The sequence below is a fragment of the Adhaeribacter sp. genome, from assembly GCF_057359045.1.
The window spans coordinates 1-98,331 of record NZ_JBMQUD010000025.1 but is presented as its reverse complement, the minus strand read 5'-3'; the positions used below and the strand labels follow the sequence as shown (position 1 = coordinate 98,331).

General features: G+C 43.3%; 72 protein-coding genes and 1 riboswitch. Of the genes, 54 read left to right on the top strand and 18 right to left on the bottom strand.

Annotation, left to right across the window (positions count from 1 at the left end):
• The 12 genes from ACO1R6_RS04530 to ACO1R6_RS04475 all read left to right on the top strand — a co-directional run.
• A partial coding sequence (locus ACO1R6_RS04530; RefSeq protein ID WP_486262553.1) for an NADH-quinone oxidoreductase subunit C occupies nucleotides 1-431 on the top strand: 431 nt, incomplete at its 5' end.
• Nucleotides 432-586: 155 nt separating this feature from the next.
• Nucleotides 587-1,843: an NADH-quinone oxidoreductase subunit D gene (locus tag ACO1R6_RS04525; protein ID WP_486262551.1), complete on the top strand. Its 1,257-nt coding sequence runs from the start codon at nucleotides 587-589 to the stop codon at nucleotides 1,841-1,843.
• A 115-nt stretch (nucleotides 1,844-1,958) separates the two neighbouring features.
• Complete coding sequence (locus ACO1R6_RS04520; protein WP_486262549.1) at nucleotides 1,959-2,465, top strand: NADH-quinone oxidoreductase subunit NuoE family protein; 507 nt, start codon at nucleotides 1,959-1,961, stop codon at nucleotides 2,463-2,465.
• A gap of 112 nt (nucleotides 2,466-2,577) precedes the next feature.
• Nucleotides 2,578-3,924 carry an NADH-quinone oxidoreductase subunit NuoF gene (gene nuoF, locus ACO1R6_RS04515; protein ID WP_486262547.1) on the top strand — a complete coding sequence of 449 codons (1,347 nt, stop codon included), beginning with the start codon at nucleotides 2,578-2,580 and terminating at the stop codon, nucleotides 3,922-3,924.
• A 207-nt stretch (nucleotides 3,925-4,131) separates the two neighbouring features.
• The gene (locus tag ACO1R6_RS04510; RefSeq protein WP_486262546.1) at nucleotides 4,132-5,124 is read left to right on the top strand and encodes an NADH-quinone oxidoreductase subunit G; all 993 of its coding nucleotides are present in this window, start codon (nucleotides 4,132-4,134) and stop codon (nucleotides 5,122-5,124) included.
• A gap of 6 nt (nucleotides 5,125-5,130) precedes the next feature.
• Nucleotides 5,131-6,216 (top strand): NADH-quinone oxidoreductase subunit NuoH, encoded by a 1,086-nt coding sequence (gene nuoH / locus ACO1R6_RS04505; RefSeq protein WP_486262545.1) that lies wholly within the window; start codon nucleotides 5,131-5,133, stop codon nucleotides 6,214-6,216.
• Nucleotides 6,217-6,258: 42 nt separating this feature from the next.
• Nucleotides 6,259-6,789: a NuoI/complex I 23 kDa subunit family protein gene (locus tag ACO1R6_RS04500; protein ID WP_486262543.1), complete on the top strand. Its 531-nt coding sequence runs from the start codon at nucleotides 6,259-6,261 to the stop codon at nucleotides 6,787-6,789.
• Between the two features lie 88 nt (nucleotides 6,790-6,877).
• Complete coding sequence (locus ACO1R6_RS04495) at nucleotides 6,878-7,396, top strand: NADH-quinone oxidoreductase subunit J family protein (RefSeq protein ID WP_486262541.1); 519 nt, start codon at nucleotides 6,878-6,880, stop codon at nucleotides 7,394-7,396.
• A 149-nt stretch (nucleotides 7,397-7,545) separates the two neighbouring features.
• Nucleotides 7,546-7,875, top strand: coding sequence for an NADH-quinone oxidoreductase subunit NuoK (nuoK, locus tag ACO1R6_RS04490; RefSeq protein WP_486262540.1), 330 nt, complete (start codon nucleotides 7,546-7,548; stop codon nucleotides 7,873-7,875).
• A 108-nt stretch (nucleotides 7,876-7,983) separates the two neighbouring features.
• Complete coding sequence (gene nuoL, locus ACO1R6_RS04485; RefSeq protein ID WP_486262538.1) at nucleotides 7,984-9,933, top strand: NADH-quinone oxidoreductase subunit L; 1,950 nt, start codon at nucleotides 7,984-7,986, stop codon at nucleotides 9,931-9,933.
• Between the two features lie 13 nt (nucleotides 9,934-9,946).
• Nucleotides 9,947-11,401: a complex I subunit 4 family protein gene (locus ACO1R6_RS04480; RefSeq protein ID WP_486262536.1), complete on the top strand. Its 1,455-nt coding sequence runs from the start codon at nucleotides 9,947-9,949 to the stop codon at nucleotides 11,399-11,401.
• Between the two features lie 129 nt (nucleotides 11,402-11,530).
• Nucleotides 11,531-12,925, top strand: coding sequence for an NADH-quinone oxidoreductase subunit N (locus ACO1R6_RS04475; RefSeq protein WP_486262535.1), 1,395 nt, complete (start codon nucleotides 11,531-11,533; stop codon nucleotides 12,923-12,925).
• 90 nt (nucleotides 12,926-13,015) lie between these two features.
• On the opposite strand, the gene ACO1R6_RS04470 is transcribed toward ACO1R6_RS04475, so the two are convergent.
• Nucleotides 13,016-14,239: an NAD(P)/FAD-dependent oxidoreductase gene (locus ACO1R6_RS04470; RefSeq protein ID WP_486262533.1), complete on the bottom strand. Its 1,224-nt coding sequence runs from the start codon at nucleotides 14,237-14,239 to the stop codon at nucleotides 13,016-13,018.
• Nucleotides 14,240-14,513: 274 nt separating this feature from the next.
• Between ACO1R6_RS04470 and ACO1R6_RS04465 the strand changes: the two genes are divergently transcribed.
• The 3 genes from ACO1R6_RS04465 (at nucleotide 14,514) to ACO1R6_RS04455 (ending at nucleotide 17,105) form a co-directional block, all read left to right on the top strand.
• Nucleotides 14,514-14,975: a hypothetical protein gene (locus tag ACO1R6_RS04465; RefSeq protein WP_486262531.1), complete on the top strand. Its 462-nt coding sequence runs from the start codon at nucleotides 14,514-14,516 to the stop codon at nucleotides 14,973-14,975.
• A gap of 473 nt (nucleotides 14,976-15,448) precedes the next feature.
• Nucleotides 15,449-15,904: a hypothetical protein gene (locus tag ACO1R6_RS04460; protein ID WP_486262530.1), complete on the top strand. Its 456-nt coding sequence runs from the start codon at nucleotides 15,449-15,451 to the stop codon at nucleotides 15,902-15,904.
• 736 nt (nucleotides 15,905-16,640) lie between these two features.
• On the top strand, nucleotides 16,641-17,105 hold the full coding sequence (locus ACO1R6_RS04455) for an Lrp/AsnC ligand binding domain-containing protein (protein ID WP_486262528.1): 465 nt from the start codon (nucleotides 16,641-16,643) through the stop codon (nucleotides 17,103-17,105).
• A 75-nt stretch (nucleotides 17,106-17,180) separates the two neighbouring features.
• Here the strand turns inward: ACO1R6_RS04455 and aspS are convergent, their stop codons facing one another.
• Nucleotides 17,181-18,932: an aspartate--tRNA ligase gene (gene aspS, locus ACO1R6_RS04450; RefSeq protein ID WP_486262527.1), complete on the bottom strand. Its 1,752-nt coding sequence runs from the start codon at nucleotides 18,930-18,932 to the stop codon at nucleotides 17,181-17,183.
• Nucleotides 18,933-19,842: 910 nt separating this feature from the next.
• On the opposite strand from aspS, the gene ACO1R6_RS04445 reads away from it, so the two are divergent.
• The 3 genes from ACO1R6_RS04445 to ACO1R6_RS04435 all read left to right on the top strand — a co-directional run bounded on the left by ACO1R6_RS04445 (nucleotide 19,843) and on the right by ACO1R6_RS04435 (nucleotide 21,580).
• Complete coding sequence (locus ACO1R6_RS04445) at nucleotides 19,843-20,397, top strand: hypothetical protein (RefSeq protein ID WP_486262526.1); 555 nt, start codon at nucleotides 19,843-19,845, stop codon at nucleotides 20,395-20,397.
• 73 nt (nucleotides 20,398-20,470) lie between these two features.
• On the top strand, nucleotides 20,471-20,917 hold the full coding sequence (locus tag ACO1R6_RS04440) for a nucleoside deaminase (protein ID WP_486262524.1): 447 nt from the start codon (nucleotides 20,471-20,473) through the stop codon (nucleotides 20,915-20,917).
• Between the two features lie 54 nt (nucleotides 20,918-20,971).
• Nucleotides 20,972-21,580 (top strand): superoxide dismutase, encoded by a 609-nt coding sequence (locus tag ACO1R6_RS04435; RefSeq protein WP_486262523.1) that lies wholly within the window; start codon nucleotides 20,972-20,974, stop codon nucleotides 21,578-21,580.
• 86 nt (nucleotides 21,581-21,666) lie between these two features.
• On the opposite strand, the gene ACO1R6_RS04430 is transcribed toward ACO1R6_RS04435, so the two are convergent.
• Nucleotides 21,667-22,965 carry a NupC/NupG family nucleoside CNT transporter gene (locus ACO1R6_RS04430; RefSeq protein ID WP_486262522.1) on the bottom strand — a complete coding sequence of 433 codons (1,299 nt, stop codon included), beginning with the start codon at nucleotides 22,963-22,965 and terminating at the stop codon, nucleotides 21,667-21,669.
• A gap of 295 nt (nucleotides 22,966-23,260) precedes the next feature.
• Nucleotides 23,261-23,362: riboswitch (SAM riboswitch) on the top strand.
• A gap of 236 nt (nucleotides 23,363-23,598) precedes the next feature.
• Here ACO1R6_RS04430 and ACO1R6_RS04425 point away from each other — a divergent pair.
• The 6 genes from ACO1R6_RS04425 (at nucleotide 23,599) to ACO1R6_RS04400 (ending at nucleotide 32,564) form a co-directional block, all read left to right on the top strand.
• Entirely contained in the window at nucleotides 23,599-24,945 is a 1,347-nt protein-coding gene (locus tag ACO1R6_RS04425; RefSeq protein ID WP_486262521.1) for an O-acetylhomoserine aminocarboxypropyltransferase/cysteine synthase family protein, read from the top strand.
• A gap of 179 nt (nucleotides 24,946-25,124) precedes the next feature.
• On the top strand, nucleotides 25,125-26,153 hold the full coding sequence (metX, locus tag ACO1R6_RS04420; RefSeq protein ID WP_486262519.1) for a homoserine O-acetyltransferase MetX: 1,029 nt from the start codon (nucleotides 25,125-25,127) through the stop codon (nucleotides 26,151-26,153).
• Between the two features lie 3 nt (nucleotides 26,154-26,156).
• The gene (locus ACO1R6_RS04415) at nucleotides 26,157-27,419 is read left to right on the top strand and encodes a homoserine dehydrogenase (protein ID WP_486262517.1); all 1,263 of its coding nucleotides are present in this window, start codon (nucleotides 26,157-26,159) and stop codon (nucleotides 27,417-27,419) included.
• Nucleotides 27,420-28,611: 1,192 nt separating this feature from the next.
• Nucleotides 28,612-30,093, top strand: a complete 1,482-nt coding sequence (locus tag ACO1R6_RS04410) for a DUF6056 family protein (RefSeq protein WP_486262516.1) — start codon at nucleotides 28,612-28,614, stop codon at nucleotides 30,091-30,093.
• A gap of 36 nt (nucleotides 30,094-30,129) precedes the next feature.
• A complete protein-coding gene (locus tag ACO1R6_RS04405) occupies nucleotides 30,130-31,041 on the top strand; it encodes a S66 peptidase family protein (protein ID WP_486262514.1) in 912 nt (303 codons plus the stop codon).
• A gap of 65 nt (nucleotides 31,042-31,106) precedes the next feature.
• The gene (locus tag ACO1R6_RS04400; protein WP_486262513.1) at nucleotides 31,107-32,564 is read left to right on the top strand and encodes a potassium/proton antiporter; all 1,458 of its coding nucleotides are present in this window, start codon (nucleotides 31,107-31,109) and stop codon (nucleotides 32,562-32,564) included.
• Between the two features lie 18 nt (nucleotides 32,565-32,582).
• On the opposite strand, the gene ACO1R6_RS04395 is transcribed toward ACO1R6_RS04400, so the two are convergent.
• The 3 genes from ACO1R6_RS04395 to ACO1R6_RS04385 form a co-directional block, all read right to left on the bottom strand.
• Entirely contained in the window at nucleotides 32,583-33,596 is a 1,014-nt protein-coding gene (locus tag ACO1R6_RS04395) for a M28 family peptidase (RefSeq protein ID WP_486262511.1), read from the bottom strand.
• Nucleotides 33,586-35,070 (bottom strand): cysteine--tRNA ligase, encoded by a 1,485-nt coding sequence (cysS, locus tag ACO1R6_RS04390; protein ID WP_486262510.1) that lies wholly within the window; start codon nucleotides 35,068-35,070, stop codon nucleotides 33,586-33,588. Before cysS ends, ACO1R6_RS04395 begins: the two co-directional genes overlap by 11 nt.
• Before the next feature lie 106 nt (nucleotides 35,071-35,176).
• Nucleotides 35,177-36,277, bottom strand: a complete 1,101-nt coding sequence (locus tag ACO1R6_RS04385) for an endonuclease/exonuclease/phosphatase family protein (protein WP_486262508.1) — start codon at nucleotides 36,275-36,277, stop codon at nucleotides 35,177-35,179.
• Between the two features lie 206 nt (nucleotides 36,278-36,483).
• Here ACO1R6_RS04385 and ACO1R6_RS04380 point away from each other — a divergent pair, with 206 nt between their 5' ends.
• The 19 genes from ACO1R6_RS04380 to ACO1R6_RS04290 all read left to right on the top strand — a co-directional run bounded on the left by ACO1R6_RS04380 (nucleotide 36,484) and on the right by ACO1R6_RS04290 (nucleotide 65,274).
• Entirely contained in the window at nucleotides 36,484-36,999 is a 516-nt protein-coding gene (locus ACO1R6_RS04380; protein WP_486262506.1) for a ribosome maturation factor RimP, read from the top strand.
• A gap of 6 nt (nucleotides 37,000-37,005) precedes the next feature.
• Nucleotides 37,006-38,256 carry a transcription termination factor NusA gene (gene nusA / locus ACO1R6_RS04375; RefSeq protein WP_486262505.1) on the top strand — a complete coding sequence of 417 codons (1,251 nt, stop codon included), beginning with the start codon at nucleotides 37,006-37,008 and terminating at the stop codon, nucleotides 38,254-38,256.
• A gap of 176 nt (nucleotides 38,257-38,432) precedes the next feature.
• Nucleotides 38,433-41,585 (top strand): translation initiation factor IF-2, encoded by a 3,153-nt coding sequence (gene infB, locus ACO1R6_RS04370; RefSeq protein ID WP_486262503.1) that lies wholly within the window; start codon nucleotides 38,433-38,435, stop codon nucleotides 41,583-41,585.
• Nucleotides 41,586-41,802: 217 nt separating this feature from the next.
• Nucleotides 41,803-42,585 carry an enoyl-CoA hydratase/isomerase family protein gene (locus ACO1R6_RS04365; protein ID WP_486262501.1) on the top strand — a complete coding sequence of 261 codons (783 nt, stop codon included), beginning with the start codon at nucleotides 41,803-41,805 and terminating at the stop codon, nucleotides 42,583-42,585.
• Between the two features lie 49 nt (nucleotides 42,586-42,634).
• Entirely contained in the window at nucleotides 42,635-44,134 is a 1,500-nt protein-coding gene (locus ACO1R6_RS04360; RefSeq protein ID WP_486262500.1) for a lipopolysaccharide biosynthesis protein, read from the top strand.
• Nucleotides 44,135-44,346: 212 nt separating this feature from the next.
• Nucleotides 44,347-44,781, top strand: coding sequence for a dUTP diphosphatase (gene dut / locus ACO1R6_RS04355; protein ID WP_486262498.1), 435 nt, complete (start codon nucleotides 44,347-44,349; stop codon nucleotides 44,779-44,781).
• Nucleotides 44,782-44,978: 197 nt separating this feature from the next.
• Nucleotides 44,979-45,986 (top strand): sugar phosphate nucleotidyltransferase, encoded by a 1,008-nt coding sequence (locus tag ACO1R6_RS04350; RefSeq protein ID WP_486262496.1) that lies wholly within the window; start codon nucleotides 44,979-44,981, stop codon nucleotides 45,984-45,986.
• 11 nt (nucleotides 45,987-45,997) lie between these two features.
• A complete protein-coding gene (locus tag ACO1R6_RS04345) occupies nucleotides 45,998-47,776 on the top strand; it encodes a tetratricopeptide repeat protein (RefSeq protein ID WP_486262495.1) in 1,779 nt (592 codons plus the stop codon).
• Nucleotides 47,769-48,533 carry a lipoprotein insertase outer membrane protein LolB1 gene (gene lolB1, locus ACO1R6_RS04340; RefSeq protein ID WP_486262493.1) on the top strand — a complete coding sequence of 255 codons (765 nt, stop codon included), beginning with the start codon at nucleotides 47,769-47,771 and terminating at the stop codon, nucleotides 48,531-48,533. The genes ACO1R6_RS04345 and lolB1 overlap by 8 nt, the downstream gene beginning before the upstream one ends.
• A gap of 88 nt (nucleotides 48,534-48,621) precedes the next feature.
• Nucleotides 48,622-49,911 (top strand): murein hydrolase activator EnvC family protein, encoded by a 1,290-nt coding sequence (locus ACO1R6_RS04335; protein WP_486262492.1) that lies wholly within the window; start codon nucleotides 48,622-48,624, stop codon nucleotides 49,909-49,911.
• Between the two features lie 340 nt (nucleotides 49,912-50,251).
• Nucleotides 50,252-50,464: a twin-arginine translocase TatA/TatE family subunit gene (gene tatA, locus ACO1R6_RS04330; protein ID WP_486262490.1), complete on the top strand. Its 213-nt coding sequence runs from the start codon at nucleotides 50,252-50,254 to the stop codon at nucleotides 50,462-50,464.
• A 9-nt stretch (nucleotides 50,465-50,473) separates the two neighbouring features.
• Complete coding sequence (locus ACO1R6_RS04325) at nucleotides 50,474-50,668, top strand: twin-arginine translocase TatA/TatE family subunit (protein ID WP_486262488.1); 195 nt, start codon at nucleotides 50,474-50,476, stop codon at nucleotides 50,666-50,668.
• 3 nt (nucleotides 50,669-50,671) lie between these two features.
• Nucleotides 50,672-52,105 (top strand): Asp-tRNA(Asn)/Glu-tRNA(Gln) amidotransferase subunit GatA, encoded by a 1,434-nt coding sequence (gene gatA, locus ACO1R6_RS04320; protein ID WP_486262486.1) that lies wholly within the window; start codon nucleotides 50,672-50,674, stop codon nucleotides 52,103-52,105.
• A gap of 9 nt (nucleotides 52,106-52,114) precedes the next feature.
• Nucleotides 52,115-53,671 carry a lytic transglycosylase domain-containing protein gene (locus ACO1R6_RS04315; protein WP_486262485.1) on the top strand — a complete coding sequence of 519 codons (1,557 nt, stop codon included), beginning with the start codon at nucleotides 52,115-52,117 and terminating at the stop codon, nucleotides 53,669-53,671.
• A gap of 110 nt (nucleotides 53,672-53,781) precedes the next feature.
• Nucleotides 53,782-56,052, top strand: coding sequence for an NADP-dependent malic enzyme (locus ACO1R6_RS04310; protein WP_486262484.1), 2,271 nt, complete (start codon nucleotides 53,782-53,784; stop codon nucleotides 56,050-56,052).
• A gap of 453 nt (nucleotides 56,053-56,505) precedes the next feature.
• The gene (ruvA, locus tag ACO1R6_RS04305; RefSeq protein ID WP_486262482.1) at nucleotides 56,506-57,096 is read left to right on the top strand and encodes a Holliday junction branch migration protein RuvA; all 591 of its coding nucleotides are present in this window, start codon (nucleotides 56,506-56,508) and stop codon (nucleotides 57,094-57,096) included.
• An 18-nt stretch (nucleotides 57,097-57,114) separates the two neighbouring features.
• On the top strand, nucleotides 57,115-64,392 hold the full coding sequence (sov, locus tag ACO1R6_RS04300) for a T9SS outer membrane translocon Sov/SprA (RefSeq protein ID WP_486262480.1): 7,278 nt from the start codon (nucleotides 57,115-57,117) through the stop codon (nucleotides 64,390-64,392).
• An 86-nt stretch (nucleotides 64,393-64,478) separates the two neighbouring features.
• Nucleotides 64,479-64,859, top strand: coding sequence for a glycine cleavage system protein GcvH (gene gcvH / locus ACO1R6_RS04295; protein ID WP_486262479.1), 381 nt, complete (start codon nucleotides 64,479-64,481; stop codon nucleotides 64,857-64,859).
• A 10-nt stretch (nucleotides 64,860-64,869) separates the two neighbouring features.
• Complete coding sequence (locus tag ACO1R6_RS04290) at nucleotides 64,870-65,274, top strand: VanZ family protein (RefSeq protein WP_486262477.1); 405 nt, start codon at nucleotides 64,870-64,872, stop codon at nucleotides 65,272-65,274.
• A gap of 225 nt (nucleotides 65,275-65,499) precedes the next feature.
• Here ACO1R6_RS04290 and ACO1R6_RS04285 read toward each other — a convergent pair whose 3' ends face one another.
• Nucleotides 65,500-66,390, bottom strand: coding sequence for a YicC/YloC family endoribonuclease (locus tag ACO1R6_RS04285; protein ID WP_486262475.1), 891 nt, complete (start codon nucleotides 66,388-66,390; stop codon nucleotides 65,500-65,502).
• 479 nt (nucleotides 66,391-66,869) lie between these two features.
• Here ACO1R6_RS04285 and purQ point away from each other — a divergent pair, with 479 nt between their 5' ends.
• Nucleotides 66,870-67,562 (top strand): phosphoribosylformylglycinamidine synthase subunit PurQ, encoded by a 693-nt coding sequence (gene purQ, locus ACO1R6_RS04280; RefSeq protein WP_486262474.1) that lies wholly within the window; start codon nucleotides 66,870-66,872, stop codon nucleotides 67,560-67,562.
• A gap of 72 nt (nucleotides 67,563-67,634) precedes the next feature.
• Here the strand turns inward: purQ and ACO1R6_RS04275 are convergent, their stop codons facing one another.
• Entirely contained in the window at nucleotides 67,635-70,904 is a 3,270-nt protein-coding gene (locus ACO1R6_RS04275) for a hypothetical protein (protein ID WP_486262472.1), read from the bottom strand.
• Nucleotides 70,905-70,912: 8 nt separating this feature from the next.
• Nucleotides 70,913-71,983, bottom strand: coding sequence for an NAD(P)/FAD-dependent oxidoreductase (locus ACO1R6_RS04270; RefSeq protein WP_486262470.1), 1,071 nt, complete (start codon nucleotides 71,981-71,983; stop codon nucleotides 70,913-70,915).
• Nucleotides 71,984-72,065: 82 nt separating this feature from the next.
• On the opposite strand from ACO1R6_RS04270, the gene ACO1R6_RS04265 reads away from it, so the two are divergent.
• The 6 genes from ACO1R6_RS04265 (at nucleotide 72,066) to ACO1R6_RS04240 (ending at nucleotide 79,774) form a co-directional block, all read left to right on the top strand.
• Complete coding sequence (locus ACO1R6_RS04265; protein ID WP_486262468.1) at nucleotides 72,066-72,701, top strand: MBL fold metallo-hydrolase; 636 nt, start codon at nucleotides 72,066-72,068, stop codon at nucleotides 72,699-72,701.
• A gap of 31 nt (nucleotides 72,702-72,732) precedes the next feature.
• Nucleotides 72,733-73,449: a CDP-alcohol phosphatidyltransferase family protein gene (locus tag ACO1R6_RS04260; protein ID WP_486262466.1), complete on the top strand. Its 717-nt coding sequence runs from the start codon at nucleotides 72,733-72,735 to the stop codon at nucleotides 73,447-73,449.
• Between the two features lie 7 nt (nucleotides 73,450-73,456).
• The gene (purS, locus tag ACO1R6_RS04255) at nucleotides 73,457-73,711 is read left to right on the top strand and encodes a phosphoribosylformylglycinamidine synthase subunit PurS (RefSeq protein ID WP_486262465.1); all 255 of its coding nucleotides are present in this window, start codon (nucleotides 73,457-73,459) and stop codon (nucleotides 73,709-73,711) included.
• Nucleotides 73,712-73,786: 75 nt separating this feature from the next.
• Entirely contained in the window at nucleotides 73,787-77,302 is a 3,516-nt protein-coding gene (gene porU / locus ACO1R6_RS04250; protein ID WP_486262463.1) for a type IX secretion system sortase PorU, read from the top strand.
• Between the two features lie 35 nt (nucleotides 77,303-77,337).
• Nucleotides 77,338-78,474 (top strand): type IX secretion system outer membrane channel protein PorV, encoded by a 1,137-nt coding sequence (gene porV / locus ACO1R6_RS04245; RefSeq protein WP_486262461.1) that lies wholly within the window; start codon nucleotides 77,338-77,340, stop codon nucleotides 78,472-78,474.
• A gap of 16 nt (nucleotides 78,475-78,490) precedes the next feature.
• Nucleotides 78,491-79,774: a M16 family metallopeptidase gene (locus tag ACO1R6_RS04240; protein WP_486262460.1), complete on the top strand. Its 1,284-nt coding sequence runs from the start codon at nucleotides 78,491-78,493 to the stop codon at nucleotides 79,772-79,774.
• Between the two features lie 185 nt (nucleotides 79,775-79,959).
• Here the strand turns inward: ACO1R6_RS04240 and ACO1R6_RS04235 are convergent, their stop codons facing one another.
• The gene (locus ACO1R6_RS04235; protein ID WP_486262458.1) at nucleotides 79,960-81,069 is read right to left on the bottom strand and encodes an acyloxyacyl hydrolase; all 1,110 of its coding nucleotides are present in this window, start codon (nucleotides 81,067-81,069) and stop codon (nucleotides 79,960-79,962) included.
• 755 nt (nucleotides 81,070-81,824) lie between these two features.
• Between ACO1R6_RS04235 and ACO1R6_RS04230 the strand changes: the two genes are divergently transcribed.
• On the top strand, nucleotides 81,825-82,481 hold the full coding sequence (locus tag ACO1R6_RS04230) for a porin family protein (protein WP_486262457.1): 657 nt from the start codon (nucleotides 81,825-81,827) through the stop codon (nucleotides 82,479-82,481).
• Nucleotides 82,482-82,549: 68 nt separating this feature from the next.
• Here the strand turns inward: ACO1R6_RS04230 and ACO1R6_RS04225 are convergent, their stop codons facing one another.
• From ACO1R6_RS04225 to uvrA, 8 genes are all read right to left on the bottom strand, one after another.
• Nucleotides 82,550-83,911, bottom strand: coding sequence for a dipeptidase (locus ACO1R6_RS04225; RefSeq protein ID WP_486262455.1), 1,362 nt, complete (start codon nucleotides 83,909-83,911; stop codon nucleotides 82,550-82,552).
• A 95-nt stretch (nucleotides 83,912-84,006) separates the two neighbouring features.
• On the bottom strand, nucleotides 84,007-84,654 hold the full coding sequence (gene plsY, locus ACO1R6_RS04220; protein ID WP_486262454.1) for a glycerol-3-phosphate 1-O-acyltransferase PlsY: 648 nt from the start codon (nucleotides 84,652-84,654) through the stop codon (nucleotides 84,007-84,009).
• 466 nt (nucleotides 84,655-85,120) lie between these two features.
• The gene (locus ACO1R6_RS04215; protein ID WP_486262453.1) at nucleotides 85,121-90,337 is read right to left on the bottom strand and encodes a hypothetical protein; all 5,217 of its coding nucleotides are present in this window, start codon (nucleotides 90,335-90,337) and stop codon (nucleotides 85,121-85,123) included.
• Between the two features lie 43 nt (nucleotides 90,338-90,380).
• Nucleotides 90,381-91,214 carry a 50S ribosomal protein L11 methyltransferase gene (prmA, locus tag ACO1R6_RS04210; RefSeq protein WP_486262451.1) on the bottom strand — a complete coding sequence of 278 codons (834 nt, stop codon included), beginning with the start codon at nucleotides 91,212-91,214 and terminating at the stop codon, nucleotides 90,381-90,383.
• 6 nt (nucleotides 91,215-91,220) lie between these two features.
• Nucleotides 91,221-91,607: a 7(1) septoil knot domain-containing protein gene (locus ACO1R6_RS04205; RefSeq protein WP_486262450.1), complete on the bottom strand. Its 387-nt coding sequence runs from the start codon at nucleotides 91,605-91,607 to the stop codon at nucleotides 91,221-91,223.
• A gap of 116 nt (nucleotides 91,608-91,723) precedes the next feature.
• Entirely contained in the window at nucleotides 91,724-92,488 is a 765-nt protein-coding gene (tpiA, locus tag ACO1R6_RS04200; protein WP_486262448.1) for a triose-phosphate isomerase, read from the bottom strand.
• Nucleotides 92,489-92,873: 385 nt separating this feature from the next.
• Nucleotides 92,874-93,665 carry a sialate O-acetylesterase gene (locus ACO1R6_RS04195; RefSeq protein WP_486262446.1) on the bottom strand — a complete coding sequence of 264 codons (792 nt, stop codon included), beginning with the start codon at nucleotides 93,663-93,665 and terminating at the stop codon, nucleotides 92,874-92,876.
• 147 nt (nucleotides 93,666-93,812) lie between these two features.
• Nucleotides 93,813-96,623: an excinuclease ABC subunit UvrA gene (uvrA, locus tag ACO1R6_RS04190; protein WP_486262445.1), complete on the bottom strand. Its 2,811-nt coding sequence runs from the start codon at nucleotides 96,621-96,623 to the stop codon at nucleotides 93,813-93,815.
• A gap of 247 nt (nucleotides 96,624-96,870) precedes the next feature.
• Between uvrA and ACO1R6_RS04185 the strand changes: the two genes are divergently transcribed.
• From ACO1R6_RS04185 to ACO1R6_RS04175, 3 genes are all read left to right on the top strand, one after another.
• Nucleotides 96,871-97,005, top strand: coding sequence for a 30S ribosomal protein THX (locus tag ACO1R6_RS04185; protein ID WP_486262444.1), 135 nt, complete (start codon nucleotides 96,871-96,873; stop codon nucleotides 97,003-97,005).
• A 261-nt stretch (nucleotides 97,006-97,266) separates the two neighbouring features.
• Complete coding sequence (locus ACO1R6_RS04180) at nucleotides 97,267-97,737, top strand: hypothetical protein (protein ID WP_486262442.1); 471 nt, start codon at nucleotides 97,267-97,269, stop codon at nucleotides 97,735-97,737.
• A gap of 96 nt (nucleotides 97,738-97,833) precedes the next feature.
• On the top strand, nucleotides 97,834-98,247 hold the full coding sequence (locus ACO1R6_RS04175) for a hypothetical protein (RefSeq protein ID WP_486262441.1): 414 nt from the start codon (nucleotides 97,834-97,836) through the stop codon (nucleotides 98,245-98,247).
• Nucleotides 98,248-98,331 lie beyond the last annotated feature (84 nt).

The window sequence follows — 98,331 nt, the reverse complement described above, 5'->3', positions numbered from 1 at the left end:
AGCCGTATGGTTTGTTAACCATTACGACTACCCGCGACCAGATTATTCCGCTTTTAACGCATTTATACCACGATGCAACCCTGAAAATGAATTTCCTCACCACCATGTGCGGTATTCATTACCCGGAAAATAAAGGACAAGAGTTAGGCATGGTCTATCATGTGCACAGCCTGGTACACAATGTACGCCTACGCATCAAAATATTCTTCCCGATTGAAGATCCAGTTGTTCCAACCGCTACCAAGCTTTACGCCACCGCCAACTGGATGGAGCGTGAGGCTTTTGATTTTTACGGGATTCAGTTCGAAGGTCACCCGAATTTGATTCGCATTTTAAACGTGGAAGACATGACCTACCACCCGATGCGGAAAGAATATCCCTTGGAAGATGGTACCCGCGAAGACAAAGTAGACGTGTTCTTCGGAAGGTAGTTTTTAGTAGTTAGTTGTTAGTGATTAGTCCTTAAAAAATTATCATCAAAACAACTAACTAAAAATCTAAAATATAAATAGTTGAATGTTGAAGTTGAAGTTTTCATTATAAAAGACTAACAACTAAAAACTAATAACTAACAACTATAAAACAAATGGCAGAATTTAAAACAGCAGAACAAGTGAAAAATGCCCAGGGATTGGAAAGAATTCCGGATTCACTGCCTGCTCAATATAACGAAAACGAACGTGAACTTACCACGCTGAACCTGGGGCCCACGCACCCGGCCACGCACGGTATTTTCCAGAATATATTACAGATGGACGGGGAAAAGATTGTTTCGGGCGTTCCGACAATCGGCTACATTCACCGGGCCTTCGAAAAAATTGCCGAACGTCGTCCGTTCTACCAGATTACCCCGCTAACCGACCGCATGAACTATTGCTCCTCTCCTATTAATAACATGGGCTGGTGGATGACGGTAGAAAAACTATTGGGCGTAAAAACGCCGAAGCGGGCTGATTACATCCGGGTAATTGTGATGGAGCTAGCGCGTATTGCTGACCACTTAATTTGTAACTCCATCTTGGGTGTGGACTCTGGTGCTTTTACCGGTTTCTTATACGTATTCCAGGAGCGGGAAAAAATATACGAGATTTACGAAGAAATCAGCGGTGCCCGTTTAACCACCAACATGGGCCGCATTGGCGGTATGGAGCGCGATTTATCTCCGGTGGCTATTCATAAGCTGCGCGAATGGATTGACGGATTCCCGAAAGTAATGAAGGAATTCGAATCGATGTTTACCCGCAACCGGATTTTCATGGACCGCATTAAAGACGTAGGCCCGATGACGGCAGAAAAGGCGTTAAACTACGGCTTTACCGGACCAAACTTACGGGCAGCGGGCGTCGATTACGATGTGCGCGTCATGAACCCTTATTCTTCTTACCAGGATTTCGATTTTGAAATTCCGGTAGGTACCACCGGCGATACCTACGACCGGTTTATGGTACGGAACGAAGAAATCTGGCAAAGTTTCCGGATTATTCAGCAAGCTTTAGAGAACCTACCAGAAGGACCATTCCACGCCGATGCGCCGGAATATTTCTTACCGCCGAAGCAAGCCGTGTACAAGAACATGGAAGCCTTAATCTATCACTTCAAAATTATTATGGGTGAAATTGAGGCACCAGTGGGTGAAGTTTATCATTCCGTGGAAGGTGGTAACGGCGAATTAGGTTTTTATTTAGTGAGTGATGGTGGCCGTACGCCTTACCGCTTACATTTCCGTCGCCCTTGCTTTATTTATTACCAGGCTTACCCCGAAATGGTAGTAGGCTCGCAATTATCGGATGCTATCTTGATTTTAAGTAGCATGAACGTAATTGCCGGAGAATTAGACGCTTAATATTTAGCTTTTAGCGGTTAGCTATTAGTTTTTAGTTTTAATAATAACAGCAACCACAAAAGTCCCTCTCCATTGGAGAGGAATTTAGGGTGGGGCCAAACAAATAAATCCGTTGATGGAATCAACAACTCAAAACGAAGTACAATTTTCGGATGCGGCCATGGCCGAAATCAGAAGATATATTTCACATTACCCCGCCGACCGGAAAAAATCGGCGATTCTGCCTGTTCTGCACATTGCCCAGGCTGAATTTGGCGGTTGGGTAAGTCCGCAGGTACAAGATAAAGTGGCCGAAATTCTGGATATCCAACCTATTGAAGTTTACGAGGTAGCAACTTTCTACACCATGTTCAACCTGAAACCGGTTGGCAAACACGTGCTGGAAGTATGCCGCACCGGCCCTTGCATGTTGCGCGGCGCCGACCATTTAATTGAGCACCTGGAAAACCGTTTAGGCTGCCACGTAGGCGAAAACAGTGCTGATGGCATGTTTACCCTGAAAACTGTAGAATGTTTAGCTGCCTGCGGAATGGGGCCCATGTTGCAAATTCGGGAGAAATATTACGAGAACCTGGACCCGCAGAAAATGGACCAATTGCTGGATGATTTAAGAAAAGAATAAAATTGGTATCAGGTAGTAAGTATCAGGTATCAGGATTTATAAAAAAGAAATTAGCCTATAGATTTTTTGCAAAAACTAATCACTAAAAGCTAATTACTAACTACTAAACCCAATGGGACTAAAAATATTAACTGAACATATAAACGTACCGGGCATCAATACCCTGGAAACCTACCGCAAAATGGGTGGTTACCGGAGTGTAGAGAAAGCTCTGAAAACCATGACGCCCGACGAGGTGGTGGAAGAAGTGAAGAAGTCTGGTTTGCGTGGTCGGGGTGGTGCCGGTTTCCCAACCGGGATGAAGTGGAGCTTTTTGGCTAAGCCGGAAGGTAAGCCCCGCTACCTGGTGTGCAACGCCGACGAATCCGAGCCGGGCACTTTCAAAGACCGCGTGTTGATGGAGAAAATTCCCCACGCTTTAATTGAAGGGATGATTACCTCCAGTTATGCCTTAGGTGCGCGTACTTCCTATATCTATATCCGCGGTGAATTAATGTTTGTGCTGCGCATCTTAGAAAAAGCCATTGCCGAATGTTATGCCGCCGGTTTATTAGGCGAAAATATTCTGGGCTCTGGCTACTCTTTAGATTTACACGTGCACCCGGGTGGTGGCGCGTATATTTGCGGCGAGGAAACAGCTTTACTGGAATCTTTAGAAGGTAAACGCGGTAACCCGCGTAACAAACCTCCTTTCCCGGCAGTTTGGGGCCTTTATGGCTGCCCTACCGTGGTAAACAACGTGGAATCAATTGCTTCGGTGCCCTGGATTGTAAATAATACCGGGGAAGAATACGCGAAAATTGGAGTTGGTAGAAGTACCGGAACCAAATTAATTTCAGCTTCTGGTCATATTAACAACCCGGGTGTTTACGAAATTGAATTAGGTTTACCGGTAGAAGAATTTTTATTCTCCGATGAATATTGCGGTGGCATCTGGAAAGGCCGGAAATTTAAAGCAATTGTAGCTGGTGGTTCTTCGGTGCCGATTTTACCCGGTGAATTATTCCTGAAAACCGCCGAAGGTACACCGCGCGTGATGACCTATGAATCGTTATCGGAAGGTGGATTTGTGAGCGGTACCATGTTAGGTTCGGGTGGTTTTATTGTGATGGACGATACGACTTGTATTGTGCGCAACACCTGGAATTTTTCCCGCTTTTATCACCATGAATCGTGTGGGCAGTGCAGCCCTTGCCGCGAAGGAACCGGCTGGATGGAGAAAATATTGCACCGCATTGAGCACGGCCACGGCCACATGCACGATATTGATTTATTAGTAAACGTGTCGAAACAAATTGAAGGAAATACCATTTGCCCGTTGGGCGATGCGGCAGCCTGGCCAGTAGCCAGTGCCGTGCGCCATTTCCGGCATGAGTTTGAATGGCACGTAAAACATCCGGAAAAAGCGACTGCACCGGGTGCTGTTTACAGCAGCGCGGAAGATTTAGCTTTTGCTTAGGAAGTTTTTAGTTATTAGTAGTTAGGAATTAGTTTAACTGCAATAGCAAAAAGAGACTTTCTAAAGGCTAAGAAGCTTTATAGTAGTTGTTAGAACTGGAATTAAGCTTTGATAACTACCGAATAAAATTAAAAGGGAATATGTTAGTGCTGGTTATTTGGTTTAAAAACTAAGACCTAATCACTAACAACTAAATACTAAAATTAAATGGCTAAAATAACTTTTGACGGCATTGAGGTGGAAGTTCCGGATGGAACGTCTATTCTGAATGCTGCCCGCAAAATTGGTGGCAATGTGGTGCCACCGGCCATGTGTTACTATACGCCTTTAAAAGGCAGCGGCGGTAAATGCCGCGCTTGTTTGGTGAAAGTAACCGCTGGCTCTGCCAAAGACCCGCGCCCCATGCCGAAACTGGTTGCATCTTGTGTAACGCCGGTGCAGGATGGGATGGTGGTAGAAAACACCTTATCGCCGCAGGTTTTAGAAGCGCGTAAAGGCGTGGTAGAAATGCTATTAATTAACCACCCGTTGGATTGCCCGGTTTGCGACCAGGCCGGCGAGTGCGATTTACAAAACTTCTCCTACGAGCACGGTACTTCTGGTACTCGTTTCGAAGAAGAGCGTCGCACATTCGAACGCAAGGATATTGGGCCGCTAATTCAGCTGCACATGAACCGGTGTATTTTGTGTTACCGCTGCGTGTACACGGCAGACCAGATTACCAACAAGCGCGTGCACGGGGTTTTAGGCCGGGGAGATGCTTCGGAAATTGGCACGTACATCGAAAATGCGATTGATAACGATTTCTCCGGTAACGTGATTGACGTGTGCCCGGTAGGCGCTTTAACCGATAAAACATTCCGGTTTAAGAACCGCGTGTGGTTTACCAAACCGGTAGATGCGCATCGCGATTGTCCGAAATGTAGCGGTAAAGTAGTATTGTGGATGCGTGGTTCGGATGTACTGCGGGTAACAGGTCGTAAAAACGAATACGGCGAATTAGTAGAATTTATCTGCAACGAATGCCGGTTCGAGAAAAAAGAAGTAGCCGACTGGACCATAGAAGGCCCTCGCCACATTGCCCGGGCATCGGTTATTTCGGCCAATCATTACGAATTACCGGTTGTAAATCCGCAGATTATCGCCGATTTACCCGAAAGTACTACCAAAGAATTACAAATTATTCCGAGACCTTTCTAAAGAAGCATGGAGATTTCCGCATTAGCCATACAGGCCTTAATTATACTAGCCATATTTGGTATTACGCTTTTAATTGCCACGTACTGCACCTGGGCCGAGCGCCGGATTGCGGGTTACTTGCAAGACCGTCCGGGACCAAACCGGGTAGGTCCGTGGGGCTTAGGCCAACCCTTAGCTGATGCCGTGAAATTATTCTTTAAAGAAGAGTTTATTCCGGCCAATGCGAACAAATGGTTATTTATTGCCGGTCCTTCGCTGGCTATGTTAACGGCTTTAATGAGCAGTGCGGTAGTGCCATTTGGTAATACCATTTTATCCGATGATTTTGGCGCTATCCGCATCCAGGGCATTGAGGTAAACATTGGCATGCTGTATATCTTTGGGGTAGTTTCGCTGGGTGTTTACGGCATCATGATTGGTGGCTGGGCCTCTAACAATAAATTCTCGTTGTTGGGTGCCATCCGGGCCGCTTCACAGAACATCAGCTACGAAATTGCTTTAGGGCTATCTTTAATTGCAGTTTTAATGATGACCGGAACACTTTCTTTGCGCGAGATTGCTTTACAGCAATCAGAACCGCTCTTTGGTATATCGGGCATGAACTGGAATATTTTTTATCAGCCCTTAGGTTTCATTATTTTCTTAACCTGTGCTTTTGCTGAAACCAACCGGACGCCTTTCGACTTACCAGAATCCGAAGCGGAATTGGTGGGTGGTTACCATACAGAATATGGCTCCATGAAATTGGGTTTATACCTGTTTGCGGAATACGTAAATATTATTGTGGTATCGGCGGTAATGAGTACGCTATATTTTGGCGGTTTTAACTTCCCGTTCCAGGCCGAATTAGAAAGTGTTATTTCCAGCGATAAGCAGCTGGCTCACAATATTATTACCTTTATTGGTGTTGGGGTATTTTTCCTGAAGATATTCTCTTTTATCTTCTTCTTTATGTGGGTACGCTGGACCTTGCCACGTTTCCGTTACGACCAATTATTAAACTTGGGTTGGAAAGGATTAATCCCGCTTTCAGTCATCAATATTATTTTAACCGGCGGCGCTATTTTATTATACGAGCATTTTAATAAGTAATAGTAAGCTGGTTTTGTTTAAGATTTAATCACAAAGGAGATTATGGAATCCTTATCAAATAGAAAAAAAGTATTGGAACAAAAGCCGATGACGGTAGCGGAGAAGATGTATCTTCCGGCTATTTTCAACGGGCTTTCCATTACCTTGCGTCACTTTTTCAAGAAAAAGCCTACCATTCAGTATCCGGAGCAAAAACGGGAGTTTGGCCGGGAATTCCGGGGCTTACACGTATTGCGCCGCGATGAGCAAGGCCGGGAGCGCTGTACCGCTTGTGGTTTATGCGCAGTGGCCTGCCCTGCCGAAGCCATTACCATGGTAGCCGGCGAACGCAAAAAAGGCGAAGAACATTTGTACCGCGAAGAAAAATACGCCGTGACTTACGAAATAAATATGTTGCGTTGCATTTTCTGCGGTTTATGTGAAGAAGCTTGCCCCAAAGAAGCGGTGTTTCTGCAAAACGATAAAACCGTACCGCCCCGTTTCGAGCGTGATGAGTTTATTTACGGCAAAGACCGGCTGGTAGAACCTTTGGACAAAGCAAATTCGAAAGAAAATATTAAATACAGATATTAATTAGCTATTCCGCCGCAGGTAGATTGTTGTTTAAACTATTATTATGTTTAAAACTAACCGCTAATTACTAATCGCTAATCACTCAAAAATGACTGGTAACCTTTTTTACTTCCTGACTTTTTTAACCTTGTTTGCGGCTTTAGGGGTAGTATTCTCTAAGAACCCGGTTTACAGTGTTCTTTGCCTTATCCTTACCTTTTTTACCCTATCTGGTCATTATATTTTATTAAATGCCCAGTTTGTGGCAGCGGTTAATATTATTGTATATGCCGGGGCCATTATGGTTTTGTTCCTGTTCGTGATTATGTTCCTGAACCTGAATACGGATACCGAGCAAACGCAAAGTAAATCAACCTTAATGAAGGTTGCCGGCGTTATTTCAGGCGGTTTGTTATTGGTTATTATGATAGCGGTTTTAAAAGATGCCGAGTTGGGCCAGGTAGATACCGTAAACTTTGATTCTCAGATTGGATTGGTTGAAAACCTGGGCCACTTATTATTTACTAAATATTTATTACCGTTTGAGTTAGTTTCGGTATTGTTTTTAGCGGCCATGGTGGGTGCGGTAATGTTAGGTAAAAAGGAATCGCAGCAGCGGCATTTTTAATATTTTACCAAGTATGGCGACAGGACGTGTCGCCATTTGTATTTATATAAAAACTCATTAAGTTGGGTAAATAGCAAAATGGCGGTAAATTGCGCCGCTTTTGCAGAAGCTATATTTCATAATAAAACAGCTACCATAGCTAAGATAAAATGAACGAAATTCCTGAGGTAATCAGAACCATTCCTTTACAGTACTACCTGTTCTTCAGCAGCGCTTTATTTGTTATTGGTATTATAGGCGTTCTCACCCGCCGTAATGCCATTGTTATTTTTATGTGTATTGAATTAATGCTGAATGCCGTAAATCTTTTACTAACAGCTTTTTCGGCGTACCGCTCTGATGCCAACGGACAGGTTTTTGTATTTTTTATTATGGCCGTAGCCGCCGCCGAAGTTTGCGTGGGCTTAGCTATTATTGTTATGATTTACCGGAACTTACGCTCTACCGATATTAATATTTTGAGTAACCTGAAATGGTAATAATTGGACGTTGGTAGCAAGACATTGGTATCAGGTATTTAAACTTTCAAATAAAAATATTCATGTTCGCGAAAACGAACAATGATTAACGAACAACGAAATTAAAGCATGCAAACAGATATATTACCCGCCACCAACTCCGATTTGGGCTTGTTCTGCTTACTTATTCCGCTTTTACCTTTACTCGGATTTATTATAAACGGCTTGGGCAACCGTTCTTTACCTAAAAGCCTCATTACTTTAATTGGCTGCGGCAGTGTTTTAATTTCTTTCTTAATTGCGCTGTTCCTGTTTATTCAGTTTGATGGCCGTCCTTACGTAATTGATGTATTTAATTGGATAAATGTAGGAAACCTGCATATTCCTTTTTCCTTTATGATTGATCAGCTTTCGCTGATTATGCTGTTGCTGGTAACGGGCGTTGGTTTTGTCATTCACGTATATTCGGCCGGTTATATGAGCCACGATGCCGGCTTTGGTAAGTTCTTTGCCTTCCTTAACTTATTTAGTTTCTCGATGTTGATGCTGGTAATGGGCTCCAACTACGTAATGATGTTTATTGGCTGGGAAGGCGTTGGTTTGTGTTCTTATTTGCTCATTGGTTTTTGGAACAAAGTAACACCTTATAATAATGCGGCTAAAAAGGCTTTTATTGTAAACCGCATCGGTGACTTAGGCTTTTTATTGGGCATATTCTTATTGTTTATGACCTTCGGTAGTGTTACCTATGCCGACATTTTTCAGCAGGCTGCCCAGTTACACGAAGTAAATCAACCCGTAATTGTAGCCATAACGTTATTATTATTTGTAGGTGCCATGGGTAAAAGTGCCCAATTGCCGCTTTATACCTGGTTACCCGATGCAATGGCCGGCCCAACCCCGGTTTCAGCGCTCATTCACGCGGCTACCATGGTTACCGCCGGTATTTACATGGTAATCCGCTCCAACGTATTATATACTTTAGCACCTACTACTTTAGAGTTTATCGCCATTATTGGTTTAGCCACCGCGGTTTTTGCCGCCACCATAGGCTTGTTCCAAAACGACATTAAAAAAGTGCTGGCTTATTCTACCGTGAGCCAATTGGGTTATATGTTCCTGGCCTTGGGCGTAATGGCTTATACCTCTTCTCTGTTCCACGTGTTAACGCACGCGTTCTTTAAAGCTTTATTATTCTTAGGTGCCGGTAGTGTTATTCACGCCATGAGCAACGAGCAGGATATTAGGAACATGGGCGGTTTACGCAAATATTTACCGGTTACGTTTATTACTTTCTTAATTGGTACGCTGGCTATTTCGGGTATTCCGCCGTTTGCTGGCTTCTTTTCTAAAGACGAATTATTGGCGCAAGTCTATGAGCACAGTAAAATCATGTGGGCTTTTGGTTTATTAACCTCCTTCATGACGGCTTTCTACATGTTCCGGTTATTATTCCTGACCTTTTTTGGCACCTTCCGGGGCACCGACGAACAACGTCATCATTTACACGAATCACCGGCCAGCATGACCATTCCTTTGATTATCCTGGCTATTTTATCTACCATTGGCGGATTTATGGGCTTACCGGCGGTATTTAGCGAAAACCATATTTTATCTAACTTCTTAAGCCCTATTTTTGGCTATGCCCGTCAGGCGGTACCATCGGCTTTTGAAGCGGCTCATTTAGACCATGCTACCGAATATATGCTGATGGCTGTTTCGGTGGCCGTAGCGGTAGTAGCTATTATTCTGGCTTATGTCATGTACGTGAGCAAAAAAGCAGTTCCGGCTCCTGAAACCACCGAATTATCGCCGCTGCACAAACTGGTTTACAATAAATATTATATCGATGAAATTTATAATGCCCTAATTGTGCAGCCGGTTATGTGGCTATCGACGGGTTTGTACCGCTTTGTGGAGAAAGGCTTGGTAGACCCGGTGGTAAACAGCTTTGGTAAAATAACCATTGCGGGTGGCCGTAACCTGCGTTTCCTGCAAACGGGTGCCATCGGCTTTTATATTTTTGCAATGGTCATCAGCATTGTCCTGATTCTATTCCTGAACTTTGTTATCAGATAAGTAATTACCGAATATGCCTAATCTAACCCTTTACTTACTTCTTTGGCCTGCCCTGGCTGGTTTACTGATTCTCTTTATTAAAGGTCAGAATGCCAAAAGAGCTGCCTTTGGAGCCGCTGTTGTAGAATTTATTCTGGCTTTACTGGCCATGATGCAGTACCAACCCAATGCGTATCGCCAGTTTACCTTCGACCATACCTGGATTGCTGATTTTGGGATTAACTTTTCTATTGGCATGGACGGCATTAGTTTACTCCTGGTTTTCTTAACCACTTTCCTGGTGCCGTTAATTATACTTTCCTCGTTTCCGCATTCGTACAAAAACCCGCATGTGTTTTACGCCTTAATCTTGTTTATGCAAACTGGTTTAATTGGCGTATTTACTTCTTTTGATGCTTTCCTGTTTTATTTTTTCTGGGAAGTGGCCCTTATACCTATCTATTTTATTGCGGCCATTTGGGGCGGCGAGCGCCGGATACCCATTACCTTTAAATTCTTTATTTATACCATATTTGGTTCTTTGTTTATGTTGGTAGGCTTTGTGTATTTGTATTTTCAAACACCCGGCACGCATACCTCCGACATTAATGCTTTTTACGCTTTAAGCCTAGATACTACCCAGCAAAGCTGGATTTTCTGGTTCTTGTTTATTGCCTTTGCGATTAAAATGCCGGTTTTCCCGTTTCATACCTGGCAGCCAGATACCTACACCGAATCACCAACCCAAGCTACTATGTTACTCTCTGGTATCATGCTAAAAATGGGTATTTACGGGGTTATCCGGTGGTTATTGCCTATTGTACCGCAGGGCGTAAGCATGTGGGATGACCTGGTTTTAATTCTTTCCATCATTGGTATTGTTTACGGCTCTATAATTGCTATCCGGCAGCGCGACCTGAAGCGTTTAGTGGCTTATTCTTCTATCGGGCACGTAGGGCTAATTGCGGCCGGTATATTTACTTTAACCGAGCACGGCATGCAAGGTGGTATTATCCAGATGCTGAGCCATGGTATTAATGTGGTAGGCATGTTCTTTATCATCGATATTATTTACCGCCGTACGCATACCCGCGATATCACCAATCTGGGCGGTATTACCCAAACTACCCCGGCCTTGTCTATCTTTTTTATGATTCTTTTGTTAGGCACCGTGGCATTACCGCTTACCAACGGGTTTGTGGGCGAGTTCTTATTACTATCTGGGGTGTTCCAATATAATAACTGGATGGGAGCAGTTGCCGGCTTAACCATTATTTTAGGAGCCGTTTACATGTTACGCATGTTCCAGGGCGTAATGTTTGGCGAACAAACTGCCGCAACCATAAACGTAAAAGATTTAACCGGTCTGGAAAAAGCTGTTTTAATTCCGTTGGTAATTATGGTGTTCTGGATTGGTTTACACCCCAATACCTTCCTGCAATTAACCGAACCTACTGTGGGCCATTTATTGGGCATCATAAACAGATAAGTTTAAGAAACTAGATGCTAAATATTAGATTCTGGATTTTAGATAAAAGATAAAGGATAAAAGAGGAAAGCTGGTTTAATAATTAGATAATAAGCTAATCACTAACCACTAATCGCTAACCGCTAAGATATGAATTCGATAATATTACTTACTTCTTTTGGTATTCTAAACCTGTTTATTGGTTTTAGTAAATCCAAAAAAATTATTATGCCGTTGGTGCTGTTGTTCCTGGCCATTGTTTTTGTGGTTAATCTCACTGAGTGGAACAATACCCAAACCTATTTTGAGCGCATGCTCACGGTAGATAATTTTGCTATTGCTTTTACCGGCATAGTTGTTTTAACTACTATTTTGGTTTTACCTTTCTCGCAACGGTACATAGATCAGCAAAACGAAAGTTTAGCCGAATATTATTCGATGCTTTTATTTTCTCTGGTAGGCGCTATTATGATGGTAGCTTACGAAAACCTGATCATGCTTTTTGTAGGTATCGAGATTTTATCTATCAGCATGTACGTACTGGCTGGCAGCGATAAAAAGAACCTGAAATCGAACGAAGCCGGGCTCAAATATTTCCTGATGGGTTCTTTTGCCACCGGTCTTTTACTATTTGGCATTGTGCTTATTTACGGCGCTACTGGTACTTTTTCTATTACCGAAATCAGCCAGGCTACCGCCACCCAAAGCTCAGACGAATTAACCACGCCTTTACTGGGAATGGGTTTATTGTTTACCCTTATTGGTATTTCCTTTAAAGTTTCGGCCGCACCTTTTCACTTCTGGACCCCGGACGTTTATGAAGGTACACCTACTTTTTTTATGGCTTTTATGAGTACCGTAGTTAAAGCGGCTGGGTTTGCCGGTTTTTATAAACTGATGTCGGTTTCCTTTGCCGGTGCCTACGGTTTCTGGTATCCTACTATTGTAGCCATGACCGTAATTACATTGGCTATTGGTAATATTGGTGCTGTAGCCCAAAACAGCTTTAAGCGCATGATGGCCTACTCCAGTATTTCGCATGCAGGCTATTTAATGATTGCACTCCTTGCTTTTAACGACCGTTCTGAGAATGCTATTTTCTTTTACTCACTGGCTTACTCGGTAGCCACTGTTGCGGCGCTGGGCATTCTGAAAATAGTAGCCGATAACCGTGACGATGTTTCGTACAATGCGTTTAACGGATTAGGCCGTACCAATCCGCTTTTAGCTACGGTCATGACCATTTCTATGTGTTCGCTGGCTGGTATACCACTTACCGGAGGCTTTTTTGGCAAGCTATTTATTTTTAGTGCTGCACTGGAGCAAAACCAAGATCAAAACCTGTTGTGGCTGATTATAGTTGCTATTTTAATGGCGGCTGTGGGCTTCTATTATTATTTCCGGGTAATTATCTCCATGTATATGCGCGAACCCAGCGGCGAACGGATTCAGGTGAGTGCTTTGGCTTCTTTTGCTTTAATTTTTATGGCCGTGCTTACGTTTGTACTGGGTTTATTCCCGGGCTTACTCAGCAATGCGCTTTAATAATACAGGTTGATAAAATAAACCTGCTAAGTGCCATTACTTACAATTTTTAAATTTACTTTACAGGTCTAAGATGAAGCAATCCTTATTTTACTTAAACAGCAAACGGTAATAAAAAGCCGGTTTGGTTATCATCTTTTTGATTTCTACGTTAGCCAAAGCATCAATTAAAAACTGTTTGATATATTTACTCTGATTCCCTTTTTTTACCACAAAATTAAACAACCAGGGGTACTTACAGAGTTTTTGTAACTGATGACTTACCTTAAGCTCTTTGCCCATGCGCCGGTAAATTTCTTTGTCGTAAGCCATGTTAAATGCTGCCGAAAAATTTTGTTCTTTAAAGCACGCAAGTACCTGATCAGCCGCTACCCGGCCACTTCTAATGGCGTTGCCAATTCCTTCGCCCGAAAAAGGATCAATTAAAGCCGCCGCATCGCCGGTTAGTAGAAATCGTTCGCCGGAAATTTTTCTTTGCTTAGAACCTAGCGGCAAACCATAACCTTTTACGGTTTCTAACGGTCGGGCATCTTTAAAACGTTCTTTCAGGTTTGGCGCGGTATGCAGCAGTTCTTGCAAAGTCTCTTTTAAATTAATCTTTTTCGCCGATACAGCCGACGACAATATTCCAATACCCACATTTGCTTTGTTATCAGGCAGTGGAAAAACCCAGAGATAGCCAGGTAAAATATCTTTAAAGAAATGGAGCTCAATGTAATTTTCCGGGTGAAAAGCCTGGACACCTTCGTAATAAACCCGTAAGCCGGCGCTGTAATGGTCTTTCTCCAGTTTAATTTTACCTAAATGCTTAGATACTACCGAATGCGCACCATCAGCTCCTATAATTATCTGGCCGGTATAATTACCCTGATTGGTTTCTACTAAAATACTATGGGGTTCTTGCTTTACCTGTTTTACTTCACAACCTTCTTTAACCGTAATATTAGAGCACTGCTTTACCCGCTGAAAAAGAAAATTATCGAATTCCAGGCGCGTACAAATGTAACCGCAGCTTTTCTGGTTTTTGTAGTAAAAAGGGATATTTAAATGTTGATGGGCCGGCGAATAAATCTTTATTCCGTACGAAGCTAACTTAGCTGTAAAGTTGGTAAAATCAGCGGCCAAATCCGGCGAAAGCATAGCTAGTTGGTTTACCACATCTACACTCAGGGCATCGCCGCAAGTTTTATCGCGCGGAAAAACTGCTTTGTCTAAAATTGCTACCGATAGGCCGGTTTGTGCTAATTTAAAAGCACAGGCGGCTCCCGCCGGCCCCGCTCCTACAATTAACACATCAAAATAATTTGCCTGCATGTATTAAATTTAACTTGCTTCAGGTTTCTTCCTACTAACTTATTATTTAAAAACTAAAAATACTCTTCTCACTAAAACTATTTGCTTACCAATTATCAAAATTTAATAGGCAGGTTAGCACAAGCCAAGATTCAGCCAAAACCGGAATAATTTAAAAGCCCAAATATTGCCTTTAACAGAACAAAATATTCTTTTTAACGCTTAATTTTCGTAAAACTTAGAAGTAAGGCTATATTTGCAGCAGTTCTAAGCTTTCACCAATAATTAACTATATATGTATAATTTTCTGTTGCAATTCCACTCTATCAACCGTTGGTCGGTATTAATATTTGGAATAATTGTTCTGATTCAGGCCCTGATTGGTTGGCAAAGCCGTAGTGCTTATACCAAAGGCAACAGTACCATACATGCCATATTTGTGGGCTTTGTTCATTTGCAGGTAGTTGTTGGTTTATTATTATATTTTGTTTTCAGCCCTATTACGCAACAAATATTTGCCGACTTTGGCGCAGCCATGAAAAATGCATCGTTGCGATTCTGGGCTGTTGAGCACACCTTAGGTATGATTATCGGGGCCATTCTAGCCCAGGTAGGCCGCACCAAAGCTAAAAAAGCAGCTACCGGTGAACTAAAGCATAAAAACGCTTTTATTTTTACGCTAATTGCCCTGATTATTATAATCTTGAGTATACCATTCGGCATTATTAACGCCGAAGTTCGTCCGCTTTGGCGTTAAACATAAGTAAATAGTTATTCACCTAATTCACCGTATTTACCAGCTCAGTAAGCTTTTAGATACGGTAATGCTTTTATTTATTTAATCAGACCTGTATAAGACAGTATTCTTTTTTATTTGGATTGTAGGGTCTGATTAAATAATTAAGGATTTGTTACTCTTTAAAAATAAGAGAATAATCTATTACTACTTTTAACGTTAGTTAAATATTAAGCTTGTACATCTGCTGGCAATTGCCTGTTAGCAGTTATTAGTTGCACACGTAGTTTATGCTGTTTTTATTAGTTGCTATAGAAGGTAAAGCTTAAGCAGAATTTTTTAACAAATATTTACCGTCTAGAATGGTTTTACTTAATATATTTGTTCCCATAAAAGCAATTTTACTGAGTATATTCACTCCCAAAACACCTTAACCCACCTCTTTAATCCAACTAATTAGTCAGAATTTTTTAAAGCGTTTAACCCTGGTTTAAATGCTTGCTGTTAAACTATTTATTTTTATTTTAAGAAGTGAAATGGAGATGAGATTAGAAGTAAAAAACCCGAACGGTAATACTTTTCTTTATTTAGAATACGACCAAGCAAACAAATGGCTATATGCTAACTGGATTGGTTACCAATCAGTAGAGAATGTAAAGAAAGGTATTACCGAAATCTTAAATCAATTAGATAACTTAAACTTTTCTAAACTTTTAAACGACAACCGAGCTTTGATTGGACCGTGGGATAAAGCAAATCTCTGGTTAGAAGAAAATGTTATTTTACCCGTTAATTACAATCGTATCAAATATATGGCCCACATCATATCACCTGGCATTTTTGGGCAATTATCTGTTCAGGACTTACAAAGCCGCTTACACAATAAAATAACAATTAAGCTATTTGAAGATATTAAACCGGCCGAAGAATGGCTTAGAAGTCAGGAATAGTCTAATATCTTTTTTGCGCTACAGACCGGCCTGAAAATAATTATAAGTTAACTTTATTTAGATAAATAACTTATTTTGGCCCGAATAATAGTTTAGGGTTTGCTCTTAAGCCAACAGTTTCTATTTATTTGGCGGTTAGCTTTTAATGACCGGCTCCTTTTCTAATAAGACTACACGCCCGTAATAAAGAAATAATAAAGCCTATACAGTATTTATAAAATGCTACCCAGCGAGATTGCGGGTAATATTTAAGGTAAACTAATAGAATATTAGGTTTATATAATATTTTTCAATAATTGGGCTTTTGTTGCATAATTTTAAATATTTCTACTTACGCACATTTAATGCTGATTGAGTACCCCTGCCAGGTAGTGGCCGGAATGCGTGATGTAATTACTTCTTAATGCCTGATAAACCAACAGCCAAAAACAGGAAAATTTAAGCAGGACTAAAATAAAAAAGGCCTCTCCTGCTCAGGAAAGGCCTTTTTGCTGTAGGGGAAGGAGTCGAACCTTCACGGAGTAGTTAGACAATTGCTTGTTTTATTCTAGAGTTCTCCACCCCCGAGAGAGGAGGGCTTGTCTGCCAGTTTCAACACCCTACAATGTTTTTTTCTTTTTCAAAGATATACCAATTACGCAGGTTTTCAAAATTTATTAAATATTTTCTGATAAATTTATGCTATTTTAAATTTTATGTTACTTTTGTTAAATCAAATCAAAAAGGCGTTAAAAATATGCTCAAAAATTTAGAAATTGATAATACAGATCTGCGGATTCTATCGTTATTGATGGATGACGCCAAAATGGCCTACGCGGATGTAGGAAAAGAAGTATTCGTTTCGGGTGGTACTGTACACGTCCGGATGAAGAAAATGGAGCAAATGGGTATTGTAACCGGCACCCAGTTAAAGCTCAACTACTCCAACCTGGGCTATGATATCAGCGCCTTTTTAGGTATTTATTTAAAGAAAAGCTCGATGTACCCCGAGGTGCTGGAGCAATTGAAAAAAATACCCGAAGTGGTTAGCGTAAATTATACTACTGGCGAGTGGAGTATGTTTGCCAAACTTATCTGCAAAGATACAGCCCATTTAAAAAACGTACTTACCGATAAAATTCAGAAAGTACCGGGTATTCAACGTACCGAAACTTTAATTTCTTTAGAAGAAAGTCTGAACCGTCCGGTTCAATTGCTGTAAAAACAAAAGAGTAACCTGCTGGCTAATTCTTCTGATTAGCGCAACAGGTTACTCTTTAAATTTATAGTTAATATTTTACTTGGTTTTTACCTGAATCTGCAATTCATTTAATTGTTCCGATGAAATAGGTGAAGGCGAATCGATCATCATATCGCGGCCGGAATTATTTTTAGGGAAAGCAATAAAATCCCGGATAGAATCGGCACCACCAAATAAAGAACAAAGCCGGTCGAAACCAAAAGCAATACCCCCGTGCGGCGGCGCGCCGTATTCAAAAGCATTAAGTAAAAAGCCAAATTGTGCCTGGGCTTCTTCGTCGGTAAAGCCCAAAAGTTTAAACATACGCTCTTGCAAAGGCCGGTCGTAAATCCGGATAGATCCACCGCCTACTTCTACCCCGTTTATAACCATGTCGTAGGCATTGGCCCGTACGGCACCGGCATTGCTATCCAGCAATGCAATGTCTTCGGGTTTAGGAGAGGTAAACGGATGGTGCATCGCAAAATAACGTTGGGCTTCGTCGTTCCACTCTAGCAACGGAAAATCTACTACCCACAACGGCGAAAATTTATTTTTATCGCGCAGCCCCAGGCGTTCGCCCATTTCTAACCGAAGCTCCGATAACGCTTTGCGGGTTTTATCGGTATTACCGGCTACAATCAAAAACAAATCGCCGGGTTCAGCCGCAAAAGCTTGTGCCCAGGCCTGTAAAGCCTCTTGGTTAAAAAATTTATCTACCGATGACTTAACCGTACCGTCGGCTTCTACGCGGGCGTAAATTAACCCAGTTGCGCCTAATTGCGGTTTCTTTACAAATTCGGTTAGTTCGTCGAGTTGCTTGCGGGTATAGCTTGCGCTATTTTTAGCGTTAATGCCAATTACCAATTCAGCTTCGTCAAAAACTTTAAACCCTTGCCCTTTTACCCTTTCGGTTAAGTCCACAAACTTCATTTCAAAACGCGTATCCGGCTTATCGTTACCGTAATATTGCATGGCATCGGCGTAGGTCATGCGGGGCAGCGTATCAATCTCTAAGCCTTTTACTTGGGCAAACAAGTGTTTTACTAAACCTTCAAATGTATTCAGAATATCTTCCTGGGTAACAAACGAGAGCTCGCAGTCAATCTGGGTAAACTCGGGCTGCCGGTCGGCGCGTAAATCTTCGTCGCGGAAGCATTTTACAATCTGAAAATATTTATCGAAACCCGAAACCATTAACAACTGCTTAAAGGTTTGCGGCGATTGCGGCAAAGCATAAAACTCGCCGGGGTTCATGCGCGAGGGTACCACAAAATCGCGGGCGCCTTCGGGCGTAGATTTAATTAATACCGGAGTTTCTACTTCAATAAACTGACGCGCATCTAAATAAGCGCGGGTTTGTTGCATCATTTGGTGGCGCAGTTCCAGGTTTTTACGCACGGCATTGCGGCGTAAATCTAAATAGCGGTATTTCATGCGCAAATCGTCGCCGCCATCGGTTTCGTCTTCGATCAGGAAAGGCGGCAGTTTGGCCGGATTGAGTACCGCCAGCTCTTTCACCTGAATTTCTATATCACCGGTTGCCAGTTTATCGTTTTTAGAAATGCGCTCAATAACACTGCCGGTGGCTTTTATAACGTATTCCCGCCCTAGTTCGCGGGCAGCTACCAATATTTCCGGGGCAGTTACGCCTTCTTCGAGCTTTAATTGCGTTAAGCCATACCGGTCCCGAATATCAATCCACATCATACCGCCTTTATCGCGGGTTTTGTGCACCCAACCCGTTAAGGTAACTTCAGTGCCGACATGAGAAATATTTAGTTCGCCGCAAGTATGTGTTCGTAGCATAATAAACGTAAATAGGCAAATATTTTAAGTTAGATATATTTTATTTGAATAAGCCCGAAGCAAGTTCCCGGCTTTTCTGATAACAGGTCAAACTTAAAGAAAATAAATTTAACTGCCATAGCCTACTATTTAAATAGCGGCAATAAAAGCTTATAGCGGAATTAATTCGCGCTATATTTATGGGGAAATTAAAGAATTGAATAGGGTAAGTACCTCTTAACTGCAGAAAAAACTGATTAAACTTAATAAGGAGGTAGTAAAAAGTAAGAGAAAATTGCCGGGCAAAAATTAATTTCAGGGATAGGTGCTGGCAAAAAAGCTAACCAGCCTGGCTGTAGATTCTTTGGAGGGATTAACTTTCTTGTTTTGAGCGGTTTTGTTATCATCAGCATCGGAGCCCAAAGAAATTAACAAAACAATAAATACTGCTAAGTGAAAAACCAAGGAAGTTAAACTGTATAACTCCCGCTTCTTTTTTGTACTAATACGCCGCATATTCACCAAAATTTTAGCCATCTACAAAATTAAAAAAGCCCGAAGTTGCACTTTCACTTGCTCAATAACTTTTAAAACCGGAACAAAGTTATTATTCCGGCTAAAAAGCTGCAAGCTAAATCTAATTATTTTTTCAACACCATATTAATTTAACTATATATAACCTTGATCAACAAGCAACTATAATGTATTTTTTACAATTAGTGCACAACAAGAATAACGGCAGCAATCAATTGTTTATTTTATTTAATTTATGATTTTTTTTATAAACCTTCATTAAAGCACTTTCTATTGTTAAAAGTTACAACCCTTAAATATAAGTCTCTAAATTTGTAAGTGAATACACTTAGTGGCAATATAATTGCTAATTAGTCTACGTTTATAAAAAATAATTAAAAGAATAACCCCTTTACCCATGAAATATTATTTAGCTGGCCTTAGCCTTTTTATTATTTTGGTTGGTTTTGCAGCCCCTAAATTAAAAACAGTAAATATCTCTAAAGATATCTCCATTGCTTTGCCACAAGATTTTGTGGTTATGCCGGATGATGCCATTGCTTCTAAATATCCGTCGCCGCGAAAGCCTTTGGCCGCCTATAGCAGCAACAATGGCCAGATTGATTTTATTCTTACCGAAAGGCCCAGCATGTTTCATCAGAATGATTTAAAAATGGTGCAGGATTTTTACAAAGCCAGCATCAATAACAAATATTCTGAAGTTAAATTTATCCGCAACGAAATAAAAAAAGTTAAGAACCAGGAATTTGTGGTTTTTGAGTTTACTTCTGTAATGCGCGACGAAGAAGCCCGTAGTAAAAAATTTGCTCCTATCCGGCGCTATACCATTGTGCAGTACACCATTGCCAAAGAAAAACTTTTAATATTTACCTTTAACGTACCCATAGATTTAAAAGAAGCCTGGCAGGAAACTGCCCACAAAATTATGCAGTCAATTAAAGTTAGTGCATAACCCTACAAGGGCTAAGGCACGTACTATAATTGTTTATCAGTCTTATTTTTCCATATAAACCCTTTTTTGCTTAGTGCTTACTATTTTTAGCGACGAATATTTTATGCGGGAGGCTTACAAACAAGCTTTATACGCCAAAGAAGAAGGGGAAATTCCGATTGGGGCTGTGGTGGTTTGCGGTAACAAAATTATTGCCAAGGCTTATAACCAAACCGAAAAACTAAACGATGTAACGGCCCACGCCGAAATTTTGGCTATTACCGCCGCCTCTAATAATATTGGTAACAAATACCTGAAAGATTGTACGTTGTATGTTACCGTAGAGCCCTGTGTAATGTGTGCCGGAGCCAGTTACTGGGCGCAACTTAAACGGGTAGTATTTGCCACCCCCGATGTTAAAAGAGGCTTCCGGCGCTTCGGCGGCCAATTATTACACCCTAAAACCGAACTGGAAACAGGCATTCTGGCGCACGAATGCGCTAATCTAATGTCAGAATTCTTTTTGAATAAACGGATATAGCCTCTATATTTGACCTGCAAGCAAAATATATTCTAACCTTTAAAAGATAAAACTATGGCTTTTGAATTACCTCAGCTACCCTATGCTTACGATGCACTGGAGCCCCACATTGATAGCCAAACGATGGAAATTCATCATACAAAACACCATCAGGCTTATACCACTAATTTAAATAACGCTATCCAGGGTACCGACCTGGAAGGTAAATCGATAGAAGAAATTTTACAGCAGATTAGCCAGGCGCCGGCGGCCGTGCGCAACAATGGTGGTGGTTATTATAACCATAATTTGTTCTGGAAAATACTTTCACCGAACGGTGGCGGCGAGCCAACCGGCCCGGTTGCCGAAGCTATTAAAAATTCTTTTGGCTCATATGAGAAATTTAAAGAAGAATTTACCAAAGCCGCTACTACCCGTTTTGGTTCTGGCTGGGCCTGGCTTTGCAAAATGGAGGGCAATTCTCTGCAAATTTGTTCCAGCGCCAACCAAGACAACCCGCTTATGGATGTAGATAGCTGTAACGGTTTCCCGATACTGGGCTTAGATGTTTGGGAACATGCTTATTACTTAAAATACCAGAATCGTCGGCCAGATTATATTAACGCCTTTTTTAACGTAATTAACTGGGACGAAGTAAACCGCCGGTTTACCGAAGGCAATTAAGTATAGCTCCCTTCAGGCATAATAAGAAAGCCCATCTGGTTAGATGGGCTTTCTTATTATGCTATAACAGTGGGTATAAAAGCCAGTTAAATGGAATATAATATTCCGGCTACGGTAGCCGTCATTAAACACGCAATAGAAGCCCCTAACAGAGCATACAATCCTAAACGCGATAAATTACCTTGCTGGTTGGGAGCCATGCTGCCAATACCACCTATTTGGATGGCAATAGAGCTAAAGTTAGAAAAGCCACATAACGCGTACGTAGCCATTACCACCGATTTAGGGCTAAGGGTGCCTGCCGCCTTCATTTTAGATAAATCTAAATAAGCCACAAATTCATTAATAGCAGTTTTCTGCCCCAGTAAACTCCCTACTTGCAGGGTATCTACCCACGGAATGCCAATTAAAAAAGCAAATACCCGGAATATTTGGCCCAACAGGTATTGAAAAGAAAGTCCGCTAAACTGACCGCTCGTGCTGTTTACAATTACGTCGTTTAACCCCGATACGCTACCTACTTTTAATAAGATATAATTAAGCAAAGCAATTATGGCAATAAAAGCCAGCAGCATGCCGCCCACGTTAGCCGCCAGCCGCAAACCATCGGCGGCTCCAATAGACATAGCATCGATAATATTTACCCCCAATGCTTCTTTGTTAACCTCTAATTGGGTATTAATTTTTTCTTCTTCTGTTTCGGGCACCAGCATTTTAGCCAATACAATTCCGGCCGGGGCATTCATAACCGAAGCCGTTAGCAAATGCGCCGCAAAAACAGTTTGCTGAACCGGATCGCTGCCGCCTAAGAAAGAAACATAAGCAGCCAGTACTCCACCCGCCAGCGTGGCCATGCCACCCGTCATGAGGCACATTAACTCCGATTTAGTCATGCTGGCAATAAATGGCCGTACCAGGAGCGGTGCTTCGGTTTGGCCCAGAAAAATATTGCCGGCGGCCGATAAACTCTCGGCTCCCGACAACCTCATGCCTTTAGACATAATCCAGGCAATACCGTAAACTATCTTTTGCAAAACGCCCAGATAGTATAAACCCGCCGATACGGTTGAAAAGAAAATGATAGTAGGTAATACGTTAAAAGCAAAAATATACCCCAGGCCACCATTTTGGGCGGGGTCGGCGAGGCTACCAAATAAAAATTGGGCACCCGCACTGGAAAAGCTCAGAAGTTTTACAAAAACACGGCTTAAAAATTCAAAAATACCGGATATAAAAGCCACTTTGGTTACCAAGGCACCAAATAAAATTTGTAAAAACACCCCCACGCCTACTAGTCGCCAGTTTATTCTTTTTCTATTTGTTGAAAAAATATAGCCAATACCTAGTAAAACGAGTAAGCCCAGGAGGCCTCTTACTATTTCCATAAATTGCAGGTCCAATAAAAGGACAAAAGTACTTTATATCGCGGTTAAAACAAATATCATTAAAAGCGCTGCAGGCAAAAAAAGTATAATTCTGGCACTAAACTTTTATACTTAATACACAGCTAATTTGTAGTAAATTAATCCTAATTATTTATTTAACTTATCTGGCTAAAGACATATTTTCTTAGTTACACCAGCAAGCGCCTTTATTAAATTTTTAGCAAAAAATTAGAAAGCTCCATAGAAATTTATTTTATTTGCAACAGTATTACCCTTTCCTGATTTATTAAGGATTGATTTATAAAGAAGAGGCGAGAGAATAGGCTCCGGGACCCTCTGGCAACCTCACCCGACTGAAAGGTGCCAAATCCTATCCCAGCAATGGGAAATATAAATTAAGAACAACATGAAAAAACTTTCTTTCTTAGCCAGTGCGCCCGATGCCGTTTACCTGGCACCCAATGACCTTATGGTATCTGTTTACCTACCTGTAACAAGTTGTTGTTGCTGTTGTAGCCCCCAGCAACCTTAAGGTTTATACCTTTTCTGTGCGTATTATGCATTTTACCGTTATAAACAAAAACGGCCTTTTTATTAGAATCAAAAAATAACCTGATCCCCAAAAGAAAATATATGTCAAACCAAAGCCTTAATTTCGAAACGCTGCAATTACACGCCGGCCAGGAAGTAGATCCCACCACTGGTTCACGGGCCGTGCCTATTTACCAAACCTCTTCTTATGTTTTTAAAAATGCCGAGCATGGCGCCAATCTATTTGCCTTAAAAGAGTTTGGCAATATTTATACCCGGATTATGAACCCCACTACCGATGTGTTTGAAAAACGGGTAGCGGCTTTAGAAGGAGGTGTAGCCGGTTTAGCTGTGGCTTCGGGCCAGGCCGCCCAATTTATTGCTTTAAATAATATTTTAGAGCCCGGCGATAATTTTGTGAGTACTTCGTTTTTATACGGTGGTACCTACAACCAATTTAAAGTAGCTTTTAAGCGCCTGGGCATTGAGGTACGTTTTGCTGACGGCGATAATCCGGAAAGCTTTGCCCGCTTAATCGATGATAAAACCAAGGCGCTTTACCTGGAAACCATTGGCAACCCCGGCTTTAATATTCCGGATTTTGAAGCCATTGCGGCCCTCGCTGAACAACACGATTTACCTTTAATTGTAGATAATACATTTGGTGCGGCTGGCTATTTATTCCGCCCCTTGGAGCACGGCGCACATATTGTGGTACAATCGGCTACCAAATGGATTGGCGGCCACGGTACCAGCATTGGCGGCGTTATTGTAGACGGCGGTAAATACGATTTTAATAAACCTAAATACCCGCAGTTCTCTATGCCGGCCGAAGGCTACCACGGTTTGGTATTTGGCGATGTATTCGGCCCCAATGGTCCGTTTGGCAATATTCAGTTTGCTATAAGAGCGCGGGTAGAAGGTCTGCGGGATTTTGGCCCGGCCATTAGTCCGTTTAACTCTTTCCTGCTGTTACAGGGCCTGGAAACTTTATCGTTGCGGGTACAGCGCCACGTAGAAAATGCCCTGGAGCTGGCTAACTGGCTGGAACAGCACCCCGATGTAGAAAGCGTAAATTATCCGGGTTTGGCCAGCAGCCCTTATTACCAATTAGCGAATAAATATTTAAAACGCGGGTACGGTGCTATGCTGTCGTTTAACCTTAAAGGCAGTAAAGCCAACGCTACCACATTTATTGATAGCTTAAGCCTGATAAGTCATTTAGCCAACGTAGGCGATGCCAAAACCCTGATTATTCAGCCATCGGCTACTACCCACCAGCAGTTAAACGAGCAGGAGCAGAAAAATGCCGGCGTAACTCCTACCCTGCTGCGCATTTCGGTAGGTCTGGAGCACATCGACGATATTAAAGCCGATTTAGAACAAGCTTTTCAGAAAGTACGGAGCGCTGCACAAGAAACGTTAGCAACCGCAGATTCTAAAAATTAATACCGGCAGCAAAACATCTAAATAAATTATTTATTGGTGGGCAACTTAACCTTGGTTAAACTTGCCCACCGGTAAACAAACCAAACACTTGATAAAACAAATTATTTATTCCTGCATAAATGGGTGGTGTAGCTTGCCACCGCATTTATGTTTTAATATCAGTTTCTATACCCAATAGCATGCCGCAGGAAATATTTAAGCACCCGTACCCTTTCGCGCTGGAGAGCGGGCAAATTTTACCCGAAATCCAGATTACGTACCATACTTACGGGAAATTAAATCAGAAGAAAGATAACGTTATTTGGGTGTGTCACGCCTTAACGGCTAACTCAGATGTACTGGATTGGTGGAAAGGATTATTTGGCGACGGCAATTTATTTAACCCGCAAGAACACTTTATTATTTGCGCCAATGTGCTGGGCTCCTGTTACGGCACTACCGGTCCTTTAAGCCTAAACCCCGTTACCAACCAGCCTTACTGCCAGGCTTTTCCGCAAATTACCATTCGGGATATGGCCGAGGCCCACGATTTATTACGTCGCCACCTGGAAATTGAACAGATTCATACGTTAATTGGCGGTTCTTTGGGCGGCCAGCAAGCTTTAGAATTTGCTATTCTGAAACCACAGCATATAAAAAATTTAATTGTTGTGGCCACCAATGCCTTTCATTCGCCGTGGGGTATTGGTTTTAACGAGGCCCAACGCCTGGCTATTTTCGCCGACGAAACTTACCGGCAAAATATTCCGTCCGGGGGGCGCAATGGTTTAAAAGCCGCTCGCGCTGTTGCTTTACTTAGTTACCGCAATTACGACACCTATTCTAAAACTCAGTTCGAAACCGACTTATCTAAAACCGATAATTTCCGGGCCAGCTCTTACCAGAACTATCAAGGCGATAAACTGGTAAACCGTTTTGATGCGTACGCTTATGTTTCGCTAAGCCGCTCCATGGATTCGCACAACGTAGGCCGGCACCGGGGCAGCGTAGAGGCCGCTCTGGCCGAGGTAAAAGCTAAAACCTTGGTAATTGGTATCAGTTCCGATGTTTTGTTTCCGGTATCGGAACAGAAATATATAGCGGCGCACATTGCCAACGCCGCTTACCAGGAAATAGATTCTTTTTATGGCCACGATGGTTTTTTAATTGAAACCGGCCAGCTTACCCAATTATTAGAAGCATTCTACGGGCTTTCCGTAGCCAAATAAATCATGACAACACACAAAGATTTAAACATAGGCTTATTTGGTTTTGGCGTGGTGGGCCAGGGCCTTTACGATGTTTTACGTAACAGCCGGGGCATAAAAGCCAGTATTGCCCGCATTTGCGTAAAAGACCGGACCAAAAAGCGCAAGCTACCGCTCGATTATTTTACTTTCGATAAATACGAGTTGCTGAACAACCCCGAAATTGACCTGATTGTAGAGTTGATAGACGATGCCGAAGAAGCTTTCCTGATTGTATCGGAAGCCATGAAAAAAGGCAAAAGCGTAGTTACCGCTAATAAAAAAATGGTGGCCCAGCACCTCCAAGAATTGGTACAGCTACAAGAAGAAAACGGGGTTTCTTTGTTATACGAAGCCTCGTGCTGCGGCAGTATTCCTATTATTCGTACTTTAGAAGAATATTACGACAACGAGTTGCTTTACTCAGTAAGTGGCATTTTCAATGGTTCGTCTAACTATATTTTATCTAAAATATTTAACGAAGGCTTGGGCTACGAAGTAGCTTTAAAACAAGCCCAGGATTTAGGCTTTGCCGAAACCGACCCGACATTGGATGTAGGCGGTTTCGACCCGAAATACAAACTTACCATTATTGCGGCGCATGCTTTTGGTTTATTCCTGAACCCGGATAATATTTTCAACATTGGCATTCAGAAATTATCGCAACACGATATTCAGTACGCCAAAGAAAAGGGCTACAAAATAAAGTTAGTACCGCACGTAAGCAAAGTAGATGAGGCTACTATTTCCTTATTTGTAATGCCGCAGTTTGTAAACCGGTTTCACCCATTATTTAATGTCGAAAACGAAAACAACGGCGTAATTGTAGAAGCTGCTTTTTCGGAGAAGCAATTCTTCTCGGGTAAAGGTGCCGGCGGTTATCCCACCGGTTCGGCGGTATTATCCGATATTTCGGCGCTTACCTACGGCTATAAGTATGAGTACAAAAAGCATTTACAGCACATAGAAGTTAACTCGTCGGATAATATTGAGGTAGAAGTTTACCTGCGCTACGCCGATAAAGCCTTGTTGCAGCAATTACCTTTTGCCAGCATTAGCGAGAAGTTCCAGAGCCAGGATTTCCGGTATGTGATTGGTTTTATTAAACTCGAAACGTTGTTGCAAAACCAGGATTTATTGCGGGCCTCAGATGCCTTTTTGGTAAGCACCGGCAATTTTAAATCGGTTGACAAAACTAATAACTATGAAGTAGAGAAAGTGGCTGTATTCTCTGCAGATGAGAACTAAAGAAGGCTTGCGTAACCAGAATAAATTTACGTAAGGCTAAATTAAGTACGTGCCAAGTTTTAATTATCGCAAAACCATAGTTTCCAGTATTTTGCCTTGATATGTTTCTTTCTAATCCTGATTAGAGCCTTGGCTTAAACCTATTGATAGTTTTACGATTTTAAAATAAAGCTATCTTCAAGCCGCCGGCATAAATAAATCGGAATTATATTAGCTATTATAAAGCAGGTGAAAAGATTAGGCTTTGCACCTGCTTTTTCCTTATATCTGCATATTCCGGAGCAAATCGAGCAATTTTATAAAGTGCCAAAATAAGCTAAAAAATACCCTGAGGAGGTGTGTTTGCGGGTATGAAGTGGTAACCAAGTGCCGTTTTCATCCTAAAAATTTGATTGTTCTTTAAAGTGCCTAATGGGTATTTGTATTGTGAGCTGCGCTTTTTCGAAAATTTCAACCTGATTATGTCTCAACTAGATTTTATTTTACCTTGTTATAATCCGGCACCAGGTTGGCTCGGTATAATTATTAAAAATGTTAATGCCATAAATAAGTTTTTCCCCGGAACTGACTTAATTATTTAGTAGATGAGGCTCGATAAAAGGCACTAAGCCCGCAGCTATTAACCTACTACGGCAAAGATTAGTTAATTTCACCTATCTATGCTACCCGGATAATCAAGGTAAAGATTTATACCTTACACCATGGTTTGCAAACGTGCCGTCACGAATTTTACTTTTATACAGATGTGGACTTCCCGTACCTACCCTGACCCGAAGTTTGGTGACCGTTTATAATACATTATTAACGAGCAATTCTGATATTGCAGTTGGAACCCACAATCACCAGTATTATAAAGGTATTCCGGTCTTTAAATCGGACGTTTCCAGGCTCATTAAATTTTAATTATTGGTTTTAGAGTTACACATAATGATACCCAATGCGGTCTGAGGATGTAATCGCAATAACAGGGCTCTTTTTCAAAAAACCAGATTAACCGTTATTTATTTGATTTGGAGTTTATATTTTTAGCGTGTAAAAAAAACAAACATCCGGCTAACACCGCTGCCGGTATCCTTATGCCTGGTGTTAAGTTTCAATAGATGAATCTGCGCCACATAACTTCCGAAATCAAGTTTTTGGCATAGGTACTCCTATAAACATTATTTACCATTATGTTATATATAAATGCTTCATGCACTTTTTAAAAAATTATTTTACGGTTAGTTTGCTAATAATTATTTGTTTGCTTGGCGTAGGCGCTTTCTTCTGCCTATCATTTTACAACCATCCTACTATCGACGATTTTGGTCACGCCGATGCTGTAAAAAGATATGGTCGGATTGCCTTTCAGGAATTCCAATTCCAACATCGGACCGGACGGTATGCCTCTACTCTCATAGTGGCTCTGATTAATCCCTTAATTTATGCTAACTGGCTAACGGGTATTAAAATTTACCCAGTTCTGTTCCTAATTATATTTATTATAACTCTTACTTACTTTTTATACCAGTATTTCAACCAACGCTTGACGTATATTCAGACACTCCCTTTTTCGCTAGTCCTTTTTATTTGTTTTATCCTGGAGATGGAAAGCGTACAGGAATTATTTTACTGGTTTGCCGCCAATTGCGTATATGGTATTCCCCTAATTCTGTTTCTATTGCAACTAGTTTTGTTAACTAAATTGCTGTCGGACAAAGAACCGCAAAAAGCGGTTTTGAATATAACGGGCATTGCTTTCCTGAGTATCATACAGGTTGGCTCTAATGAATTGGCTTTGGTAAATACAGTAACCCTCAATTTTGCGGTGCTGGTTTATCTGTTTTACACCAATTCAAAAAAAACAGGCTTTATATACCTGATCGCTTTTTTACTTATTAGTGGGGCAGCTTTCTTTTCGTTGAGCGCACCTGGCAATCTGGCGCGAGCCAAAACCCTGAATAATGATATTATAACTACTACATCAGTTGTTTACGTAGCTAAAATATTATTAATAGCCGCGCAGTATTTACTTATTAAAATCAAGAACTGGATTTTTGGTTTACCCCTTGTCAGTACTTCTTTTCTGTTAGCTATTTTAATCTGGAAATACCAAGTAAAGCCCGTACTTAGGTTTAAAAACCTTTATCAAATCGTACTTTATATAGCGGCAGTATTTTTAACCTTAATTATGCAGCTTTTCCTGGTACTTTTTAGTACCGGTTTATCCGGATTAGTAGACCGGGCGGTAAATGTTATTTGGTTTAATTTTTTTATTTACTGGGTTGTTGGTTTATTTTTGCTAATTCCCTACTTGAAAGAAGACAGCCAAATTATTATTTCGCTCAACCGAAAGTTACAAACCCGGTTACTCAATCTTATTTTAATAATGTTTCTGGCAGGCATACTTTCTTCCTTTCATGTGGTACAGGCTTATCAGGATTTATTTTTCAAAGCCTCAAAATATGATGCCGGTTTAAAAAGCAGATACGCTACTTTGCGCAAAGCCAGAAATAATCATCGGCTGGTGCTGGCGGTTCCGCCGGTATTAGCCAATCCGCAAGCTTATCCCAAAACCATTTTTAAGGTAGAATTAAGTCCGGATTCCGCGCATTACTTTAATAGCAGTGTAGCTAGTTACTTTGGTCTTCGTTCTATCAAATTAGTCGACCCATCAGTTCCAGAGCTTCCCTAATGTATTATAACCAAAATACTTAATTATATTTTGCACATGCTTTCTCCCCTCTGTCTTAAGTCCGGTGATAAAATAGCCATTGTAGCCCTAGCCCGCAAAGTTGATTTAACTGATTTACAGCCGGCTATTCAAATGCTGGAAAGTTGGGGCTTAGAGGTAATATTAGGTGAAACCGTGCACGCCAGTTACCACCAGTTTGCCGGTCCTGATAGCCTCCGGATTGCTGATTTTCAGGCCGTTTTAGATAATCCCGAAATAAAAGCAGTATTTAGTGCCCGGGGGGGTTACGGCACTACCCGGCTGCTCGATAAGATAGATTTTACGCTATTCCGGCAAAATCCCAAATGGCTGATTGGCTTTAGTGATATTACCGCTTTGCACAGCCACGTCCATAATTTTGGTATTGAAAGCATCCATGGCACCATGCCCGCACTTTTTGCAAAAGCAGGTGCAGAAAATGCAGTAGAAAGTTTGCGCCGGGTATTATTTGGCCAGTCCATTACTTACGACGCGCCGGTGCACACGCTAAATAAAGCTGGCACGGGACAAGGCTTATTAATTGGGGGAAATTTAAGCTTGCTGGCAACTTGTATGGGTACGGCTTCGGATATAGATACAGCCGGAAAAATTCTTTTTCTCGAAGACCTCGACGAATATCTTTACCACATAGACCGCATGCTGGTGCAGTTAGACCGGACTGGTAAACTCAAATATCTGGCGGGTTTAATCGTAGGCGATATGAGCGACATGAAAGATAATGCCGTACCTTTTGGTAAAAATGCTTACGAAATAATTCAGGAACACGTAAGCCAATATAATTTCCCGGTAGCTTTTGGCTTCCCGACGGGCCACGAACCTGAAAACCTGGCCTTGGTTTGCGGGCGAACGGCCCAACTGGTGGTAAACGACTCCGGCACGACCCTGAACTATATTACGGCGACCACTTAAGCCAAAAGCCAGGCACTGAACCAACGAGAATAAATATTATTTCTATCTAATCTTGAAGCTTAGTAATGACATTATCCAACGAAAACATTCTTTTAATTGGTTCGATACTTTTGTTTATCAGCATACTGGCGGGTAAAGCATCTAACCGGTTTGGAGTGCCTACGCTGGTATTATTTTTACTGATTGGAATGCTGGCCGGCTCTGAAGGTATTGGCCAGATTTATTTCGACAACCCGGTTTCAGCGCAATTTGTGGGCGTAATTGCCCTGGTTTCCATTCTCTTCTCCGGTGGCTTAGATACCAACCTGCAACAAATAAAACCGGTTATTACCCGGGGTCTGGTGCTGTCTACGCTGGGCGTGCTCCTGACGGCAGGCGTGGTGGGCGTGTTTGTGGCTTACCTGCTCGATTTTAGTTTACTCGAAGGCTTTTTGCTGGGTGCTACGGTATCTTCTACCGATGCCGCCGCGGTCTTTTCAATTTTAAGGTCTAAAAGCATCGGCTTAAAAAATAACCTGCGTCCTACCCTGGAATTAGAAAGCGGCAGCAACGACCCGATGGCGTTTTTCCTAACCGTTTCACTTATTACTTTAATTCAGAACGAAGACCAGAGCTTTTGGAGCATTTTACCTATGTTTCTGAAACAAATGCTCTTTGGGGCAGCCATTGGTTATGCTATGGGGCGCGCCAGTGTGTTTATTATAAACCACATTGGTCTCGAAATAGAAGGCTTGTATACGGTACTGCTGCTGTCATTTGCTTTTTTTACTTACTCAGCTACCGATTTTGTAGGAGGCAACGGTTATTTAGCCGTGTATATTCTGGGCGTAATGCTGGGCAATAAAAGCTTTATTCATAAAAAAAGTTTACTTAATTTTTATGATGGGCTGGCCTGGCTCATGCAAATTATTTTGTTTTTGACCTTGGGTTTACTCGTTTTTCCGAGCCGCATTATGCCCATTATTGGCGTTGGTGTGCTTATTTCGGTTTTCCTGATTTTAGTGGCCCGGCCTTTAAGCGTTTTTATCAGTTTAAGTTTTTCTAAACTTAATTTCCGGAGTAAGCTTTTTATCTCGTGGGTGGGTTTGCGTGGAGCGGTACCCATTGTATTTGCGACTTACCCTTTGGTAGCCGGCGTACAAAAAGCCGACATGATTTTTAATATTGTATTTTTTATTTCGATTACGTCTATTGCCCTGCAAGGCACCACCCTTTCGGCTATTGCCAAATGGTTAAAGGTAGCCGAGCCAGAAACCCTTAAGTTAAAACAGGCCAGTGGCTTAGGTGTGCTTGAAAATTCAACGTCGGAGTTAATAGAAATTGAAATTCCGCCCAATGCCCCGGTGGTAGGTAAGCAAATAGTAGAAATCGGGTTCCCCAAAACCGCCTTAATTGTGGTAATAAAAAGAAATGATAATTACCTGACGCCCAATGGCGCTACCCGCCTGCAGCCCCTTGATAATTTACTGGTTCTCGCCGAATCGAAAGATGCAATTACCCAAATAAGTAATTTATTAGGTTAAAGTTACCGGCAAAATAGATTAAGCTGCCAACTGGTTGTAAATTACCTGTAAAACGGTTTGTCCCACTGCTTTTAAAGTATTCCGGTCTATGATACTCATGTTATCAGAGTGGCGGTGATGATATTTGCCAAAGGTGCCATCGGGGCTGGTTGGGTCATATTCAATTATGTCGATGCTGGGCACGCCACCTTGGGTCATAAACACGTGGTCGTCGGTAATGCCGCCATTATCGGCGTAAATAAAATAATCAGAAAAGCCTAACTGGCTGGCGGTTCGCCAAACGTTTGTTACTACTTGCGGCGCAAATTGCTTGGAGTTACCTTCTTGGGCAAACTTAGCTCCTTTAGCACCTACCATATCCAGCAGAATACCAAAATTAGCGGTATAATTTGCCTGGTGCTTGTTTTTAGCCCAATACTGCGAGCCCAAACACCAGGTTTCTTCGGTGCCGCCGTTCGCATTTCCGTAATCTTCACCGTCGAATAAAATAATGTCTACGCCAATACCGGGGTTGTTACGGGCCGTATTTAATACCCGGGCAATTTCCAGGAGAATACCTACCCCACTACCGCCATCATTGGCACCATCGGCAGGCTTATTTGTATTTACACTGTCTTTATCCGCAAAAGGCCGGGTATCCCAATGGGCCGCCAGTAAAATCCGGTTGGCAGCTCCGGGGTTATACGAACCAATAATATTGCGCAGCTTCAGCACTTTGCCATCGTAAGCCGTACTGGTAAACGATTGCACCTGCACGCGAGCGCCCAGGCTTTTTAATTTGCTAATCAGGTAATCGCCGCAAGCCACGTGTGCCGCTGAATTGGGCACGCGCGGACCAAAACTAACCTGCTTGGCAACATACTGGTAAGCCGAGTCTGGATTAAAGTCCGGGGCATTAATAGCAGAAGTAGCGGGTTGCTCCTGCGTTTGCTGGGTTTCGGTTTGGGAGGTATCGCCTTTTTTAAAATCGCAGCGCTGCGTTAAAAAAGTTACCCCCAGCAAAAAAGCAAGCCACTTAAATTTATTCTTCATAAGCCCAATCAATACCATTCTTCATGTCTTTTATAACCATGTTCTGCTTTTTAAACTCGGCCCGGATCTGATCTACGCGGGCGTAGTCTTTTGCTTCTTTGGCCTCTTTGTAAAAAGCGAGCAGTACTTCTAAAAAATTATTATTGTCGGTGGCTTTTTCTTCTTTTAACCCCAATACATCTTTTACCAGCGCGGTATAGGTTTGTTTTACCAACGCAAACGTCTCGGCACTGATGCTGTTTAACGGCATTGCACCGGTATAGATGCTATTAATTTTTTTAAGCAAATTAAACAAAGCGGCAATGGTCCGAGCGGTATTTAAATCGTCGTTTAAACCAATAAAACAATCGTTGGTTAACTTTTGTAACTCCGCATCGGCAGCAGGCAATATTTCTGCCTGCGTTGGGTATTGCAGCTTGTCTAAAACGTGTAAACCATTTATTAATTTTATATAACCCTTACGGGCGGCCAGCAATGCTTCGTTCGAGAAATCTAAAGTACTGCGGTAATGCGCTTGTAAAATAAAAAACCGCACGGTCATCGGCGAATACGCTTGCTGTAAAAGCGCGTGCCGCCCACTAAATAACTCCGATAAAGTAATAAAGTTATTCAGCGATTTACCCATTTTCTGGCCATTGATGGTAATCATGTTGTTGTGCACCCAATATTTAGCGGCGTCGGTGTGGCTGCTGGCCTGCGATTGGGCAATTTCGCATTCGTGGTGCGGAAACAACAAATCTAAACCGCCGCCATGAATATCAAACTCCTGGCCTAAATATTTGCGGCTCATGGCCGAGCACTCCAAATGCCAGCCCGGAAAGCCATCGCTCCACGGCGACGGCCAGCGCATAATGTGCGAATCCGAAGCTTTTTTCCAAAGGGCAAAATCCAGCGGTGACCGTTTCTCCGACTGCCCTTCCAGTTCGCGGGTGTTGGCCAGCAAATCTTCAATTACCCGCCCCGATAATTTACCGTAGCGCTGGTTTTGGTTATAAGCCGGCACATCAAAATAAACCGACCCGTTTACTTCGTAGCCTAAGCCATTGGCAATAATTTCTTTTATGAGTTCTATTTGCTCAATAATGTGGCCCGATGCGCGTGGTTCGATTGTTGGCGATAACACGTTAAGCGCCTGCAAATCCTGGTGGTAGCGGTTGGTATAATGCTGCACCACTTCCATAGGCTCTAGTTGCGCGGCCCGGGCTTTTTGGGCAATTTTATCTTCGCCTTCGTCGGCATCGTTTTCCAGATGCCCCACGTCGGTAATATTACGGACGTAGCGCACTTTGTATCCTAAATATTGCAGGTACCGGAAGAGTACATCAAACGTAATGGCGCTGCGGCTGTGACCTAAATGGGCTTCGCCGTAAACGGTTGGTCCGCACACGTACATACCTACAAAAGGCGCGTGCAGGGGCTCAAATATTTCTTTTTTTCGCGTTAGCGTATTATATAAAGATAAAGTCGATTGCATGGTCGCAAAAGTAATACTTTCTTTTTAGAATTTAGAAGTTAGGCGGCCCGACGAGAATTTATCTCGGCCGGCGGGTTGGTGTATTTTGCCCCAAGGGTGCTAATATTTATTCTCTTTTGTTCTTTAGCTTGTAAGTAGCGGTAGTTGGGAAATGATCAGAATAAGTGATGCTATCGTGCTGGGCGTAGTGCAAAACTTCCAGTTCGGGGCTACAAAATTGGTTATCGATGCGCACAAAAGGCAGTTTACCGTTATAGGTAGCTCCTACCCCAATACCTTTGGCCTGGAAAGCATTCGTCCGGTTTTTGCTTAAGCGCTCATAGGTATAACTATAAGGCAAATCGTTAATATCACCGCATAAAATTACCGGGTACGGACTTTTATCTACGTGCGCCAGCAGCGTATCTACCTGATCCGCTCTTTTTACCACGCCTTTTTTATAAATCCGGAGCAGCTTTAAACCTTCGGTCTTAAAATTTACCTGGTCTTTGTACGTATCTACAATATCCCGTTCATCAATACTCATCGACTGAAAATGAAAATTGTAGACCCGGATGGTATCTTGCGGCAACTTTATATCGGCAAACATGCCGTGGTTATTTTTAGCTTGTTTAAAAAAAATACTGCCTTTGTTTATAATGGGGTATTTAGAAAAAATGGCTAAGCCAAACTGAGCGCCAACGCTGTTTACCAGACCCTCCGATACAAAATAATATTTCTGGTGCTGCCGGCCAATTTTACTTACCGAATTATAAACTTTAGATGTTTTGTCGTTGTAAAATTCCTGCAGGCAATAAATATCGGCCGGGTGTTCGGCTACGTACCGGATTATTTTTTTTGAAGAGGTTTGATTTTTATCCTGCAAGTGGGCATACGTATTAAATATGCGCACATTGTAACTTAAAACTTGCAAAGTGGTGGGGTTTACTTCTAATAATTCGTTTGTGCGAGATAGGTTAAGGGCCAGCCCCCGGTTGTAATAAGACCACCCCAGTACCAAGACCACCAAAGGCAACAAAGCTTTAAACGAGCGCCGCAATAACCAGATAAAGAAAAACAAAACGTTAAGCACCAGGGCTCCCGGCAAAGTAAGCGCTACAAAAGCCGCCGGCCAGAAAGTTGCCGGCGATACGTGCATAAACCCTATGGCCAACAACAGCCATAAAATAACCAAACTATATACTCCCAGAGAAAATTTATTGCGCACGTTCAGGTAAGCTAATGAACAAACTTACAAATTCTGTTTTGGACGTACTAGCATCGGCAAAAAGAAAAATTTGTAAAAATTTATTACAAAAAAATACCTTTTAAATAAAAACAAGAATAAAAATTTGCACATTTTTTGTTTCATTAATAAACGTTGGTTGCTTCTAACCGAAAAATAACTTAAATTTGTACCGTTAAACAATGAAGATGGGGGGACTGCAGTCCCCTATTTTGTTTGTTATATCTTCTAAAATGGTTTTCAGCAAAGAAAATATACAAAAATTACTTACTGGTTGCTTACCCGACGACAATGTATTTATCGTGGGTATTCAGGTATCAGATTCGGCCGTAAAACAAAAAGTAACCGTTATTGCCGACGGCGACCAGGGCATTAGCATCGACCAATGTGCCACTATTAGCCGGCGGTTGGGCCGCCGCATAGAAGAAGCTTTTGGCGAAGAAATCAGTTACACGCTCGAAGTTACTTCGCCAGGCGCCGATCAGCCTTTGTTGTATCCCCGCCAGTATAAACGGCACGTGGGTCGCAAACTTAAATTGGTAATGCAGGACGGCTCTGAAAAAACCGGCGTACTGGAAAGTCTGACCGACACCGGCATTGTTTTGGCCGAAGAGAAAAAAGAGAAAAAGAAAGTCAGCACCAGTTTGGTGCCAATAGACTTTGCCGAGATAGCTAAGTCGAATATTGTAATATCATTTAAATAAAAGAAAATGGATAGTTCTATTCTGATCGAATCGTTCGCGGAGTTTGCCAAGTTCAAGAATATTGACCGGCCAACAATGATGCGTATTCTGGAAGATGTGTTTCGGACAATGATTCGCAAAAAGTGGGGCACTGACGAGAATTTTGATATTATTCTGAACGTAGAAAAAGGAGACCTGGAAATCTGGCGGAACCGTGAAATTGTAGACGATAATTCCGAAGACATCTGGGATCATGATAAAATAAGTTTATCTGAAGCACAAAAAATAGAGCCGGATTTTGAAATTGGCGAAGAAGTAGCAGAAGAAATAAAACTAGAAGATTTTGGTCGCCGGGCCGTATTAACTGCTCGCCAAACCTTAATCCAGCGCATTAAGGACTTGGAGAAAGACTTAATGTACCAGAAATACAAAGATTTGGTAGGCGAAATTATTTCGGGCGAAGTGTACCAGGTTTGGAACCGGGAAGTAATGATTATTGATGCCGATGACAACGAACTTATTCTGCCAAAATCAGAACAAATATCTAAAGACCGGTATCGCAAAGGCGATGTGGTTAGAGCTGTAGTACACCGCGTGGAAATATTAAACGGTACTCCCCGCATTATTTTATCGCGCACCTCGCCGGCCTTTTTAGAGCGGTTATTTGAAAACGAAGTACCCGAAATTTACGACGGCTTAATTATTATTAAAAATATTGTGCGGGAACCCGGCGAACGGGCTAAAGTTGCGGTAGAATCTTACGACGACCGCATTGACCCGGTAGGCGCTTGCGTGGGTATGAAAGGTTCGCGCATTCACAGTATTGTACGCGAGCTCGAAAACGAAAACATAGATGTAATTAATTACACCGATAACCTGGAGCTGTATATACAACGGGCACTAAGCCCGGCTAAAATCAGCAGCATGAAGATAAACGAAGAAGAAGGTCGGGTGTCGGTATTTTTAAAACCAGACCAGGTATCTTTGGCTATTGGTAAGGGCGGTCAAAATATTAAACTGGCCAGTCGCCTGGTAGGTTTGGAGATTGATGTATTCCGGGAGCAAGACGAGTACGAAGAAGATATTTCAATCGACGAATTTAGCGATGAGTTAGAAGATTGGGTTATTGAAGAGTTAAAACGGATTGGCTTAGATACTGCAAAAAGTGTTTTAGCTGTAAGCCGCGAAGACTTGGTACGCCGCACCGAATTGGAAGAAGAGACAGTAGACGAACTGCTTTCAATTATCCGGCAGGAATTTGAATCCGATAATAGTTAATTATTTCTATCGGAATTTATTTTGCCAGTATATTTGTTACAAAATATTAAGTGGCATTACCGCTTACCAGTAAATAAATTTATAATCATAATTGCTGCTGGCTTAGCCTTACCGGCAATTAATAGTAACTAATAAAAAGAATACAGCATATTTTGAGCATGTCAGAAGAAAAAACGATGAGGCTTAAGCAGGTAGCAACAACCTTGAACATTAGTACGTCCACGGTTGTGGATTTCCTATCGGGTAAAGGTTTTGATATCGAAAATAAACCTACTTCAAAAATTACATCGGAGCAGTTCAGTATGCTGATGAAAGCATTTGAATCTTCGGTGCAAGCCAAGATTGAAGCCGCAGAACTTAATATTGGTAAAAAGCATCCGGAACCGGAAGCGGCCCGGGTACGCGAACCAGAACTGCCAAAAGCAGAACCGATAGTTCCCGTTGCGCCTAAACCAGAGCCAGTAGTAGTGCAGCCCACCGTTAGCGCTCCTAAAGAAGAAGCGGTTGAAACCGGCGTAAAATTACCCGGCTTTAAAGTGTTGGGTAAAATAGAACTAGATGCCAAAGGCAATCCTGTTCCTAAACCCGTTGCTCCAACACCAACGCCCGAACCGGCCCCTACCCCAGTACCGGCTCCTAAGCCCGAACCAGTAGTAGCCGAAAAGCCAGTTATAGCGGAAAAACCAGTGGTTGTTGAAGAACCGGTTGTAGCCCAACCAGAAATTCTAACCCCGGAACCAGTAGCACCGGTAGCGGCTCCGGCCCCCAAACCGGCTGAGCCAGTTGCACCAGTTGTGAGTACCCCGGTACCGGTTACGCCAGAAGCGCCCGCCGAAGAAAAAGCGCCGGAAATAGTGGTACCAGAACCAAAACCGGTACCAGTTCCTGAACCTGAACCTACGCCAGAGCCTAAACCCGAGCCAGTGATTGCTGCCAAACCAGCTGAACCACAGCCGGCACCAAGCCCGGTAACGGAGCCGGAACCAGCGCCAGCCACTTCAGATGCTACATCTGAATCGGAAGAAATAGAAATTATTACGGCCCGTGCCGATACCCTTAAAGGTTTAACGGTTTTAGGTAAAATAGAATTACCGACCGGTGCACCTAAGGGCGGCGGTAAAAAAGGCTTTAAAGGTAACGATCAGGTTGCCGATCGCCAGCGCACAAATAATGCTGCTGCTGCCACTCCTAACCGGGAAGGCAACCGCGATGCTAACCGCGATAACAAGAAAAAACGCAAACGTATAATTGTTCAGAACAATACTACTACCGCCGCTCCCGACATGAACGATCGGCCGGTAGTAGTGCGGGGCGACCGGAAAGACTTTTCGCAGACCGGTGGTGGTAATAACCGGCAGAACAATGCAGGTAGAGGCGGCGGTAATAACCGGCCAAATCAATCGGCGGCGGCTAAGCCAGATGTTACCGATAAACAAATTCAAGACCAGATTAAGGCTACCCTGGCCCGCTTAAGCGGTGGCAAAGGTAACCAGGCAAACCGGGCTAAATACCGCCGCGAAAAACGGTCGGCTATTGCCGATGCCGATGAACAACGCCGGCAAATAGAACAATCAGAGTCTAAAACCCTTAAGTTAACCGAATTTATCTCGGCCAATGACTTAGCCGCGCTCATGAACGTTTCGGTAAACGAGGTAATTAAAGTTTGTTTAGGCTTAGGTATGTTCGTTTCTATTAACCAACGCCTCGATGCCGAAGCCATTACCATTATTGCCGATGAATTTGGTTATGATGTAGAATTCTTATCGGCTGAGGACGAAGAAATTGAGATAGAAGAAGAAGATGCAGAAGAAGATCTGGTAGAAAGGGCTCCTATTGTTACCATTATGGGTCACGTAGACCACGGTAAAACCTCTTTGCTCGACTTTATCCGGAACTCAAAAGTAACGGCTGGTGAAGCCGGGGGTATTACCCAGCACATTGGTGCCTACGATGTACTTACCGATACCGGCAAACGCATTACCTTCCTGGATACACCAGGTCACGAAGCGTTTACGGCCATGCGGGCCCGCGGTGCCAAGCTAACCGACGTGGTAATTATTGTGGTAGCAGCCGACGACGATGTAATGCCCCAAACAAAAGAGGCTTTAAATCATGCGCAGGCCGCCGGTGTACCCATTGTAATTGCCATTAACAAAATAGATAAACCAGCCGCTAACCCAGATCGGATTCGGGAACAGTTAGCCGCTATCAATATATTGGTTGAGGAATGGGGCGGTAAATACCAGTGCCAGGAAATTTCGGCTAAAACCGGAGTAGGTATTTCGGAATTGCTCGAAAAAGTATTGCTCGAATCAGAGTTGTTGGAACTAAAAGCCAACCCAGATCGCCGGGCTACCGGTAGCGTTATTGAAGCCTCGCTCGACAAAGGCCGCGGTTATGTAGCTACCATTATGGTACAAACCGGAACTTTACACGTGGGCGATATTATGCTGGCGGGTTCGCATTATGGCCGCGTAAAAGCCATGACCGACCACCGGGGTAAAAAAATGAAAACGGCCGGTCCGTCTACCCCAGTTCAGGTATTAGGTTTAGATGGTGCGCCACAGGCCGGTGATAAAATTATGGTGTACGAAACCGAACGCGAAGCCCGTGAAATTGCGTCCAGCCGGTCGCAGTTACAACGTGAGCAAAGTATGCGCACCAAGAAACACATTACCCTTGATGAAATTGGTCGTCGTTTGGCCATTGGTTCATTTAAGGAATTAAATGTGATTGTAAAAGGTGACGTGGACGGTTCGGTAGAAGCACTTTCTGACTCTTTATTGAAATTATCTACCAATGAAGTACAGGTAAATATTCTTTCAAAAGGCGTGGGTGCTATTTCCGAATCAGATGTCTTGTTGGCCTCGGCTTCGGATGCGATTATTATTGGTTTCCAGGTTCGTCCTTCGGCCAATGCGCGTAAACTAGCCGAGCAAGAACAAATAGATATCCGTCTGTACTCAATTATTTACAACGCCATTAACGAGGTGAAAGATGCCATGGAAGGTATGTTAGCACCAACGTTACAGGAGGTGATTACATCCAATGTCGAAGTTCGGGAAGTGTTCCGGATTACAAAAGTGGGTACAATTGCCGGTTGTATGGTAACCGATGGCGTAATTACCAGAAATACCCGGGTACGGATTGTACGCGACGGTATTGTGGTTCATTCGGGTGATATTTTAGCCCTGAAACGCTTTAAAGATGATGTTTCGGAAGTAAGAACCGGTTACGAGTGCGGTATTAGTATTAAAAACTTTAATGATTTAGAAGTTGGCGATATAATAGAAGGTTACGAAGAAAAAGAAGTAAAACGTACCCTCTAATAAGTTATACAAAGTAAAAAAGGCCGTTTTATACGGCCTTTTTTATTTCAACCCAGCGTGCTTTGGCAGCAATTTTTATTCGCATCAGCACATAAAACCAGCAGTACTCTCTACTTTATTAGTGACCCTACACAACTCGCACTTTAAGTTGCTTTTAAGTTAATGCAATTGCGTATATTTGCCCTCCAAAACAAACAGAAAGCAAGTCTGACCGTTAATGACAAACTTTAACAACCTGAAACTGAATCTGGAGGGCGGAATCTTAACCATTACCATCAGCCGGATTTCAAAATTAAATGCCCTAAATACCGAAACGGTAGAAGAAATTGGTGCAGCCATGCAGGAAGCATTTGATAATGATGACGTGCGTGGCATTATTTTTACCGGCGAAGGCGACAAAGCTTTTGTAGCTGGTGCCGATATTGCCGAAATCACGAATTTGAACGAAGTAGTGGGCCGGCGCTTTTCCGAAAGAGGTCAGGATATATTTAGTATGATCGAAGAATCGCCGAAACCGGTAATTGCGGCAATTAATGGCTTTGCATTAGGCGGCGGTTGCGAACTAGCGATGGCTTGCCACATCCGGATTGCGAGCGAAAACGCCCAGTTTGGTCAGCCCGAAGTAAAGTTAGGTTTAATACCTGGTTACGGCGGTACTCAGCGCCTTACCCAATTAGTAGGCAAAGGCAAAGCTATGGAACTAATGATGACCGGCGACATGATTTCCGCCCAGGAAGCCTTGCGCCTGCGTTTGGTAAACCACGTAACTACCTTTGCCGACTTAATGCGGAAATCGCGGGAGATTATGGGTAAAATTATTAGCAAAGCGCCGTTGGCCGTTGGTCTGATTGTAGATTGTGTAAACGCCTGGTACGACAAAGAAGAGCACGGCTACCAAACCGAAGCCAATTCTTTTAGCCGCTGTTGTGGTTCCGAAGACTTTGTAGAAGGCACCCATGCTTTTCTGGAAAAAAGAAAACCTAACTTTCAGGGTTATTAATCCTACATTTTTCTCTCTTTGATTAACTGGTTAAATAAGGCCCCGGTGCATGAGTAGTGTTGCAAAAAAACTGGTGGGGCAAACCGCCGCTTACGGCATTAGCAGTATTATTGGCCGGGTTCTCAATTTTCTACTCTTTCCGCTTTATTTAGGCATTTTTGCGCCCGAAGACTACGGTATTATAAATGGGCTTTACGCGTACGTAGGCTTTTTTAATATTTTATTCACCTTTGGCCTTGAAACGGCATTTTTCCGTTTTGCCAATAAAGCCGGCACTGATCGCCGGCAACTCTACAACCGGGTACTCAGCTTCCTGATTTTAACCAGCCTAATTTTATCGGGTATAATTATTCTTTTTACCGATCCTATTGCCCGGTTAATTAATTTTCCGGACCAGCAATTATTTATTCGTTGGCTGGCCATTATCTTGGCCGTAGATGCTATTGTAGCTATTCCGTTTGCGCGCTTACGCCTCGAAAACAAAGCCGCCAAATTTGCTACCGTAAAAATGGCCAATATTTTAATTACGGTAGCGGCTAATTTATTTATTTATCTGTTCTGCCATAATGTATATGCAGGCAATTTTCTACCGGAACTTAAGCCAATTATCGCCAAAATCTACTTCCCAGAATGGAAACTGGGCTATATTTTCCTGATAAATTTATTAGCAAACCTGCTGCTGATACCCATGCTGTGGCGCGAATTTGCCAGCTACCGGTTTACTTTAGATTTCTCTTTTATCCGCCCCATGCTGCGCTACGGCTACCCCATTATGCTAATGGGCTTTGCCGGCATTGTAAACGAATTATTAGACCGGATTTTATTATTAGAATTACTGCCTTCCGGATTTTACCCCAACTTAAGCAGTAAAGGAGCCTTGGGCGTATACGGCGGTTGTTACAAACTGGCCATGTTCATGACATTAACCATTCAGGCCTTCCGGTACGCCGGCGAGCCATTCTTCTTCTCGCAGGCTAAAGAGAAGAATTCGGCCAAAACTTTTGCCCAGGTCATGAAATGGTTTGTGATTGTTTGTGCCTTTATCTTTTTATTTGTTAGTGCCAATCTTAACGTTTTCAAGATTTTACTCCGGCAGCCCAGCTACCAACAAGGCCTGATGGTCGTACCAGTTTTATTAATGGCCAACTTATTTTTAGGCGTTTATTATAATTTATCGGCTTGGTTTAAGCTTACCGATAAAACCCATTACGGTACCTTTATTAGTTTTGGCGGCGCATTTATTACCATTATTTTAAATGTTTTATTAATTCCAATATTGGGTTATATGGGTTGCGCCTGGGCTACTTTGGCTTGTTACTTCTCTATGGCAGTAGCTTGTTATGTATTGGGGCAAAAATATTATCCTATTCCCTACCCGGTATTCACCATTGTGGGTTACTTGTTATTAGCCGTATTACTGGTAATAACGGCCCTGTATACGCCCGTTACTGGTGTTCTGCTGCCTTATATTTTCCGGCTAATGCTGTGCGTAGTGTTTGTAGTGGCGGTATTGGTTATAGAAAAGCCCTGGCTCCGAAATAAAGTTTAATTCTTTCATAACTCTTTCCTAAATTACCACCCAAGCCGTACTGGGGCTAAATACCTTTATTTTAGGCAAAGCAGCCTGTTTATATCGTTAAATCTATTATTCAGGACTGGTAATTACGAGCAAATTAAGGAGAACAGGATAGTAAAATAGCGGCTCGTTAAATTTATTTACCTGGTTTTCAGCTAATAAATTGGCAAAAAATTCTTATTCACATGAAAGTAAACATCATTAATCAATCTAAACACGCCTTACCTACGTATCAGACAAGTAGCTCTGCCGGGATGGATTTACGGGCCAATTTAGAAAGCAGCGTGTTGCTTAAACCACTGCAGCGGGCCTTAATACCAACAGGTTTATTTCTGGAATTACCAACCGGGTACGAAGCGCAAATCAGGCCCCGCAGCGGCCTGGCCTATAAACACGGTATTACTATTGTAAATAGCCCCGGTACCATCGATGCCGATTATCGCGGCGAAATAAAGGTGCTGCTGGTTAATTTATCGGACCAGGATTTTACCGTAGAAGACGGTGAGCGCATTGCCCAGATGGTAGTAGCCCGTCATGAAGCCGTAGAATGGCAGGAAACCGGGGTTTTAACCGAAACAACGCGCGGCGCCGGCGGCTACGGCAGTACTGGTACAAAATAAAAGGGCTAATTTAAAAATGCGAAACTTAAAAAGTTAAGGGCAGTACAAGTAGCGATTCTTTGATTTTTTACCCGCATTATTATTGCTATAGCTAATCTGTATCCATAATATAAAATTATTTAAAACCCTTTGTTCGAATATTATTTAGTTAATATCGAACAGCTAATATCTAAAGTCTAACATCTAATAATTAAACTATGAAAATTATTGTTCCGATGGCTGGCATGGGCAAACGCATGCGCCCGCATACCCTCACTGTACCTAAACCCCTAGTACCAATTGCCGGCAAACCCATTGTGCAACGCCTGGTAGAAGATATAGCTAAAGTTTGTAACGAACCTATTGAAGAAGTAGCCTTTATTATTGGTAACTTTGGCGAAGCCGTAGAAAAGAAATTAATCCAGATTGCCGAATCGGTGGGTGCCCGGGGCACTATTACTTACCAAGACCAACCACTAGGTACCGCCCACGCCATCTTGTGCGCGAAGGAGTCTTTAGAAGGCCGGGTAGTGGTAGCTTTTGCCGATACTTTATTTAAAGCCGATTTTACCCTCGATACTTCGGCCGACGGCACCATTTGGGTACAACAAGTAGAAGACCCGCGGCCGTTTGGGGTTGTAAAATTAAACGAAAATAACGAAATTACTGATTTCGTAGAAAAACCGGAAACCTTTGTTTCGGACTTAGCTATTATTGGCATTTATTATTTTAAAGACGGCGCTTACTTGCGCGAAGAACTGCAGTACTTGCTGGATAATAATATTCTGGACAAAGGCGAGTTTCAGTTGACAAATGCCCTGGAAAACATGAAAAACAAGGGAACGCGCTTTATACCGGGTAAAATATCGGAATGGCTCGATTGCGGTAATAAAGATGCTACCGTATACACCAACCAACGTTACCTGGAGTATCTGAATGGTTCCGATGATTTAGTAGCGGCTTCGGCGCAGATAAACAATTCGGTTATTATTCCGCCGGTATTTATTGGAGAAAATGCCATATTAAACAATGCTGTGGTTGGTCCGCACGTTTCTATTGGTAATGGCACCAAGATTTCGGATTCTGTAATTAGCAATTCTATTGTGCAGGAGAATACCGTTATAAAAAGTGCAAATATAACAAACTCTATGTTAGGCAGTTTTGTTAGTTACCAAGGTACGCCTGCCGACTTAAGCCTCGGCGACTACAATGCTCTAAAAGATTAACAATTAGGTAAATGAAATTAGTAAAAACCTTTATCTGGCTTTGGGTGGTGCTGTTGATAGCCGGGCCGGTCTATGGTCAGAAACAAGGTAAAAAAAATAAAAAGCAGCGGCAACAAGAAGAAAGTGTGGCCGCTGCTGTTGCCAAAAACAATCCGCCGAAAGATAACGGCGACAACGAGTCTTTCTTTATTGACGGCATGAAATACATGATGCTGGAGGATTACCCCAAAGCATTAGAACGGTTTCAGAAAGCCTATACCATTAACCCGGCTAATGCGGCCCTCAATTACAAATTGGCCGAAGCAATTATGCTGATGGGGCGCCCCAACGAAGCTGTTTCGTTTGCCCAGGCGGCCGTAAATTTAGATGCTGCTAACCCTTATTATTATTTGCTTCTGGCGCAGTTGTATAACGGACAGCAACGCTACGACGAGGCCATTAAAATCTTAACCAAACTTACCAAAGACCTGCCTAACACGGAGCAATATTTGTTTAACCTGGCCGATATGTACCTGGCTCAGAACAAGTACGAAGATGCCCTGAAAACCTACGAGCGCATTGAAAAACAATATGGTTTTATAGAAGAAATCGCTTATAAAAAACAACAAATTTATTTACGCCAGAACAACCTGGATAAAGCCCTGAAAGAAGGCGAAAACCTGATTGCCAGCGACCCCAACGAAGTACGGTACACTTTGGTTCAGGCCGAAATGCTGGCCAATAACAAACGAACCGACCAGGCCATAGAAATGGTTAATAAGGTCCTGAAAACCGACCCCAACAATGCCCAAGCCCGCCTCATGCTTTCGGATATATACCGCCAGAAAGGTAACCTGGGCGAATCGGAGAAAAATTTAAAAGTAGCGTTTAGCTCTCCTACCCTAGACATCGACACCAAAGTAAAAATATTGGCCGAGTACCTGCGGCAGTTACCGGTTCCGCCCAACCAACCCAATCCTGAACTGGAAAGCACCGCTTTAGAACTGGCCGACATGACCTTGAAAGCGCACCCCAACGAGGCCAAAGCATACGCAGTAGCCGGCGATGTGCAAACCCTGGCCCGCAAAAAAGCCGAAGCCCGGGCCAACTACCTCCGGGCCATAAAACTAGATAACGCGCATTTTAATATCTGGCAGCAAATAATATTTATTGATGCCGAATTAATGCAAACCGATTCTTTAATTTTGCACACCGAAAAAGCCTTGGAATTATTTCCAAACCAGGCCATGCTTTGGTTTTACAATGGTACCGGGCATTTAATAAAAAAAGATGCGGCCAAAGCCGTAAGATCTTTAGAATACGGCAAAAAATTAGCTACCGATAACGCCGAACTGCAAACCCAGTTTAACATGCAGCTTGGCGATGGTTACCAGCATTTAAAAGATTATACCAAATCGGAGGCCGCTTACGAAAGTGTACTGTTAACCGACCCCGATAATGCCCATGTGCTAAATAATTACAGTTATTATCTGTCGTTGCGAAACACGAACCTGAGTAAAGCCAAGAGCATGTCCGAGAAATTGGTACGGCAACACCCCAAAGAAGCTACTTATTTAGATACGCACGGGTGGGTTTTGTACAAGCTGAAAGATTACACCAATGCCCGTAAATATTTAGAAGACGCCATTGCCCTTAAAAAAGATGCTGATGTGCTGGAGCATTACGGCGATGTACTTTACCAGCTCGGTGAAAAAGACAAAGCCGTAGAGCAATGGATAAAAGCCAAAAGTTTAGGCGCCGGGTCAGAATTTATCGACAAAAAGATTAAAGACAAAAAATTATATGAATAGCCGCCTTTTTGTGTTTGGGGCCTTAACATTCCTTATTTTATTTACTTCCTGCAAAAAAAATACGGTTCCGGGCAATACTGCCGCTTCTGTTAAGTTAGATAAAGTAAACGTACTCAACCTGGACTTTGTAAATTTTAACGGCAAAGGCAAAATTCAGGTAGAAGAAGATGGTGATAAATTATCTTCGGGTATTACAGTGCGCATGCGCAAAGACAGCATTATCTGGGTATCGGTTGTACCGGCATTGGGTATTGAGGCTGTCCGGATTGTGATGACCAAAGATTCGGTTATGATGCTGAACCGACTTAAGCGCGAATATTTTACCGGCGATTACTCGGTAATTAAAAACAAATATAAGGTAGATATAACCTATAGCCTGCTGGAAAACATAATTCTGGGAAATTACCTGCCATCAGCCGAAGGCAACGAGAAAATAATGTCGGATGCGCCCAATCAGCATTCCCGGCAGGAACTGGCTAACTTGTTAATTGACCAGTTTATAGACAACGGCAACGGCAAACTAAAAAAAATAACGATCAAGGACCAGGAAAGTAAAAACTCCATAGCAGTAGATTACTCCCGGTTTGAGCCTTTGGGCACCACCCCGTTTGCCCGGGCTGCCCTGATTGTGGTACAACAAGGCGAAGGCGATAAAGTAAAAGGTGCCATTGCCAATCTCGATTTTAACAAAATAAATATAAACGAAAGTAACTTAACGTTCCCTTTCTCGGTGCCCCAGGGATACAAAAGGCAATAAAGTTAAATTTTATTTATAACTAGTTTTTTGTTCGGTCTAAGATTTACAATCTTTGTAAATCCGGTGGCGGCTACTACATTATTTTTTAATGCACAGGTTCTTAAAATACTTTTTCTTTTCTGTTTTACTTTTTGTTCACCTCCAGGCCGCTGCCCAGCAGAGCAGCCGGACTAAGGCTAAACCTAAAACCCAGGCCAAGCCCAAATCTAAAGCGCAGTTAGAAAAAGAAAGAAAAGAAAACCTGAACCGGATTCAGGAAGCTAACCGCATATTGCAGGAAACAAAAGATAAAAAAGAAGTTTCTATTGGCCAGCTTAACGCCCTACAGGAAAAAATAAAGGTACAAAAAGGCGTAATTAATAATATTTCGTCGGAGCTGCAGTACATAAATAAGAATATGCGGCAAACGGAATCAACGGTATCGTCGCTTAAATTAGACCTGGATAAACTTAAAGCCGAATACGCCGCCATGATTTATGGCGCGGCTAAAACCACCAACAGCTACAACAAAATGATGTTTTTGTTTGCCGCTGATTCTTTTAACCAGTTTGTACGCCGCCTGCGGTATCTGGCCCAGTACTCCGAAGCCCGTAAAAACCAGGTCCGGCAAATAACCAATGTACAGGAATCGCTGCAGCAAAAAATAAATGTACTTACCGGTGCCCGTCGGCGAAAGCAAAACCTGTTAAACACCCAATTGCAGGAGTCTAAAAACCTGGATAATCTGCGCACCCAGCAAAATACGGTTATTACCCAACTTAGCCGGAAAGAGGAAGAACTACGCAAAGAAGTAGAAAGGCGCCAGTTGGCCGTACGGCAGTTAAATAACCGGATTGATGCCATGGTACGAGCCGAGATTGCCCGATCGGCGGAACTGGCCCGGAAGCGGGCTGCTGCTGCTGGTACGGCTGGTGCACGCACTTCGGCTAACCGGGTTACCCTTACACCCGAAACCGCCCTCCTCTCCTCTTCCTTTGGGGGCAACAAAGGACGGTTTCCGTGGCCCGTCGAACGTGGCTTTATTTCCCAGCGTTTCGGCGTTCACCCGCACCCGGTGCTGCGCAACATAAGTGTTCAGAACAATGGCATCGAAATTCAGACCAACGATGGCGAAATCGCCCGCTCTATTTTTTCCGGAAAAGTAACCAAAGTAATTAATATTTCGGGCATGAATAATATTGTCATGATTCAGCACGGCGAATATTTTACGGTTTACGGCAAGTTAAAATCAGTAAGCGTAACTGAAGGCCAAACGGTAGATGCCCGGCAAACCATTGGCAGTATTTACACCAACAGCGAAGGGACAACCGAACTGCACTTCGAAATCTGGCGCAACGTAAATAAAATGAACCCTCAAAGTTGGCTAATGCCCAAATAAATCCGCTGTTATTTTACTCATCTGTATTTACAACCAAATATATTTACCAGTTTAATTAAGATGCAGGTTTATGCTGCCATGTATTATTTAAGCTATTAGATTAGGTAAATTATTCTTTGGGTTAATACCCTGACCAATATTTCACCATGATTTTTTTGCATACTCCGGTAAACTGCCGTTATAAACAAAGCTGTAGTATTCATTTATCTTTTGCCGGCTACAATAATCTAATTCTACTTTTATTTATTATTTGTTACTCTTTTTAAACTTTAATTACTTTCTGTACCTTATATAAAAAAATAAGCTATTTTTGTAATTCATACATTAAACATTTTAGATTATGGCACTTAATAATGTTCTTGCCTTTATTGGTGGTCTGGGTACCTCAGAAGTAGTGGTTATTCTGGTAGTAGTTTTATTGCTTTTTGGTGCAAAACGTATTCCGGAATTGGCCAAAGGCTTAGGTAAAGGTATCCGGGAGTTTAAAGATGCTACCAAAGAAATAAAAAGCGATATAGAAAAAGCGGCCAACGACGAAACGCCTAATAAATAAGTTTCGGCTATGTTTGCTATAACCGTGCTCGCCTTTCTTAGCATGGGTGAAGCCCTGCTGGTTATTGCCGTATTGCTATTGTTTTTTGGTGCCAGTCGTATTCCGGTAATTGCCCGCAACTTTGGCCGGGGCATACGGGAGTTTAAAGACGCTACCAAAGAAAAAGAAGAAAATAAAGATAACGCCAACCCAAATCAAAAATAGGTTTTGAAGCGCTATAACAGTCTGGAAGAAGTTCGTCAGGATATAAAATCGGGCAGCCTTACTTGCCGTAAATTAGTAAATTATTATCTGGAGAATATCCAAAACAAAAAACATCTGAATGCTTACCTGGAGGTTTTTACCGAAGAAGCCCTGACCCGGGCCGATGAAGTAGACCAAAAGATTGCTGCTGGTACCGCCGGCCGGCTGGCCGGTATGGTTATTGGCATTAAAGATGTGTTAGCTTATAAAGATCACGCTTTACAATCGTCGAGTAAAATACTCGAAGGTTTTAAGTCTTTGTACACGGCCACGGCCATACAGCGCTTGCTTGATGAAGACGTCATTATTCTGGGCCGCCAGAACTGCGACGAATTTGCCATGGGTGCTTCTAACGAGACATCAGCATACGGACCAGCGTTGAATGAAGCCGATAATTCCCGGGTTCCGGGCGGTTCGTCGGGCGGTTCGGCCGTAGCGGTGCAAGCCGACTTATGTTTGGCCTCCATTGGCTCCGATACCGGCGGATCTGTACGGCAACCGGCCGCTTTCTGCGATGTAATTGGTTTTAAGCCTACTTACTCCCGAATTTCGCGCTACGGCTTAGTGTCTTATGCGTCTTCTTTCGACCAGATAGGTACCCTTACCCGGAGTATAGAAGATGCCGCTTTGCTGCTGGAGATTATGGCCGGACCGGATGAGTTCGACAGCACTGCCAGCCAGCGCCCGGTTACGCCTTATACCCAAAGTTTAAAAACCGACCGCAAATTCCGGATTGGTTACATTCGCGATACACTCGAAAACGAAGGCTTGGATGCGGAAATTAAAGAAGCTATGCTGGGGGTAATCGACCGTTTAAAGGAAGAAGAACATACCATTGAAGCCGTAGAATTTCCTTATTTAGATTTTATTGTACCCACTTATTATATTTTAACCACCGCCGAAGCCAGTTCTAACCTGTCGCGTTACGATGGGGTGAAGTACGGTTACCGCAGTCCGGATGCCACTGATTTGGTATCGATGTACAAAAAAACCCGCACCCAGGGCTTTGGCCACGAGGTGCAAAAACGCATTATGCTGGGTACTTTTGTTTTAAGCGCCGACTATTATGATGCTTATTACACCAAGGCGCAACGCGTACGCCGTTTGATAAAAGAAAAAACCGAGGAACTTTTGCAGGAATATGATTTCCTGATTTTACCTACTACACCAACCACGGCTTTCCCGCTGGGCGGCAATGAAGCAAATCCGTTGGCCATGTACCTGGGCGATATTTTTACGGTGCAGGCTTCTTTGGCCGGCTTACCGGCTATTTCGGTACCCGTTGGGTACGATGCCAAAGGTTTATCAATTGGTTTGCAGGTAATAACCCGCGCTTTCGACGAATCCCAGCTCTTTGCCTTTTCTAAGATTGTAAACGAGAAAATTATCCTAGCCTAAATAACGAAGATGAAGCACCCGTTAAAATCCGTTCTTCCATTTTTACTTTTTGCCGGTTTAATCAGTTTTACGTCCGAAATATTTGCCCGGCCAATTCATAAAAATAAAATCAGGATTTTAACCGACACCATCCCGCTCGTTTACCCCGATACGACCAGTTACCTCACTTTGCCATTGGTAGTGCGGCAAGACAGTGTACCTATTGAATCGGATGAGCTTATAAAAGATCGGTTAGCTTGCTTACAAAGAGAAATCCCGCTGCATTTTAACCAGTACGTGCGGGCCCATATCGATTATTTTACCATTCGCAACCGCAAATATTCGCGGCGGGTTTTAGAACGGCAAAATGTATATTTCCCGCTTTTCGAAAAATACCTGGCCCAGTACAAACTACCCGATGAGTTTAAATATTTAGCGGTAGTAGAGTCGGCATTGCTTCCACGGGCGGTTTCATCGGCCAAAGCCGTTGGTTTGTGGCAATTTATGACGCCTACGGCCAATGATTTCCGGCTAAAACAAAACGATTTTCTGGACGAGCGGATGGATCCGGAAAAAGCGACCATTGCCGCCTGTAAATTCATAAACCAACTGTACCGTATTTTTGGTGATTGGGAACTGGTAATGGCGGCGTATAACTGCGGACCAGGTAACGTAAAAAAAGCTATTGCCCGGGCTGGCGGTGGCAAAAAAACTTTCTGGGAAATATTTCCTTACCTGCCTAAAGAAACCCGGGGCTATGTGCCTTCTTTCACGGCCATTACCTACATGATGAATCATGCACCGGAACACGATATCTTTCCGGATACTTTATTATTTGCCATACCTACTGATACGCTCTTAATAAATCAGTCGCTGGATTTAGCCAAACTATCAACTCAACTGGAACTGCACCCCGAAGAAATAGCCAAGTTAAACCCGGAAATTAAAAAAGCGGTTTTACCCGAGCATGTACGCAATTATCCTTTAAAAATTCCGGCGCATAAACGAGAATTTATCGCTTATAACCGCACCAGCATTTTAGATTCTTGCCGACTGCCGGTAATTACCCCGCTAGTGCCGCCAACCATGCTGGCCTCGGGAAGCAAAAGTAAAATGCCGTTAGCAGCCCTCCCCGACTCGGCAGCACTCGATTCTTTAAATATTGTGGAGTATGTAGTAGCTAAAGGCGACTTTTTACAACGCATTGCCCAAAAACATCAGGTAACGGTTGCCCAAATAAAAACCTGGAACCAACTTGAAAATCCTTCTTTAATTTCGGGCCAGAAATTAACTTTGTATGTACCTGCAACAGAACCGGAAAAAACCGGGGAAGCAACCACCAGCCAGGTTAGTCCGAAAGAAAAAACCCCGGCCCCGGTTATTTACGCCAGTAATGCTGGTCAGACGGCTCGTAAAAAAGCCATTGAACAAAAAGTAAAACTAATTCATACCGTTAAACAAGGCGATACGCTCTGGAATATTTCTAACCGTTACAACAACATTCCGGTAGAAAACATAAAAAAATTAAACAAGCTTAAATCAAACGATATAAAACCTGGTCAGAAATTAGTGATTGGGCAAGCATAATTATCAGATAGAAATAAATTTATTTTTTCTTAAACTTAACAGAATCTCAGGCACCTCACCTGAGTTTTTTGTTTAGATTCCATTTGTGATTTAGTGTTAGCAGGATTTTTATGATTAAAATTAACAAACAGGAAGCCTTAAATTACCACATGCAGGGACAACCGGGCAAGATTGAAGTGGTACCAACGAAAATGCTCAGTTCCCAGTACGATCTGGCACTGGCTTATTCGCCGGGCGTGGCTGAACCCTGTAAAGAAATTGCCCGCACCCCCGACGACGTGTATAAATATACGTCTAAAGGCAACTTAGTAGGCGTAATATCAAACGGTACGGCCGTATTGGGTTTAGGTAATATTGGTCCTGATGCTTCTAAACCGGTTATGGAGGGCAAAGGCGTTTTGTTTAAAAAATTTGCTGGTATTGATGTTTTTGATATTGAAATAAATTGCACCGACCCTGATGAATTTATCCGGATTGTAAAATCGCTGGAGCCCACCTTTGGCGGCATTAACCTCGAAGACATAAAAGCACCCGAGTGTTTTAAAATAGAAAACGCTTTGCGGCAGCAAATGAATATTCCGCTCATGCACGACGACCAGCACGGTACAGCTATTATTTCCAGTGCCGCCTTGTTAAATGCCCTCGAAATTGTAAACAAAGATATTCGTCAGATAAAAATGGTGGTAAGTGGTGCCGGTGCCGCCGCCATTTCGTGCATTAAGTTATACCTGTCGCTGGGTCTAGATCTAAACAACCTGGTAGTTTTTGATAAAGATGGCATTATTAACGCCGACCGCAACGACCTGGATATTTACCGTTCGCAACTAATTACCCTCCGCTCCATAAAAACTTTAGAAGAAGCTATGGTGGGTGCCGATGTTTTTATTGGCTTATCGGCCGGCAATATTTTGCCGCCGGCGTTTGTGCAACTTATGGCCGCCGACCCTATTATTTTTGCGTTGGCCAACCCCGATCCCGAAATAGATTATGATTTGGCCATGTCGGTACGGCCCGATTTAATTATGGCTACCGGCCGCTCCGACCATCCGAACCAAGTAAATAATGTGTTGGGGTTCCCGTATATTTTTAGAGGCGCTTTAGATGTGCGGGCTACCGAAATAAACGAAGCCATGAAACTGGCCGCCGTAACCGCATTGGCCGAACTGGCGAAAGAACCGGTACCGGAAATTGTAAATAAAGCTTATGGTGATAATACCATTGCCTTTGGCCGCGAGTACCTTATTCCAAAGCCGTTAGATCCGCGCCTGATTACCAGCATTAGTCCGGCCGTAGCCAAAGCCGCTATAGCATCTGGCGTGGCCCGGATTCAAATCGAAAATTGGGAAAAGTACGACCAGGAACTGCAGGAAAGAATCGGTATTGACCAGAAGCTCATGAGCCGGATTATTACTCAGGCCAAGCAAAATCCCAAAACGGTTGTTTTTGCCGAAGCTGATCATTACAAAATACTAAAAGCGGCCCAGTTGGTTATCGACCAGAAAATTGCCAAACCGGTTTTGTTGGGTCAGCGCGACAGAATACAAAAATTAGCCGCCGAAAACGGTTTGGACCTATCCGAAGCCACTATTATAGATCCAATTCAGGAACTGGAAAACCGCGAAGAATTTGCCCAGATTTTGTACGAAAAGCGCAAACGCAAAGGCATGACTTTATTTGATGCCCGCCAACTGATGCTTAGCCGTAATTACTACGGCAGCATGATGGTAGAAACTAACCGGGCCGATGCTTTAATTTCTGGTTTAACCAAAGATTATTCTAAAACCATATTACCGGCTTTGCACGTTATTGGCGTAGAAGAAGGTGTAAATAAAGTGGCGGGTATGTACATTATCCAGAACCGCAAAGAGCCTTATTTTTTGGCCGATACTACCGTAAATGTAGACCCCACCGCCGAAGAATTGTGCGAAATTATTGGCTTAACGGCCCGGGCCGTACGGTTCTTTAACCATGAGCCCCGCATGGCTATGCTCTCCTACTCCAACTTTGGTTCTAACCGGGGCCATATTCCTTCTAAAGCCATTGAGGCTGTACGGTTGGCCAAAAAACGATATCCTGAACTGATTATTGATGGCGAAATGCAGGCCAATACGGCGGTTAATAGAACCCTTTTGCAAGAGCACTACCCTTTTAGCGAACTTGCCGATAAAGGTGCCAACACACTAATTTTCCCTGATTTAAACTCCGGTAATATTGCTTATAAATTACTGCAGGAAATTGGCGGCGCTGAAACCATAGGCCCGTTGCTCATGGGTATGCGCAAACCGGTGCACATCTTACAGTTAGGCTCCTCTACCCGCGAAATTGTAAACATGGTAGCCATTGCCGTAGTAGACGCTCAAAAATATAACAATGAACTATAACCTTATGTTAGGCTGTTCCTTATTCTAAAAAAGTTAATCCTGTAAAAAAATCATCTTTATTCTATATATAACTTTTATAATTTTTACAGGATTAACTTTTTTACTTTACTCAAATAAAGTTTTGAATTATTATATTTTAACCTACATTTGCATAGTTATAAAAATAAATTTTAATTGTACTTTTATAACACAAACAACTGTTTTCAAAGTAAATTTTAGTAATATTTAAATAGTTAAAATCAAACCTATATTTATTTAACTTCAGGTTTTCTATTTAATGTATAAAAACTGCATTGCCCAAAACCAAAATAATTTACTTATTTTTAATTATACCCATATTCTGCTCTTTTTTCATTACTTTAAAGTTGTAATTACCGGCCAGAATCATATAAATATCCCGGTTTATTCGTTTTTAATAAACCAACATATAGTTAATAACCCCTTATAATATTTATGATAGCCTACATTGATGGCAAACTAACCCATAAAGATCCAACTTATGTTATTATTGATGTAAATGGAGTGGGTTATCAAATCCGGATTTCGCTAAATACCTACGCCAAACTGGCCGAAGGGGAACGGTGCAAACTGCACACTTTTCTGCATATAAAAGAAGATGCCCATACCCTGTATGGGTTTAGCGAACTGGCAGAGAAAAATGTTTTCCTGCACCTGATTTCTATTTCGGGCGTAGGGCCGGGCACCGGGCTTATGATTGTATCATCGTTAACCGTAGCCGAAATTCAGCAGGCCATTGTGCGCGAAGATGTACGTACCATCCAGAATGTAAAGGGAATTGGCGCCAAAACCGCCCAGCGCATTATTCTGGAACTGAAAGATAAATTTAAAAAAGATACACTTACCGATGTGGCTAATAATACTTTTGCTGCTCACAATACCAACCGCAGCGAAGCGTTATCTGCATTAGTTACCCTTGGTTTTGCCCGCAATGTTGCAGAAAAAACCCTTGACGCCATCATTAAACGCGATGGCAGCAATCTGAGCGTGGAAGACCTCATCAAAATGGCTTTGAAAACATCGTAGCACAGTAACTTAACACGCTTGAAATCCCGTAATTACAACTTATTCCTGCCTGCTGTTATCGTTGTTTCTTTATTGTCGTGGCTGAGTTATGCCGGGGCGGTAACCGGAGCTGGCCGCATGGGTACGTTCAATCCCCATTTAATTATCCCCCCAGATACAACCGATACTGATACAACAATTTACCGGAAATCACGACGGCCCAACTACCAGCCCAAGGATCGCCGGAGCGATCCGTTCTCAGACCGTAATGGTACTTCGCCGTTGCTGTTAGGCGAACCCAGTAACCTTAAAATGGATGTTACTTACGATGACAGCCTGAAGCGGTATAATATTACCGAACGCATGGGCGAAATAAACTACCGCGACCCCACTACCATGACTTTTGAGGAATATTCGCGGTACCGGCAACAGCAGTCCATCCGGAATTACTGGCGTTCTAAATCAGAAGGGGGTGTAGCCGGCGAAAGCGGCGCCGGTAGCAAGCGTTTAATTCCCAAGCTAAGCGTTATGAGCCCTTTGTTCGACCGTATTTTTGGTGGCAATTCTGTTGATATCCAAACCAACGGTAATGTGGGTTTAAAATTTGGCGCCCGCTTTAACCGTAACTTTAACCAATCCTTGCCTATCCGGCAGCAACGCATCGGCGATTTTGATTTTGACCAGAACCTGGCTTTAAATGTGGTGGGCAAAATAGGCGACAAAATGCGCATTAACTTTAACTGGGATACCAAAGCCAACTTCGAGTTTGAAAACAACATGAAGCTGGACTATACTGGTTACGAAGAAGAAATAATCCGGAAGGTAGAAGCCGGTAACGTAAGCCTGCCAATAAACAACAGTCTGATTACCGGTGGGCAGAATTTATTTGGGGTTAAAGCCCAGATGCAGTTTGGCCGCCTGGCAGTTACCGCTATTGCCTCTAACGTGCGGGGCCGTACCGACGAAGTAAATATTCAGAACGGTTCACAAAACCGCGATTTTGAAATCAAGGCCAGCCAGTACGAACGCGACCGCCACTTTTTTTTATCGCACTTTTTCCGCGACCGCTACGACCGTTCTTTGCAAAACCTGCCGCTGGTAAATTCAGGGGTAACTATTCGTCGGCTCGAGGTTTATATTACCAATGATAACCGCGCTACCGAAAACCTGCGCAACATGGTAGCCTTTATGGATTTAGGCGAAGCCAATCCCGAACGCATTTACCGCAACAGCCAGTTAAATAACAATTCGGCAGCTACCCGCCCGGCCGATAATAATTCGAATCGATTATTTGGTTTGTTAAGTAATGCTTCCCGCAAAAACGACCTGATTGATGATTACCTGAACGGGAATGGCTTTGAAAAAACCTTAGATTACGAACACGTACGTGCCCGCCGCCTCGATCCGCGCGAATATACTTTTAACCCGCAACTGGGTTATATTTCGTTAAATACCACCTTGCTGCCCGAGCAGGTACTGGGCGTAGCTTACGAATATACCGTAAACGGCCAAACGTACCAGGTAGGTCAGCTACAGGATGATTACCAGAACGTACGCGAAGATGAGGTAATTTACATGAAAATGCTGCGCTCTACCAACCCGGCGCCGTTGCAGTTCCCCATTTGGGACCTGATGATGAAAAATATTTACCCGCTGAATGCCAACCAGATTACCCGGCAGAACTTTCAGCTCCGGGTTATTTACAAAGACGATGAAACCGGAGTAGATATTCCCAGCATTAAAGAAGGCGAGCGGGTGCGGGATATTCCGCTGGTAGAAGTATTTAACCTCGATAATGTAAACACCAACAACGACCGCCCCCGCGATGGTAACTTCGACTTTTTACCCGGCATTACCATAGAGCCCGAAAACGGGAAAATTATTTTTCCGGTAGTAGAGCCATTTGGTACGTACCTGCGCAGCAAATTTACAACCGCTGAAACCAGCCTGCAGGAAAAATACGTGTACCAGGAGCTGTATGAACTTACCCAAAGTGATGCCCAGCAGTTTACCGAAAAAGATAAATTTTTCCTGAAAGGCCGTTACCAGGCCAGTTCTTCCGACGAAATAGCTTTACCGGGTATTCAAATTGCCGAAGGCTCGGTTACGGTTTACTCGGGCGGCACCCGCCTTACCGAAGGCGTAGATTACCAAGTTGATTATAACCTGGCCCGGGTAAAAATATTAAATCCCAGTTACCTTAGTTCGGCCAGTAACTTAAAAGTAAACTTTGAACGCGCTGAATTAATTAATCCGCAGCCGCGGGCTTTGGTGGGTGTGCGCTTAGATTACCAGGCCAACAAAGATATAAACTTTGGTGGTACCCTGCTGCACCTCGGCGAAACCCCTTACAACAACAACCGGGTAAACCTCGGCGACGAACCCAGCAACAATACCATTTACGGTTTAGATATTAATTTGCGTCGCGATTCGCGTTTGCTTACCCGCCTTACCGATATGCTGCCGTTTGTGCAAACCAAAGAGCGCTCTACCATTACTTTTAATGCCGAGTTTGCCCAACTAGTACCATCCCGGGCCAAATTACAAGGCGAAGATGGGGTTTCTTATATCGACGATTTTGAAGGAGCCGAATCAGCTTTTTCCTTATCCGGTTCTTACAATAGCAACAACTGGCGCCTGGCTACTACCCCTTTGCCGCTCATCCGGTCTGACGATGGCACCGGCCGCGCTTATGCCTACAACCGCGCTAAACTGGCCTGGTATACCATAGACCAGGGTATTTACTACCGTGCCGGTAACCGCCGGCCAAATAATATTACTGATGATGTTTTAAAAAACCATTATACGCGGGGTGTATTCCGGAGCGAAATATTCCCGAACCGCGACTTAGATGCCACTAGTAACTTTGAATATACTTTTGACTTAGCTTACTTCCCGAACGAAAGAGGCCAGTACAACTACAATCCGCAGGTAAGCCCCGACGGAAAATTCTTTACCGGTATTGACCCGCGCAATAATTATGGTGGTATCAGCCGCGAAATTCCCTTCGATAACGATTTTGATAATGCCAATATCGAATACCTGGAGTTCTGGCTCATGGACCCGTTTATAAACGCTACCAGCGGCAACCTGACCGATCCTAACGGCTTAATTGACGACAGCGAAAACCCACCTAAAGCCAATAATACCGGCGGTAGCTTAGTATTGAACCTGGGCAATATTTCGGAAGACTTACTTAAAGACCAGAACCGGTACGAATTTGAAAACGGCTTGCCCAACAGCCAAACCGACATTGATGTAACCAGCCCAACGGCCCGGAAAACCGATACCGAACGCACGGCCTGGGGATTTGTTTCTAAACTGCCTTTCCTGACCGATGCTTTTGATAATACCGGTGGGGCTCGTCAGAACCAGGATATTGGCCTTGAAGGTTTAAATGATACCGAAGAACGGGCTTTTTTCCGGAGTATACCGGGTTATGCGAACCTCGATGACCCTTCCGGCGACAACTTTAAGCACCACCTGAACGGCGATTACGACTCCCGTAACGTACGCATTTTGGGTCGTTACAAAAACTTTAACGGCATGGAAGGCAACTCCGCCGAAAATAGTGAACAATCGGCGTATGCTTACCCCGACAAAGAAGACCTGAACAAAGACAATATTATCAGCGATACCGAACGCTATTTTGAGTACCGGATGGACCTCAGACCCGGCCGGATGAATGTAGGCGAAAATTACATTGTAGATAAAATTGTTTCCGACCGCACTAAAGTAACCTGGTACCAGTTCCGGATTCCGGTAAGGCAACCTACCGGCAATGTAGGCAACATGAACAGCTTTAAATCGATCCGGTTTATGCGCATGTATCTTACCCAGTTTCAGGATCCGGTAGTAATGCGTTTTATCGGTTTACAATTTGTATCTAATCAGTGGCGCCGGTACCTGGGCTCCGTATCCGATGGTGGTACCCCTTGCGTAGGCGACTGTGATTTTGATGTCCAGAACTTTACGGTTTCTACGGTAAATATTGAAGAAAACGGTCCCGGAGGTGTAGAAGCAACTACCATTCCTTACGTGGTACCGCCAGGCGTGGTACGCTTGCGCGATAACTCAACTACCCTAAATAACCGCCGGCAAAACGAGCAGTCGTTACAAATTTGTGTAGATGGCCTGAAAGACTCTTTTGGTAAAGCCGTTTACAAAAATGTAACCATGGATATGCTTATTTATAAGCGCTTAAAATTATTCCTGCACGCACAAAGCCCCGACAACAGAACCCAGGATAATGAGGTAAAAGCTTTTATCCGGATTGGTACCGACTATACCCAAAACTATTACGAATACGCCATTCCGTTAAAAATTACGCCTAATGGCGCTAACAGCGATAATCAAATCTGGATTCCGGAAAACTTTATTGATTTGGCTTTCCAGGATTTAATCGATACCAAAGCCGAACGGAACCGCAACGCCGGGGGTAATATTTTTCAGCCTTACGTACGTAATTTACCTAACGACCGTACCATAACAGTAGTAGGTAACCCCGACTTAAGCGCTATTCAGGGCATTATGCTGGGTGTTCTAAATCCTCGTTCCGAAGATCGCGCCGATAAATCGGTTTGTATCTGGGCCGATGAATTACGGGTAGCCGATTTCGATAAAACTGCCGGTTACGCCGTAAATGCCCGGTTAAACGCTAAACTAGCCGATTTTGCTACCATTGCCGCCAGCGGAAGCTACACCACCGTAGGTTTTGGCGGTTTACAGCAAAAAATTGCCCAACGTGCCCGCGAAAACACGGCCCAATACGATATTAACTCCAACATTGCGGCGGATAAATTCTTCCCCGAAAGATTTGGCGTGCGTATTCCGGTATCTATCCAGTATGGTAAAACCATTCAGGAACCACGGTACGATCCTTTAGATCCGGATACTCCGTTACGGCAATCGCTAAATAAGTTTGAAGACAATGCCACGCGGGCCAATTACCGGAAAGAAGTAGTAACCCAGGTAACAACTAAAAGTATTAACCTGCTAAACATACGCAAAGAGAAAATTAACCCGGAGGCGAAATCTAAAATTTACGACCTGGAAAACCTTTCGCTTTCTTATTCTTACACCGAACAAATGCGGTCTGATATTGTAACGGACCGGGATGTAACTAAAAATTATACGGGTAGCTTAGCGTATACGTACAACAATACGCCTAAAAATTATACCCCGCTAGCTAAAGTAAAACCTTTACAATCGCCGTACCTGAAAATGTTCCAGGAGTTAAATATTACGCCCTTGCCTAGCCGTATTGCTTTCCGGGCCGATTTGGACCGCCGGTACAACGAGGTATTTTTGCAACGCCGTTTAAACTTTAACGACTTACCTACTACCAGCGGCATTGAACCTACTTTCCAGAAATATTTCTTCTTTAACCGTATTTACGATCTTAAGTGGGACCTGACCAAAAGCATAACCTTAGATTATACGGCTACTAACCGGGCCGTGGTAGACGAACCAGACGGCCAGATTGACCGCGATAACCCGGATTTACGGTACAAAAACGAAGCCATCTGGAAAAATCTCAAAAACTGGGGCCGGACCACAAACTTCGATCAACTAGCCGCCGTTACTTACCGCTTACCATTCGACAAGTTTCCGCTAACAGATTGGTTAAGTGCCGATGCCCGGTATGCCGCCAGCTACACTTGGACGTCTGGCTCTACGGCGCTTATTAGCGATACTTTACAGTTAGGTAACACCATTCAGAACAATACCGAAACCAGTGTAACCGGTAAAATTGATTTAATTAAGTTATACAACAAGGTTAAGTTCTTGAAGGCTATAAACGACGAACAACCTGCCAACGCGGGAGCTGCTAACCCGCGCCCTACCCGCAATCCGGCGCCCACACCGGCCGTGCAAGACACCGTAAAAAAACAACCAGAGTTAAAATTTATCAAATCGGTGCTCCGGACACTAATGACGGCCCGCTCGCTTAATTTTACGGGTTCTCAAACGCAAGGCACCTTGTTGCCCGGCTACTTGCCCCGTACCCGCATGTTTGGTTTAGACGATAATTTTGATGCTCCCGGCTTCCCGTTTGTACTGGGTAAACAATATGAACTGGAAAGCCTTTACCGCCTTGCCGAAAGCAAAGGTTGGTACACCGATAGCAGCCAGTATCTGAATACGCCGCTTAGCTCTCTTAAAACCCAGAACTTTAGCGTCCGGACGGTATTAGAGCCCTTACGGGGTTTTAATATTCAGTTAGATGCCAAACAAGATCGTTCCGAAATTAATGAAGTGTTCTACCGCTTGCCGGTAGATGATGCCGGGCAAATAGGCACCGGCACCGTACCGGAACGCCAGAATCCGTTAAATACCGGTTCTTTCTCGTCTTCAACCATTGCTCTGAGCACCTTATTTGAATCTGGCCGCGACTATAACTCCGCTGCTTTTGAAAACTATATTAAGTACCGGGCGGTAATATTAGAAAAGTTACGTACTGCTGATACCGGCAACGGCGAATTTGCTATAAACTCCCAGGATGTGCTTATGCCGGCCTTTTTATCCGCGTACCAGGGCAAAGACATAGACAAGTACAAAGCCCGTCCATCGCGGCCGTTTGGCGTATTCCCGTTACCTAATTGGCGTGTCGATTACAATGGTTTGTCTGAGTTGCCAGCTGTACAGCGCTACTTTAGCAGCATAACGCTTTCGCACGTGTATAATGCCAGCTATAACGTTTCTAATTTTACCACTTCGCTGGCGTACCAGGGCCAACCCGGCCGCAACGAATTGCCTAGCCAAATAAATGAGCAAGGCGAATACGTGCCGTATTATATTATCAATCAAGTACTCATTTCCGAAAGAATGGCGCCTTTCTTAGGGGTAAACTTCCGGACTAAAAACAATATTTCGGGACGTTTAGAATACCGCACTGAACGTAATTTGGCACTGAACATGACTAACGCCCAGGTAACTCAAAACGGAATTAAAGATTTGGTATTAGGCATTGGCTATACCACCAATAAATTCCGGGTACCTTTCCGGATTAACGGCGAGTATAAAACGCTTAAAAATGATTTGAATGCCCGTTTAGATCTAACCATTCGGGATAATGAAACCATTCAGCGCTCCATAATTATTGATGAAGATAGCGGACTGGAAAAAAGCCGCAATGTGGTTACCAACGGTACCCTGCAAATGCAGCTTAAGCCTACTATTGATTATACTTTAAACCAGCGGCTGAATGTGCAAATTTATTTTACCCGGGTAATTTCCGACCCAAAAGTGCTTAATTCATTTAAAAACACGGTTTCGGAAGGTGGCGTTCAGCTTCGCTACAGCTTATCAGAATAAAAGTTTTAAAATATATTTAGAAAAACACCGTAAATTTATAGCCACAATTAAAGCTATTACCAAAATTTAAAATTTATCGCTCCAACATGAATTTACCACAGGAACTTAAATATACCAAAGACCACGAATGGATTCGCATTGAAGGTGATGTTGCGTACGTAGGTATTACCGATTTTGCCCAAAGCGAATTAGGAGATATAGTTTATGTAGATATTGATACCCTAGATAAAAAAGTAAACCGCGAAGAAGTATTTGGCACTGTAGAAGCAGTTAAAACGGTATCGGATTTATTTAGTCCTATTACCGGTACTGTACTGGAGCTAAACCCCAAATTAGATTCTAACCCCGAAATGGTAAATTCTGACCCTTACGGTGAAGGCTGGATGATTAAAATGTCGGTAGATGATACCGCCGAACTGACTGATTTGTTAAGTGCCGCCGATTACGCCGATTTGGTAGGGGCCTAATACTTTTTACTTGAATCAACTATTTAAATTTCATTTGCCGGCTTTAGCGTGGGCAACAGTAATCTTATTTTTAACACTGTTGCCCGCCAAAGCCATGCCACAAGTACCCGCCTGGGAACTTATTTCTTTTGCTACTGCTTCGCACGCGGTAGTATTTTTTATTTTGGCCGTACTCCTGCGTTTTGACTTTAGTCAGCAATCTGCCTGGCTTAATTTGCGCCGCAATAATGGTTGGTTTACGTTGGTGCTATCGGTCCTATTCGGGATATTGATTGAAGTACTGCAAACCCTTATGAAGTTGGGCCGGCAAGGCGACCCGATGGATGTAGTGAGCAACACCATTGGTACGGTATTAGGTATCGTCTTTTTCTCTTTTGTTTACCCACGTTTATTTCCCGGCACTTCTCGTCTTTAATACTTACAGCCTTTCTGGTTGTTTCCGGATATGGCTGTTCAACTAAAATTTCTGGTGTAAACCCGGTTTGCAAATAAATCTACCCGCAACCTAAATCTCCGCTGGTAATTATACTTTTTTAGAGGTACTCCTACTCATTTAAGTTCAGCCTGCTTCGCGCCCAAACCCTTATTGGCGTAATGTAAATGTTAATAAATATTCATTTCTCGGCACAAACTGCAACCACTACAAAATATTATTTAATTGTTCTTTAATTTTCTCCAGTTCTTCTTTCATTTCTACCACCAGATGCTGGATGGTGGCATCGTTGGCTTTAGAACCAATGGTATTTATTTCGCGGCCAATTTCCTGCGAAATAAAAGCCAGCTTTTTCCCGGTAGGCTCCGGTAAGTAAACTGTTTCGGTAAAATAATGCAGATGGTTTATCAAACGCACTTTTTCTTCGGCAATGTCCAGCTTCTCAATAAAGTAAATCATTTCCTGCTCAAACCGGCTCTGGTTAAAACTCTCGGCACTGGCAATTTCGGTTAAATGGCCCCGAATACGCTCCCGGATATTTTCAATCCGGACGGGATCAAAGCGGTCCACTTCAGCCAATAAAATACGAATGCGGTCTATGTAAGAAATAATTTCAGAGGTTAAAGCTTTGCCTTCGTCGGTTCGGAAATTATTTAATTGCTGAATGGCTTCCAGTAAAATCTCGTTTACCATTTCCCAGGCAAGCGGCGATTTTTCTTCTTCTTCCGCCTTTCCGGCTGGTTGCAGCACTTCGGGCATTTGCAAGGCCATTCTAAATAAATCTTGTTTAGGTGCCCCCAAAGCATCGGCTACCTGTACCAGTTCCTGGTAGTAATTTTGCAATAGCACCTGGTTAATGGTATTATTTAATTTAGCGGTTTTGCTTTTACTTACCACATCAACGCTTACCGATATTTTACCCCGAATCAGGCTTTTACCGATAATATTCCGAATTTCGTACTCTTTATCCGAGAGAACCCGCGGCAATCGCACACTTAAATCCAGGCTTTTAGAATTAAGCGATTTTACTTCTACCGTTATGCTATTTTGGTCGGTTTCGCGGCTGGCAGTACCAAAGCCGGTCATGGATTGCAACATAAATCCTGCTGTTTATATTTTAAAACCCTACAAAGTTACTGGTATTATACTGGTAAACGCTAAAAATAGCCATTTTGGCGTAGTTAAATTAGATACCAGTTGTTAATAAATAGCTGTAAAAATAATAACTCAGCTGCTTTTTAAATAAATAGCCAAATAAACTAAGTAAGTGGATAAATATAGATTAAACAATCGGCCGTTTCTTACTAGAAGCTACTGGCGTGTTTCTTACAAGTAACTCAGAAGATTCGTGCCAGAACGACGAATAGATAGAACTAAAATATAGCCATCAAATTTTGTCCTGTTGCTTATAGCTAATTAAAATATTGTGGGCTGGATTTAAGAAACCCGGTTACAATTTTATAGTTTATTAATCGTTTTATGTAATAAATTATTGCTGAGGTAAGCGCAATGTGTATTCTTAAAATTATAATTTAAGATTTTTAGCCTTACTAAGCCTAATTATTTATCTTTGCCGCATGAAATTTGGCGTTGTTATTTTTCCGGGGTCTAACTGCGACCAGGATGTTATTCAGGTTTTAGAGCGGGTTTCGCACAAACCAGTGGCCCACTTGTGGCACAAAGACCATAATTTACAAGGTTGCGATTTTATCGTTTTACCCGGCGGGTTTTCTTACGGCGATTATTTGCGGTCGGGTGCCATTGCGCGTTTCTCGCCGATTATGCAGGAAGTTATTGCCCACGCCAACAAAGGCGGTTATGTAATGGGTATATGCAATGGTTTTCAGATCCTGACCGAAGCTGGTTTGTTACCGGGCGCTTTGCTGCGCAACGTAGATCAGAAATTCATCTGCAAAAATGTGCACATTCGTCCCGAAACAAATAACCTGCTGCCTACTACCCTCCTCGACACCCAAAAGGCTTACCAGATTCCAATTGCCCACGGTGAAGGTCGCTTTTATGCCGATGCGGATACTTTGGCTAAGATCAAAGACCAGGATCAGGTAATGTTTAGGTACTGCAATGCCAACGGCCAAATAACCGAAGCCACTAATTGCAACGGTAGCCTCGATAATATTGCCGGCATTAGCAACGAAGGCCGGAATGTATTTGGCATGATGCCGCACCCGGAACGCGCAGCCGACCCGGAACTAGGTAATGCTGACGGCACTTTAATTTTCAATTCGTTATTACAGGCTGTAACAGCTTAGTTTTAAATATTAAAACCAAACAAAAAAGCCACCTCTTGGGGTGGCTTTTTTGTTTGGCAGGATTTACCTGTATTAGAAATCATAACCCAACGAGACGTAAACCCGCGGTCCGGATTTTTTGAAATTTTCTTCGCCCCAAGCAACATCTACCTTGCCGTACATGCCCAATAAAGTAGTGCGGGCTCCTGCCCCATACCCAAACAAGAACGGATTACGGTAATTAACTACTACTGCCTGGAATGGATTTACCTGCGTTTCGCTTATGCGCCCACCTAACACCTGGGTATTAAAAGAATTGCGGCGGCTAAACGGATTGGCGCCATTGTAGGCAGTACCCACATCGGTAAAACCAACTAATTGCAAGTTCCGGAAGAAGCCGGAGCCTAAAGTAGCGTTATTAAACAAATATTGTACAATAGGTACCCGCAACTCGGCATTTAACAATAACACCTTGTTACCATTCCGGGCATTGTATTTAAAGCCCCGCATTGGCGTTGCAAATTGCTGGTAAAAGAAATCTACCGGCGCCTGATTATGGAAAATGCGGTCGCGTTCTTCAATGTCGCTGTCTTCTTTGTTAAAGAGCCAGTTATCTACCCCGCCCAATAAAAAGCGTTTAGGCGAATTACCTAAAAAATGCCCATAGTTTAAGCGGCCAGCCAGAACAATCTGGCGGTGCAGCTTTTGGTAGTGCCGGAAATCGATATAAAATTTACTGAAGTTCTGCAGACTTTCGTTAAACTCTTTAAAAGTACTCAGACCGGCTTTCAGACGGGTCCCTTCCAGCATATTTATACCGGTAGCAACCGAATTATCAAATACCAGTTCTCCGCCAAAGCTGGCAAATACATCTACGCTATCGCGCTCCGACAACATACCCAGGTTACTATAGCGGGTGTGCAACAGTTTGGGCAATACGCGCACGCTAATATTATGGGTAAGCGGATAGCTGATAGAAGGGGTAAATTCCTGGCGGCTGTAACGTAAACCATTTAAGCCGTTTTGGTTATAATCGTTAAAATAAGTTTGTTTCAGGTAAGATAAGCGCCAGTCGTAGCGTCTTTTTAAGTTGCTGTACTCGGCGTAAAAAGCACTGCTGCGTAAATCGGTTAAGATAAAAGCCCCACCGTTTATACGATGGTCTTCAAACATATCCGACATTCCCACATCGGCAATCATACCAAAACCCATCAGGGCATCCTGGTAAATAGAGGTGGTTACGCGGTTAATGCTAAACCGAAGGTCGTAACGCAACGGTCCAAGTACAGGTGCACCTTCGGCCGGCGCTGCGGGCTGAGCCACAATAGGCTTAGCGGGTTGGGGTTGCCGCGGTTGTTTCTGTTCAGTATCAAACTCGTAATTCTGGGTATTAATATTTTTGTCTTTGGGCGTAGTTTCCTGCTGGGTAACTGTTTCGTTAGGAGTAGTGGGTTCGGTTGGCTTTTGCTCAGTAGGCTGGGCCGGTTGTACGGGCCGAGTAGCCGGACGAAGGCTGCGGTTTTCGAGTGTTTTCTGCCGAACGGTTTTAAAATCGGGCGAGGCAGTAGCCAAGGCAAAATCCGGGAAATAATACACAAACTCGCGGTTCCGGTCGGCGGCAATAAAGGCCAAGCGGCGGTTAGCCTGGCTGTAATCAAACGTTTTAATATTTTGCACAAAAGAACTTACCCGCTGCCGCTCTTTGGTAACTAAATTAAACCGGTAAACACTCCGGATTCCGCTTTCTTCGCCCAAGTAAAGAATATTTTCGTTGTCTTCGGCCACCGGGGCCGATTCGTTGGATATGGATCTGGTGAGTTGTTGCGGAAAAGCCCCTTTCCGGTCTAAATCCAGCAAAAACAAATCGTAGTTGTCTACTATCTTGTCTAAAGTAGGTGTAGGGCCGCCCATGCCGGTAGAATCTAACCAGCGGTTAGAGCTAAATACCAGCGCATTGCGGCCTTTCAGGAAAGTAGCATTTTTATCGTCGTAAATATCGCTGGTAAGTTGCTCGGGCTGCCGGATATTGCCGCGGAATAAATATATATCACTTTGGCCATTGCGCACCGCCGTCATTACCATCATCCGGCCATCATCAGAATAATCGACGTTTAATATTTGGGTAAACTGCGATAAGATGCCACGGGTTTGGCCACCAAAAATAGCTTCTTTCAGGTTGTTAAAAAAGGCTTTGTTTTTCCGGTCGAAGTAATAGGTATTTACCACCGGCCGGGCACGCTTTACTTCAACAATATTTAATTGCCTATCTGATTTCCAGGAAAGCAACGGTGTTTTTAAATCGAGTTTCTGATTGGGTGTTTTATAACCACCTTTGCGCACCCCAAAAGAGCGGCGGCGGTTAACATCTATTACTTTTACCTCGTAGCGGCCGCGGTCGTTGGCTACATAAGCAAGTTTGCTGCCGTTGGGGCTAAATACCGGCTGACTTAAAACGGCGTACCGGGGGTTTTTAGCAGTTAATTGATTTCTTTTATCCAGCGCAACCAGTTCATTACCCGGAAAAGTATTCATTTGCAGGTAATATTTTTGCCAGTCGCGCATAAACTTTTTATAAGGCACATTCAGGCTGCTGGCAATACCCACCTCTATGTCGCGGGTTATGCGGGTAAGGTTTAAAATATTCTGAATAGACGTGTAGCCGTAACGTTCCGAAATATAATTCCAAACCGATTGACCGGCCAGGCGCTGATTTCTGACAAATAAAACTTCGGGCTTTTTATTCGCATTTTTAAGCACCATATCGCGCATATAGCCGTCCATATCTACGTTCCAGCCTTCGGCTATGTAGGCCGCACCACCCGTTAAAAACCACTCGGGCAAGCTTAACATGTAGCTGCTTTGTAAAACTTCTTTCAGGCTACCGCCATACATCATATCGTTCAGCAATAACTGCGATACGTTCAGGCTCATATTTTTCTTAAATTCAGTCTGGGAGCCTTCAAAAGCCAGTTCGAGTTTATTCTTGAGGAACAAGGTCTGGCCACCCGTCTGAAACAGATCATCGTTCAGGCCAATATTACTCTGGCGCATATCGGCTACCGACGCGTACAAAATAATGGTGGTTTTTGAATAAGGAAAATAACCAATCAGGCTGGTAATGCGTTTGAGTTCTTTTTCGGCATAGTCGGCCGTGAGCGAGGCTGGCCCGCGGTCGTTGCCGTAGTAGTACACATTAAAGTTTTGGGTACTCAGATACTGCCATTTAAAACTTTTATATTGAATCCGGTTTTTACCGAAAGCGTCCGGTACCACCTGCCCCAGTACCCGGTTATGAAAGCCCAGCAGCAAGCAAGCCAATAGAACAAACAGGCTAGCCTTTGGCGACTTGTAAACTTGTATCATGTTATTGTTTAGTAATGCTTTTGGTATAACGTAATATATCTAAAAATATTTATTTCCGGAAGTATTTCTTCTTGCTGGGTTAATACGCGCATAAAATGGTTTGCCAGGTAAGGTGCCATCATAACACCTTTTGATCCCATGCCGTTAAATATACGAATTCGTGCATGTTTTGGATGGGTACCTATTAAAGGCCGCCGGTCCCGTACAGCCGGCCGGATACCCGCCGTATGTTCCTCTACGGTAAAAGGCACTTTTAAAACATCTTTAATTTTACCCGTAAGTTCCTCTAAACCAGCTACCGTTGGTTCTTCGTCTACGGTTCGCCAGTTATACGTAGCTCCTACGCGTAAGTAGGCATTTTCTTTGGGTAAAACATACACGCCTTTGTTGTAAATAAATTCGGTATCTAAAGGTTCGGTGGTTTTAATTTTTAATACTTCGCCTTTGTTTAAAGAAAAGGGTAACCAGCTAAAATAAGGATTTTGGGTAGCCCGGTAACCTTCGCAGAATATAATATTTTGGGCAACCACATTTTTGTACGTTACCTGGTTCTCGGTTACCTGTAATTCGTTAAAATCGAAAGGTTCAGACCACAACTCGCCGTTTTGTAACCGGAGTTGGCGCAGGGTTTCTAATAACAAGGGCACCTCTACGTAACCGCCATGATTAATTAAAATGCCCCCCTGCTCTTGGTTAATAGTAGGCGAAGCTGGTAAATGCGTAAAAACACGCTGAATAAAATCGCCGTAAATGGTGCCGGCACTTTTTCCCATCCAGTTGTTTTGCTCTTCTACAGATGAAAACAGTTTTAAAATTGGCTTTGAAAAAAAAAGTTTGGCACCCGTGGTGGCTTCTATATTTTGGTAAAAAATTTCGGCAAAAGGTACCAGCGTATCGGCCAGCCAGGACTTGGCAAATCGTTTACCCGCCAGCGGATTTATTAAGCCGGCGGCTACTTTAGAAGCGGTAAATGGCTGAGGCGCATCTATTACCAGCACTTTAAAGCCATGGGCAACCAATGTGTGCGCCATAATGCTGCCGGCCAAACCGTGCCCTACCAGAAGAAAATCGTAAATCATGCGGGTAATTTAACGTAAGTATCTTCTAAATTCTTAATTTAAAACCAGATATTTGCCTTAAAGTTATTTTTTCGTACCGTTTATGATTGTTAGTAGTTTCACGTTTAATCCTTTTTCTGAAAACACTTACCTGCTCCACGACGAAACCGGCGAGTGTGTGGTAATAGACCCGGGTTGCTACGAACCGCAGGAAAAAGCCGAACTCACCAATTTTATTGCCGAAAATAAATTAAAAGTAGTGCAGCTACTCAATACCCACTGCCACATCGATCATGTGTTTGGGAATAAATTTATCCAGGATAAATACCAGGTACCGTTTTTAATTCACGAAGCCGATTTACCCACGCTGCAAGCCGTGCCGGTATATGCCCCCGCTTATGGTTTTCCGGTGTACGAACCAGCAATGCCCACCGGCTTTTTAATACCCGGCGGAAAAATAACATTTGGCAATACCGAACTGAATATTTTATTTACGCCGGGTCATGCGCCAGGCCACGTGGTTTTCTATAACGAAGCGGATCAAATTTGTATGGGCGGCGATGTGCTGTTTCAGCGCAGCATTGGCCGCACCGATTTGCCCGGCGGCAACTTCGATACTTTAATCCAAAGCATCCGCAGCCAGTTATTTACTCTCCCCGACAGCGTACAGGTATATCCGGGACATGGGCCCAGTACCACTATTGGTGAAGAAAAAAAGTTTAACCCGTTTTTGCGGTAATCTGTTGCCTGGTAGCCGTACCACACGCTATATGAAAAAAGCCATTCCTAATTTTATTACCTGCCTTAATCTTTTTACGGGCTGTGTAGCTGTATTTATTGCTTTTCAGGGAAACTTAGCTTTTGCGGCTTACCTGGTGGGAGTGGCCGCCGTGTTCGATTTTCTGGATGGGATGATAGCCCGTGTACTGCACGCTTATTCTGAAATTGGCAAACAGCTGGATTCCCTGGCCGATATGGTTTCGTTTGGCTTTTTACCGGGCGTTATTATGTTTCAGTTAATGAAGCAAAGCGCCATGGCCGACCCGAACACCAGTTTGCTGGAAGCCGAAATATTCCCGTTCTCGGCCTTTATCATTGTTATTTTTTCGGCTTTGCGTTTAGCTAAATTCAACATCGATACACGGCAAACCTCGTCGTTTATTGGCTTGCCTACCCCGGCCAACACCTTGTTTATTTCTTCGCTACCTTTAATATTAGCCGCCGACCAGTATAACTTAGGTCATTATTTCATGAACCAGTACGTGCTGTTGGGCCTATCGGTGGTGCTATGCTTTATGTTGGTGGCCGAAATTCCTTTGTTTGCTTTAAAATTCAAGAACTTAACCTGGAAAGATAACAGCATCCGGTTTATTTTTTTGTTATTGGCTATTCCTTTGCTGTTTATCCTTAAATTTGCGGCCATTCCGGTAATAATATTTTTATACGTATTATTATCGGCTTTTTCCCGACCAAAACAAACCATATAAATACCTTATGAAATTTACTGCCGAAATAGATATTATGCCCCGTCCGGAATTGCTGGACCCGCAAGGTAAAGCTGTAATGCTGGGTTTAGAGCACCTGGGCCTGGAGCGGGTAGCCGATGTACGGATTGGTAAACACATTCGTCTGAACCTGGAAGCCGAATCGGAAGAAGTAGCACAAGAAAAAGTAGAACAAGCCTGCAAAAAACTTTTGGCTAACCTTATTATGGAGTCTTACTCTTACCAATTAAGCCCAGCCGAATAATATTTTGCAAAAACAATATTTTTTATTGGCAGTAGTTATATTTTTATAGCCATTAAGTCATTACCCGTTAACCTTGTGTTAAATAAAATACAAGGTTACGGGTTTACTGCCGTTATTATGCGCAAAATATTTACGGTTTGCCTGGTTCTTATTTGTTTAGGCTTAAGGTACCAGCCCGTAACGGCGCAAACGGCTGCTACTATCTCTAAATTAAGTACGGGTACCTGGTTTAAAATTGGTATCACCCAATCGGGCATTTATAAACTCGATGCCGCTTTTTTAAAATCTGCCGGCCTGGCTCCGGCGCAAATAAACCCGCAACACCTGCAAATATTTGGCAACGGTGGCGGTATGCTGCCCCAGCCCAACAACACTCCCCGCCCCGACGATTTACTTCAGAATGCTATTTGGGTAGCCGGCGAAGCCGGTGGCAAATTTGATACCCAGGATTATATTCTCTTTTACGGACAAGGCCCCCACCGCTGGCAATACCAAACCGCTAACCAGCGCTTTAAGCACGAATTTAATATTTACACCGATACGGCTTATTATTTTATAACGGTAGGTACTGGGCCCGGTAAGCGCGTAAAAACAAAGCCCGAGATAATAACAGCCGCTGCCCAAACCATAACCACTTACACCGAGCACCAGTTTCTGGAGCAGGATATTCATAAACCATTGCCCTCGGGCCGGGAGTGGTACGGCGATGTATTTAATTCTTTAACCCTTACCCGCCAGTATAATTTCCCGGCCGCGAACCTGGTGCCCGGCAGTACAATTACCATTGGTTCGGCGGTTATGGCCAGTTCGGCCACAAACAGCCAGTTTACCCTTAAAACCGATAATGCAACCGTAGGCACCCACCTTATAAACGGCCAGGGTTCGCACAATTACCACACCGTAGGCGAAGAAAACCTGGCATATTTTAGCCTGAAAAACCCATTATTACCGGGGCAGAATAATTTGGCACTCAGCCTACATTATAACCAAATGGGCAACAGCGCCGCTGCCGGCTATTTAAATTATTTAGAAGTAATTACCGAACGTTACTTGCGGCTGACGGATAACCAAATAGCGTTTCGGACTTTAGAAAATATTGCTCAGGGGGCTATAACAGAGTTTAAAATCGAAAATATTACCCCCGAAACCCAGGTTTGGGATATAACCAATCCAGTAGCGCCTCAAATAGTACCTTTGCAAAAAACAGGTAATACGGCGCTGTTTAAAAGCCAAACCGATAGCTTGCGCGAATTTATTTCTTTTAACGGCAGTCATTTACTTAAGCCCGCCGCTATCCGGAAAATAAACAACCAGAACCTGCACGCCCTAAACCTGAGTGGCAACCTGGACTTTGTAATTATTACCCACCCTTTGTTTAAAGCGGCAGCCGAGCGCCTGGCCCAGCACCGGCGTACCCGCGACCAATTAAACGTAGCCGTTGTAACGATTAACGAAGTATACAACGAGTTTTCGTCGGGGGCGGCCGATGTAACCGCTATCCGGGATTTGATGCGTTTACTCTACCAGCGCAGCACTTCCTCGCAAGATGGCCGGCTGTATTTGCTGCTTTTCGGCGATGCTTCTTATGATTATAAATCGGAAGCCGGCAGCGCCAAAACCCGCACGCCCCATAACACTAATTTTGTACCGGTTTACCAGTCCCGGGAATCTTTAGACCCGCTGGCCAGTTTTTCGTCGGAAGATTATTATGGTTTATTAGATGCGCCGGAAGGATATTGGAGCGAAAATAATTTTAATGCTGCCGAATCGCTGGACATTGGGATTGGCCGGTTACCCGCTAAAACCTCTACAGAAGCCCAGGATTTGGTAAATAAAATTATCAGGTACGAAAGCCCCGACAGCCAGGGAAACTGGCGAAACCAGATTACTTTTTTAGCCGACGATGGCGACAATGCCGAACACCTGAACGATGCCGAAAGTTTGGCCGGCTACCTTACTGAAAACCAGCCGGCGTACCATATTCGTAAAATATACCTCGATTTATTTAAACAAACCTCCGTAACCAACGGGCAGCGGTCGCCGGAAACCAATGCGGCCCTAAAACAAACCATCGACCAGGGTACTTTGCTTTTAAATTATACCGGGCACGGCAACGAAGTGAGTCTGGCCCATGAGCAAATTTTAACTTTACCCGAAATAAACGACTGGCAAAACCAAAACCGTTTGTTTTTTATGCTTACCGCTACCTGCGAGTTTGGCCGCTACGACGATCCCCGGCGGCGCTCCGGCGCCGAAGCAGCCTTGCTAAACCCTAAAGGCGGGGCTATTGGTTTACTCACTACCACCCGCCCGGTATTTGCCAGCCACAACCGCGTACTCAACCGTAATTTCTTTACCTTAGCCTTTACGCCTACCAACGGCAAAATGCCACGTCTCGGCGAAATATACCGCCAGACCAAGAACAAAAGCCAGGCCCAGGCCAATAACCGCAACTTTACATTACTCGCCGACCCCACCTTGCGCCTGGCCTACCCACAATTACAAGCCAATATTACCCATCTAAATAACGCGCCCTTAAACCCAACTGCCCCCGACACCTTAAAAGCCTTAGAAAAAATCACCTTAAATGGTAGTATTAGCAACCAAACCGGTTTAGCCAGCAGTTTTAACGGAGCGGTAAAAATTACCCTTTTCGAAAAACCAGTTTCTAAAAAAACCTTCGGCGACGAGAGTAACGGCAATATAGATAATAGCCGCGAAGTACAGGTGCAGGAAAATATCATTTATAACGGCACGGCTACAGTTAAAAACGGCATTTTTACCAGCACCTTTGTTTTACCTAAAAACATCTCGGGACAGGCCAACCCTGGTAAAATTAGTTTGTACGCTTACAGCCCTACTACCGATGCCCATGGCGCTAATACCCGTTTGTTGATTGGCGGCGCTGCCAAAGCTCCTATTCCTGATACTACGCCGCCACAAATAAAGCTTTATTTAAACGACCAAACGTTTGTACCGGGCGGCCTAACCAACGAAACCCCGCAACTCCTGGCTCTTTTATCTGATTCAAGCGGCATTAACACCAGCACTACCCAAAGCGGCCACGAAATTATTGCTACCCTGGACCAAGACCCGACCCAAAACATTGTTTTAAATGCTTATTATACCACCGAACCCGATAATTACCAGGCCGGCAAGGTAATTTATACGTTACCGTCTTTAGCGCCGGGAAAACATACGCTTTCTCTTACTGCCTGGGATACCCATAACAATGCGGCCGAAGCCAGTATAGATTTTCTGGTGTTACCAGCAGGAAAATTTGTGCTGCAAAATACTTTTAATTCGCCTAACCCGTTTTTAAATAATACCGTTTTTAATTTTAGCCATAACCTGGCCGGCGACGACATAAATATTCAAATTCAGGTTTTTAACACCAGCGGGCACTTGGTTAAAACCATAACAACCGAACGGCCGGCCGCAAAAAACCGTATTTCTGATATAACCTGGAACGGCAAAGATAACTTTAACCGCCCTTTGGCTCCAGGTTTATACCTGTACCGCATTGTGGTACAATCCGTGCAACGTGGAATTTCAACTGAAAGTGTTAATAAATTAATTATATTAAACTAATATTCATATATTTACGGCCAATTAGTAAAACCTCTATGAAATCCACTTTATTTAAGGCCCCAAGCCAGTCTTTTATTATTTTATTACTGCTTTTGGCAAGTTTTAATTTTGCACAGGGGCAAAATCAAAGTCCGATTGGGCGCGAAAGTATTTCAACCATTACCACCGCCGTTCCTATCTTAACCGTAGCCCGCGATGCCCGCTCGGCGGCTCTGGGCGACGCCGGCGTTGCGATAACCCCGGATGCCAATGCGGCCTATTGGAACCCAGCTAAATTAGGCTTTGTAACCGACGATTTTAGCATTGGCCTTTCGTATTCGCCGTGGTTGCGCAACATTATCAACGATATGTCTTTATCGTATTTGTCGGGTTATAAAAAAGTAAGCCAACGGTCTGCTTTTGCGGCTTCTTTACTTTATTTCGATTTAGGAGAAATTCAGTTTACCGATGACCAAGGCCGGGAATTAAATAACTTCAACCCGAAAGAATATGCTTTTGATGTATCGTACGGCCAGCAGCTAAGCGAGAACTTTGGTTTAGGTATTTCGGCTCGTTTTATCCATTCCAATTTATCGGCCGGTATCAGCGACTCGCGTCCCGGCAACTCGGCAGCAGTAGATATAGGGGCCTATTATACCAAAGACCTTAACTTAGGTGCCCGCGAATATAATTTATCTTTTGGTGCAAACTTATCTAACCTGGGAGCCAAAATTGCTTATACCGATGCCAACCGGAAAGACTTTTTACCTACCAATTTAAGACTGGGTACGGCTTTAACCATGCACCTGGACCCGTATAATAAATTTACGTTGGCTATAGATGGCAATAAATTACTCGTACCATCGGTAAATGATTCGGAAAATATTAGTGTACCGCGGGCATTATTTAGTTCTTTTGGCGATGCGCCCAACGGGTTTAAAGAAGAGATGCAGGAAGTTGCCCTTTCTACTGGTTTAGAATATTGGTATAACGATGTATTTGCTGCCCGCACCGGTTATTTTTATGAAAGCCCCAATAAAGGCGACCGTCATTATTTAAGTTTAGGTATAGGTATGCGTTACCAGAAGTTTGGTTTAGATGTGGCCTATCTGGTACCTAATTCGCGTAATAACCCGCTGGCCCAAACCGCCCGCTTTACTTTATTTTTAAAAATTAACCAAGACGAAGAATAACCGGCACCCGGAATTTATGTTGGATAGATTAGTTGCTCCTGCCGTTCAAAAAATAGCATCAATACAATTACCAGTTGCCGAAGTTACAGCCTTGCCCCACGGGGCAAGGCTTCATGTTTTATACAATGCCAGCCAACCGGTAATTAAACTCGAAATTGTTTTTAAAGCTGGTAAATGGTACGAACCCGCTCCCGGCTTATCGTATTTTACTTCTAAATTATTACTGGAGGGTACGGTAAATTACACGGCTCAGCAAATTGCCGATTTAATAGCCTTTTACGGTGCTTCGCTGGAATGCAACCAAGGTTTCGACCGGGCCACTTTAACGCTGTACTGCTTAGCCAAACACTTGGGTAATATTTTGCCCATTCTGCAAGACATTTTAACACAACCCACTTTCCCCGAAAGCGAGTTTCAACTGTTAAAAACCAGAACCCTACAAAATATTGCCATTGAAAAGCAGCGGAACACCTACCTGGCTACCAAACGTTTAACCGAAAGCATTTACGGTTCCCAGAAAGCGTACATTGCCGGCCTCAGTGAAGCCGAAATACAAAGCGTTACGTTACCCCAGATCCAGGATTTCTTTAGAAGCAACTTTACCCTGGCCGAAAGCGAAATATTTTTATCCGGTGCTACCGATGAGGTTTCTATTCAACAATTGATTGCGGTTTTGAACCAGGTAACCTCTGGTCAGCAGATAAATTTAATTGCACCGGCACCTTTGGTGTATACGCCGCAGGAACATTACCTCGAACGTCCCGATCAGATCCAAACAACCATCCGGATTGGTTGCCCCTGGCCGCTCATGTCCGACGAAAATTTCTCGCAATTATTACTCCTGAACAAAATATTAGGCGGTTATTTTGGCTCGCGCTTAATGAAAAATATTCGGGAAGATAAAGGATATACCTATGGTATTTTCTCCACCGTTTCAGCAAAAGAACACGCCACCTTATTTTACATTGGCACCGATGTAAACTACGAGAACTCCGGCAAAACTGTAACCGAAATCCTGAAGGAAATAAGCATTTTACAAAACGAACAAATACCGGAGCAGGAATTGGATACGGTTAAAAATTATACCATTGGCAAATTTATTAACGATACCAGCAATATTTTTGACCAGGTAGATAAGTACAAATCACTCATTCTGCATAATTTACCAATTAATTATTACTCTGATTACCTAAACCATATTGCCAACGCCCAAGCAGCCCACTTACAGGAACTGGCCCAACAATATTTACAACCCACGTTCCTAACCAAGGTACTAGCCGGCAAGGAGACCCGCAGTTAACCTGCATTCAGGCAAATATTTATTTATGGTTGGCTTAGATTTTATGCTTCTGGCTGATTGGTAAAACGAATAAATATATTTAGTATTTACCGATGCGTTAATGCCTTAAATAAAGCAATAATACACAGGTTTGCGGCTAATAAATATTCAGGTAAAATTACCTTTAGAAATATTGCTAGCGGCTACTAAATACGTACCCCGAGGCGGTATTCAATTATATCTGCTTTGATCAGGTCATGTAATTTAAGGCTACCCGAAACAAAAATATTTTTATGGAATTGCCATTTGGCTTCTAACCGCTGAAAAACGCCGGCATCGGCTTTGTATGGGCGGTAAAAATAATAACCTACCTGGGTACCAAAAGCCAGATTACCAAAGTTCAGGTCGTGGCCACCGGTTAAGGCAAAGCGCCGGATGTCGGGGGTAGTACCGGCCGGTACCCGCGGGTCCCAGGCGCGGCGGGCAAACAACGACGGGTCGTAAAAACCTTCCAACGCCAGCAGCAACGTACTTTTGTGGTTTAAACGGTACAAACCACCTAAAGCCACCGCATTAACCGTATATTTAACCGTATCAAACTCGGCGCGTTGCTTTACCCCTACACTACTGCTTATAAACAAATAAGTGCGTTGTGGTATAGCACTTTCGGCCTTAGGGCGGGCAAGCGGTTGGGGTAAAGTATTGTACTGTACACCTAAAGTAGCCGTGCCAATATTGATACCCATGTTTGGTTTAGAATCGCCCCCGTTTGAGTAATGATTAAGCCCTACGGCCGCCAACAAACCTACTCGGCTACTTATTTGGCGGGTATACTCGAGCCGGGTCTGAATAACGGCATTAAAATTATTGCTGATAACATTGTTGGCCGGGTTTTCCTGTAAATTATAATTATTGGTAAAATAAGCCAGACCGGTGCCAAACCTAAAATATAAACTGCTGTGGGCGGTGTGTTTTACCGGTAAGCTTATATAGGGGCTAAGGGCAAAAGACTGCCCCAATATTATATTCTGGTAATTAAAGTAAGTAAAAGATAACCCAAAGCGCGGATAGCGATACAAATGCTGCCAGTATTTTTCGCCGAGCGTTTGCTTTTGCAGGTTAATTTCAATCCCTACCGGATTTGTTCCGGCCAAATGTTTTATTTTGGGGGTGTGCACCAACACCGTTCCGCTTTGCCAGGCAGCTCCGGCCAGATAAGCAGGTCGGCTCTGCCCGTTTACAGTTCCGGTATAAGTCAGCCCCAGCATACCAACCAGCAAAAAACGCTTATAAAAGTTAACCAATCGGCTACCCATTCTTAAAATATATATGGCACAAATCTAAAACAATCCGGTGGTTAAACAATTATGCTTTATACTGGCATGATTTTGGAAGTATTTATAATATAAAATATTAATTATTTAGATAAAATATTCTTATTCTTACTTAAACTACTTTTAACCTGGCGTTTAACCAAGCTGGCTTAAATTAGTTTTGTACAAATATATTAAACAATAACAAACTTAAATTGTTTAATAAGTATATGAAAGCTTTAAGATAATGTTTTGGGTTGATTTAGCACCCCAACAGAATTGTTTTATGTTGTTTTTTAAGCGTTTAGTTTATTTTTTTACAGACATAACAACCCTACATAAATTAACTGGTAAAATAATTTAATAGCTAAATCTTACTTTTACTGCAACATTATTTCTAAGATACGTATAGATGCCAAGATTACACAATGTAATTATAATCCAAATTGGGTTAAACTCTCGTTCTTTATTATTTTTTTGTTAAGCATGAAAAATCTAATTATAAAATACTGGAATCACTTGGCTGGTTTGCAAGTGGGAATATCGTTCGAAAACATTTTGATTGACAATATAAAAGACCTAATCGTTACGGGTAGGCACCTGGGATTAAAACCCCAGTTAAGCTTATGCCGGGTATCATAATTAAACTTAATCTGCAACAAAACTAAGTTTAAAGAGTATTATGGCACGAGGTAATGCCAAATACATTTAAGATTTTTGTCTCACAATTTATTACATACAATTACCTTTTAAAAACTATGAAAAAGTTAGTATTACTATTAATTGCTGGGTTTAGCTTCACTTTCGCACAAGTAGCACAAGCCCAAAGAATTGGAATTAAAGCCGGTGTTAACTACTCTAACCTGGCCGGCGATTTAAGCTCTGAAGCCCAAAACGAAAACAAATTGGGTTTTGTAGGGGGTATTGCTACCAGCATACCTTTGGTAGGCGATGGTTTCCTGTCGCTTGCACCGGAATTACTTTACTCGCAAAAAGGTTACAAATACAAAGACGAAGCATTTACCGTGGGTAACAATACCATGAAGTACACAGGTAAAGTAGATTTTAGCTATTTAGATTTACCGGTTCTTTTAAAAGTAAATGCCAGTGGTTTGGTATTTGAGGGCGGACCAGTTGCTTCTTATTTACTCAGCGTGAAAGACCGTTCTAAGGTTATCATGAACGACATGGAGCAAAACAATGTAAGCAAACTTGACCGCGATTCTTTTGGTAGCAAGTTAGAAGTTGGTTATGCCGCTGGCGTTGGTTACATGACACCAGGTGGCTTTAGCTTAGGTTTGCGTTACAATGGTAACTTTAGCAAATTAGCCGACGATAACGATGGCGGCAGTTTAAGAAACACCCGTCATTCTTTATTCCAGGCTACCGTAGGTTACTTATTGGGCAGCAAATAATTTGAATTAACAAGCATAAAAAAAGCCGGACAGTCATAAACTGTCCGGCTTTTTTTATGCCCAATTTTTTATTTATGCATTTCGGCTAAATATTTAAAGAAATACGGGATGGTTTCTATGCCTTTCAGGAAATTAAAAATCCCGTAATGTTCGTTCGGCGAATGAATAGCATCAGAGTCGAGGCCAAAACCCATCAATACCGAATCAATACCTAGCTCGGCCTTAAACATGGCTACAATAGGTATGCTGCCGCCACTGCGTACCGGAATAGGCTTTTTACCAAACGTTTTTTCAAATGCCCGGCTAGCTGCTTGGTATGCCACTGAATTGGTTGGAGTAACTACGGGTTCGCCGCCGTGGTGCGGCCGCACTACCACTTTTACACTGGGCGGCGCTATGCGCTCAAAATGCTGGGTAAACTTTTCGGTAATTTCTTCGGAGGTTTGGTTGGGTACCAAACGCATCGATATTTTGGCAAAAGCTTTAGAAGCAATTACGGTTTTAGCGCCTTCGCCAATATAACCACCCCAAATGCCATTAACATCTAAAGTAGGCCGGATAGAATTACGTTCGTTGGTGCTGTAACCGGCTTCGCCGTGTACATCGCCCAAATCAAGTTCTTTTTTATAAGCTTCCAGGTTAAAAGGAGCTTTGGCCATTTCGGCCCGTTCTTCGGCGCTTAACTCTTCTACATTTTCGTAAAAACCGGGTATGGTAATGTGGTTGTTTTCGTCGTGCAAAGAGGCAATCATCTGGCACAAAATATTAATAGGGTTGGCCACAGCCCCACCGTATAAACCAGAATGTAAATCGCGATTGGGGCCGGTAACTTCTACCTCCAGGTAACTCAGTCCCCGCAAGCCCGTGGTTATAGAAGGAATGTCGTTGGCAATAATACCGGTATCCGAAATCACAATTACATCGGCCTGCAGCTTTTCTTTATTCTGATTTACAAATATGCCCAGGTTATTCGAGCCGATTTCTTCTTCGCCTTCGATCATGAATTTAACGTTGCAGGCCAGTTCTTGCTGCTGCATCATTATTTCAAAAGCCTTTATATGCATATATACCTGCCCTTTGTCGTCGCAGGCGCCGCGGGCATAAATTTTTTCGTCTTTTATTACCGGCTCAAACGGCGGCGAATGCCAAAGCTCATACGGGTCGGCGGGTTGTACATCGTAGTGGCCGTAAGCCAATACGGTAGGCAAAGCCGGATCAATTATTTTTTCGCCGTATACAATAGGGTTACCGGCAGTTTCGCACAATTCTACGTTATCGGCCCCGGCTTCACGCAGTTTCTGGGCAATAAATTCGGCAGCTTGCCGTACGTCGCCTTTAAATTTGGGATCGGCACTTACCGACGGAATGCGCAGCAACTGCAACAACTCGTCGATAAACCGATCTTTATTTTCCTGGAGGTAATTATTCATGCTTCAAGTAATGTGTTTAGCTTAATGAATTAGTATTTATTTCTGTTACCAAGTTTAACACGAGGCAAAATATATTTTGGAAATCAACGCTGGATTTATTTACTTTTTATCCCAAATAAGTTGGCTTTACTTTCCTGGCCTTGTAGCAGGCGGTTAATATTTTTTTTGTGGGTAAAAACCACCATTACCGAGAGCAGAATCCCAAAAACCAGCAGCAGAGGCTCATCGGGTTTAAACTGGGGAACCACCAGGAGTAACACCGGAAATGCCAAAGCGGCAATCATAGAACCCAAAGAAACGTATTTAGATATTAGCAGTACAATTATAAAAATGCCGAGGCAAATAAGGGCCGCTTGCAGGTGCACCGCCAGTACCATACCCATGAGCGTAGCCACACCTTTGCCCCCCTTAAAGCCTGCATAAACCGGAAATATATGCCCTACTACCGCCAAAGCTCCCATTATTAGTTTAAACATGATCAGCTTTTCGGCGGGAATTAGTTCTTGCATTACCAGCACATTGGCCAACGAAGTAGCCGCCCAACCCTTAAACACATCGAATAATAAAACAAAGGTGCCGGCCTTTTTGCCCAACACCCGAAAGGTATTCGTAGCACCGGCATTACCGCTACCATGTTGCCGCACATCTATGCCAAAGAATTTTTGGCCTACCCAAACCGCCGTAGGAATGGCCCCAATTAAATAGGCAGCTAACAGAAAAATTGCGATAAGCAGAATATTCATAATAGTAAGCAGGTGTGTATATGGTTAATTAACGAAATTTAACCGGACAGGTAATATTCTAAAGCGAAAACTTATTTCAAATATATAGAAATACTAGCCTATGCGCCAAATTAAGGTAAACAGGATGGCTAATGGAAATAACTGTAGAACCTAAGTTCTGACTACCATTACCTGTTTATTTAGCAGATAAACAAGCCGCTGGCTAAAACGAATATTTAAGTTTTGTGAAGTAATATTTTGTAATGACGGCGGGATACAAACTTTACAATTAATATTTTTATTCAGGCTGCGGATACAGGTAAAATATTCCTTTTCGGATAAAAAGATATCATCTACATAAGCCCATGCTCATTGCTGCTTAATTTGATTATTGGGAAAGCTAATATTCTCACTGAAAATATTACTAATTGAAAATAAGAAAGCCACTCCGGGAGTGGCTTTCTTATATGTTTTAACTGATTACTGCTTAATTCATATCGGGTAGCAGTTCTTCTTCTTTACCCTTTTTAGCTTTCTTCTTTTTCTTAGCATCATCAGTTGTGCCGGGTAAGTTTACATCGCTTTCTGCCTTTTGGGGTTTAGCCGGGTTTGCTGCCGGTAAGTCGGTTTCTTCGGCTTTAGGAGCTTTTTCTTTTTTCTTTTTCTTACTGCCGCTGTCTTCCATAAAATCGAAATTACCGGTTTTCTGCGGTGCGCTGCTGGCTCCTCCCGCCGATAATAGCGGGTCGTGTTTGCTGGTAGCCAAATACGTTTTACGGTAATTGTTTACAAAAGCCGTTTTGTCCATTTCTTCGCCGGTAAGCATGCCGCTATTGCGTTTAGAAGCCACTAAGTTGTTAAATTTATCATCCGACGAGGCTACGGTTAACATGTTGTTTTCGTAGTTAAAATAATACCAGGCCTCGGGGTTAGCTTGTATATAAAGCGTTACAATATCGGCTTCTGGGCCACGCTTAATTTCGAGGTAACCGGGTACCTGGGCATTAATATCCTTTTTCAGAACATTAGCCAGGCTTAACCGGTTTTTGCTGTACCAGGCCTTGGTAGAATCGGACCAACGCAATTCGGCGGCATTAAACACCACTAACTTCTGGAATTTAGAGGAGAATACCGGCAAAGGCGTATAGTTAGACCGGTCGGCGTAAGCTTTGGCCTCTTTACCCGGCACAAACTGCGCCAGCTTATACAACAAGGCACTGTTGTCGGTGATGGCTTCAGGAGCGCCGCCTAAATTATCGGCTAACACGTTGCCCATTTGCACCAGGGCCGCTTCTGGTATACCTAGGTCTAAAGCCAGGAAAGCATCGAGGGTAAATAAACGGGCCGTAGGTTTGGCTACCGCAGTACCCGAGGCAGTTAATCCAAAGTTTTTGGCTGTAGGTAACAGCAGGTTCAGCTTGCCTTCGTACCGCGATATACCCGTAGAGTCGTTAAAAGTCATCATGTTACCCGTGATATCTTCGCCGGCCAGGCGGCTTTCTTTACCCAGTTTATATTCTTTTTTGCTTTTGTTGTACGCCAGCAAACCTTCTACATCAAATATATCCAGGTCGGTATCATCTTTTTTCTTCGATACAAAGGTGTTGTAAACTTTATTGTCGGCAGTAGCAATATGCAAACCGGTTTTCAGCGGGGTACCGTCGGCGGCTTTAGGCGCTTCAATATTAATCTGTACTTCGGCCGGATTAACCGTAGCCTGGTACGGGAACCAATCGGAGCCGCCTTCCTGGCCACTAAAACCTAATTTAACAAAACCATTAAAGTTCCAGAATTGCCGGTTAGAGCTCATGGCAACCTCGCCTTTGTACTGCACGCCGGGCGTTATTATAAATTTATCGGTTTCCTTAATGGTGGCTACGGCTTCGGTATGCGGTAAATCGTCTACGGCTACTTCTTCGGTTTTCCGGAACAGGCGCAACCGCTCCCGCTTACCGGCAGCCCCTTCGGTGTTCATCGCCAGCAAAGTAGAATCGGGCCGGGCTTCATCGGTTTTAATCGGGTTTGCTTTGCGTTTTTTCCGGTTACCGGCCGTGGCTTCGGTAGCCATATCCGAGTCGGCGGCTACTGGTGGTTCAGCGGCAGTATCGGCTTTAACTTTTTTGTTTTGCGAAGCTAATTTTACTTTTTTAAATCGGCTACCTTTTTTTAGCGGGGCCACGTTGGTGGCGGTGCTATCATCTTCGGGTAATATTTCGGTATTAATGCCGCCCGGTATGGTGGTCGTATCGTTTCTATTGGCCATGGCCAGCAATTCTGGTTTAGGCAAAGCTTTTACTTTATCCATGTTTTTCATGGTAAACTTGCCAAACTTCACGGCAAACGTATCGGCCAAGGCATTAACGTAATTGGCATTGGCATAGCCCCGGTAGTTTAACCTGGAAATAATATCTACCTCGCCTTTATACATTTGGTGATACCGGTTTAGGGTATCACTCACAATGGTTGCGCGTTGTAAAGTTTTAATATCCGCGTTTTCGGCAATATACACCCGGCCACTATCTGGTACAATATGGGCATCGGCGGCGGCAATGTAAGGTACGCCACCAATATTCAGGGTATTTTTACCAATATCGTAAGTGGCGCTTTTGGCTTTAAATTTCAGGTTTTCGTGCGATGGCCTAACCGAAACAAAATACGCGTGCCCCCCGGCGCCGGCTTTACCTTCCGGCTCGTTCATGGTAACTATTTTTTTGTTTACATCCCATTTACCCCCGCTAAGCGAGGTTTTAAACTGCGCGTTCGGGAAATCGGTACTGGCGGCACCTGCCTGCTCCGGCGAAAAATTAGCGAAGCCTTTGGTTACATCAAACTCCAGAAACACATCCGATGCCCGTAAAGCCGGCTTACCGGCAGTTTTAGATTTAATATCCAGGGTTGCTTTATTGGCTTTAAAGCTATCTTTGGCAAAAGCCAGGTTCGGCGACCGGATAAACCCATCGGTGCCTTCTACGGTACCATCGCCGTAAAAACCGGTTGGCGTAATAATAGCCATACCCCGGTAAGAATATTTATTCTGGTAAAGCATAAAGGGCTCCGATACCGTACTGATGTTCATGGTATCTTTTTTGGGCAACCACTCCAGCACGTATTTATTAAAGGTACCGCCCATGTAATACGCACTGCCAATGGTAGCCTCTTTAATAGTGGCCTCGGTACCCAAGGTATGTACCTTATCTAAGTAAAACGTAAAAGCATTTGATTTTAAGCGGGTGGTTAAATATTCTACTTCGCCCTGCCCCTGCAAACCTTTTTTGGTCATGGTGAGCTTGTTGTAAAATTTACCTTTACCGCCGTAAGCGGCTAAACCGCCTTTGGGTACGGTGTAGGCAAAGCCCAACGACTGATCATCCATAACAGATAATTGGGTTTCGAATGGGGGAAAAATACCGCCGGAGTAAAACTTGCCTTTAAACCCAACAGCGCCGGGCAACGTGCTGTTCAGGCTATCCATTTTAAAAGGCGGAATGGCAAAGTAAACGGTGGTATCGTAAGCGCCACCCAATATTTCGGGTTTATTAAAATACACGTAAGCACCCGAAGTAGCATCGAACGACGGATAATTGCCGTACTTTTTGCGCCCCGATTTATTATCGGCTTTATTTAAATAAAGTACTCCCGACGATCTGGTAATGCTGTTGCTGCTAAATCCGTCTTCTTCCAATGCTTTGGCTCCTTTTTTAGGCTTATTCTTAACAATAAAAGCAATGGTATCAATCTTTGCCATATCAATAAGAAAATCGTTGTACTTAAAGGTAAATTTAGAGCCCCGGAACCGGAATTTAGATGCTACCACTACCCCGTTAAATTTTATATCGCGGTTTTTTAGTACCCGTACCTGGTTACTATCGGGTTGCGCGTAAACTGCTACCGAGTCGCCGGTAAAATAAAATTTATCGACGCCTCTTACAAGTAATTCATTTTTATTTAAATCGAGGGTAGCGTTTTTACCCGACGGAATCAACGATTTTAAGGTAATATAATCGTAATCTTTTTTACCCCGGGCCGATTTCATGTAATGATAGGCTTTTGCCTTTAGGGTAATTTCGCCGGTGGTGGCGTTGTAATTAAGAAAGTTTTGTTGCGCCAGCATACTGGCCGCAATGCGCAGCTCTTCTTCTTTTATTTTGGTGCTGGCCGTTAGGTCGTTTATATAAAAATTATTTGTGCGGCGCTTGTCGGCAAAATTGGCAAATACAATTAATGGATGAAAATCGGCGGTACCTTTTAGGTGCTCGTACCGGTCTTCGGTAAAATATTCTTTAGACGTTAAGCGCGCCGGCACTTCGTTTTTTGCCGTCAGGATCGAAAAGTTGAGATTAGGAGTAGGCAGTACCCAAGTCAGCATTTCGGCGTTAATTTCCATTTGGTGATGCGAGCTGTAAAACGGACTTATCTGTGATTGCTCGCTCCGGATAAGCGAAAGCCTTTTGGCAGGTTTGGAATATTTAAACCGCAAACCCGGATGAGCAATGGTATCTTGCTGGTTAAAAATAAATATAGCCGCTTTTTCAGAAGTAATTAAGCTATCCTGCAACTGAAAATTAGCCGAAGAAGCTTTAAATTTAGGTTTACCTTCGTGGCTAACCGTTATTTCGGAACCACTGCCGTCCAAGGCGGCCGCACTAATTTTATTACCAGCCATGGTAAACCCACCCACGTACTTTATGTTTTCGCCAATATTTTTGAGCTGGGCATTGTTGGTAAACGATATAAACTGCGGATAACCGGTGTCGCCGTTGGCTTTTTTGCGCACATTCCGGAAATCGAAAACACCTTCTACCGGTGCCTCCAGCACGGCTGGGTAAGTAAGGGTTACGCCTTCGGCCCGGAAAGCCGCTTTGCTGGTATCAAAACCAAATTTCTTGAGCGTAGCCGAAGCTTCGCCGTCGGCCTGGGCCCAGGTAAACTGGCCTTTCTTGCCTACGTAATAATTTTTAGCCAGCAGCACAGTGCCATCGGTGTTTTTCAACGACAAAGAATCGGGTCCGGTAATAAAAAACAACTCGGCATTCTGAATTTTTAAGGCGGGCCCGATTAAATCCGGAATACCACCACCCTTAGTACCAGACGTAGCAGTAGCTGGTGCCGGCGTAGTATCTTTAAAATCATCGTTCCAGATTACTTCATCAGCTTTAGGAGTTTTTTTCTCGGCAGCTTTGGGGGCCGGTGCGGCTTTTACGGGTGCTGGCTCTTCCTGTGGTTCGGTGCCGTCGAGGTAAGCAAACGAAAAATTGCCCCCTACTACCCGCAAGGTATTTTGAGGAGCTTTGTAAATTACTTTGGTATCGAGGAATAGATAAGAAGTATGAATAAATTTCTCGAATTCAGGCTGTTTATCCTGGGCTAAGCTTTTATCTACAACGGCTATAAACTGATCTAGCTCGGTGTTGCGTAATTTGTGAATATTAATACCGCTTACCAACGCCCCAAAAAAATTCTCGAAATGTGGCCGGGCCTTCATTTTTTTAGCCAGCATTTTCTGCGCAAGATCAATTACTTTGGCTTGCTGACTACTGGTCATTTGGTTAGAGCCCCAGACTTCTTCGAGGCGGGTGGCCACTTTTATGGCGTTCTCGTTTTTAGTAGGCGCCATCATGGTTTTTACATCCAGGATAAACTGGGCCGGCTCCTTGGCGAGTTTGTAAGTGGTTTGGGCTTGCGCTACCCCCGTAAAGCAAGCCATACATAACAAAAGAAGGTAAATTTGTTTCATAAAAGGGCAATAACTAATTTCTTTCAAAAACAACTGAAACCCAGTTGTTTTTCTCGCGCTCACTCACATACGTTAACCCGCAAGACTTGGCTTTTTCTACGATTAAATTTAAATCCTGGGTGTAAAATCCGCTCATAATTAATATTCCGTCTGGTGCTAAAACCTCACTATAAGCTGGCAAATCGGCCAGGAGTACATTGCGATTAATATTAGCCAGAATAATATTAAATGGTTCTTCGCCTTGTATCGCCGCTACATCGCCTAACCGGGCCTCAATGGTAGGGCAATCATTTAAGTCGGCATTTTCGCGGGCATTTTCTACGGTCCAGTCTTCAATGTCTACCGCCAACACTTCATTGGCACCTAACTTGCAAGCCATAATGGCCAGAATGGCCGTGCCGCAACCCATATCCAGCACCCGCTTACCCGTGTGGTTTACATTTAATTGGTTTTCGATCATGAGCGTGGTAGTTTCGTGATGGCCGGTACCAAACGACATTTTCGGGTTAATGACAATATCGTAAGGCAAGTCGGTCGGCTTGGGATGGAAAGAAGCCCGCACCGAACAGATACCTGCAATAACCAAAGGCTCAAAGTTTTTTTCCCATTCTTCGTTCCAGTTTTTCTGTTCAATATTTTCCAGTGTATAACCCAGTTCGCCCGCCATGGGGTGGTATTTCTGAATAACTTCCTGCAAGGCGGCTTCCGAAAACTGGTCTTCAGTTATGTAGGCGCACAGGCCGTTGTCGGTTTCCATAAAAGTATCGTAGCCCACCTGGCTTAATTCGGCCGTTAAAATATCGGTAAGGGCGGCAGGCGCATTTAAAGTAACTTGGATAAAATCCATATAAGGTTATTTTCTACAACCGGCCAATGTTCGCGCTTTCGTATAATAAATACTAAAATCGGCAAAGGCCCGGTTAGTGGTTACAAAAAAAACATGATCGGCAAAATTGCGGCTGGTAGTCAAATACCAGAGGCCAGGAGCGTCGGCAAATAATTTGTTACTTTCCTTAAAAACAAATAAATCGGCGTAGGTATCTTCGGGTTCTAAGTATACAATATACTTGGCGTAATTCTTTAGTTTGGGGTCGGTGGTAAGGTAAACCGAACCAAACATCCGGCAAATTTCCGGTTCGCGGGGAGCGAGCACCGGCAGCGAAGCAGTTGTTTTTACAACGGCTCCGGTAGGGCTGCCAAGGCCCCAAAAGAGAAAAAATATTGGCAAAAAGTAATACATTCCGGAAAAACTATTTTGTTACAGTACCTGAGCGGCTGCAATTGAATTGGAATAATCCCAATTACAACCGCTCTAAGGTACAAAATAACTAAATCCGGAACAAAAAATTATTATTTTTATGAGAAGGATTTAATAATATCAGTAAAATCGCGCGATTTTAAGGAAGCACCGCCAATCAGGCCGCCATCAATATCGGGTTGGGAGAACAATTCGCGGGCATTGCCAGGGTTGCAGCTACCGCCGTATAAAATGGTGGTGTTGGTTGCGGCCTCAGCATCGTAGTGGCGGGCAATCTGCTCCCGGATAAAAGCGTGCACTTCCTGGGCTTGCTGGCTGGTGGCCGTTTTGCCGGTACCAATGGCCCAAATGGGTTCGTAAGCAATTACCACCCGGGCAAATTCTTCGTTGCTTACGTGAAACAAACCTTCTTTCAACTGGGTCTCGATCACCTCAAAAGTTAAATCCTGCTCGCGCTGCTCTAAAGATTCGCCAATACAAAAAATTGGAATTAATCCAGTTTGGAGCGCCGCTTTTACTTTGGCCTCCAGCATTTGGTTATCTTCAAAATAATATTGCCGGCGCTCGCTGTGGCCCAATATTACGTACGCCACACCTACCGATTTAAGCATAGCCGCCGACACTTCGCCGGTATAGGCACCACTCTCTTTCTGGTGACAATTTTGCGCGCCAAGATGAATTTTATTTTGACCGGCAATGGCTTTGCTTACGCTACCCAGAAAAGGGAACGACGGACACAATACCACTTCGGCATCGTTATTAACTTCGTCGTTTACCATGTTTACAACTTCCGATACCAGCGCCTGCGCCTCCTCGAAAGTTTTATTCATTTTCCAGTTGCCGGCAACTATTTTCTTTCTCATAATTATATTACTGTATTTGGTTTATATTTTAACTGATACGTTATACGGCGTAAGATTAAGAATTTTGCCGGGGAAAGCCTAAAACTTGCGGTGGGATTTACCAAAATAGGCCCTATAGCATGAATTTTCAGATTGATTTACTTTAATGATTATAAACCCAATTTTAGTACCAAACGCCAGGTGTGGTGGGGTAAGATTATTTTCCTGCTGCTTGCTAAACGATAAGCAGAACCAATAACAGAAGATTACAGCGGCGTACTTTCTTAGCCATAACTCCAGACCATAAATACAAATATTTGTTCTAGCCCAATATTTTATTCAGATAGTAAAACCTTTTCGTCTCTGCTAAAAACAAGTAGGATTGAGCCGCTATTTTACCCCAGGGTTATTTAGCAGATTTGCCTTTTTGTAGTTCTTGCATAGCCTGGGCGTAACGTTTACCCAATTCCCGGCCAGAGGCGGCATTAAAATGGGTGTTATCGCCCATGTGCACCAACCCGGCGGCGCTTACTACTGCCGTGTTGGGTACGTTAGCCGGTAATTGGTTTAAAACCTGGTTCATGCTTTTAAAAGGCTCTTTAAAATACCCCAACTCGCCGGCTACAAAGGGCACATTAGGCACGTTCAGCTCTGTCCGGAACCGATTAATGAGATCGGCTAATCGAGCTAAATGGATCTTTTCTGACTCAGGATTGCTGTCGTTTTCGCCCTGGTGCCAGATAATGCCTTTTAAAACCCCGGTTTGCAAAGCGGCTTTGGTGCGCTCAATGGCCTCGTCGTAAGGATAGCCTTTGGTTTGGTCGTGATAACCACCTTTAACCCAGGCAGTAATAGAAGAGCCACCGTGCGCGGCCGGAATTAAGCCAATTCTGATTTTACCTTTTGCCTGCGCCAGCATTTCGCGGCCAAAGGCAAAGCCCGGTCCGGTACCCGGATTAGGTTTATCCCAGTGTAAAGGTTCCCGGGCGGGCTGCCAGGTTTTGTCTTTGGCAAATACCAGTAAATTGGGCACTGCCACTGTATCTATTCCTACTGATTTGGCCCGCCCGGCCATATTCGATTGCCCAGCGAGCAAATACAAATGGAAATTAGGGTCGGGCTTTTGGCTGACCTGCTTCTGTGGCACCTGACAGCTACCTAAAAAAATAAGAACCAAAAAGTAAAAGCTGTATTTCATAGTTGGCTAATTATTCCGGGAGAGTAAACCGGAGTTTGTAAAGATAAAAATCCTGGGTAATAAATTACTAGCTAAACTCTTAGTTGTAATTACTATTTAAGTACGCTTTCCTGAATTTAAAAAGTAACAGGCAAAAGGAAAGCTAACTTACGTTAGCTTTTCTTTTAAAAATCTGGCGGTATGGTTATTCTCCAGCTTTACCATTTCCTCTGGCGTGCCTTCAAATAATAAATGGCCGCCATTTACGCCTCCTTCGGGGCCCATGTCAATTATCCAGTCGGCGCATTTTACAATATCCATGTTGTGCTCAATAATAACCACGGAGTTGCCTTTATCAATTAAGGCGTTAATGGCCGTTAGCAACTTGCTGATGTCATGGAAGTGCAGACCGGTAGAAGGCTCGTCGAAAATAAACAAAATATTCTCGGAGTGAGCGGTGGCACCTTTGGTTAGGAACGAGGCCAGTTTTACCCGCTGCGCTTCGCCGCCGCTGAGCGTATTCGAAGACTGTCCTAAGCGGATGTAACCCAGCCCCACATCGTCGAGCGGTTTTAATTTTTCGGCTACTTTGGCGTGGTCTTTAAAAAAGTCGATGCTGTCGGCAATGGTCATGTCCAGTACCTCCGAGATGCTTTTGTCTTTGTATTTTACGTCCAGAATATCTTGTTTAAACTTTTGGCCGTGGCAGCTTTCGCAGGTCAAATAAATATCGGCCATAAACTGCATTTCTATTTTTACCTGGCCTTCGCCCTGGCAAACTTCGCAGCGGCCACCTTCAATATTAAACGAAAAGTGTGATGGTTTAAAACCACGGGCTTTGGCTAAGGGCTGGTCGGCAAAAAGCGTCCGGATGCTATCGTAGGCTTTTACGTAAGTAACCGGGTTAGACCGCGACGACTTGCCAATCGGGTTCTGGTCCACAAACTCCACGTGGGCTACTTGCCGGTAATCGCCTTGTATTTTATCGAATTTGCCGGTAACATCGGAGTGGCCGCCTAATATTTTGGTAAGCGCCGGGTGCAATATTTTTTTGACCAAAGTAGATTTACCGGAGCCGCTCACACCGGTTACCACCGTCAGGACATCCAAGGGAAACTTAACGCTTACGTTTTTAAGGTTATTCTCGCGGGCACCCATTATTTCAATGGCGTTGCGCCACTGGCGGCGTTGCTTAGGTACGGGCACCGCCAACTCGCCGCTTAAATATTTGCCGGTATAGGTTTGGGACGATTTTACCATATCGTCGTAAGAGCCCTGGAACATGAGGTTACCGCCACCCGAGCCGGCTTCCGGACCAATATCAATAATCTGGTCGGCAATCTCCATCATTTTTTCTTCGTGCTCTACCACAATTACGGTATTGCCCATTTGCTGCAACGTGCGTAAAACACCAATCAGTTGTTCGGCATCGCGGGGGTGCAACCCAATGCTGGGCTCGTCCAGAATATACATAGAGCCCACCAAAGCACTGCCCAACGAGGTGGCCAAATTAATACGCTGCGACTCGCCACCCGATAAAGTAGAAGATAAGCGATTTAACGTTAAATACCCCAAACCCACGCGCACCAAATAACTTAAGCGATTGGTAATTTCAATAGCTAAACGATCGGCTACGGCCTTTTCGTGGGCATCGAGTTGTAAGTTCTGGAAAAATTCTAAAACGCCCGTTACCGGCAACAGCAACAAATCGGTAATGCTTTTGCCGCTTATTTTTACGTAAGAGGCATCTTTGCGCAAACGCGTACCACGGCAATCGGGGCAGGTAGTGCGGCCGCGGTAGCGGCTTAGCATTACACGGTATTGTATTTTATGCGTTTGGGTTTGGATGTGCTCGAAAAATGCGTTTAACCCATCAAAATATTCGTTTCCGTTCCAGATAAGTTGCTGCTGTTCTTCGGAAAGTTCGTTAAAAGGCCGGTGAATTGGAAAATCGAAGCGAATGCCATTTTTAATTAAAGGCTTTTGCCACTCGCTCTGTTTTTCGGTACGCCACGGCGCAATGGCCCCTTCGTACACCGACAAACTTTTGTCCGGAATGACTAAATCTTCGTCGATGCCCAGCACGGTGCCAAAACCTTCGCAGCGCTGGCACGCGCCGTACGGGTTGTTAAAGCTGAAAAAGTTTACGTTGGGCTCTTCAAACACCATTCCGTCCAGCTCAAACTTATCCGAAAACACCCTTACTTCTTCGCCCAGATGCACGTGGCACTCGCCGTGCCCTTCAAAAAAAGCGGTTTGCACCGAATCGGATAGCCGGAACTGCAAGTCTTCGTCGTCTTGGCGCACCACCGCCCGGTCGATTAAAATAAATAGTTGCCCTTTGATATTTTTGGTGCTGCCGGCTAATAAATCTTCGATAAAAAGCACCTCGCCGCCGGCAAATACCCGGGAATATCCTTTTTGTAAAAGTAAATCGAGTTCTTTCTCTAAACTGCGGTCAGTTTGGCGCTGCAGCGGGGCCAGAATCATGACGCGGCCACCCTCTTCGAGGTTAAAAATAAAATCAACCACATCGCTCACGGTGTTTTTCTTTACCTGCTGCCCCGATACCGGCGAAAAAGTTTTGCCAATGCGGGCGTAGAGCAGCTTCAGATAGTCGTAAATTTCGGTGCTGGTGCCTACCGTAGAGCGGTTGTTTTTAATGCTCACTTTTTGCTCAATGGCAATGGCCGGACTAATACCCCGGATATAATCTACATCGGGTTTATCCATGCGACCCAGAAACTGGCGGGCGTAGGAGCTTAAACTCTCTACGTACATGCGCTGGCCCTCGGCGTAAAGCGTATCAAAGGCCAGCGATGATTTGCCCGAACCCGACAAGCCGGTTAACACAATAAATTTATTGCGGGGCAAGGCTACGCTCAGGTTTTTTAAATTATGCACCCGCGCATTTTTAATTAAAATAAACTGCTTCTGGTCTAAGGTATCTATTATATTATTATCGGTAGGTGATGTCATGTTATACAGTTGGTCCTGAACCATTCTTTCTTTAACAAAATAAAAGCTAAAAAGATTGGTTTTGCGGCGGCAAATTTAAGCATACCTATCCGGATTTAGAAGTTTAGTTTACCCCCGGCCTAGGTAAATGTGCACTACCTGAACAGATTAAATATTTTTAGGAGATAAAGTAAACGTATATTAGGCAACGGAATTTAACGCTTACCCGTATTATTTAACCCACCAAAACACTAAAAACTTATATACTATGGGCAAAGGAGATAAAAAATCGAGAAAAGGAAAACTGGTAAAAGGTTCTTTTGGCAACAGCCGTCCGCGGAAGAAGGACAAAAAAGCCGAAGAAAAAGCCGTTGCCACCAAAACGGCTGCCGCTGCTAAATAAATTATTTAGTTAAAGCAGAACACCAGGATATCAACCCTCTCCGGAACGAGAGGGTTTCTTTTTGCCGGAAACTTTTTAAACAAAGCCCTTGAATATATTTATTCAAGGCGCACCCAATTGTATACTAATTTTATTCGAGAATTTTTGTTTATTTAATTATTAATATATAGTATATTCGTTAGTCCAGTTACGTATACACATTAGGAAAAAGCGTAATAAACGTAATACTGGTGTTTATATACGAGTTGGGGTTAATTTAAAATGAAATTTAAGGTAAGACCATATCTTTATAACCTTTTACCTATTCCGATAATATTTGGAATAGTGCTGATAACTTATTTTATAATTAATTATTCCATTAGAACCGAGACACAGCAAAATGCGGCTATTTGGACTGGTTTAATAATTTTATTTTTCTTCTTTGTGTTGCCTATCTTTTCATTTAAGAAGTTAAAAGAAATTGAGAGAATTAACGGAGTTTGGAAAGTACACTATCCTTATCTAAAACGGACAATACAATTGGACAATGATAGTGTAAAAGAAATAATTATTGTGGAAGGTATAACTGGACGGAACATTCCACAACATGAGCAAATTAACATTTCGACTATTGACGGACAGAAGCTATATATAAGCTCTTTGGAAATTAAAGGTTTTGCACAGTTAAGAGCCTTACTTACTAAAGACTTTAAAAGCAGGACTAAGGTCAATTCATTCGGCCTGAGTAAATAAAAACAAAAACTAACCCCAACACAGTGTATACTAAACCCTTGCTCCGCTACAGGCTTAGCATACATGCGGCACGTTAGGGGTAAGTTAAAATATAAATTGCAAGAATATAAAAGACCATATAATTCGCCGCCTCCAAGGTCATATAAGGCTTGGCTAGACGACCTTGGACTAAACTGCGTTGGCAACTGTCCTCCAGATGATGAGGTATTTACCTTCGACGATTTCAGTTCCCTACCAGAAATAAAACTGTTTAAAATCAAAGAAACCGACCTTTACGGATTTTGGAGACAATACGGAGATGTGTGGGGTGAAAGTCGGACTGTTGAGGAATGGCTTAATGACTTAGAACTGGAAATAGTTGACCCGACAGAAGAAGAATTAAAAGAATTGAATCTATACCTTGGTTACGACGAATTCAGAGATTGGAGTAGCGGTATTGTTACAGGAAGAAATGAGAAACCAGATTTCAATCTCCTAGACTTTTTCACCAACTTGTTCAAAAGGAAGTAAAGCAGAATAAAAAAACCTACCCCTAACATTGTATAAACACCATGCTACGGCCGACGGCCTCGCACGTTGTTTATACTAACCGTT

Coding starts and splice junctions, on each gene's coding strand:
- ACO1R6_RS04480 (WP_486262536.1), top strand. CDS start 9,947: ATGCCTAATCTAACCCTTTACTTACTTCTTTGGCCTGCCCTGGCTGGT.
- ACO1R6_RS04335 (WP_486262492.1), top strand. CDS start 48,622: ATGCACAGGTTCTTAAAATACTTTTTCTTTTCTGTTTTACTTTTTGTT.
- prmA (WP_486262451.1), bottom strand. CDS start 91,214: ATGGATTTTATCCAAGTTACTTTAAATGCGCCTGCCGCCCTTACCGAT.
- ACO1R6_RS04360 (WP_486262500.1), top strand. CDS start 42,635: ATGAGTAGTGTTGCAAAAAAACTGGTGGGGCAAACCGCCGCTTACGGC.
- purQ (WP_486262474.1), top strand. CDS start 66,870: ATGAAATTTGGCGTTGTTATTTTTCCGGGGTCTAACTGCGACCAGGAT.
- ACO1R6_RS04465 (WP_486262531.1), top strand. CDS start 14,514: ATGTATAATTTTCTGTTGCAATTCCACTCTATCAACCGTTGGTCGGTA.
- ACO1R6_RS04260 (WP_486262466.1), top strand. CDS start 72,733: ATGAAAAAAGCCATTCCTAATTTTATTACCTGCCTTAATCTTTTTACG.
- nusA (WP_486262505.1), top strand. CDS start 37,006: ATGGATAGTTCTATTCTGATCGAATCGTTCGCGGAGTTTGCCAAGTTC.
- nuoK (WP_486262540.1), top strand. CDS start 7,546: ATGAACGAAATTCCTGAGGTAATCAGAACCATTCCTTTACAGTACTAC.
- ACO1R6_RS04285 (WP_486262475.1), bottom strand. CDS start 66,390: ATGTTGCAATCCATGACCGGCTTTGGTACTGCCAGCCGCGAAACCGAC.
- ACO1R6_RS04275 (WP_486262472.1), bottom strand. CDS start 70,904: ATGATACAAGTTTACAAGTCGCCAAAGGCTAGCCTGTTTGTTCTATTG.
- ACO1R6_RS04180 (WP_486262442.1), top strand. CDS start 97,267: ATGAAATTTAAGGTAAGACCATATCTTTATAACCTTTTACCTATTCCG.
- gcvH (WP_486262479.1), top strand. CDS start 64,479: ATGAATTTACCACAGGAACTTAAATATACCAAAGACCACGAATGGATT.
- ACO1R6_RS04470 (WP_486262533.1), bottom strand. CDS start 14,239: ATGCAGGCAAATTATTTTGATGTGTTAATTGTAGGAGCGGGGCCGGCG.
- ACO1R6_RS04455 (WP_486262528.1), top strand. CDS start 16,641: ATGCTCAAAAATTTAGAAATTGATAATACAGATCTGCGGATTCTATCG.
- ACO1R6_RS04500 (WP_486262543.1), top strand. CDS start 6,259: ATGGAATCCTTATCAAATAGAAAAAAAGTATTGGAACAAAAGCCGATG.
- ACO1R6_RS04460 (WP_486262530.1), top strand. CDS start 15,449: ATGCTTGCTGTTAAACTATTTATTTTTATTTTAAGAAGTGAAATGGAG.
- ACO1R6_RS04435 (WP_486262523.1), top strand. CDS start 20,972: ATGGCTTTTGAATTACCTCAGCTACCCTATGCTTACGATGCACTGGAG.
- ACO1R6_RS04380 (WP_486262506.1), top strand. CDS start 36,484: ATGGGGGGACTGCAGTCCCCTATTTTGTTTGTTATATCTTCTAAAATG.
- ACO1R6_RS04395 (WP_486262511.1), bottom strand. CDS start 33,596: ATGAAGAATAAATTTAAGTGGCTTGCTTTTTTGCTGGGGGTAACTTTT.
- ACO1R6_RS04215 (WP_486262453.1), bottom strand. CDS start 90,337: ATGGCTTGCTTTACGGGGGTAGCGCAAGCCCAAACCACTTACAAACTC.
- metX (WP_486262519.1), top strand. CDS start 25,125: ATGCCGCAGGAAATATTTAAGCACCCGTACCCTTTCGCGCTGGAGAGC.
- ACO1R6_RS04415 (WP_486262517.1), top strand. CDS start 26,157: ATGACAACACACAAAGATTTAAACATAGGCTTATTTGGTTTTGGCGTG.
- tatA (WP_486262490.1), top strand. CDS start 50,252: ATGGCACTTAATAATGTTCTTGCCTTTATTGGTGGTCTGGGTACCTCA.
- porV (WP_486262461.1), top strand. CDS start 77,338: ATGAAATCCACTTTATTTAAGGCCCCAAGCCAGTCTTTTATTATTTTA.
- nuoH (WP_486262545.1), top strand. CDS start 5,131: ATGGAGATTTCCGCATTAGCCATACAGGCCTTAATTATACTAGCCATA.
- ACO1R6_RS04185 (WP_486262444.1), top strand. CDS start 96,871: ATGGGCAAAGGAGATAAAAAATCGAGAAAAGGAAAACTGGTAAAAGGT.
- ruvA (WP_486262482.1), top strand. CDS start 56,506: ATGATAGCCTACATTGATGGCAAACTAACCCATAAAGATCCAACTTAT.
- ACO1R6_RS04445 (WP_486262526.1), top strand. CDS start 19,843: ATGAAATATTATTTAGCTGGCCTTAGCCTTTTTATTATTTTGGTTGGT.
- nuoL (WP_486262538.1), top strand. CDS start 7,984: ATGCAAACAGATATATTACCCGCCACCAACTCCGATTTGGGCTTGTTC.
- cysS (WP_486262510.1), bottom strand. CDS start 35,070: ATGCAATCGACTTTATCTTTATATAATACGCTAACGCGAAAAAAAGAA.
- plsY (WP_486262454.1), bottom strand. CDS start 84,654: ATGAATATTCTGCTTATCGCAATTTTTCTGTTAGCTGCCTATTTAATT.
- ACO1R6_RS04310 (WP_486262484.1), top strand. CDS start 53,782: ATGATTAAAATTAACAAACAGGAAGCCTTAAATTACCACATGCAGGGA.
- ACO1R6_RS04240 (WP_486262460.1), top strand. CDS start 78,491: ATGTTGGATAGATTAGTTGCTCCTGCCGTTCAAAAAATAGCATCAATA.
- nuoF (WP_486262547.1), top strand. CDS start 2,578: ATGGGACTAAAAATATTAACTGAACATATAAACGTACCGGGCATCAAT.
- ACO1R6_RS04525 (WP_486262551.1), top strand. CDS start 587: ATGGCAGAATTTAAAACAGCAGAACAAGTGAAAAATGCCCAGGGATTG.
- ACO1R6_RS04510 (WP_486262546.1), top strand. CDS start 4,132: ATGGCTAAAATAACTTTTGACGGCATTGAGGTGGAAGTTCCGGATGGA.
- ACO1R6_RS04520 (WP_486262549.1), top strand. CDS start 1,959: ATGGAATCAACAACTCAAAACGAAGTACAATTTTCGGATGCGGCCATG.
- tpiA (WP_486262448.1), bottom strand. CDS start 92,488: ATGAGAAAGAAAATAGTTGCCGGCAACTGGAAAATGAATAAAACTTTC.
- ACO1R6_RS04195 (WP_486262446.1), bottom strand. CDS start 93,665: ATGAAATACAGCTTTTACTTTTTGGTTCTTATTTTTTTAGGTAGCTGT.
- dut (WP_486262498.1), top strand. CDS start 44,347: ATGAAAGTAAACATCATTAATCAATCTAAACACGCCTTACCTACGTAT.
- ACO1R6_RS04235 (WP_486262458.1), bottom strand. CDS start 81,069: ATGGGTAGCCGATTGGTTAACTTTTATAAGCGTTTTTTGCTGGTTGGT.
- aspS (WP_486262527.1), bottom strand. CDS start 18,932: ATGCTACGAACACATACTTGCGGCGAACTAAATATTTCTCATGTCGGC.
- ACO1R6_RS04205 (WP_486262450.1), bottom strand. CDS start 91,607: ATGTATTACTTTTTGCCAATATTTTTTCTCTTTTGGGGCCTTGGCAGC.
- ACO1R6_RS04345 (WP_486262495.1), top strand. CDS start 45,998: ATGAAATTAGTAAAAACCTTTATCTGGCTTTGGGTGGTGCTGTTGATA.
- ACO1R6_RS04495 (WP_486262541.1), top strand. CDS start 6,878: ATGACTGGTAACCTTTTTTACTTCCTGACTTTTTTAACCTTGTTTGCG.
- ACO1R6_RS04400 (WP_486262513.1), top strand. CDS start 31,107: ATGACATTATCCAACGAAAACATTCTTTTAATTGGTTCGATACTTTTG.
- ACO1R6_RS04270 (WP_486262470.1), bottom strand. CDS start 71,983: ATGATTTACGATTTTCTTCTGGTAGGGCACGGTTTGGCCGGCAGCATT.
- ACO1R6_RS04265 (WP_486262468.1), top strand. CDS start 72,066: ATGATTGTTAGTAGTTTCACGTTTAATCCTTTTTCTGAAAACACTTAC.
- ACO1R6_RS04225 (WP_486262455.1), bottom strand. CDS start 83,911: ATGAATAATTACCTCCAGGAAAATAAAGATCGGTTTATCGACGAGTTG.
- ACO1R6_RS04410 (WP_486262516.1), top strand. CDS start 28,612: ATGCACTTTTTAAAAAATTATTTTACGGTTAGTTTGCTAATAATTATT.
- lolB1 (WP_486262493.1), top strand. CDS start 47,769: ATGAATAGCCGCCTTTTTGTGTTTGGGGCCTTAACATTCCTTATTTTA.
- uvrA (WP_486262445.1), bottom strand. CDS start 96,623: ATGACATCACCTACCGATAATAATATAATAGATACCTTAGACCAGAAG.
- ACO1R6_RS04425 (WP_486262521.1), top strand. CDS start 23,599: ATGTCAAACCAAAGCCTTAATTTCGAAACGCTGCAATTACACGCCGGC.
- ACO1R6_RS04230 (WP_486262457.1), top strand. CDS start 81,825: ATGAAAAAGTTAGTATTACTATTAATTGCTGGGTTTAGCTTCACTTTC.
- ACO1R6_RS04475 (WP_486262535.1), top strand. CDS start 11,531: ATGAATTCGATAATATTACTTACTTCTTTTGGTATTCTAAACCTGTTT.
- ACO1R6_RS04365 (WP_486262501.1), top strand. CDS start 41,803: ATGACAAACTTTAACAACCTGAAACTGAATCTGGAGGGCGGAATCTTA.
- ACO1R6_RS04325 (WP_486262488.1), top strand. CDS start 50,474: ATGTTTGCTATAACCGTGCTCGCCTTTCTTAGCATGGGTGAAGCCCTG.
- infB (WP_486262503.1), top strand. CDS start 38,433: ATGAGGCTTAAGCAGGTAGCAACAACCTTGAACATTAGTACGTCCACG.
- ACO1R6_RS04315 (WP_486262485.1), top strand. CDS start 52,115: ATGAAGCACCCGTTAAAATCCGTTCTTCCATTTTTACTTTTTGCCGGT.
- ACO1R6_RS04350 (WP_486262496.1), top strand. CDS start 44,979: ATGAAAATTATTGTTCCGATGGCTGGCATGGGCAAACGCATGCGCCCG.
- ACO1R6_RS04430 (WP_486262522.1), bottom strand. CDS start 22,965: ATGGAAATAGTAAGAGGCCTCCTGGGCTTACTCGTTTTACTAGGTATT.
- purS (WP_486262465.1), top strand. CDS start 73,457: ATGAAATTTACTGCCGAAATAGATATTATGCCCCGTCCGGAATTGCTG.
- ACO1R6_RS04405 (WP_486262514.1), top strand. CDS start 30,130: ATGCTTTCTCCCCTCTGTCTTAAGTCCGGTGATAAAATAGCCATTGTA.